At 61.1% G+C, this 115,343-nt stretch carries 74 protein-coding genes and 1 tRNA gene (1 of these 75 running past the window's edge); 55 read left to right on the forward strand and 20 right to left on the reverse strand.

Translation table 11 applies throughout. The annotated features are described in order from the left end of the window. Positions 1-117: 117 nt before the first annotated feature. Positions 118-750 (forward strand): 3-keto-disaccharide hydrolase, encoded by a 633-nt coding sequence (locus CFE428DRAFT_RS24040; protein ID WP_006982271.1) that lies wholly within the window; start codon positions 118-120, stop codon positions 748-750. 309 nt (positions 751-1,059) lie between these two features. Next, on the forward strand, positions 1,060-1,491 hold the full coding sequence (locus tag CFE428DRAFT_RS24045) for an ester cyclase (RefSeq protein WP_006982272.1): 432 nt from the start codon (positions 1,060-1,062) through the stop codon (positions 1,489-1,491). 9 nt (positions 1,492-1,500) lie between these two features. On the opposite strand, the gene CFE428DRAFT_RS24050 is transcribed toward CFE428DRAFT_RS24045, so the two are convergent. Together CFE428DRAFT_RS24050 and CFE428DRAFT_RS24055 are read right to left on the reverse strand one after the other, a co-directional pair. Further along, positions 1,501-2,406 carry a ThuA domain-containing protein gene (locus CFE428DRAFT_RS24050; RefSeq protein ID WP_006982273.1) on the reverse strand — a complete coding sequence of 302 codons (906 nt, stop codon included), beginning with the start codon at positions 2,404-2,406 and terminating at the stop codon, positions 1,501-1,503. 41 nt (positions 2,407-2,447) lie between these two features. Then, positions 2,448-3,539 carry a substrate-binding domain-containing protein gene (locus tag CFE428DRAFT_RS24055; protein ID WP_006982274.1) on the reverse strand — a complete coding sequence of 364 codons (1,092 nt, stop codon included), beginning with the start codon at positions 3,537-3,539 and terminating at the stop codon, positions 2,448-2,450. Between the two features lie 101 nt (positions 3,540-3,640). Here CFE428DRAFT_RS24055 and CFE428DRAFT_RS24060 point away from each other — a divergent pair, with 101 nt between their 5' ends. The 9 genes from CFE428DRAFT_RS24060 to CFE428DRAFT_RS24095 all read left to right on the forward strand — a co-directional run bounded on the left by CFE428DRAFT_RS24060 (position 3,641) and on the right by CFE428DRAFT_RS24095 (position 20,542). Further along, positions 3,641-5,269 carry a glycoside hydrolase family protein gene (locus tag CFE428DRAFT_RS24060; RefSeq protein WP_006982275.1) on the forward strand — a complete coding sequence of 543 codons (1,629 nt, stop codon included), beginning with the start codon at positions 3,641-3,643 and terminating at the stop codon, positions 5,267-5,269. Beyond that, positions 5,266-7,257, forward strand: coding sequence for a sialate O-acetylesterase (locus CFE428DRAFT_RS24065; RefSeq protein ID WP_042725689.1), 1,992 nt, complete (start codon positions 5,266-5,268; stop codon positions 7,255-7,257). Before CFE428DRAFT_RS24060 ends, CFE428DRAFT_RS24065 begins: the two co-directional genes overlap by 4 nt. Before the next feature lie 23 nt (positions 7,258-7,280). Beyond that, positions 7,281-9,428, forward strand: a complete 2,148-nt coding sequence (locus CFE428DRAFT_RS24070; protein ID WP_006982277.1) for a HEAT repeat domain-containing protein — start codon at positions 7,281-7,283, stop codon at positions 9,426-9,428. 184 nt (positions 9,429-9,612) lie between these two features. Continuing rightward, positions 9,613-12,981, forward strand: coding sequence for a PAS domain S-box protein (locus CFE428DRAFT_RS34375; RefSeq protein ID WP_083805315.1), 3,369 nt, complete (start codon positions 9,613-9,615; stop codon positions 12,979-12,981). A gap of 291 nt (positions 12,982-13,272) precedes the next feature. Beyond that, a complete protein-coding gene (locus CFE428DRAFT_RS24080; protein WP_131989382.1) occupies positions 13,273-15,369 on the forward strand; it encodes an O-linked N-acetylglucosamine transferase, SPINDLY family protein in 2,097 nt (698 codons plus the stop codon). Beyond that, entirely contained in the window at positions 15,366-16,607 is a 1,242-nt protein-coding gene (locus tag CFE428DRAFT_RS24085) for an O-linked N-acetylglucosamine transferase, SPINDLY family protein (protein WP_006982280.1), read from the forward strand. Before CFE428DRAFT_RS24080 ends, CFE428DRAFT_RS24085 begins: the two co-directional genes overlap by 4 nt. Beyond that, the gene (locus CFE428DRAFT_RS40025; RefSeq protein ID WP_049975742.1) at positions 16,604-17,152 is read left to right on the forward strand and encodes an O-linked N-acetylglucosamine transferase family protein; all 549 of its coding nucleotides are present in this window, start codon (positions 16,604-16,606) and stop codon (positions 17,150-17,152) included. The genes CFE428DRAFT_RS24085 and CFE428DRAFT_RS40025 overlap by 4 nt, the downstream gene beginning before the upstream one ends. After that, positions 17,149-19,551 carry a tetratricopeptide repeat protein gene (locus CFE428DRAFT_RS24090; RefSeq protein ID WP_131989384.1) on the forward strand — a complete coding sequence of 801 codons (2,403 nt, stop codon included), beginning with the start codon at positions 17,149-17,151 and terminating at the stop codon, positions 19,549-19,551. Before CFE428DRAFT_RS40025 ends, CFE428DRAFT_RS24090 begins: the two co-directional genes overlap by 4 nt. Positions 19,552-19,765: 214 nt before the next feature. Next, a complete protein-coding gene (locus CFE428DRAFT_RS24095) occupies positions 19,766-20,542 on the forward strand; it encodes a transaldolase (RefSeq protein WP_006982283.1) in 777 nt (258 codons plus the stop codon). Positions 20,543-20,697: 155 nt separating this feature from the next. On the opposite strand, the gene CFE428DRAFT_RS24100 is transcribed toward CFE428DRAFT_RS24095, so the two are convergent. Next, positions 20,698-22,665 carry a tetratricopeptide repeat protein gene (locus CFE428DRAFT_RS24100; protein WP_006982284.1) on the reverse strand — a complete coding sequence of 656 codons (1,968 nt, stop codon included), beginning with the start codon at positions 22,663-22,665 and terminating at the stop codon, positions 20,698-20,700. A 202-nt stretch (positions 22,666-22,867) separates the two neighbouring features. Here CFE428DRAFT_RS24100 and CFE428DRAFT_RS34385 point away from each other — a divergent pair, with 202 nt between their 5' ends. From CFE428DRAFT_RS34385 to CFE428DRAFT_RS24115, 3 genes are all read left to right on the forward strand, one after another. After that, a complete protein-coding gene (locus CFE428DRAFT_RS34385) occupies positions 22,868-23,278 on the forward strand; it encodes a type II secretion system protein (protein WP_006982285.1) in 411 nt (136 codons plus the stop codon). Positions 23,279-23,863: 585 nt separating this feature from the next. Further along, positions 23,864-24,274, forward strand: coding sequence for a type II secretion system protein (locus CFE428DRAFT_RS34390; RefSeq protein WP_006982286.1), 411 nt, complete (start codon positions 23,864-23,866; stop codon positions 24,272-24,274). 238 nt (positions 24,275-24,512) lie between these two features. Beyond that, positions 24,513-26,597, forward strand: coding sequence for a tetratricopeptide repeat protein (locus CFE428DRAFT_RS24115; RefSeq protein ID WP_006982287.1), 2,085 nt, complete (start codon positions 24,513-24,515; stop codon positions 26,595-26,597). Between the two features lie 57 nt (positions 26,598-26,654). Here the strand turns inward: CFE428DRAFT_RS24115 and CFE428DRAFT_RS24120 are convergent, their stop codons facing one another. Then, positions 26,655-28,712, reverse strand: coding sequence for a DUF2079 domain-containing protein (locus CFE428DRAFT_RS24120; protein WP_006982288.1), 2,058 nt, complete (start codon positions 28,710-28,712; stop codon positions 26,655-26,657). Positions 28,713-28,852: 140 nt separating this feature from the next. Between CFE428DRAFT_RS24120 and CFE428DRAFT_RS24125 the strand changes: the two genes are divergently transcribed. Together CFE428DRAFT_RS24125 and CFE428DRAFT_RS24130 are read left to right on the forward strand one after the other, a co-directional pair. Beyond that, the gene (locus tag CFE428DRAFT_RS24125; RefSeq protein ID WP_006982289.1) at positions 28,853-29,638 is read left to right on the forward strand and encodes a hypothetical protein; all 786 of its coding nucleotides are present in this window, start codon (positions 28,853-28,855) and stop codon (positions 29,636-29,638) included. Between the two features lie 175 nt (positions 29,639-29,813). Beyond that, positions 29,814-32,201, forward strand: coding sequence for a glycoside hydrolase domain-containing protein (locus CFE428DRAFT_RS24130; protein ID WP_006982290.1), 2,388 nt, complete (start codon positions 29,814-29,816; stop codon positions 32,199-32,201). A 79-nt stretch (positions 32,202-32,280) separates the two neighbouring features. On the opposite strand, the gene CFE428DRAFT_RS24135 is transcribed toward CFE428DRAFT_RS24130, so the two are convergent. Continuing rightward, a complete protein-coding gene (locus CFE428DRAFT_RS24135) occupies positions 32,281-33,063 on the reverse strand; it encodes a transporter substrate-binding domain-containing protein (protein ID WP_006982291.1) in 783 nt (260 codons plus the stop codon). Positions 33,064-33,206: 143 nt separating this feature from the next. Here CFE428DRAFT_RS24135 and CFE428DRAFT_RS37720 point away from each other — a divergent pair, with 143 nt between their 5' ends. From CFE428DRAFT_RS37720 to CFE428DRAFT_RS24185, 12 genes are all read left to right on the forward strand, one after another. Next, positions 33,207-35,090, forward strand: a complete 1,884-nt coding sequence (locus CFE428DRAFT_RS37720) for a DUF6600 domain-containing protein (protein ID WP_006982292.1) — start codon at positions 33,207-33,209, stop codon at positions 35,088-35,090. Between the two features lie 202 nt (positions 35,091-35,292). Continuing rightward, a complete protein-coding gene (locus CFE428DRAFT_RS34400; RefSeq protein WP_006982293.1) occupies positions 35,293-35,982 on the forward strand; it encodes a SurA N-terminal domain-containing protein in 690 nt (229 codons plus the stop codon). Beyond that, on the forward strand, positions 35,969-36,379 hold the full coding sequence (locus CFE428DRAFT_RS24145; RefSeq protein WP_006982294.1) for a peptidylprolyl isomerase: 411 nt from the start codon (positions 35,969-35,971) through the stop codon (positions 36,377-36,379). Before CFE428DRAFT_RS34400 ends, CFE428DRAFT_RS24145 begins: the two co-directional genes overlap by 14 nt. 140 nt (positions 36,380-36,519) lie before the next feature. Beyond that, complete coding sequence (locus tag CFE428DRAFT_RS34405) at positions 36,520-37,881, forward strand: NAD(P)-dependent oxidoreductase (RefSeq protein WP_006982295.1); 1,362 nt, start codon at positions 36,520-36,522, stop codon at positions 37,879-37,881. Positions 37,882-37,892: 11 nt separating this feature from the next. Next, entirely contained in the window at positions 37,893-38,816 is a 924-nt protein-coding gene (ygfZ, locus tag CFE428DRAFT_RS24155; RefSeq protein WP_006982296.1) for a CAF17-like 4Fe-4S cluster assembly/insertion protein YgfZ, read from the forward strand. Beyond that, a complete protein-coding gene (locus tag CFE428DRAFT_RS24160; protein WP_006982297.1) occupies positions 38,813-39,469 on the forward strand; it encodes a peptidylprolyl isomerase in 657 nt (218 codons plus the stop codon). The genes ygfZ and CFE428DRAFT_RS24160 overlap by 4 nt, the downstream gene beginning before the upstream one ends. Positions 39,470-39,526: 57 nt before the next feature. Then, positions 39,527-39,610: transfer RNA gene (locus CFE428DRAFT_RS24165), tRNA-Tyr, on the forward strand. 659 nt (positions 39,611-40,269) lie between these two features. Further along, on the forward strand, positions 40,270-50,907 hold the full coding sequence (locus CFE428DRAFT_RS24170) for a beta strand repeat-containing protein (RefSeq protein ID WP_006982298.1): 10,638 nt from the start codon (positions 40,270-40,272) through the stop codon (positions 50,905-50,907). Continuing rightward, a complete protein-coding gene (locus CFE428DRAFT_RS40030; protein WP_237705554.1) occupies positions 50,840-54,010 on the forward strand; it encodes a beta strand repeat-containing protein in 3,171 nt (1,056 codons plus the stop codon). The genes CFE428DRAFT_RS24170 and CFE428DRAFT_RS40030 overlap by 68 nt, the downstream gene beginning before the upstream one ends. A gap of 1,477 nt (positions 54,011-55,487) precedes the next feature. Beyond that, positions 55,488-66,728: an autotransporter-associated beta strand repeat-containing protein gene (locus CFE428DRAFT_RS24175; RefSeq protein ID WP_237705556.1), complete on the forward strand. Its 11,241-nt coding sequence runs from the start codon at positions 55,488-55,490 to the stop codon at positions 66,726-66,728. Positions 66,729-67,169: 441 nt separating this feature from the next. Beyond that, the gene (locus CFE428DRAFT_RS24180; RefSeq protein WP_006982301.1) at positions 67,170-67,556 is read left to right on the forward strand and encodes a response regulator; all 387 of its coding nucleotides are present in this window, start codon (positions 67,170-67,172) and stop codon (positions 67,554-67,556) included. 173 nt (positions 67,557-67,729) lie between these two features. Continuing rightward, positions 67,730-68,497 carry a response regulator gene (locus CFE428DRAFT_RS24185; protein WP_006982302.1) on the forward strand — a complete coding sequence of 256 codons (768 nt, stop codon included), beginning with the start codon at positions 67,730-67,732 and terminating at the stop codon, positions 68,495-68,497. Between the two features lie 291 nt (positions 68,498-68,788). Here the strand turns inward: CFE428DRAFT_RS24185 and CFE428DRAFT_RS34410 are convergent, their stop codons facing one another. Then, positions 68,789-69,682 (reverse strand): hypothetical protein, encoded by an 894-nt coding sequence (locus tag CFE428DRAFT_RS34410; protein WP_006982303.1) that lies wholly within the window; start codon positions 69,680-69,682, stop codon positions 68,789-68,791. A 144-nt stretch (positions 69,683-69,826) separates the two neighbouring features. Beyond that, the gene (locus CFE428DRAFT_RS37725) at positions 69,827-70,324 is read right to left on the reverse strand and encodes a transglycosylase SLT domain-containing protein (protein ID WP_272941139.1); all 498 of its coding nucleotides are present in this window, start codon (positions 70,322-70,324) and stop codon (positions 69,827-69,829) included. A 178-nt stretch (positions 70,325-70,502) separates the two neighbouring features. Between CFE428DRAFT_RS37725 and priA the strand changes: the two genes are divergently transcribed. The 5 genes from priA to CFE428DRAFT_RS24220 all read left to right on the forward strand — a co-directional run bounded on the left by priA (position 70,503) and on the right by CFE428DRAFT_RS24220 (position 76,970). After that, on the forward strand, positions 70,503-72,728 hold the full coding sequence (gene priA / locus CFE428DRAFT_RS24200) for a replication restart helicase PriA (protein ID WP_006982305.1): 2,226 nt from the start codon (positions 70,503-70,505) through the stop codon (positions 72,726-72,728). A gap of 211 nt (positions 72,729-72,939) precedes the next feature. Continuing rightward, complete coding sequence (locus tag CFE428DRAFT_RS24205) at positions 72,940-73,371, forward strand: PulJ/GspJ family protein (RefSeq protein ID WP_157447616.1); 432 nt, start codon at positions 72,940-72,942, stop codon at positions 73,369-73,371. Further along, positions 73,331-74,269: a prepilin-type N-terminal cleavage/methylation domain-containing protein gene (locus CFE428DRAFT_RS24210; RefSeq protein ID WP_131989388.1), complete on the forward strand. Its 939-nt coding sequence runs from the start codon at positions 73,331-73,333 to the stop codon at positions 74,267-74,269. The genes CFE428DRAFT_RS24205 and CFE428DRAFT_RS24210 overlap by 41 nt, the downstream gene beginning before the upstream one ends. Positions 74,270-74,289: 20 nt before the next feature. Then, positions 74,290-76,347, forward strand: coding sequence for a hypothetical protein (locus CFE428DRAFT_RS24215; protein WP_006982308.1), 2,058 nt, complete (start codon positions 74,290-74,292; stop codon positions 76,345-76,347). Continuing rightward, entirely contained in the window at positions 76,344-76,970 is a 627-nt protein-coding gene (locus CFE428DRAFT_RS24220) for a hypothetical protein (protein ID WP_006982309.1), read from the forward strand. The genes CFE428DRAFT_RS24215 and CFE428DRAFT_RS24220 overlap by 4 nt, the downstream gene beginning before the upstream one ends. 66 nt (positions 76,971-77,036) lie before the next feature. On the opposite strand, the gene CFE428DRAFT_RS24225 is transcribed toward CFE428DRAFT_RS24220, so the two are convergent. Further along, entirely contained in the window at positions 77,037-77,852 is an 816-nt protein-coding gene (locus CFE428DRAFT_RS24225) for a hypothetical protein (RefSeq protein WP_006982310.1), read from the reverse strand. Positions 77,853-78,131: 279 nt separating this feature from the next. Further along, the gene (locus CFE428DRAFT_RS24230) at positions 78,132-79,847 is read right to left on the reverse strand and encodes a tetratricopeptide repeat protein (RefSeq protein WP_042725697.1); all 1,716 of its coding nucleotides are present in this window, start codon (positions 79,845-79,847) and stop codon (positions 78,132-78,134) included. A 136-nt stretch (positions 79,848-79,983) separates the two neighbouring features. On the opposite strand from CFE428DRAFT_RS24230, the gene CFE428DRAFT_RS24235 reads away from it, so the two are divergent. Both CFE428DRAFT_RS24235 and CFE428DRAFT_RS24240 read left to right on the forward strand, forming a co-directional pair. After that, positions 79,984-81,537 carry an exosortase/archaeosortase family protein gene (locus CFE428DRAFT_RS24235; RefSeq protein WP_042725698.1) on the forward strand — a complete coding sequence of 518 codons (1,554 nt, stop codon included), beginning with the start codon at positions 79,984-79,986 and terminating at the stop codon, positions 81,535-81,537. Next, positions 81,534-82,166, forward strand: a complete 633-nt coding sequence (locus CFE428DRAFT_RS24240; RefSeq protein WP_006982313.1) for a hypothetical protein — start codon at positions 81,534-81,536, stop codon at positions 82,164-82,166. Before CFE428DRAFT_RS24235 ends, CFE428DRAFT_RS24240 begins: the two co-directional genes overlap by 4 nt. A 52-nt stretch (positions 82,167-82,218) precedes the next feature. On the opposite strand, the gene CFE428DRAFT_RS24245 is transcribed toward CFE428DRAFT_RS24240, so the two are convergent. The 9 genes from CFE428DRAFT_RS24245 to CFE428DRAFT_RS37730 form a co-directional block, all read right to left on the reverse strand. Beyond that, complete coding sequence (locus tag CFE428DRAFT_RS24245; RefSeq protein WP_006982314.1) at positions 82,219-83,679, reverse strand: DUF7305 domain-containing protein; 1,461 nt, start codon at positions 83,677-83,679, stop codon at positions 82,219-82,221. Between the two features lies 1 nt (position 83,680). Next, a complete protein-coding gene (locus tag CFE428DRAFT_RS24250) occupies positions 83,681-84,301 on the reverse strand; it encodes a prepilin-type N-terminal cleavage/methylation domain-containing protein (RefSeq protein ID WP_006982315.1) in 621 nt (206 codons plus the stop codon). Then, positions 84,301-84,816: a hypothetical protein gene (locus CFE428DRAFT_RS24255; protein WP_006982316.1), complete on the reverse strand. Its 516-nt coding sequence runs from the start codon at positions 84,814-84,816 to the stop codon at positions 84,301-84,303. Before CFE428DRAFT_RS24255 ends, CFE428DRAFT_RS24250 begins: the two co-directional genes overlap by 1 nt. A 293-nt stretch (positions 84,817-85,109) precedes the next feature. Further along, positions 85,110-85,820, reverse strand: coding sequence for a two-component system sensor histidine kinase NtrB (locus tag CFE428DRAFT_RS24260; protein ID WP_006982317.1), 711 nt, complete (start codon positions 85,818-85,820; stop codon positions 85,110-85,112). Between the two features lie 173 nt (positions 85,821-85,993). Next, positions 85,994-86,971: a biotin--[acetyl-CoA-carboxylase] ligase gene (locus CFE428DRAFT_RS24265; RefSeq protein WP_006982318.1), complete on the reverse strand. Its 978-nt coding sequence runs from the start codon at positions 86,969-86,971 to the stop codon at positions 85,994-85,996. After that, positions 86,968-87,843 carry a carboxylating nicotinate-nucleotide diphosphorylase gene (gene nadC, locus CFE428DRAFT_RS24270; protein ID WP_006982319.1) on the reverse strand — a complete coding sequence of 292 codons (876 nt, stop codon included), beginning with the start codon at positions 87,841-87,843 and terminating at the stop codon, positions 86,968-86,970. The genes CFE428DRAFT_RS24265 and nadC overlap by 4 nt, the downstream gene beginning before the upstream one ends. 43 nt (positions 87,844-87,886) lie before the next feature. Next, positions 87,887-89,200 carry a guanine deaminase gene (locus CFE428DRAFT_RS24275; RefSeq protein ID WP_006982320.1) on the reverse strand — a complete coding sequence of 438 codons (1,314 nt, stop codon included), beginning with the start codon at positions 89,198-89,200 and terminating at the stop codon, positions 87,887-87,889. A gap of 287 nt (positions 89,201-89,487) precedes the next feature. Then, on the reverse strand, positions 89,488-90,435 hold the full coding sequence (locus CFE428DRAFT_RS24280) for an ROK family protein (RefSeq protein ID WP_042725701.1): 948 nt from the start codon (positions 90,433-90,435) through the stop codon (positions 89,488-89,490). 188 nt (positions 90,436-90,623) lie between these two features. Continuing rightward, on the reverse strand, positions 90,624-90,824 hold the full coding sequence (locus CFE428DRAFT_RS37730) for a hypothetical protein (protein WP_131989391.1): 201 nt from the start codon (positions 90,822-90,824) through the stop codon (positions 90,624-90,626). A gap of 62 nt (positions 90,825-90,886) precedes the next feature. Here CFE428DRAFT_RS37730 and CFE428DRAFT_RS24285 point away from each other — a divergent pair, with 62 nt between their 5' ends. The 5 genes from CFE428DRAFT_RS24285 to CFE428DRAFT_RS24305 all read left to right on the forward strand — a co-directional run bounded on the left by CFE428DRAFT_RS24285 (position 90,887) and on the right by CFE428DRAFT_RS24305 (position 95,642). Further along, positions 90,887-92,257, forward strand: coding sequence for an ammonium transporter (locus tag CFE428DRAFT_RS24285; protein ID WP_006982323.1), 1,371 nt, complete (start codon positions 90,887-90,889; stop codon positions 92,255-92,257). A gap of 17 nt (positions 92,258-92,274) precedes the next feature. After that, entirely contained in the window at positions 92,275-92,613 is a 339-nt protein-coding gene (locus CFE428DRAFT_RS24290) for a P-II family nitrogen regulator (RefSeq protein WP_006982324.1), read from the forward strand. Between the two features lie 325 nt (positions 92,614-92,938). Next, positions 92,939-93,466 (forward strand): ribonuclease HI, encoded by a 528-nt coding sequence (gene rnhA / locus CFE428DRAFT_RS24295; RefSeq protein ID WP_042725719.1) that lies wholly within the window; start codon positions 92,939-92,941, stop codon positions 93,464-93,466. A gap of 170 nt (positions 93,467-93,636) precedes the next feature. Further along, on the forward strand, positions 93,637-95,280 hold the full coding sequence (locus CFE428DRAFT_RS24300) for a PP2C family protein-serine/threonine phosphatase (RefSeq protein ID WP_006982326.1): 1,644 nt from the start codon (positions 93,637-93,639) through the stop codon (positions 95,278-95,280). Then, a complete protein-coding gene (locus CFE428DRAFT_RS24305; RefSeq protein ID WP_131989392.1) occupies positions 95,277-95,642 on the forward strand; it encodes a hypothetical protein in 366 nt (121 codons plus the stop codon). Before CFE428DRAFT_RS24300 ends, CFE428DRAFT_RS24305 begins: the two co-directional genes overlap by 4 nt. On the opposite strand, the gene CFE428DRAFT_RS24310 is transcribed toward CFE428DRAFT_RS24305, so the two are convergent. Next, complete coding sequence (locus CFE428DRAFT_RS24310; protein ID WP_006982328.1) at positions 95,639-96,538, reverse strand: YceI family protein; 900 nt, start codon at positions 96,536-96,538, stop codon at positions 95,639-95,641. The two genes, CFE428DRAFT_RS24305 and CFE428DRAFT_RS24310, sit on opposite strands and share 4 nt — an antisense overlap. A gap of 131 nt (positions 96,539-96,669) precedes the next feature. On the opposite strand from CFE428DRAFT_RS24310, the gene CFE428DRAFT_RS24315 reads away from it, so the two are divergent. The 6 genes from CFE428DRAFT_RS24315 (at position 96,670) to CFE428DRAFT_RS24340 (ending at position 105,684) form a co-directional block, all read left to right on the forward strand. Further along, positions 96,670-96,996: a hypothetical protein gene (locus tag CFE428DRAFT_RS24315; protein ID WP_006982329.1), complete on the forward strand. Its 327-nt coding sequence runs from the start codon at positions 96,670-96,672 to the stop codon at positions 96,994-96,996. Positions 96,997-97,050: 54 nt separating this feature from the next. Next, positions 97,051-97,338 (forward strand): hypothetical protein, encoded by a 288-nt coding sequence (locus tag CFE428DRAFT_RS24320; protein ID WP_042725702.1) that lies wholly within the window; start codon positions 97,051-97,053, stop codon positions 97,336-97,338. A gap of 232 nt (positions 97,339-97,570) precedes the next feature. Then, a complete protein-coding gene (locus CFE428DRAFT_RS24325) occupies positions 97,571-99,004 on the forward strand; it encodes an ROK family protein (RefSeq protein ID WP_006982331.1) in 1,434 nt (477 codons plus the stop codon). Positions 99,005-99,214: 210 nt separating this feature from the next. Next, entirely contained in the window at positions 99,215-99,976 is a 762-nt protein-coding gene (locus CFE428DRAFT_RS24330) for a PIG-L deacetylase family protein (protein WP_006982332.1), read from the forward strand. 97 nt (positions 99,977-100,073) lie between these two features. Next, a complete protein-coding gene (nagB, locus tag CFE428DRAFT_RS24335) occupies positions 100,074-100,856 on the forward strand; it encodes a glucosamine-6-phosphate deaminase (protein ID WP_006982334.1) in 783 nt (260 codons plus the stop codon). 769 nt (positions 100,857-101,625) lie between these two features. Further along, on the forward strand, positions 101,626-105,684 hold the full coding sequence (locus tag CFE428DRAFT_RS24340; protein WP_042725703.1) for a LamG-like jellyroll fold domain-containing protein: 4,059 nt from the start codon (positions 101,626-101,628) through the stop codon (positions 105,682-105,684). 42 nt (positions 105,685-105,726) lie between these two features. On the opposite strand, the gene CFE428DRAFT_RS24345 is transcribed toward CFE428DRAFT_RS24340, so the two are convergent. Further along, entirely contained in the window at positions 105,727-106,473 is a 747-nt protein-coding gene (locus CFE428DRAFT_RS24345; RefSeq protein ID WP_042725720.1) for a type III pantothenate kinase, read from the reverse strand. A gap of 269 nt (positions 106,474-106,742) precedes the next feature. On the opposite strand from CFE428DRAFT_RS24345, the gene CFE428DRAFT_RS24350 reads away from it, so the two are divergent. The 9 genes from CFE428DRAFT_RS24350 to CFE428DRAFT_RS24390 all read left to right on the forward strand — a co-directional run. After that, positions 106,743-107,417, forward strand: a complete 675-nt coding sequence (locus CFE428DRAFT_RS24350; protein WP_006982337.1) for a DUF4412 domain-containing protein — start codon at positions 106,743-106,745, stop codon at positions 107,415-107,417. A gap of 194 nt (positions 107,418-107,611) precedes the next feature. Further along, positions 107,612-108,334, forward strand: coding sequence for a segregation and condensation protein A (locus CFE428DRAFT_RS24355; RefSeq protein WP_006982338.1), 723 nt, complete (start codon positions 107,612-107,614; stop codon positions 108,332-108,334). A 244-nt stretch (positions 108,335-108,578) separates the two neighbouring features. Beyond that, the gene (gene scpB, locus CFE428DRAFT_RS40620) at positions 108,579-109,274 is read left to right on the forward strand and encodes an SMC-Scp complex subunit ScpB (protein ID WP_006982339.1); all 696 of its coding nucleotides are present in this window, start codon (positions 108,579-108,581) and stop codon (positions 109,272-109,274) included. Next, entirely contained in the window at positions 109,271-110,347 is a 1,077-nt protein-coding gene (gene pheA / locus CFE428DRAFT_RS24365; RefSeq protein ID WP_006982340.1) for a prephenate dehydratase, read from the forward strand. Before scpB ends, pheA begins: the two co-directional genes overlap by 4 nt. Positions 110,348-110,488: 141 nt before the next feature. Further along, positions 110,489-111,859 carry a TolC family protein gene (locus CFE428DRAFT_RS24370; protein WP_237705557.1) on the forward strand — a complete coding sequence of 457 codons (1,371 nt, stop codon included), beginning with the start codon at positions 110,489-110,491 and terminating at the stop codon, positions 111,857-111,859. Further along, positions 111,856-113,064, forward strand: a complete 1,209-nt coding sequence (locus CFE428DRAFT_RS24375; RefSeq protein WP_006982342.1) for an efflux RND transporter periplasmic adaptor subunit — start codon at positions 111,856-111,858, stop codon at positions 113,062-113,064. The genes CFE428DRAFT_RS24370 and CFE428DRAFT_RS24375 overlap by 4 nt, the downstream gene beginning before the upstream one ends. Positions 113,065-113,073: 9 nt before the next feature. Continuing rightward, entirely contained in the window at positions 113,074-113,835 is a 762-nt protein-coding gene (locus CFE428DRAFT_RS24380) for an ABC transporter ATP-binding protein (protein ID WP_006982343.1), read from the forward strand. Beyond that, positions 113,832-115,049: an ABC transporter permease gene (locus CFE428DRAFT_RS24385; RefSeq protein WP_006982344.1), complete on the forward strand. Its 1,218-nt coding sequence runs from the start codon at positions 113,832-113,834 to the stop codon at positions 115,047-115,049. The genes CFE428DRAFT_RS24380 and CFE428DRAFT_RS24385 overlap by 4 nt, the downstream gene beginning before the upstream one ends. 73 nt (positions 115,050-115,122) lie before the next feature. Then, positions 115,123-115,343 carry the 5' portion of an aldehyde dehydrogenase family protein gene (locus tag CFE428DRAFT_RS24390; RefSeq protein ID WP_006982345.1) on the forward strand. 1,213 nt of this gene lie beyond the right edge of the window, so only the first 221 of its 1,434 coding nucleotides appear in the window; the start codon lies at positions 115,123-115,125; its stop codon lies beyond the right edge, outside the window.

The following is a 115,343-nucleotide window of genomic DNA, read 5'->3' on the forward strand; positions in this document are numbered from 1 at the left end:
CAAGTCCCATGGACGGGGTTTCGCCGCCCCGCGCTGCTTCCGCAATCCCGTAACTCCACCGCTACGGATTCGTCGTTGCGGACACTACGGGGGCACTGCTAGCGTCCCCGCTCCATCATGAAAACCTCCCTTCTCGTGGCGGCACTCGCCGCTCTCTCGCTCCCCGCTTTCGCCGCCGATCCGGCGGACGGCTGGGTTTCTCTTTTCGACGGCAAGACCCTCGACGGCTGGAAGGCCAGCGATCAGCCCGGCACCTTCCAGGTACAGAATGGCGACATCATCGTCTACGGCCTGCGCTCGCACCTCTTCTACGTCGGCGATATCCACAACCACGACTGGAAGAATTTCGAGGTCAAAGCCGACGTCATGACCCGCAAGGGCGCCAACTCCGGCTTCTATTTCCACACCGCGTGGCAGGAAGCTGGCTGGCCGGACAAGGGCTTCGAAGTGCAGGTCAACAACACCCACAAGGATCCAAAACGCACCGCCGGCCTCTACGACGTCATGGACAACTACGCCGCTCCCGCGCCGGACGACGAGTGGTTCACCCTCTACATCAAGGTCGAGGGCAAGCACGTCATCACCAAGGTGAACGACCGCGTGATCGTCGACTACACTGAACCGGAAGGTTACGAGCCGAAGCCGAATCACCCCGGCCGCAAGATCGACCACGGCACCTTCGCCCTCCAGGGTCACGACCCAGGCAGCGAAACCCATTTCAAGAATATCTTCGTCCACGCTCTGCCGTAAGGCGGACGCTGGCGAACCCAGTCGAAAAAGTTCTCGCAACGGGCCGTCTCCGATTTCGGAGACGGCCCGAAGCTTTTTTGCGTAGCCGGTTTGCGTACGAATTCGGACTGAAGTGCAGACCGGAGCTAGGTCGTGAGCTGGAGCCAGCCCGAAGGGCTGATGGACCGTGGCCGGGGGTAAGCGAGCTTGCGAGCGCCACCCCCGGAAACCTGCCCCTCCACAGGTTCCATCCCGGAGGGATGGCGGAAATGTTTCAGGATTGACGCCGGCCATGGGAAGAATCCAATTCCCGCCACGAAGGAGACATTTATGCCCGAAGCCAACGCCCATTTGTTGAAACGGTGGTTTGAAGAAGTCTGGAACCAATCCCGCGAAGCGGCGATCGATGAACTGGCCGCGCCGAACATGGTGGCGCATGGATTGCTCGATGCGAATGGAAAGCCCATCGATCGGATCGACAAGTTCAAGGTGTTCTGGCGCCAGTTCCGCGACGCGTTCCCGGATATGCACATTGAAGTGAACGAGGCGCTCGCCGACGGGGACAAACAGGTCGTCCGTTGCACTGTGCGCGCCACGCATACCGGCGGAGGCCTCGGGTTCGCCGCCACGAATAAGCCTATCATGTTCACCGGCACGGTGATCGCGCGCATCCAGGATGGCCGCATGGTCGAGGCGTGGGATAACTGGGACTTCCTCGGCCTCTACCAGCAGCTCGGCCTCACTCCGGCCGCCGCGGTGTAACGAGCCTATTCAAGGCTTCGGAGCCGCCGGCTTGGGAGGCGGCGGCACGTATTCGAGGGCGACCGGCGAGAATTCCTCCAGCTTCGGCGGTTCGGTGATCACGCCGCCCGTGGGCACCTCCCGCTTCGCCGTCCAGACGATGCCATTGAGGATGAAGCGTCGCAGGTCCTCGTTGCGCCAGTTCTTGTAGAAGTGCGGCATCACGATGCCGAAGCCCCGCCCGCCATCCTCGCGCTGCACGCACCAGGCGACGTTCTCCGGCTTGGGCGCCTCGGGAGGCAGCAGTGACGTGGCCAGGATGGTTACGTTTGCCGAGGGATGGTTGTCGTCCTTGCCGAAGTAGTTGTTGATGTACGGCTCGTCGTTGAGCGTGAACTCGTGCCAGCCGCGCGTGATGGGATGTTGCGGTGCGGCCGGCGTGATCGTCGCCGCGGGATAAATTCTCGCGATGGACTGGTGATGTTTGCACTTGGTCGCGAAATAACCGCCAAGCCAATGCAGGAGCGGATGCTCGCCATCGTCCACCACGTCTTCCGCCGCGAGACCCGTGGCGTAGTGCACACACACGATGCCGCAACCGCGCTTCATCATCTCACCGACATCGGCGAGATTTTGCGCGGCATTCGGAAGCCGATTGGGCGGAAATTGATCGCCGATGAACACGATCGTGGAAGCGGCGTCGCGCAATGCCTTGTCGGGCCATTCGTAGACCACGTCCGCCTGCACGCCGGGCACGTTGGTCATGTGCTCGACGCAGGATTTCATGAGCCGCCCGCCCGCGGCGACTTCATGCGAACCTGGCGGATGTTTGCTCGGCCCGACCACGATGAGCACATGCGTGGATTCGGCAGCGAAGAGGCCGGTGGCGAAAAAGAGCGGGGCAACGAGAGCGAAGACGCGGGCGATAGTTCTCATAGGGAGGAACGTGGGGTGAACGGCCGTCGAGTATGCCGGATTCACCCCGTTTCGCCCGGAAAAAATCGGGGCATGAGCCGAATCGGCCGCGCGGGCAGCGTGCCCTCTTCGGCGAGGCGTCGGACGATCATCGTGAGCCGCCGGGCGAAGGCCCCTGGGTCGATGGCGTAACGCGTGATGGTGGGGGTGGCCGATTGCAGGAAGGCGTCATTGTCGCGGGAGATGATGGCGATGTCCTGCGGGATGCGAATGCGCTGGCGGAGCAAGTGGGTGACGACCGTGAGCGTCGGACCGGGGCGGGCGACGATATAGGCCGTGGGCGGATCGACGGAGCGGTGCGTCGCGTCCAGCAGCCGGCGAATACCAGGGACGGTGCCGTCCTGCTCCAGCACGCGCGAAGTGATTGCGCGCCGCCAACTGGCGATGGCCTCGAGAAATCCGCGCCGACTTTCGGCGTCGCCGCCGTGAATACCCTTTGGCAGCAGGATCGCGAGGCTCCGGTGTCCCTTGCGCAAAAGCAGCGAGGTGGCATGCCGGCAGACGGCGCGATAGTTCGAGTCAATCGACGGTAGCGGAATTTCCGCTTTCGGTGTCCCCATCACAACGCAGCGGACACCGGACTGCACGAACCACCGGTGCACGGGGTCCAGCGTTCCCATGAGCAGCCACGCCGAGCTGGGATTGCCGCCCACCAGTTTTTCCAGGGCGCGCGCCGGGCGGGTGGAATAGCAGGCGGGATTCACGTGGAAATGCACGGCGTAGCCCGCTTCGGTGAGTCGCTCGCGCAAGGCGTCGAGTGAGAGCAACGCGAGTGGAATCAGACCCTGCGCGGGCGAGGGCGACAGCACGGCTATCACCTTCGGCGGACCTCCGCCACGAGGAATGTGGTGGCGTTTCCGGATGCGGGGGCGTTGTCGTGGCGAAACTTCGATCCAGCCATTCTGCCGCAATTCCTCCAGCGCGGCGCGCAGCGTGGGCCGGCTGACTTGCAGCCGCGCGCAGAGTTGACGCTCTCCCGGCAGCGCTCCTTTCCAGTGCCCGCTGCGGATGCCTTCCTCCAGGCTTAGTGCCGTCTGGGCGACCAGCGAAAGACGCTTGGGTGGCGTTGGGGGAGAAGGGGGCGAGCCAGGCATCTGGTCAGGAAATGTGACCAGAAGCTTACGATTGCCGCCCCTGGGGCGCCACGTGAAAGAATACCTCTCCGTCCGTTCTCCCCCCGTCTTTCCACTTTCCTATGTTTTCCCTCGCGATTTGTGCCCGCCTCGTGCGGATGGCCTTTCTCCCCGTTTTCCTGGCGAGCTCCCTTCCTCTCCCCTCCCGCGCGGGAACGCCACCCGCGAAACCCGAGGAGCAAGTCTTCTTCAGCTTCGACGACGAATCGTTGCCCTGGCGGGACAATCTGCATCTCACCCTCGTCGCACCCAGGAAATACGAGGGCAACCCCGTCCTGAAACGCGGGCCACAGGGTAGCGTGGATGGTAATGGAGCGCTGCTCTACGGCACGGTCATTCAGGACGGCGGGAAGTATCGCATGTGGTATATCGGGCAGCCCCAGCCCGATCCGAAATTTCCCGAAGACACGAACCCGCCCTACCGCCCGGTGTGCTATGCCGAAAGCCAGGACGGTATTCATTGGGACAAGCCGGCTCTCGGTCTCGTCAGCTTCTGCGGCCGCAAGGACAACAACATCGTTTCCATCGAGCCAGCCGATCATCCCTTCGCGCGGCCCGATGACTTCGTGAGCGTGCTGCGCGACGAAGGCGACCCAGATCCCGCGCGCCGCTACAAGATGGTCTACATCGCCTATCTGCCACAGGTGAAGCACAGCACCGCGGTGCGTTGTGTGAGCCCCGATGGCCTGCGCTGGAAACTTGCCAGCACCGACGAATTCACCAAGGGCCACTTTGAGAACACCTCGCTCATCAAGTTCAATGGCCTCTACTACGTTACCGGGCAGAATCTCGGCCGCGCCGGTGGCCATCGCCCGGATGGCATGGATGCCGGGCGGACGATGACCGCGTTTTTCTCGCCGGATTTCCAACACTGGTCGAATGGCCGTGCGCTCTGCTTCATCCGCAGTGGCTACGAGCAAAAGCCGGAGAGTCAGGGGCAGGAATTGCACATGGGTGCGGGCCTGTGGAATCGCGGCAATGTCGTGCTCGGTCTCTATGGGCGCTGGTACGGTGACCACATCGATACGACTCCGGAGAAGAAAAAGATCAGCTTCCTCTACGACTTGAAGATCGATCTCGGTTTCGTGGTGAGCAACGACGCCATTCACTACCGCGAACCGGTGCCGGATTTCGTGATGGTTGGGCCCGGCGCGGACGATGCGTGGGATGCCAGGGCCATCCTCCAGGCCCAGGCCTTTTGCAATACCGATACCGAGACCTATATCTGGTACACCCCGTGGAACACGCGCAACCCCGCGAAGGTCCCCCCGGTGCCCGCCCCGCAGCTTCCCGTGACGCATAACATCGGCCTGTTGACCTTGCGCCGCGATGGCTTCGGCTATCTCAGCAAACACGTCACCGATATCCCGGAGAAACCGTCGCCGTTTCTCCGCAAGGACACCGAGGCCAGCGTACTGAGCAAGCCGGTCACGCTGCCCTTCGCCTCGACGCTGATTCTGAATATCGACGGAGCATCGCCAGAAGCGCCTTTCCAGGTCTCGCTGGTCGATGACGGCGAACAACCCTTGCCGGGCTTTGCGCCGGTCAAGGTCGGCCAGAGTGGGATGCGCGTGCCGGTTTCGATCGGCGAGCACGGCATCCCGGCCGGGCTGAAGTTTCGGGTCAAGGTGCAGTGGCCCGGCGGATCGGCGAATCCCCGCTTCTACGCACTCTATTTCCAACCGCAATGATCCGTTCCGCATTGTTTTCTCCGCGCGCAGTCGCAGTACTGTTCCTCGCGTCGGTAAGCCTTCGGGCGGAAGTCCGCCTGCCAGCACTCTTCTCCGATCATATGGTGCTGCAGAGCCACGCGGCGGCGTCCATCTGGGGCTGGGCGGATTCCGGGGAGAAAGTGACGGTGAGTATCGCGGGCCAGACGCAAACGGCGACCGCCGGCACGGACGGAAAGTGGAGCGTGAAGCTGGCCCCGCTGACCGCGTCATCGCCAGAAACACTCACGGTGACCGGCCGAAATACGCTCACGGTGCACGATGTGTTGGTCGGCGAAGTATGGCTTTGCTCGGGGCAATCCAACATGGGCATTTCGGTGGGCCGCACGATCGGCGGCGAGGCGGCTGCGGCCGAGGCGAATTATCCGCAGATTCGTGTCTTCCTCGTCGGACAGGCCGGCTCGCTCGAACCACGCGACACCCTGTCCGGCAAATGGGAAGTCTGTTCGCCATCGGTGGCGGCGCGGAGTTCGGCGGTCGCGTTCTATTTTGCGCGCGGGCTTTTTCGGGAACTCAAGACCCCGATCGGCATCATCCATTCCGCGGTCGGTGGGACGCCGATCGAAAATTGGATCAGCCGCGAAGCGATCGATACCTTGCCAGGCTACCAAAAGCGGGTCGATGCCCGGTTGGCGTTGATGCGTTCGCAGGATGAGGACGCGAAAAAATTCCCCGCTGAGCGAGATCGTTGGGAGGAAGCGAATGGCGTGAAGCCGCCGCCGGATCAAGGCCTGGCCAAGGGGTGGGCCAAGCCGGATTTCGATGATCGCGATTGGAAGACCATCGCGCTTCCCGCGAAATGGGCCGACTCCATGGGCGTGAAGCAGGGCGGTGTCTTCTGGCTGCGCAAGGAAGTGACGTTGCCGGAAAGCGCGGCAGGCAAGCCAATCAATCTCTTACTGAATTACATGCATGAGCAATACGACACCACGTGGTTCAATGGCGTGGAAGTCGGACATACTGGAGATCAGCCGCCGTACTTTTATCTCGGTGCGCGCAGCTATCTGGTGCCGGGCAAATTGGTGAAGGCAGGCCGCAATGTGATCGCGGTACGGGTGGTCGCCGCCAATCCACGGGCGGACCTGATGGGCCGCGGCGCCCGGGGCGATTACAATTTGCCCGTCGATCAAAAGCTCGTCGGCAATCACTGGCGTTGCCAGATCGAGAGCCTGCTGCCGCCGCTGAGCGCCGTGGCATTGAAATCCCGTCCATGGGTGAACAACGCCGCGCTCTTCGACACGCCGGTCGTGCTTTTCAACGCGATGATTCATCCGCTCATTCCCTACGGACTGCGCGGCGTAGTGTGGTATCAGGGCGAATCCAATACCAGTCATCCCGCCGACTACGGCCGTCTCCTGCCGTTGATGATCGAGGATTGGCGTCACCGTTGGGCGCAGCAGTCGCTGCCTTTCTATTTCGTGCAGATCGCCAATTTCGGTGACCATCCGAAGGATCCCAATCAGCCGAGTGGTTGGGCAACGGTCCGCGAGGCTCAGGCGAAGACGGTGCAGACCGAACCGCACACCGGCATGGCGGTGATCATCGATGCCGATGACGGCGAAAACATGCATCCGCGTAACAAACTACCCGTCGGCGAACGGCTCACGCGGCTCGCGCTGGCCCGGACTTATGGCCGCTCGATCGAAGACACCGGTCCGACCTTCGACACGATGAAAGTGGAAGGCGATCACGTGCGCGTCCACTTCCTGCGTGCGGATGGGCTGACCAGCAAGGGCGGCGCGCCCAAGTGGTTCGCCATCGCGGGGGAGGATCACAAATTCGCCTGGGCCGAAGCCCGTATCGAAGGCGACAGCGTTGTCCTTTCCTCTTCCTCCGTCCCGCATCCCATCGCCGCACGCTATTGCTGGGCCGACAATCCCGCGGGCTGCAATCTCTACAACGCCACCGGTCTCCCCGCGGCTCCTTTCCGCACCGACGACTGGCCGTGAACACGACTCGTTTGAAATTTCCCATGTCTCTCTCTTCCATTCGTCATTTGTTATCGGTCTCTGCCATTGCGGCGGCTGCCCTATTGAGCGTCCAGGCCGCGGAGCCGAATGTCCCGCAGATCGGGTGCTTCATCAGCACCGGGGATAATCATTGGCTCGGCGAGTCGCTGCCCATTGATTCGCCCGCGGCGATCGAAGACAGCATGGCGCTGCTCGCCCGCCTCGGCGTGAAATGCGTATATTGGCGCGGATTGGAAGAGGCCACGTGGATGGAGACCATGACGAGCCGCCCGGAAAACTGCCGCTACGACTCGGCCTTTCACTGGTTTCATCAGCTCTACCGCGACGTGCATCCCGACAAACTCGCCGTCGAGGCCGCGCATCGCCATGGCATGGAAATCTGGGGTGTGGGGACGTTGGTCGATTGGCAGGGGCCCGGCGACACGCCAAACTTCAATGACTTCCCGAATGGCTTCGAGTCGCGTTTGCGCCTCGATCATCCCGAGTGGGTGCCGCGCGATCGCTCTGGTCTTTTGAAACAGTGCGGGCCGATCGAGTTTGCCTATCCCGAGGCGCGGAAAGCCCTCGTCGATCTACACATGAAGTTTGTCCGCCAGGATGGCTACGATGGGATGACGTTCGTCACTTACGCGGAGAACTATGGCATGCGTTTCCAGGATGAATTCGGCTTCAATGAGCCGATCGTGAAGGAGTTTAAAAAACGCCATGGGGTCGATCTGCTCACCCAGCCTTTCACTCGATCGGCCAGCCGCTTCGATTGGTACAATCTCCGCGGCGAATACCTCACGCAGTACCTGCGCGAACTGAAGTCGCAACTGCAGCACGATGGCAAGAAGCTGGGAATGATTCTCAATCCCTTCGAGCCGCGCTTCACCCAGCCGTGGAATGTGCCGCAGATCATGCTCACCGCCGGGCACATCACCGTCGATCTCGATACCTATGTGCGCGAGGGCATTGTCGATCACCTCATGGTCTGGGGTTATTGCAGTCCGCAGATTCAGAACAAAGCGGTGGACGACTGTCTGTGGCTCACGCGCGCGACGCCCTGCAAGGTGGCGGCGCTGACCTCGAGTCCTTTCGCGCCGCGTTGGAAACCGTTCCAGAAAAAGGGCGTCACGATCGCGATGTCGCTCGGCGATGACGCCTCCTATCTCGATCGCAGCAACATCCCTGAGCAACCGCTCGCCGCGCTGAGCAGCGATGATCCCGTGCTGCGCATGCGGGTGCTGGCCCAGATCATTTACGGCAAGACGAAAGCGACCACGGAGCAAGTGACGCCATTGTTGCACGATCACAATGTCATCGTGCGGCGTCTTGCATTGTCGGCGCTGGGAAAGCTCAAGGATCCCGCGGCAGTGCCGTCGATCGAGCAAGGCCTCGACGACGAGGAAAATGCCGTGCGTTGCGCGGCGGCCCTCGCCTTGCGCGATAACAATCGCCCGGAAAGCGCGGCGAAAATGCTCGGGGCCGTGGACATGCACGGTACGCATCCGTTGATGGAAATGGTCTTTCACACCATGCCGCGGATCAAACCGGCACCGCGTGAGGTGCTCGCCGAAGCGGCGAGTAAACATGCCAATCCGCTGGTGCGTTCCACGGCGATGCGTTCGCTTGTCTTCATGACCGATGTGAAGCTGTTGCCCGTTTTCGCCCAAGGTTTGCATGATTCCGATCGTTTCGTGCGTTTCGCCGCGGCGGAAGCGCTGGGCAATGTGCGTCACAGTACCGAGGCGGTGGAATTGCTCCTCCAGGCCTTGCAGCACGAAGATCCTACCGTCTCCGATCGCGCGGCGACCTCGCTCGCGGTGATTGTCGCCGCGCATTTTCCGGAGACCGATCCATTGCGTGCGCGGATCGTCACGGCCCTCGGCGAGCTTTACGCGAAGCTGGGCGATGGGTGCCAGCGCTCCGATGCGGAGTGGGGTTATCGTCCGGTGGGCAATGCGTTGCTCAAGATGGGCGCGGAGGGAGAGCAGATTCTCCAGCGTTTCATGGATCAGAAAAGCGATCGTCAGCTCGCCCTGGAGGCGTGGAAAACTCTGTGGATTCGCCAGGATTCGAAGACGTTCAGCGAAGTGACCGAGAAGGAAAATGAGGAGGCGTTTAGCCATCTGCCCGCGTGGCTGCGCCCGCCAGCGGCGGCAAAGTAACGAGGCAAGCTGCGGGTTTTCCCCGGAAAAACTCAGTATTTTCCCCCATTGTCAGCTTCGCGGGTAGGCGTAAAAGTGCGGGCCGTTCGAAAACACAGTGAATAGCGGCCTGCTCCATTCTAATTCGGTTAGCCCCAGCGAGGAAAACGTGGGGCGAAGGGAGGCGTTTGCCGCGAAGGCCCTGATGAAGCGCCGGCTATGTGTATTGATCGTCGAGGATTGCCCCGAGGACGCGCAACTGCTGCTCAACGAGCTGGAGCGCGAAGGGTTCGCGCCGGATTGGAAACGTGTGCAGACGGAGGAGGAGTATCTCGCCCATCTCGGGCCACACCTCGATCTCGTGCTTTCGGATCACACGCTGCCGGGTTTTTCCGCACCGCGCGCGTTGTCGCTGCTGCGGGCGCGCGGTCTGGAAGTGCCCTTCATCATTGTCTCCGGCACGATCGGTGAAGAAGTCGCCGTCACTGCCATGCGGCAGGGCGCCACGGATTATGTGCTGAAAGATCGCATGAAGCGCCTGGGCGCGGCGGTGGACCATGCCCTCGAGCAGGCCCGGTTGGCCCGGCAACGGCAGGAAGCCGAGGATGCGCTGCACTCCACGCATGCGCAATTGCGCCAGCTCCTGGATCACAGTCCCGCGGTGATCTATGCGCTCCGCTGCGAAGGGCAGAATTACACGCCTCATCTCGTTAGCGAAAATATCACGACACTGCTCGGATTCACCGTATCGGAGACTCTCCGTTCTGACTGGTGGCCGGGGCAGCTTCATGCGGAAGATCGTCAACGTGCCTTCGCCGGCATGGCCGAGATCCTGGTGAAAGGGACGAGCACTACGGAGTACCGCGTCCATCACAAGGACGGTAGCGTGCGGTGGGTGGAAGATAAGCGCCGCCTGGTCTGCGGCGCTTCAGGCGAGCCGAAGGAAATTGTCGGCATCTGGACGGACATCACCGAAAAGAAGCGCGCGGAGGAAGTGCTGGCCGGGGCCTTTGACCGGGAGCGGCAGGCCCGCCAGGCCGCCGGCACCCGCGACTTGATCGTCGGTGGTGTTAGCGTCGTCGCCATCTTTACGCTCGCGTATTGGCTGAAGATTTTCACCGGCCCACTCGAGCTGCTGGTCAAATACAAGGAGACGGCGCTGGACGATTTTTTCGGCACCCTGTTTGTCCTCAGCCCGCTGGTGTTTTGGTTCGGTTATCGGCGCTGGAAGGATTCCGGGGCGATCATCCTCGAACGGCAGGTGTGTACCCGCGATCGACGCATCATTTCCCAGGACTGGATCAGGAAGCTGCGGTCCAGCATCGCCAGGGAACTTTTTGGCTTGTTGATTCTCGGCGCCCTGATGGTCACCGTGTGTGACTACTTCGATGCTTTTGCCAAGCCTTTCACGCTGCTCTGGCGTTACCAGGATACGGTGATGGACGAATTGATCGGCACCATCGTCGTCCTGACGATTGCCGCCGTGCCCGCCGCGAGCCTCTTCGCTTACCGGCGTTGGTTCGATATCAAATCCGAGGCCGGTGAAGAACAGCGAACGAATCTCGCTTTGCAAACCTTGCTCACCGAGCTGGACCAGCGCGTGCAGCAGGGAGCCACTGACCTGGCCAAAACGAACGAAGCGCTGCGCATCAAAATCGCGGATCATAAGCGCAATGGCGATGTGCTGCGCGAATCGGAGCGCCGCTTCCGCGAAATGCTCGAGAACCTCGAGATGATCGCGGTGACGCTCGACAAAGACGGCACGGTCACTTTCTGCAATGACTACCTCCTGAAGGTCACCGGTTGGCGGCGCGAGGAAGTCATCGGGAGCAATTGGTTCACCCGGTACCTTCCGAATAATCCGGAGGCGAAAGCGCTGTTCCTCGAGACCGTCGAAACCGGTACGATCCCGCGGCATCAGGAAAATCCCATCCTCACCAAGAGCGGTGAGCTGCGCGAGATCGTCTGGAACAACACCATGCTTCGTGGTACCGCCGGCAATTTCATCGGCATGGCGAGCATCGGCCTGGACGAGACCGAGCGAAACCGGGCCGAGCACGCCTTACGCGACAGTGAGCGGCGTTTCCGCTCGTTCATGCAACATAGCCCCATTGCGGGTTGGGTTGTCGATGCGGATGGCCGGTTTTGTTACGTCAGCCCGGGCTACGATCGCCTGTTCAGTGCCGGTTCAGAGAGCGTCATCGGCAAATTGATCAGTGAAGTTTACCGTCCGGAAATTGCCGAACCATACCTGGCCAATAACGAAATCGTGCTGTGCGAGCGTCGGGTCCTGGAGACGGTGGAGATGGGCACGCGTGCCGATGGATCGATGGGCGAATTCATGGTGGTGAAATTCCCCATGGATGGCCCGGATGGAAAAGCTCTGGTCGGTGGCATCGCCCTGGACGTGACCGAGCGCAAGCAGCTCGAGCAACAATTCCTCCGTGCGCAGCGCATGGAAAGCATCGGCACCCTCGCCGGTGGCATCGCTCACGACCTGAATAATTCCCTCGGCCCCATCCTCATGTCGCTCGATGTGCTGCGGATGAAATTTCCCGATCCGGACAGCCGCGAATTGCTCGACCTCATCCAATCCAGTGCGCAGCGCAGCGCGGACATGGTCAGGCAGGTGCTCTCGTTCGGCCGCGGAATCGAGGGCCGCAAGATGGCGGTGCAGGTGAAGCATCTCCTCCGCGAGATCGAGAAAATCGTCAACGATACCTTCCTCAAGAACATCCAGATGAGAGCGGATTTTCCGCGCGACTTGTGGACCGTCGTGGGCGACCCCACGCAATTGCACCAGGTGCTGCTCAACCTGTGCGTAAATGCGCGGGACGCGATGCCGCAAGGCGGCCTGCTGTCGATCACCGCCGAGAACCTGACCCTCGATGCGCAATACGCGGCGCTTAATCCCGAGGCCAAGCCGGGGCGCTATGTGCTCATTCGCGTGGAGGACAGCGGCACCGGCATTCCGCCGGAAATCCTCGAGAAGATTTTCGATCCTTTCTTTACCACCAAGGAAGTCGGCAAGGGCACCGGGCTCGGCCTCTACACTTCGCTCGGGATCGTCAAGAGCCACGGCGGCTTTGTGCGTGTGAGCAGCGAGGTGAACCAGGGCACGCGCTTCCAGGTTTACCTGCCCGCGGATTCGGCCGAGGTCGCCGAAGCGGCCAGCTCCGAAACCACGCTGCCGCGTGGCGCGGGGGAGACGGTCCTCGTCGTCGACGACGAACGCATCGTGCGCGAGATTACGCGGCAGACGCTGGAGACCTTTGGCTATCGCGTCGTCCTCGCCTGCGATGGCGCCGAGGCCGTGGGCAAGATCGCGACGGACGGCAAAGACATTTCGGTGGTGGTGACGGATATCGCCATGCCGGTAATGGACGGCGCGGCGATGATCCAGGTGCTGCGCCGTTTCAGCCCGCACCTGCCCGTCATTGTCACCAGCGGCCAGGCCAGCAAAGAGCAGCTCGCGAAGATTGGTGGGCTCGAGGAGAAACACATCCTGGCGAAGCCGTACACCGCAGAGGAGCTGCTGAAGACGCTGAAGGCGGCGCTGGGCCAGGCGCGATAGGTGATTCGTGCTGAACGGTGATGGAAAACGAGGTCGGGCGGTAGGATTCTTAATCTTTAATCTTATTCGTTGATCCTTAATCCCTCATCTCCACCGACGAGGCAGAGGGATTAAGGAATAAGGATTAAAGATTATGATTAAGAGCGCCGCCTTGCGATGGCGGTGGGCGAAGAAATGTGGCAGAGAACCATTGGCAACGGCGGGGTCTCCAACGAGAATTCCCGTCGCCGAATCCATGTGCCTTCACTCTCCGTCTCAGAGCGCCCGCCGCCCTTGCCCGGCTTTTGCCCGATGAACGTTTCCGGGATCGCAGAAGCGCTGGCTCTGGGCACGCAGTTGCACCAATCGGGGCGGCTGGTGGAAGCGGAAAACTTGTATACCCAAGTCCTGGCCCGGGAACCCAATCATCCCGAGGCCAACCGGCTCCTCGGGATCATCGCCATGCAGACCGGGCATCTCGAGGCGGCGCGGCAACTCCTCGGGAAAGCGATCGCCGGGAATGACCAGCATGCGCTCGCGTATTCCAATCTCGGCGAGGTGTACCGTGCGCTGGGCCAGCCGCGGGAGGCGATTGAGGCTTTTCGTCGGGCGCTGCAAATCGGCCCGGTGTATGCAGAGGTACTCAGCAATTTGGGAATCGCGCTGGCGACGGTCGGTGAGACGACCGAGGCGATCTCCCGGTTTCGCGAAGCGCTCCAGATCCGGCCGGATTTTCCGGAGGCGCAAAATAATCTCGGCAACGCGCTTCAGCAGCAGGGCTCCCTGGCAGAGGCGGAGGAGTGCTACCGGGCGGCCTTGCGGCTGAGGCCGGATTTTCCCGACGCGTCCAACAATCTCGGTAACGTTCTCCTCGAAATGGGTCGTCCGGAGGAGGCGGTCGCGTGTCACCGTCGCGCGCTTGAATTGCGGCCCAGCTACCCAGGCGCCTGGAATAGCCTCGGGAATGCTTGCGGAGCGATCGGTGGGGTGGATGAGTCGGTCGCGGCTTACCGCGAGGCCATCCGTCTCGATCCGCGCTATGGCCAGGCTTATAGCAATCTGGCGGTGAAATTGTCCGGCCAGGGATTGGCCGAGGAAAGCCTGCGGTGCTTGAGAACAGCCGTGGACCTCCGGCCGAACGACCCGAGTTTGCTGAGCAATCTCATCTACGCACAACACTTCATGCGCGGCGTTTCGGCTGGCGAAATCGCGGAAGATTGGGCCCTGTGGAATCGCCGCTTTGGCCATCCGGAGGGTGCCTTCAGCAGTTACCCCAATCTCCCCGAACCCGATCGCCGGCTCCGCGTGGGATACGTGACGTCCGAATTTCGCGAGCACTCCCTGGGGCGATACCTGGTGCCACTGTTTCGATCCCACGACCATGGCCAGTTTGAGATCGTGTGCTTTTCGGATGTGGCGAAACCGGATGAGCTGACGACCTTTTTTCGGGAGCACAGCGATGCGTGGACCAGCATCGTGGGCATGTCGGACGCGGCGTTGGCCGAACTTGTTCGAGAAAAGAAAATCGATATCCTCGTCGACCTGCATCAGCACATGGGGAATAACCGCCTGCCGCTGTTCGCGCGGAAGCCCGCGCCGGTGCAGGTGAGTTTTGCGGGCTATCCGGCCAGCTCTGGACTGGAGGCGATCGGGTATCGGCTGAGTGATCGCTGGGTGGAGGGAATGGGCGAAGAAATGGCAGATGGCAAATGGCAAAATGCCCGTGGTGGGGCGGAGCGGGTTTTTCTACTCGATAGTTTTTGGTGCTATCAATCGGGTGGCGTCGATTTGCCATGCAACGCGCTGCCGGCTTTGCAACGGGGATACTTCACGTTTGGGAGCTTGAATAACTTCTGCAAGGTCAACGTAGAGACCCTCGTACTGTGGGCGAGGGTTTTGAATCATGTCCCGAATGCGAGGCTGGTATTGCTTTGCGAAGAGGGAAGCCAACGCCAGCGGACCTGGGATTTATTCGCGCGGCACGGAATTTCCGCCGAGCGCATTTCTTTCGCGGAACCGCGCGCGAGGACGGATTACCTGAAGCTCTATTACGACGTGGATATCGTGCTGGATACCTTTCCCTACAACGGCCACACGACGAGTCTGGATGCGCTGTGGATGGGCGTGCCGGTGGTGAGCCTGGTGGGTGAAGTGGCAGTGTCGCGCGCGGGGTTGAGCCAGTTGAACAATCTCGGGCTGCCGGAATGGGTCGCGCATACCGAGGACGAATATGTGGAAATCGCCACGCGACTCGCCGGTGACCTGACCCATTTGGCGGAAATGCGGGCAACGTTACGAGCACGGATGGAGGCTTCGGTGTTGATGGATGCCACCCATTTCACGCGCCAGATCGAGGAAGCTTACCGCGCGATGTGGCGGCAGTGGTGTGAAGAGAAGCGCGTTTCATGATGACCGTCCAACAGGCTTTCGAACTGGCGGTGCGTCACCAACTGGAAGGGCGGTTGGCCGAGGCTGCGGGCTTCTACCAGCAAATCCTGGCGGTGCAGCCGGGGCATGTGGAGACGCTGCATTGTTTTGCGGTGCTCCTGCACCACACGGGCCAGCGTGACCAGGCGTTGGCGCTCATTCAGCGTGCCCTGACTCTGGCCCCGAATTATGCCGCTGCGTACATGAATCTGGGCAATATGCTCAAGGATGGTGGCCGGCTGGACGAAGCGGTGGCGGCATATCATCGAGCGATCGCGCTGCACCCGGATTTTGCCGAGGCGTATCACAACCTGGGCAATACTCTCTGCGAAGCGGAAAGGGTGGAAGAGGCCGAGGCCGCCTGTCGCCGCGCGATCGAGATCCGGCCGGACCTGGCGGAAGGTTGGAACAACCTGGCGGCGGTGATGGCTGCGCAGGGCAGCCTCGAGGAGGCGGAAGCGGCCTACCGCAATTCGCTCGGGCTCCAGCCGAATCAACCCGCCGTCCAGAGCAGCTTGATCTACACGTTGCTGCTTCGTCCACGTTTGACGGACGCCGCGCTCGACGAGGAGCAGGCCCACTGGAACGAGCGTTTCGGTGGGCCGTCCAAACAATTCTTCCGCCCGCATGCCAACGATCGCGATCCTGCCCGGCGGTTGCGGATCGGCTATGTTTCCGCGGATTTTCGCGAGCACGTTATCGGGAAAAATCTCCTGCCGCTTTTCAAAAACCACGACCGGAGCCGTTTTGAGATTGCGTGCTTTTCCGGAGTCATCCGGCCGGACGGAATGACCGAAGCATTTCAGCAACACGCCGACCACTGGTGGAACACCGCGGCGATGGATGACGGAGCGCTGGCCGAACTGGTGCGAAGCGAGCGGGTCGATATTCTCGTCGACCTGTCGCAACACATTATCGCCAATCGGTTGCTTCTCTTCGCGCGCCAACCGGCGCCGGTGCAGGTGAGCTTTGCGGGTTATCCGGCGAGCACGGGGTTGGAGACGATCGGGTATCGGCTGAGTGATCGATGGCTGGAGGGGGCGGGGGAGAAAATGGCCGATGGCAAATGGCAGAGAGCCCGTGGCGGAACGGAGCGGGTATTTTTACTCGAAAGCTTTTGGTGTTATGAACCGGAGAGGACGGCGTTGCCGGTGAGTGAATTGCCTGCTCGTGTGGAAGGTGGGTTACGTTTGGAGCCCTGCATAATTTCTGCAAGGTGAACGAGCCGATGCTCAAGATCTGGGTGCGGGTGTTGCAGAATGTTCCGGGATCACGGCTCCTGTTGTTACGTGGCGGGGGAAATTATGCGGAGCGAACGCGGCAATTTTTCGAGCGATACGGGATTGACGCGGGACGTGTCGAATTCCTCGGTGTGCGGGCGCGCGGGGAGTATCTGAAGAACTATCATCGTGTGGATATGGTGCTGGATACCTTTCCGTACAATGGCCACACGACGAATCTCGATGCCCTGTGGATGGGTGTGCCGGTGGTGAGCCTGGCGGGTGAAACGGCGGTGTCGCGCGGGGGCTTGAGTCAGTTGAATAATCTCGGGTTGACGGAATTGGTCGCGCACTCGGAGGACGCGTATTTGGAGATCGCCACGCGACTCGCCGGAGACTTATCGCGCCTGGCGGAATTGCGCGCGACGCTGCGGTCGCGAATGGAAGCGTCGGTGTTGATGGATCCCACGCATTTCACGCATCAGATCGAAGAGGCCTATCGCGCGATGTGGCGGCAATGGTGCGTGGAAAGCACGGCGTCATGATGACGGTCCAGCAAGCTTTCGACCTGGCGTTGCAACATCACCAAGCGGGCCGTTTGGCGGAAGCGGAAGGGTTGTATCGGCAGATCCTCGCGGTGCAGCCGGATCATGCTCAAGCCCTGCATTTGTTGGGAGTGATTGCCTTGCAAATGGGGCAACACGAAGCGGCGGAGAATTTGCTGCGCCGGTCGATCGCGATGGCGCCGGACAATCCTGCCGCCCATTACGATCTCGGCAATGCGCTGAGATCGCGGAAGCGGCTGGAGGACGCGATCGCCGCGTACCGTCGCGCGATCGAGCTCCGGCCCGACTATGTCGAAGCGCTGCACAATCTCGGCGTGGCTTGCAAGGAAAGCGGACGGCTCGACGAAGCGATCGCCGCCTTTCAAGGGGCGCTGCGCCTCCAGCCGCAGTTGATGGTGGCGCATTACAATCTCGGCAACGCTTTGCGGGAACGAAAGCGGTATGGAGAAGCCATCGCCGCATATCGACAAGCGATCGCGCTTGGCCCCGACTATGTCGACGCGCATAACAATCTCGGGGTGGCGTGCAAGGAAGCCGGCCGGTTTGAGGAGGCCGTGGCGGCTTACCAGCGGGCGATCGAGTTGCAGCCGGATCATGCGGCGGCGCACAACAACCTGGGTGCGGCCTGGCGGGAACGCGGCGCACTCGATGAAGCGATCGTGGCGCAACGCCGGGCCATCGAACTCCGGCCGGATTTCGCGGAGGCCTACAACAATCTCGGCGTGGCCTGCAAAGAGCGCGGCCGTACCGATGAAGCGGTCGCGGCGTTTCGCCGGTCGATCGAGCTCCAGCCGGATTTTGCCGAGACGCACAATAACCTCGGTAACACCCTGCAGGAATGCGGGCGGGCCGATGAAGCGATCGCGGCCTATCGGCGGGCGCTGGCTTTGCAGCCCGAGTATGCGGCGGCGGCCAATAATCTCGCCAGCACGTTGCGCAGCGTGGGCCTGTTGGACGAAGCGACGGCGGCCATTCGGCGGGCGCTCGAGCTTCAGCCTGCGCTTTCGGATATCCGCAATAACCTCGGGAATATTCTCAAGGATCAGGGCGATGTTGAAGGGGCCATCGGGGCCTACCGCGAGGCGCTGCAATTGGAGCCGGTTCACCCGGCGACCTGGCAGAATCTCATTTACTCGCTGCTCTATCAGCCGGGTGGTGACGAAACGACGATCGTCCGCGAGCAGGAGCGATGGAGCGCGACGCTCTGCGCGCCATTTCGGCCGGCCAGACCGTCGTATCCGAACGCGCGCGACCCGGAACGCAAATTACGCGTGGGTTATGTATCGCCGGAATATCGCGACCACGTGACGGGCCGGAATTTGATCCCGCTCTTTCGCTGCCATGATCATCAGCAATTCGACTTCGTGTATTACTCGGGCGTGTTTCGGGAGGATTGGTTGACCGGCGAATTTCGGCAGGCGGCCGATGCGTGGACCAGCACGGTGGGCGTGTCGGACGAGGCGCTGGCGACGATGATTCGCAAGGACGAGGTGGACATCCTGGTGGACCTGACGCAGCACATGGGCGGTAATCGGCTCGGGGCGTTTGCGCGGAGACCGGCCCCGGTGCAGGTCAGCTTTGCCGGGTATCCGGCCAGCGCGGGGTTGGAGACGATTGGGTATCGGCTGAGTGATCGGTGGGTGGAAGGAGAGGGGGAGAAAATGGCAGATGGCAAATGGCAGAGAGCCCGTGGTGGAACAGAGCGGGTGTTTTTGCTCGATAGCTTTTGGTGTTACGACCCGTGTGGTGTGGAGGTGCCGGTGAATGCGTTGCCGGCACGGGAGAGTGGGAGGTTGACTTTTGGGTGTTTGAATAACTTCTGTAAGGTCAATGAGCCGTTGTTGCGCCTTTGGGCGCGGGTACTCGTGGCGGTGAAGGATGCGCGACTGGTGCTGTCGAGTCCGCGTGGCAGTCATCGGCAGCGGACGCTGGATTTTCTGGAGCGCGCAGGCGTGGCGCCGCGGAGGGTCGAGTTTGTGGAACCGTGTCCGCGGCGGGCGTATCTGGAGTTGTACCATCAGCTCGATGTGGTGCTGGATACCTTTCCTTACAATGGCCACACGACGAGCCTGGATGCACTGTGGATGGGCGTGCCGGTGGTGAGCCTGGCGGGGAAGCCGGCGGTGTCTCGCGCGGGATTGAGCCAGTTGAGCAATCTCGGCCTGCCGGAATTAGTCGCGCATTCGGAGGACGAGTATGTGGCGGTTGCCGCGCGGTTGGCCGGCGCCTCACCGCGCCTGGCGGAATTGCGCTCCACACTACGTACGCGGATGGAAGGCTCGGTGTTGATGGACGGGGCTCACCTTGCCCGACAAATGGAGGAGGCCTATCGCGCGATGTGGCAACTGTGGTGTGCGGAAAACTCCCTCTCGCGATGACCGGGTAACAACTGGACGTTCATTCGCCGCCAGTGATCATTGTCGGCGCGGCGCCGGCCGGTCGAAGCCAGTAATTGGCCCGAAATTTTTGCGCCCCAAGGAAGGCTGGCCGGGGAATCAGATGCAAATCGGTTGCACGAGAGAGGCTGGGCTTTTTCCGTGGGTAGCTACCCTCCGGGGCGTTGGCACGGATGAAGCTTTAAAGAGGTTCACCATGAACTCACTCTCCGCCCTGAACGTGAAGATCTATGCCGATGGCGCCGATAAGGCGGGTATGCTGGACCTTTATCGCAATCCGCTCATCCAGGGGATGACGACGAACCCGACGCTGATGAAAAAGGCGGGGATCACAGATTACGAGGCCTTTGCCAAGGATGTGCTGGAGACGGTGAAGTCGAAGCCGATTTCGTTTGAGGTGTTTGCCGATGATTTCAAGGAGATGCGCCGGCAGGCGCTGCGCATCCGCGAGTGGCAGGAGAACGTGTATGTGAAGATCCCGGTGATGAACCCTGCCGGGGAGTCGTCGGTGGATCTGATCAGTGACCTCTCGAAGCAGGGAGTGAAGCTGAATGTGACGGCGATTTTGACCGAACGGCAGATCGAGCAGGTGGCGGCGGCGCTCGAGCCGAGCGTGCCCTCGGTGGTGTCGGTGTTTGCCGGCCGCATTGCGGATACGGGCCGTGACCCGATGCCGGTGATGCGCGTGGCGCACGAGATCCTGAGCAGCCATCCGAAGGCGGAATTGCTGTGGGCGAGCGTGCGCGAGGTCTACAATATCTTCCAGGCCGAGGAGGCCCGGGTGCACATCGTGACGGTGCCGCATGACATTCTGCACAAGGCGATCAGCATGTGCGGCAAGGACTTGAACGCGCTCTCGCTGGACACGGTGCAGATGTTCGATCGCGACGCTAAGGCCGCGGGCTTCACGCTGGCCACCGGCTCGCAGGAACTGGCGGAGATGGTGGCTGCGGCGATGAGGTGCGCGGCTTGAAAGAATGAAGAATGACGAATGCGGAAGGCCGGAGGTCGGCTGACTACAGGACGCTTTCGTTTCAGGCGGTGGAAAGAAGGAAAAACGTAGAGACGCAGAGGAAAAGACCTCATTTCAGCCGTCGTCATTCGTCGTTTTGAGGTTCGGCGTAAGCCCTACTGCGCCGCGGGCTTGAGTGCGGGCGTGTTGAGCTTGTCGCGCAGTTCCTGGAATTGCTTTTGGTTCGGGCGCAAGCGCAGGGCGGTCTCGATTTCGGCGCGAGCGGCGTCGAGGTGATTGTCCTCCGCGTAGACGCGGGCGAGCAGGTAGTGGATCTTCGCGTCATCGGGCTCAGTCTGGAGCGCGGTCTTGAAGAAGGTCGCGGCGACGGACCAGCGCTTTTCTTCCATGGCAAGGACCCCGAGGTTGTTCAGGGTGCCGGTGTGCAGCGGGGAGATCTGGAGCGCCAGGCGATAGAAGCTCTTCGCCCGGGTGCGGTCGGCGATCTTCGTGCGCTCGTCGTTGGAAGGCTGATCGGCGCGGGCAAGCCAGAGGTTGCCGAGGGCGAAGTCGATGTCGGCGTTGTTGGAGACGTAAGCGTAGGCGGTTTCGAGATTGCGCTGGGCACGATCGAGGGCGCCGGCGGCTTCGGGAAAATGGCCGCGCCCTTGTTCGATTTGCGCCGCAGTGGTGGCACGGATGCCCGCCTTGTAATAATCGAGTGACCAGAGGCCGATTTCGTGGCGTGGGATGGAGACGAACCACCCGGCGCCGGCGCAGAGCGCCACGTAAATTCCAGCCTGGAGCCAATGGCCCGAGACGAGGTCTTGCCAGAAGATCCAGAGCCCGGCGGCGCCGAGGATCATGAGTCCGGGCACGGCGGCGATGCGGTAGCGCTCGGTGATGAAAACCGGCATGAGGGCGCACAGGTGCAGAAGCACGGCAGCGGCGACCCAGCCGGCCCTGGGGAATCGCCACAAGGTGGGGATGAGCGCGGCCAGGCCGAGGGCGGCGATGATGCCGAACTTCAGGCCGGGGGGCAAGACGCCATCGTCGCGCAGGAGCTTAATGATACTGAGGTCGTCGTATTGGTAAGCGTTCCAGAAGTTCGCAAACTTGGCGCCCATGAGTTTCAACCACGCGTGAAAATGGGTGGAGATGTAGGCTTTGGCCTGCGTGGACCAGTATTTGGATACCTCAGAACGGGTCAGCTTCCGGCCGGCCGCGGTTTCAGCCAGGGTAATGGAGTCCTTGAGAAGACCTTCCTGAGTAGCGCGGATGCCCGGCGGCATTTTCGGGTAGCCGGTGGCGACGGGGTTGTTGCCGATCCAGAAATTGATGCCGCTGTGGGCGGAGAGCATCACTGGTTCGTGGGCGATGAAGTAATTGTGGATCCAGGCCGGCGAGGCGCCGATGAAGAGTCCGGCGACCAGCATGGCGACGGCCGCGCCGATCTTGGGCAGGCGCACCTTGAATGGTCGACCGATATCCACGCTGCGAAAGATGGCCACGATGAGCAGCGGGACCGCGAAAAGAATCGTGGCGACGAGCATGGCGATGAAGCCGCAGAAGATCCCGAGGAAGAGCCACGGCTTCCACCACGAGGCGGCGCGCGTTTTCACTGCGTACCACAGGCACAGGTAGTAGGCGAAGACTTGCCAGACGGTGGGCATCATGACTACGGAGAAGGCTTGCGCGGGAGTGAAGAACGTCCAGGCCAATGCCGCACCGATGCCGATAAAATCAGGCGTCCGCGGCGATACGTCGCTTTTGCCGTCGCGATTCAGGGCGGAAAAGACTTCGCGCGAAATCTGCCACAGCAGGACGGCAATTCCGGCATCGAGCAGTGCTTGAATGAGCCCGACGCTGAAGGGATTGAAGCCGCCGATGGTGAAGATGAGCGCCAGGCAATAGGCATAACCGGGCAGACCGTAAAAGGCCTGGTGATCTGTCCATTGGCCGTGGGCAATACGCAGCGCCCAATCGGTGTAAAACTTCATGTCGTCGCCTTCCGGGAGGAAGTTCAGCGAGTCCGAGAAACGAATGAGGATGACGAGCCGGACGGCGAAGGTGAGGAGGAACAGCCAGATGCCAACGGAGAGGCGATTTTGGGGGCTCTGGGAGGGCGTGGAAGAGGGGTTCAAGTATTATTTTTATTAACGGACCTAATGATGGCTCTACAGAGTGCGCCGAGGGGTTGCTGCGTAGCGTCCCTCGCTATTTCTAAGTAATATTTTTCCCCGAAACAGGGCTTACGTGGCACCACGAATGCTTTATTAGGGGTATCAATAAAATGCGGAGTAATCCGCGAGTCACAGAAAAAGAACCGAAATCATTCATAATCCTATGTTGCAGAAACTGAATAAAAATCGCGCGGGCTTCACGCTCGTGGAAATCATGATCGTGGTCGCCATTATCGCCATGCTTGCGGCGATCGCGGTGCCGAACTTCCTGCGCGCCCGTAAGCGTTCGCAGGCCACCCGCATGCTGGAAGACCTCCGCATCATCGATTCGGCCATCGACCAGTACGCGATCGAAAATAACAAGTCCTCTGGCCAGACCGTGGCGTGGTTGGACATCCAGAACTACCTGAAGAAGGGTTCCGTGCTCTATAATTCGGGCGGTGCTGACCTGTTCGGCTACCTCTACAGCAGCGGATCCTTCTCGGTCGACAACCTGCCGAAGCTCAATTCCAACAGTTTTGGCAAGCTGTCCGACGTGGCCCCGAGCGACTTCTGGTCGCCCTTTTATCCCTGAACCCCTAGCTTAGCCTAAACTCTTCTTCTTCAGCCGCCCCCTGTTCGCAGGCGGGCGGCTGAATGCTTTTTGAGGCAGCCGTTTGAAAGCAGGCTTTCACGTCGCCTGATGGGAAACGCATTCGATTCCGGGACAGTGCCGGCGGGGCCCTCTCTATAGTATATAGAGAGGCAGAATCAGAGATCTGCGCTTCAACTCGCGCCGCAATACGTAAAAATAAGGTCAAGATTCAGAGGGGAAGCGTGACGATGGCATGGCAAAGCTGGTTCTTGGATCCTCCGAAAAACCAGCGAATTCGCAATATTGCGTCGCAAATGTGCTAGTAACGATACGTTTGCTTCGTCGACGTGCGATTAATTTTTGGTTTTTGTGCCCAGTGGGAAAATACGTGTCTGCACGTGGATCCTACTCTGAAATTTGCGGTGAAACGCCTGTTGTACAAGGCTTGCAAATCGGAATTTTTCCGATCAAATCTCGGGCTGTTGAGGGGCTGAGGCAATCCAGTTGCTAATTACTATAATCATCAAGGGACTGCATAAGCCCCGAAACCGAACTAAAAACTCAAAACACAGACTACATAATCCTATGTTGCAGAAATTGAATAATCGTCGCGGGGGCTTCACCCTCGTCGAAATCATGATCGTGGTTGCGATCATCGCCCTCCTCGCGGCAATCGCGGTGCCGAACTTCCTGCGCGCTCGCAAGCGTTCGCAGGCCACCCGGATCCTGGAAGACCTCCGCATCATTGATTCGGCGATCGACCAGTACGCGATCGAAAACAACAAGTCCTCTGGCGACACCGTCAGCTGGACCGACATCCAGAAGTACCTGAAGACCGGTTCGGTCCTCTATAATTCCGGTGGCACCGACCTCCTCGGCGGCACCTACAGTGGTGGTACCTTTTCGGTCGACAACCTGCCGAAGCTCAACTCGACCAGCTTCGGCAAGCTGTCCGACGTGGCCCCGAGCGACTTCTGGTCGCCCTTCTACCCCTGAGCCACTTAGCTTAGCGTAGAATTCTCTCCCTTCAGCCGCCCACCTGTTCGCAGGTCGGGCGGCTGAATCTTTTTGGGCGACAGACTGAGGAAATTGCCAGTCCGCGGCGGCCGCAAGTCGCGGTGAAATTATCCCCAAATAAGCTGCAAATAGCCTTCTCGTCGTGCGCCGCACCGGCTCGCCTGATTTTCCTCTCCACTCCACACGCGTGCGGTGCACATTCACCCTTGGCCAACCCATGTCATCCTCTTCCGCTTCCCCCACCCGCGAATCATTCCTCGACCGGCTAGCGCGCCCGTGGGTGGCCTTCTTCTTGTATGTCGCCGCGGGTTTCGCGGTCTATGCACCGGCGCTGAATGGCACCCTCGTCTGGGACGATTACTATCTCGTCCGCGAAAACCCCTTCTTCCGCAGCCCCGTCTTCAGCCTTGAGGTCTTCCGGCATTACCTCTTCTTCGAGTCCTTCTCCACTTACTACCGGCCGGTGCAGAACTGGTCCTACATGCTGGACTACTGGATCTGGCGTGGCAGCCCGTTCGGCTATCACTGCACCAATATCCTCATTCATAGCCTGAGCGGCTTCCTGCTTTACCTGCTCCTGCGCCGTCTATTGCCAGGGCTGATGCCGAAGACCGCTGACGGCCAGCGCCCGCGCTGCGATGCTGCCGCGCTCCTGCTCGCGCTCATCTGGGTCGTGCACCCCATTCACAATGCCGCGGTCGCGTATATTTCCGGGCGTGCCGACAGCCTCGCCGCACTCTTCTCCCTCAGCGCCTGGTTGCTCTTGCTAAAGGCGATGGAGCCAGGCGAGCCAGTGTGGAAAAAAGCCACGCTCGCGCTGCTCAGCGCCGTCTCATTGCTCATCGGCCTGTGCTCGAAAGAAATCGCCCTCGTCTGGCTGCTCTTGCTGCTCGTCCATTTGTTCGCCTTCGATCGCGAGCGCTCGTGGAAAACGAAGTGGACTGTCCTCGGCGCCGCGGTCGCGGTCTTCGCCTGCTACGCGATCCTGCATTCGCTGCCCGGCTATCGCGCGCCCATGGAAGACGGCCCACCGGCGCCCTGGGCTGAGCGCGTGCTGCTCATGTTTCGCGCGCTGGGCGACTACACTGGCCTCATCTTTTTCCCGGTCAAGCTCTACATGGAGCGCTCCATCTCAAATCCCGCGATCTACCGCAGCGTTGCCTCGTGGCGCGACCATTCGCACTACGAGTATCTCTCGATCATCGGCCTGCTCGCGCTCCTCAGCGCCCTCGCGGGTTGCCTGAAAGCAGGCCCCGGCCGGCGCTGGCGGATCTTCGGCGCCGTGTGGTTCGCCCTCGCGTTCCTGCCCATTTCCAACCTCTTCCCGCTCAACGCCGAAGTCGCTGAGCACTGGATTTATCTGGCCAGCATCGGCTTCCTCATCTTCCTCGCCGGGGTCGTCATCGAATTGCCGCCGCGCGCCCACCGGCTCGCCGGCTGGGTCGCGGTCGTGGCCATCGTCGCGCTCGGCGTGCGCACGACGATTCGCGCCGGCGATTGGGTGGACGCCGAGACCTTCTGCGCGCGCACCATCGCCGATGGTGGCGCCACCCCGCGCATCCTCAGCGCTCTCGCTGGCATCTACGGGCAGCGCGGCGAACTGCAAAAGCAGGAGCAAATCCTCCGCAAAATGATCGTGCAGTTTCCGGAATATGCGCCCGCCCGCCTGAATCTCGGCATCTGCCTTTCACGCCAGGGAAAGAAAGCGGAAGCCGAAGCGTTGCTCGGCGCCACCCACCAGCAGGCGGATCAAGTCGCGCGTCAGTATCCGCGCACCTGGACGGCCGCGCTGCAACTCGCGCAACTGCGAACCGATGCCGGCCATCCCGACGAAGCGCTGGGCATTTTGCGCGAAGCCCGCGGACGTTTTCCGGACACGTGGGAGTTGATCAAAGGCGAGGCCGAGATGTTGCGCGAGACTTCCGGCCCCGCAACGGCCCTCCCGCTCGTGGAGGACTTCGCGGCGAAACATTGGTGGCACTACGATTCCCACGTCACACTCGGCGCGCTCCGCTTCGCCGCCGGTCAACCGGACGCCGCGATCCGCGCCCTGACCGCGGCCAGCCGCCTCGATATCTATGACGGCCGCGCGCTGGCCGGCGTGGCGGAAATCGAGAATACTGTCGGCCATTCCGACGAGGCCCTCGAGGTCCAGTTGCAAGCGATGGACCGCGATCCCGACCAGCCCAAGCATTACGCCGAGCTCGCCGCCATTCTCGAGAAGCTCGGGCGAAAAGCCGAAGCCGCCGCCGCTCTGCACAAGGCGCAGCTCCTCGCCGCCGAAGCGCGGCGAGGGTCGTAATCTCCTCGCGGTCACTCCGCTCGGAATGACACCGCGGGGAGCGCTGAAAACCGACCCCTACTTCCCCGCCTTCGCCGGCTGAGAAAAATCCCCCGGCTTGATCTCTGCGCTGCCGAGGTCCAGCAGGGTGATCATGTAGGTCTGATCATGCGGCGGCAGCTTCTTGTGCCAGGCTGCCTCGTTGCCGTCGTAGAATTCGGCGAACGCCGCGTGATTACCGGCATGCATCCAATTGGGAAACACCACGTTCCACTCCTCGATATGACGCCCTTCGCCGACCTCCGGCGCGCAGATGCCCTTGAGGATCGGATACAGCCGTTGGCCATCGGAGAACACCAGCACCATCCACGGAAACCGCCGCCGTTCGCCGGTGAAATTCCAGGTCATCTGGATCTTCCACGCCCCGGGTAACCGTTTCGTGATTTGGAATGACTCGATCGTGGTCTGGTCATCGATCTTCAGTGGGGTTCCCGGCAGTAACGGCAGCGACACCGCGCCCCGCCGCAGGACCGCCACGGCGTTGCGTGACTGCGTGTGCCAGTGCCCCTGTCGCAGGTAATCATTCAGCAGGCGATCGCTCGACGGAATCGAGTGCGTGGCATCCACATGACTCCACGGATGGTAATAACCGGCGAAGGTATTGAAGGTCAGCGTATCCGCGTAATCGATGACCACCACATCGCCCGGCGGTGGCGGTGTGTAAGTGGCGATGCTGAGCGTCTTCAGCCCTTTCAAGATGTGATGCAGCGAGATGATGTTCTCGCGTTTCGCGAGGTGTGAAAGGAAGCCCAGCCCCGCCGTCACCGAGGCGTTGTCGGGAATATCCTCTAGCATCTGCGCCTTCCACTCGCGCTCCTCGAGCATCGCGCTCATGCCGGGGATCTCCTGCACCAATCCGTGCGCGGGGCCAAAGCGGAAATGCGCGGCCGTGCAGGCCAGCAGCACGCCCGCCGCGATCCACGTTTGCCGGCGGAATCGGGTGAGCGCCTCCGCTGCCGCGACCCAGAACAGCGGAATGAACGGCGCCGGATAATGCGCGCCCAGCGACCATTCCGAGTAGCGGTAGGAAAGCATGTGCTGGAGCAGCAACGGCGCGGCGACCACAAACCAGCGCGGACGCAGCAACGGCAGGAGCAGCAGGGGCAGCAGCAGCGCGGGCAACATATTGCCCTGCGTGAGCGCCGTGTGCAGCGCACCGAAAACGCGATGCGGTTCGGTGAAGAACTTATGGATGATATCGCCGGGCGAACTGCCGAGCTGTCCGTAGAGCTGGATGTAATCGACATTACCCGCATTGAGCGCCGGGCTGATCACTTTGCCGTAGATCAACAGCCACGTCACCGCGAGCAGCGCGGGCAGGATGTTCCATTGAAGCTGCCATTTGGAGAGCACCGCGCCGTCGGTGCTGGAGCGGGAGGTTTCCACCAGCGCCGACGGCGGCTCGCCCAAGGACCTGCCACCACTTGTCCCGTACGCCGCCGCCTCGGCGGTGCTCTCCATATCTCCGACCTTCGGCTTGCGCCCCTGTCTCCACTCGAGAAACGCCATCACCCCGCAATACATCACCAGCAACGGCGCCATGTTTTCCTTCACCCCAAGCACGGCGGTAAACCATACCCAAAACCACCCGTAGCGTCCCGCCAGCCGTGCCTCAATGAGGAGCAGCAGCAACGGCGCCGCCAAGGCCTCGGGGTGAAACTCGTAGACCGCAATGGAAAACGTCGCCGGAGTGATCAGCGTGGCCAGGGCGAGGAGCAACGCCGCGGTGGGTTGCAACTTGAGTTGCTTTCCGATGCGCCACGCGGTGAACGGCATGCTGGCAAAGGCGAGGGTCTGCACTGCGACAAACATCATGGGATGCGGCCAGATGGCGAAAAGCGGGGTAAGCAGAAAGACGATCGGCTCCGCGTGATTGCCCATCAGTGGCACATTGAGCAGCGAGACCATCCACTTCCCGCGCAGGGCCAGCCACAGCGCCTGCACATAAAAGGCGAGGTCGAACGTGCCGTATTGAAACGTCCACCAGTGCCACCACGAAACCGCGAAGGCCAGCCCCGAAAACAGCAACGCCGTCCAGATGAGAAAACGGCGCGCTTGGACAGTTTCGGAGGACATTGATGACACTGAGTCGTAGCGGGCACCCCGCGAAAAGACAATTGTGCCGCTGTGTGTTGTAAGGCCCGTGCCGCCAGGGAATTTTTAAAACGCAGAGACGCCGAGACGCAGAGGGGGTAAAGGAATCTGCACTGTGACGCATGTCTCCGCTTAAACATTCACCCCGCCGCCTGACGGCCGTCTATTACTCGACCGGGTTGATCATGTCGGTGATGCTGATTTGTGCGGTGCATTTCGCGGTCATCGCCTGGATGTGGCACCGGGCCACGCCGGCGCGGACCTTTGTTGACCGGCTTTCCGGGCCGCTGGTGTCGCGGGAGGAGGTGCTTTCCATCGCGCAATCGTATGCGGAGCATCCGTGGACGGCCGCCGCACAAAATGTGCGACACGGGGTCGATGCCCATGGCATCGATGTGCAGACGCCGGATGGACCGGCAAACAAGGCTGTGCCCGGTAAGTGGCGGGTCGGCCTGGAAAATGTGGGGCTGCCTTACAAATGGGGCGGTTTCGATACGCCGGAGAGTTTTGATGCCGGGGTCGCGGCGGGCAAGGCGGCTGGCGATGTTTACACCATCGGCAAGCGCCGCCGGGGAAATGCCGCGGTGAGTGACGAGGCCGTGGGGATCGACTGCTCGGGCTTCATTAGTCGCTGCTGGAAGCTGCCCGAGAAGTACGGCACGGCTACGCTGCCGGGTCTGTGCAACGCGCTGAAATCGACCGATGATTTGCTACCAGGCGACGTGATGGACGCGCCGAATGGGCACGTTGTGCTCTTTGTCCGCTGGTTGGATGGTGCGAAGTTCCGGGCGCTCTTTTACGAAGCGGAAGCAGAGCCTAAACCGAAGGTCGTTCTCAGTGAGCATAACCTCCTCTGGCTCCGCTTCTGCGGTGCCCGCCCATTCCGATTCGCGCTCATCGGGGAGTGACCGCGGCCGGTGGAGGGATGCGAGTTTTGACGACAGATTTCAGGACGCGACGGATTGGAGAAAACCCCGGCGAAGCCTCATCCGGGAAATCCAAAAAATCCGTGGTCAAAGCTCACATCCCCCTGCGTTTTAAAGCTGCTCGATACCTCGACCGTGATAGCCTTTCCAATCCCCTATGAAATCCCCGTGCCTGTTGCTGCTCGTGGTATTCGCGCCGTTTGCTTTTGCGGCCGAACGTCAATTGTCACCCACCCGCGTGGAGGTTTCGCGGGATCTCTGGATTTCTTCGTATGAAAAGGAACGTGAGGGGAACAACGGGGCTTCGCCAAAGCTGAAGCTCAAAGGCATCCAGGAGTTTTTCCTTATCGACTTTGATCCGGTGCCCCTGCGTGGAAAGCGTGTGGTCCGGGCGGAATTGCACGTGCATCCCGAAGGCGCGGAATCGCTCGGGCGCACCACGGTTTCGAGCATCGCTGAAGAATGGGTCGAGGGCACGGGCACCGGTTATGCCCGTGTGCCGGGCGCGAGTTGTTTTGCCTGGGCGCGGACCGACCAGCAGCGCTGGCGGGATGTCGATATTACCGGTTCGATCAATGGCGCAGGAGGATCGCTTTGGGGATTCGGCGACCCGACGCCGCGCGATTCGGACGGCTGGCAGGTCATTCCGGTTGCGCCGGAAGTAGTGCAGGCACGGCTCGATGGTGGCAGTTACGGCTTCTGCGTAATGGACGACGTCGGCAACGAATACACGCGGCATGGCGAGACCATCGAATACCGGCAGTTTCCCAATCGTTTCCTCACCAGTCGGGAAGGCTCGCGCAAGACCGCTCCGTACTTTGTGCTCTGGCTGGATGACCACCCGCCGCTTCTGGCGCCGCATCCGGCTCCGCCGCCGAACAGTCGCGATGTTGCGAAGTTGCCTGAACTTTCAGCGCCGCCCAAAGGTCCGCAACATGCATCGCCGTTCGCCGCGCATGACGAATTCGGCGAACCGCTTGCGTCGTTGGATTTCTCCGCGGCGCGCAACGAAGCGATCGCGTTCTATCTGGAAACGCCGTCCGCGGGCAGCGTGGTGGAGGAGGGCGGCGGGTTGCCGGTCTCGCTCTTCTCGGTGCGCAAGGTGGAAGGCCGCTTCGACCCGCTCGTGCCCGCGGGATGGAAGGCCGCGCCGGACTCGGAGGACGCCGGCACTTACGTGGAGATCTTTGTCCCGCGCGATGCGAGCCAGGGATCGCACGAAATCACCCTCAACGTGGCTGGCAAACACGTGCGCTTCGCGGTGCAGGTCTGGAACTTCACGCTGCCCGATCAGCTGTCCTTCATTCCGCAAATGAATTGTTACGGTCTGCCAGGACACGAGCGCGATTACTATCGGCTCGCGCACGATCATCGGGCCACCTTGAACCATCTGCTCTATGGCTGGACCGGGAAAGTGAAAGCGGCGCCGAAGATCGCGGCCGATGGCCAGTGGGATTGGCGCGCTTGGGATGCGGAATACGGTCCGTTGTTCGATGGCTCCGCGTTTGCCGGCACACCGCGCGGACCGATACCGGTGGAGGCCTTTTACCTGCCGCTGAATGAAAACTGGCCCATGGACGAGGAAGGGCATTTTCGCGGTGGCTACTGGATCGAGAATGCTTATGACGACGCGTACTGGTCCCAGTTTCGCCATGCGGCGGCGCAGTTCGCGCAGCACTTCGCGGAGAAGAAATGGACCGAGCCGGTCTTCGAGTTTTATCTCAACAACAAGGTCTATTTCAAACGCGACCGCGGCAACCGCTGGGATGCCTGCAGCGCACCATGGATTTTCGATGAGCCGGTCAACACCCAGGACTTTTGGGCGCTGCGTAAATTCGGGACGGAATTCTGGCGCGGTGTCGCCGCGAACCCGGGAGCGCATTTTGCCTTTCGCGCGGATATCTCGCGGCCGGAATGGCAACGCGACCTCCTCGACGGCGTGACCAACACCGAAGTCGTCAGTGGCGTGCTGCGCACCTATCGTGATCGCGTCATCGGGCGGGCCCGCCGGCTGGGGAACCAAGTCTACATGTATGGCTCGGCGAATCGCATCGGTACAGCGAACATCGTTCCCGCCGCCTGGTGTGTGGAGACGTGGGCGCTTGGTGCCGATGGCGTGGTGCCCTGGCAGACGATTGGCCAGGAGAGCGCGTGGACCAAAGCGGATGAGCTTTCGCTATTCTATCCGACTGCCGATGGCCCCATTCCCAGTTTGCGGCTGAAATCCTTCCGCGCCGGAGAGCAACTCGTGGAATATCTCACCCTGTATTGTGCCCTGGCCGGTGAAGATCGGGATGCCGTCGGCGCGGCCGTGCTGGCCGAGCCAGGAATGCATGCCGTGCTGAAAAAACAGTCCGAGGCCGATGCCGGTGATTCTCTTTTCGGCCCGGAAGCCCATCACACCTTTGTGGATTTGCGCCAGCGTCTCGGCGCGTGGCTCGATGCCAAAGCACCCGCTCCGCGAGACCGCTGGCACGACCCTCGTCCCACGCCGCAGAATCCGAACAACGTCCGGAAGATCGCCCCGCTGCCCGCGCCGCAGTGAGGTTGTTTCGCGAATCCTTCTTTGGTGCGTACTATCCGTGAAGCGGATCACGTCATGCCCAAAGAAGATGTATCAGGTGCTAAAACACAAACGGCACGCCGAGTTTTTGGAACTCGGCTTTTTGTTCGCTGAGCCATTTGTCGCCGAGTTTTTCGAAGCCGCCTTTGGTTTTGTAATCCTTGAGGAATTCGTTGACCTGGGCGCGCAGGGAGTCGTTGCCTTTGCGCAGGCCGATGGCCCAGTCCTCGGATTGGAAAGGGGTGAGAATGGCGCGGGTGGTAGTGGAGTTTTTGCGCCAGTTTTGCAGGTTGGAGAGTTGATCGAAGAGGAAGGCGTTGGCTTTGCCCTGGACGACTTCGAGGACGCACGAAGCCGGTTGGTCGAGGACGAGGATGCGCGCCAGTTTCAAATGCTGCGTGGCGTAGATGTGGGCGGTGGTGCCTTTGACGACGGCGGCGGTGCGACCGACCTGGTCGAGGTCGGTTATGGACTGGATATCGCTCTTCGCGCCGACGAGCAGGCAGAGGCCGGTCTTCAAATACGGTTCGGAAAAGTCGATGGATTGGGCGCGCTCGGGGGTGGCGGTCATCGAGGAGATGACGAGGTCGATGCGGTTGGTTTTGAGCGCGGGGATAAGGCCGCTGAAGGGGATGTTCTCGATCTTCACCGGGCGGTGGAGCGAGGCGCCGAGAGCGTAGGCGAGATCGACGCTCACGCCGCTGGGCGCGCCTTTGGTATCGCGGGTTTCGAAGGGCGGGTAGCTGAGATCCATGCCGACGACGAGGGGCGTGTTATCCGAGGCTCGGACGAGGGAGAGGCTGAGGAAGAGAAAGAGGAGCGTGAGGGTTTGGGCGGCTTTCACAGTGGGGAGGGTAGGGGAAGGGAGGGAAACATCCAACTGCCTTTCCAATCCACCGTTCCCATCGGCAGCGATTTAGGAAAAGATACCGCAATTCGCGTGAATGAATCGCGGCTTGCTCCTGTCTCATCTGCATTATCCTCATCATGAAAACTTTTCGGCTTTTGGTTTTGCTGGCAGCTTTGATTTTCGCGGGGGTGGCGGCCCCTTCGCGAGCGCGCGCGCAGGATGACGCGGTGTCCTTCGACTTTTTTTACGATTCACTCGCTCCGTACGGCGAATGGATCGAAGTCGGCGATTACGGCCTGTGCTGGCGGCCGACGAATGTAGACCCGGACTGGTCGCCGTATTCGGACGGTTACTGGGCTTACACCGATGCCGGCTGGACATGGGTGAGCTACGAGGAATTTGGCGGGATCGTTTATCACTACGGACGCTGGTTGCATCTCGATGACGACAGCTGGTGCTGGACGCCGGGCTACGATTGGGCGCCAGCTTGGGTCTCGTGGCGGTCGAATGATGACTATGTCGGCTGGGCGCCGCTACCGCCGGAGGCGCGTTGGGCGCAGGATACCGGCATTAGCGTTTGGGTGGATAGCACGTGCGACATCGGCCCGGGGTATTATAATTTCTGCCGGGTGCGCGATTTCGGCGCGCCGGTGTTGCGGGGCGTGCTCTGCCGCCGTTCGGATAGTGTCGTGATCTTCCGCAACACGCTGAATGTGACGAACATTTGCTACCACACAGGGTTTTACGGTGGAGCGGTGATCTTCAATGGCGGACCGAGTTTCGAGGTCGTCAGCCGTTTCTCCGAACGGCCGATTCCGGCGCTGAAGCTGGTGCAGAATGCGCATTTCGATGGGGCGCACTGGCGCGATCATCGCGGGCCGGGCGGCCGGGGAGGATTCAATGCGCAGACGGTGGGCAACGAACTCATCGTCGCCGCGCCGCGGGTGTTGCGGCCGACGGATCCCGCGGAGTTCCGTTCGCGGGCGAAGCGCATGCTGGCGGGGGATAGCGTGACGAAGGGTTGGGACATGGTGAAAGACCCGGAGGTGCGGCGTGAATTGCACGCCGAGATCGGCCGCCAGGCGAAGGGATTGACCCCGCAGACCGCGCCCGCGCGCCATGTCACGGCGGCGGAATTGAAAGTCGTGCCGCAGAAAGCGGACCCGAATGCGGTGTCGCCGACCGCGGAACGCCATGAAAAATTTGGCAAGGGACAGCGTTCGGAAAGCTCCGTGGAGCAGCCGGGCAATACACCGGCGGCCCGCTCGGCGGAAGTCGCTCCGGGGACGCCATCCAGTTCCGCGAACCGTTCGGAAACGCCGTTCCGCGATCACAGCCACATGCAGAATGTCCCGCCGACGACGGCGGCGCCGGGGGCGAATGGCTTGCTGAAGCCGTTCAATCCCAATGCTGAGACGCAGACGCGTCCGGCTCCGCAGAATGTGCCGGGTCCGACGAACCCCTCGACGCCGATCGGCCGCGAACGTTCGGGAGAAGCCCAGCAGCAGCAAGAGCGCGGCGCGCAGCAAAGACGCGCCGAGATGCCGAACCAGCGGCCGCAGCAGGAAGCGCCCAGAGATCAGGCCGAGCAACAGCGGCAGCAACAGCTCCGGCAGGAGCAGCGTGAACAGCAGCAGCAGCAACAACAACCGCCGCAGCGTGGACAGCAACCGGTCCAGCCGCAACCGCGCGAACAACAGATTCAGCAACAGCGGGAACAACAACAGCAACAAGCCCAGCGGCAACAACAGTTTCTGCAGCAACGCGAACAACAGCAACAGCAACGCGCGCAGCAACAGCAGCAGCAGATGGAGCGGAATAACGACGCCCGCCGCGCGCAGGAAGCGGAGCGGGAACGCGATCGTCAGCGGCAGCAACCCGAGCCCCAGCGCAATTCAGAAAAGGAGCAGCGGCAGGCTCCGCCGCAGGGAAATCCGCCCCAACAGGGTTCACAACACCCGGGCGGCGGCCATTCCTCGAAGGACGGCAAGGACAAAGACAAGGATAAGAACGGGAACTGATTTCCCCGAATAAAACCGGCCGTTTTCCGCTTCGCCGCCCTCGCGGCGCTCCCCTGATAGCCCTACGGGGCACAATCCCGAAGTGTCTTCATTAGGCTGCGAGCGGAAAAGGAAGATAACTAAACAGGCTAAATCCCCCTGTTTCTTTCCAAAAATAACCGCTCGCCATTCCCTGGCGCCCGTGCCAGCTTCCCCGACTTTCATGAAACTCCAAGGCCCCCTCTCGATCGCCCTTTCCCTCTGTCTCGCGGCACCCGCTACCATTTTGGCGGCGGACAAAAAGAAGCCCGCGGCACCTGCTCCCACCGAGGCGGCCCCGGCTGCCAAGCCGTTGACCCTGCCGGATACGGTGGCGACTGTCGACGGCGCGGAGATCAAGAAGGACGAGTTGGAAAAGGCTTTCGCCAATCTGCTGGCCGCGCGCAAGATGTCGCCGGACGCGATCCCGGCGGAGCAGCGCCTGCAGGGCTACCGCATGGTGCTCGATGAAATCATCATCGACAAGATTCTGGCCAAGAAGTCGGCCGATACCAAGGTGACCGACGAGGAAGTGAATGCCCAGTGGGAGCGCATCAAGGGCAACTTCGGTTCCGAGGCAGAGCTCAAGAAGCAGGTCGAAGCCGCCGGCGAGACGCTGGACAAAGTGAAGAAGGGTCTGCACGACCGTCTGGCCGAGGAGCATTGGATCGACTCGCAGGTCAAGGACAAGGTGAACGTGACCGACGCGGAAGCGGAAGATTTTTACAAGAAGCACCCCGAGGCTTTCAAAACGCCGGAAGAAGTGCGCGCGAGCCACATCCTCGTGAAGGTCGACAAGGACGCGAAGCCCGAAGTGGTCGAGGAGAAGAAGAAGGGCCGCCCAGGCGATCGCCGACCGCGTGAAGAAGGGTGAAGATTTCGGCAAGCTGGCCCAGGAGATTTCCGAAGACCCGAGCGCCAAGGAAAACAAAGGCGATCTCGATTTCTTCCGCAAGGAAGCGATGGTGCCGGAGTTTTCGAATGCCGCCTTTGGCATGAAGAAGGGCGAGATCAGCGATCCGGTCCGCAGCGATTTCGGTTTCCACGTGATCAAGGTCACCGACCGCAAAGACGCGGAGACGGTGACGCTGGAAAAGGCGAAGCCGCAGCTCCTGGCCTTTTTGAAGAATCAGAAGAAGCAGGCCGCGGTCGAAGAAGTCATCAAGGGTGTGCGCGAAAAGGCGGAAGTGAAGATCAACCTGCCCGAGCCGCCCGCCGCCGCTGCCGCCCCTGCACCCGCGCCCGGGGCGATCACGGCACCCGCGAAATAAGACCCGCGAAGAAGCTCTCCGCCACGCGGCAGTTGCGCGAGAAGACTGGTTCGGCGAATTAAGGAATTGATGCGCCCCGGTTTTTTAGCCCAGATTCAGAAATCGACCGCGCCGCTTGTGGCGTTTATCGAGCAACCTTCATGTCACGCAAAGCTCGGAAAAATGTAGGGGTGATCGGCCTCGGCATCATCGGGACCCGCGTCGCTGCGGGGCTGCGAGCCGGCGGCTTTCAAGTCTACGTCTGGAATCGGAGTGCCAAACCGGCACCGAATTTCCTCGGCTCCCCGGCGGAAATCGCCGAGTCGTCGGAGGTCATCCAGATCTTCGTCGCGGATGCCCAGGCGCTCTTCGATGTCATCGAGGCGATGGCCGAGGCCATCACGCCGAAGCACGTCATCATTTGCAGTTCGACCGTCGGCCCCGAGGCCGTGCTCGAGGCAGCACAGCTCGTGCAGGCTCGCGGTGCGCAGTTCCTCGATGCGCCTTTCACCGGGAGCAAGGTCGCCGCGGAAAAGAAACAGCTCGTTTACTACGTGGGCGGCGACGAGGCCGCTTTCGTGCGGGTGCGTCCGATCCTGGAGGCGACCAGCAAGAGCATCGTCCGCATGGGCGAGGTCGGCCACGCTTCGACGATCAAGGTCGTGACGAATATGATTTCCGCAGTCACCTCGCAGGTGCTGGCGGAGGCCCTGGCGATCGTGCAAAAGGCCGGGCTGGAGCCTGAGACGCTGACTGCGGCGATCGAGCAGAACGCCTGCCGTTCGGGGGTGATCGATCTCAAGCTGCCGAAGATGATGAGCGGCGACTACGACCCACATTTTTCGCTCAAGCACATGTTCAAGGACGTGCAGCTCGGCATTCACATGGCCAACGCGCTCGATATCGAGATCCCGGCCACGACGGTGACTGCCGGAGTGATGTATGGCGCGCTCAACCAAGGCTGGGGCGAGATGGATTACTCCGTCCTTTTCAAGAATTACACGCCATCGGAGGTTTTCGACGAATTGCCGGCGCTCGAGCATGTCCTCGCCCAACGCGCCGGGGCGCAGCCCCCGGCCTTGCCGTCTGAGAGCGCGACGTTCTCCGAGCCGGTGCCCGAACCCATATCCGCGTCTGCTCTGGTGGTGGCGGAGCCGACTTTCACCGTGCTTCCCGAGCCCATCTCGGTAACTGCGGAACCCGTTACCACGCTGAACGGAAGTCCGGCCCGCGAGATGGTCCCGCACGAGGAAGCTTCGCGGATCATCGAAGCCGTGCTGGCGCACGTCAGCAGCCAGCGCCGTGAGCTTGGCGTGGTGATGCACGAGAATCGTCATCCTGCACCGAAGACGGTGGAGCACGCAGCCGAAGAGAAGCCGGCGGCTGCCCTGGTGAATGACGTCGAAAAAGATGCGGAAGCGAAACCCGCCGAGACCACCCAGCCCGAGGGCGATGAGAGCAAATCCGAAGGCAAGCCGGTGAACTTCGTCCGCCGTTGGTTCGTCGGACGTTCGCAGAGCTAGTGGGGACCGGCATGAGTGCCGCGAGCGCTGCCCTTTACCACGATTGCCTCGCGCGCGGAGCGGTGGATTTTTCCGAGCGCGCCCAGCTCATGCTCACTGGGCCGGACCGCGTGCGCTATTTGAACGGACAGGTGACGAGCGATGTGCGGAAGCTTTCGCCCGGCCAGACGCAAATGGCCTGCGTGACCACCGCGAAAGGAAAGCTTTGCGCGGATATCGTCATCACGGCGCAGGAGGATGCGTTGTACGTCGATGCGGAGGGCAGTTTGCGCGAGGGGCTGCTGGCCCGCCTGGAGCGCTACATCGTGGCCGATGACGTGGCCATTGAAGATGTCTCGGAGAAATACGCCCTGCTGCATTATCTCGGTGCCGAGCCGACGATTTCGGGAGCGGGGAAGGTCGCGAGCGCGCGGCGATTGGGGCGTGTGGGTTGGGACTTGCGCCTGCCGCGCGAGGAATTCGTCGCGGCGCGGGAGAGCCTGCTGGCCGGCCGTGTCGCTGTGGATGCAGCGCTGGCGGAGACGCTGCGGATCGAGGCCGGCATCCCAAGCTGGGGCCGTGAGCTCGACGAAAATACGCTCCCGCCCGAGGCCGGCCTGGACCAGACGCACATCGATTATCACAAGGGCTGCTACATCGGCCAGGAGGTCATCTCCCGGCTGCGCAGCGTGGGTCACGTGAATCGCCAGCTCACCGGCTTCATCGCCGAGGGCGCTGCCCCCTTGGCGGCGGGCGCGCAGCTCTTTGCCGCAGCCGATGCCCCGGCGTCTCTCGGTGTCCTGACCAGCGTCACCTACAGTTTTGCCTTGGAAAAGCCGATTGCGCTCGGCTATCTCAAGCGCGGTTCGCCCACCGGCGCGCTTCACGCCCGCCCGGAAGGCACGCATGGCCCAGAGGCCATCGTCCATGTCCAGGCGCTGCCCTTTGCTTCATGAAAAAACTTCTCTCTACTGTCTGCATCTCTGCGATGGCGATTTCCGCGGTGCATGCGGACGACGTCGCGCTCCTCACCTTCAAGGTCGGCAAGGACAAGAACCTGAAGCACGCCGCCATCGAGTTTTACCAAAACGACGCGCCGATGACGGCCGACAATTTCAAGAAGCTCGCGCGCAAGAAATTCTACAACGGGCAGGCCGTGCACCGCGTGTTTCCGGATACGCTCCTGCAAATGGGCGACCCGTTGAGCAAGCGCTCGGACCGCGCCAAGACGGGCACGGGTGGCCCGGGCTACACGCTCCCGCCGGAGATCCATCGCAAGCACACCAAAGGCGCCATCGCCGCCGGCCGTCTGCCCGACAAGATCAACCCCGGGCGTCTTTCGAACGGCAGCCAGTTTTTCATCTGCCTCACGCCGATGCCCTCTTATGACGGCCAGTACACCGTCTTCGGTAACGTCATCTGGGGCTTCGATGAACTGGACCAGATCAGCGAACTGCCGGTCGACACGAACGACAACCCGCTGCAGCGCGTGGAAATCAAGTCGATCCAGATCATGCCGCGCGAGAAATTACCGGCGCCTCCGGTGGTCGGACCGACGGCTCCGGCGCCTACAAAAGCGAAGAAAAAGCACTGGTATCAATTTTTCTAAAAAGAGGCGTTGCAGGCGAGCCGACTCGCCCGTATAAAGCGCTCCCCTTTCTGAAACGGGTAGGTACCGAAGTGGCCAAACGGGGCGGACTGTAAATCCGCTGGGCTTACGCCTTCAGTGGTTCGAATCCACTCCTGCCCATTCTCTCTCAAAGGAAAAACGAGAGAGAAAATGCGGGCGATCTCCAGGATCCGGAGTCGCCCTTTTTTTGCGAACCTCGCGGAAGTCATTTTCGCGTGGGCAATGGTTCTCGGAGGATGTCGTCGTCGAGCGCGCAAATGTTGGGCAGCGATGCTCGGCACCGTCCGTCGGCATTCTCTCCATTCCTCCCGACGTGGCGGCGAAGATTATCGCCCTACAAACGTGTTCTCCATTCAGCGCGCTGTCGACCCAAGCACCGGGATGGATTCGACATTCAGGAGATTTCCTTTGCGAGACGCTTGCCATTGGTGCGGGGTTCGCTTGATAATGGATGGAGGGGGGACGCGGTGTAGTGGTTTATGGCAAGGTGGATTGAGAATTTTTGACGGACTGGCTCCCATAGCCGCAGCCTTGAGTCTGCATCTCATTTTCGCCATGTGGACGCACGTTTTACGTGGATTTTCGGCGTGCACCCCCTTCATTGGGACAACGCTCGAGGTGTAAATACCACGGGTGGAATTAGTTTTGTCGGATTCCGTGTTTCCACGGATTTTTCAACTTTTCTTTGACTAGAGGCTGGCGATCGGCTCAACTCAGAGTAGCGAAAAGCACTACTCTCATTGTGTATCGCTTGTACTGAGTCCTAAGTATCCCCACTTATGTCGAACCCCAAGAACCCCCGCAAAGCTGCCCACATCTCGAAGCATTTTATCAGGCGGCTTTCCTCGTGGATCGTGCTCTCCACGGCCCTCACTCTCAGCGCTGCCAAAGTCGCTCATGCAAGCACGCTGTATTGGGATCCGGATACCGTTCCGGGGAATAACGTGTTCGGCACCCAGGCCGGGCTCGGCGGCGCTGGTACGTGGAATGCCACGAATGTCAACTGGTGGGATGGCAGCTCCGCGACGGATACGCTTTGGGCCTCCGGGAACATTGCGAGCTTTGGCGGCACTGCTGGTGGGGCGTTGACATTGGGTTCGCCGATCTCGGTGGGCGGGCTCGCTTTTACGACGAGCGGGTACACGACGGTGCTGACGGCGTCGAACACGATCACGCTGGGGGCGGGATCGGTGATCGCCGCGGACGCGAATGCGACGATCGGCACCGCGGCAGTCAATGGGATTCTCGGGACGAATGGGTTTACGATGTCGGGTGGTGGCACGCTGACGGTGGTTGGTGCGAATACGGGCTTAACTGGAGCGATCACTGTAGCGAGCGGCACGCTCGTCAGTTCAGGTAATGCTTCTGCGCTGGGGACCGCTCAGCCGATTACGCTGGACTTCGGCACCTTGAGCCTGCTGAACAATGGTGCCGGCAGCAGTTCCGCCACGGCGATTTCCTATGGAGACGCCGTAACGGTCAATGGCAACTCGACAATCAACGTCAACAACGCTGGATCGAATGCGAATAACACGATTTCGATCGCCACGCTGAACTTGAATAATAGTCAGTTGACCGTCACCAACGGTAACTCCTACGGTCTCCAGGTCACCGGCAGTACGACTCTTGGTGGTCCGATTACCACGATCAGCACCGGGTTGACGTTTACGGCAAACAATGCGAACCCGACTTCGAACATGCTCGCGCTCAGTGGTGGTGTCACTGGCGGGGGGGCACTCAACAAACAAGGTTCGGGAACCGTCAACCTCTTCGGTGCCAACACCTATACCGGTGGCACGAACATCTTCGCTGGTGCGGTCACCCTCGCGAACAGCACGGCGACCGCGGGGACCGGCAATATAATTGTGAACCCCGGCGCTGCTTTGGCGGTGACCAATGCGGCCAACGTGACCTTTAGTGGCGGCCAGACGCTGGCAGTCGAAAGCGCGGCGAATAGCTTTGGTATTCTGCGTCTTGACTCTACGGCGTCTAACATTGTGACGGGTAGTTCGCTTGGTTCCATGTTTGTCAGTCCTTACGGTGCCGCCTTTCAATTGAATACCGGTAGCGTGAACTATAACGCGACGGGTGTGCCTGGGGCTGCGGCGACTTATACGCAGAATATCAATCTGGCCAATATCGGCGCCTCCACGGCCGGCAATGGACCGGTGTTCCTTGGCGCGGCCAGCAATACGACAATGTCTGGCACGATTTTGCCTTCGGGTGGGGTGTATCGTATTGGCGCCAACGCCACCACTGGTACCGTCCTGACTCTCTCTGGTTCCGGCGCTCTCACCGGTGCGAGTAACGTCATTGTCGGTTCGCCGATGGAAAACGTACAGGGCGTGGCGAACGCTTCGGGCACCGTGGCCATCAGCAACGCTAACAGCGGGCTGACGGGGACTATCACGATCAATAAGGGAAGTGCTGTTCAGGTGACAGGCACTTCAACTGCCTCGAATAATCCTCTCGGTACGGGTACGGTTAATATTTACGGCGGTAACATCGCAATTTCCACGGGTACTGCCAACCAAAACGCTGCCGCCGGCACGCTTGATACGACCGCGACCAACTATACTGGCACCGCTCCGTATCTGGGCAACACGCTCTTCGATCTCTATCAGGGTGGCATCCTTCAGTTGAATGACACCGCAGTGACGACAGTTGGTGGCACGACCAACCTGCGCCTGTCGAGCAGCGCGACGATCAACTCTTACAGTGGCGTCTTCAACCTCCTGGCCTCCAACACGGCCACGACGACGACGGCGCAGACCATCGGCACGTACAATGCGGCCGGCGGTAACATCATTGCCGATACCCAGGGCTCCGGGACCAATGCCAACGCGTCTCTGACCATTGCGAATTTGAACCGCGTGGGTAATGGCACTATCGCGCTGACGCATGGCGCGAACGTCTATGGTGCGACCCAGACGCAATTTGCTATCACCAACCTCAACGGTTCGGCGCCTCTGGCAACGAATGGCATGATTGCGCCGTGGTTGGTCGATGCCACCACTTTCTCTTTCTTCAACTACGCTTCCGGCAGTCTGCAGACGCTCGGGACGACCTATGGCAGCGCCAATAACTGGGATGTGAATGCAAGCACGGCCGCTCTCCTCCAGGGCGCCACGGCCACCCAAAAAGTGGACGTCACGGCCGCCGCGGCGCTGAGCGCCAGTGCGAATGTCTATGCGCTGCGGGTTGGCAACTTTGCGCTGACCAACGGCTCGGGAGCAAACACGATCACCATCAATGGCAACGCCACCGATGGTGCGGGCCTGATTCTGAACAGCACGGCCGCTCAGACCGATACGGTCAATTTCACCTTTGGTGTGACGGGTAACGTCGAAGCGATTATCTATGCCACCACGGCAGCTCAGACGACGACCCTGTCCGGGAGCGTCGCGGCCAATGGTCTGACAAAGTTTGGCCCCGGCACGCTCGCCCTTACCGGGACCAACACCGGAGTGACTACGCTTCCCAGCGGCCTCGGAAACGCTGCTGGGTCTTCGTTGCAAGGTACGATTACGCTCAACCAAGGTGTTTTGAATGCGACGCCCGCTGGGGCAAATTTCCGCCCCGTCACGGTCAATGCCGGCGATCTGCAGTTCAATACGGCGAGTTTGTTCCTCAATGATATTACGTTTGCGGGTGACGCCTCGATCGATACGGGCACCAACTTGCAGCCGCGCTATAACAGCTTGACTGTTGCGGCGCGTAGCGGTTCGACCGACCCGATTACGATTGCGACGATCGCGGGTGGTTTGGTTTCCAACCAGGGTCTCACCCTGAATGGAGCGCTGAATTTGAATCATGTCACGGGCGGTAACCAATGGGTGCTCGGCAACTTCGGCCTTGCCTCATCCTCTCTCTCCGGGACGGGCGCATTGAACAAGTGGGGAGCCGGCCAGGTCATCCTCGTCACCTCCAGCCCGAGTTACACCGGCGCGATCACGATCAACGGCATCGGCGGTAACAATAACAACGCGTTGATTCGTTCCCAGGATGCGGGAGCCACTGATACCCCGTTTGGTAGCGGTGCGGTCGTGGTCAATCCGGGTGGCGTCGTCAGTCTGGCTCATCCGGCGAACCTGGTCGGGAACAGCAGCGTCACGCTGAACAGCGACCTCAACGGCCTGGCGACCGTGGCCCTGAGTTACAACGGCAATGCCACCCTGCCGACCAACACGTTTACCTTCAATAACACGAACCTCGCCGGACCTTTCAGCGCGGTCCTGGCGGTGGATTCGGTCGGTTTCAGCGGCGCGATCGATCTCTCGGCTGCGACGGGCTTTGGCAATGGCCTCGCCTTCCTCGGCAGCGCCAACGCCACGGGTAACGTCACTGGTTCGATCACCCCGAGTACGACCAATCTGACCCTGCCGAACACGGGCACGGGTGGGGTGTCCATGTCCACGACCTCGACGGGCGTATATCGCATTGGCGCGGGTGGTGGCACCACGCAGTTCCTCGGCAGCGGTCAGTTCGCCTCTGGAAACGACATCGAGGTGGGCGCAATCAGCAACGTGCACCAGTATTCCAGCGTCAGCCTGGCGAATGGCAACGGCACGGCGGCGATTTACAACCTGAATTCCGGTTTCAACGGCACCATTGTGCTCAATGGTTCGGTCAGCGGTCTCGGCCAGGGCAACCTGATCGTCGGCAATGACAATGCCCTGGGTTCCGGCACCATTCTGTTTGACGGCGGCGGCATTCAGGCGGATACCGGTACCGGGTTGCCGTTCAATGACCCGACCCGCACGATTGGCAATGCCATTGTGTTTGCGGGGGATGCGCTCTTCAACGGGGCGACCGACCTGAAGTTCACCGCCAATTTCGGCCTCGCTCCCGGGCAGAGCGGCGTGACCCGCGTCTTCAACGCGGCCAATACCACCGGTGTGACGACCTTCACCGGTAACATCAGCGACGGCACGGGTGGCTCGCTGAACAGCATCACCAAGACGGGGACGGGCTTCCTTCAGTTCACCGGCTCCAATACCTATTCCGGTTACACGAACATCAACGCGGGTGAAATCATCGTCACCGGCGACAGCAGCATTTCGTCGAACTCGACGATCACCCTCGGTGGTGGCTTCCTCGGGGCGTGGAGCTCCACCTTTACGACCAACCGCAACTACATCCTCACGGCGAGCGGCGGCGGTTTCGACGTTGGACCGGGCCAGACGGTCACTCAATCGAACCAGAGCAATATCAGCGGCGCGTTTACGTTCAACAAGAGCGGCTTGGGCAATATGGTCCTCAATGGAGTGAACTCGCAGACCGCCACGCAGGTTAACGCGGGTGAATTGTGGGTGGGCAGCAACGTTGCCTTGGGCGACATCCCCACCAACGGCGCCATCATCCTGAACTCGGCGCCGAGTGCGACCGTGGTTCCGGCGACGTTGGTGGTGACCAACAGCTTCACCAGCGGTCGCGCGATCAACAGCGTCAGCAACTCTTCCGGTGTGGTCTCGGTGCAGAGCGGGCAGACTTTTACCGATACCGGGGTGATCAACCTCGGCACCGGTCTCTTTACGAAGGCCGGTTTCGGTACTCTCGTAACGACTGGCACCAATACGGGCACCGCAGTCGCGGTGCAGGCCGGTATCTGGCAGTCGGCGAACAACCAGCCTTTCGGGCTGGGTGCGGCCGTGGATGTCAACGGCGGCACCTTGTTGTTGCAAAACACCACGGCAATCAATGCGATCGCCGGTACTGGAACGATGAGCTTCGGCGGTGGCGGCCACCTCGCCCTGCAGAGCGCGGCCACCTTCAGCGACCAAATCACGGAAGCGAATATCAACCGCTCGGTCGCGGGCACGTTGATCATCGATCCCGGTACCAGCACCTTGGGTGTAGCGGGCAATACCAACGACGTGCGCGTGATCCCGAGCACCCAGATCAACGGCGTGGCGGTGGCTTCGGCCAACGTGAACGGCATCCTCCCGGCCAACATCATCACCCAGACGGGCGGCATCGGCAGCTTTGCCACCTACCTTAGTTCAGCGGCCGGTATCGGGACCTTCACCGGTTACACGGCTGCCGGCAGTGGCAGCTTCGTGGGTTCTGCCACGACCCTGACGGATGTCACGGCGCCGATCACCTCGATCCCGGCCGGCTCCACCGGGCCGAATGTCATCCCGGGCGCTCCGACGTACGGTTTCCGGACCAATAGCAATATTTCCGGCGGCAGCCTCCGCATCGGCAGCGTCAGCAGCACGAACGAAGGCGGCATTATCGTCAATGGCACCGTCAATATCGGCGCCAACCTCACCTTCGATCCGACAATCGCCACCGGTACGGCGGCTTCCGGTGAAGGCTTGCTCTATGTCAATCCGGGTGGCACGGCGACTCTCAGCGGCGGATTGCTCGCCACGAGTCTGGTCAAGTTCGGCACCGGCACTCTCGTCCTCGCACCGACTGCCAGTAGCCAGGCCATTCTTGGTCAGTTGACGGTCCAGGAAGGCACGCTCCAGCTCTCCGGTGTCAACTTCAACAAGTTCCAGACCGATCTGGTGCTCAACGGCGCGGCCACCACCCTCGATCTCAACGGCCAGAACCTGGCTTTCGATTCGCTGGCCAACTCCGCCGGCGTCACCGGCACGGTCGGCGGTGGCATCATTGGCAACAGCAGCACCAGTGCCGCCGGCACTTTGACCATCGTCGGCGCCAGCGGTGTGAACACCACCTTTGCCGGCAACATCGTTGATGCCGTCAACGGCGGCAACCAGACGACCGCGCTCGTCAAGGAAGGCGCCAGCACCCTCGTGCTCGGTATCGCCGTGCAAGGCCAGCCCGACGCCAGCAACAACACCTACACTGGTGGGACGACACTTTACGGTTATGACAGCACTGCGGGGAACCAAAATGGTGCGCTGATCAGCAACACCGGTGTGTTGACCGTCCAAAATCCGCTCGGCCTCGGCACCGGTGCGGTGAACCTCGACGGCGGCACCTTGAGTTTGTTGAGCAATGGCGGTGGCATCAACGGCACCATCATCCTCGGCAACCAGACCGGCATCGGCTCGACGGTGAACGTCGAAGGCCCGTCCATCATCAACGTGGATCGCGTGGCGGCCAACACCGGCAACTCCTGGCAGATCGGCAATCTGAACATGACGGAGAACGCCCTCGATGTTACCGGCGGCGACAGCTATCACCTCCGCGTCGCAGGCACGACGACTATCCTTGGCAACTACGCCAGCTTTATCACCGGCACGACTTCCTCTTCCGGGACCACGGAACTGGCTGGATTGATCACGGGTAGCGGCGCCCTGGACAAATACGGCGCGGATATCTCGCGCATGTTGCTGATCGACAACGGCGGCAACAGTTACTCCGGTGGCACGAACATCATTTCCGGTAACCTCATCGTGAACACCGCCTCCGGCACACCGCTCGGCACGGGTCGAGTGAATGTGTTCCCCAGCGGTATGCTCACCATCAGCGGGCTGGGTACCTGGGCTTCGGGAACGATCGGCGGCGCGCCGGTGGTGGTGAATAGCTATGTCAACAGCGCAGCTACCATCGGCTTGCTGAACGACAACTTCGATCCCACAACGTGGCTCGGCGCGAGCGGGGTCTTCAACAACGCCTACGGAACCAGTGCGGTATCCTTGAATCGTCCGTTCTGGACGCGGGCTCTCGATCAATCGGCCTTCGGTGATGGCCGGACGTTCCTCACGCCCGGCATTGTCGGGGAAGTCGACTACATCGCTTCGAACCTCATCCCCGGCCTCGGGGATGGTACGGCTGCGCGCATTTACCGTCTCGGCAGCGGTGCTATCAATGGACAAAACCTGGCCTTCACCGGTGCGGACAATGTCCTCAACGACCTGGCCGCCCCCGGCACGATGGTGCAGATCGGTTCTCCGACCAGCATCATGAACAACGGTGCCCTGACCAACCTGGGCAATAGCAGCGGTAACACCACCTCGGTCATCATCCGCAATTCCAACGACTACACCGGCGGGACGATTGTCTGGAAGGGCAGCGTTTTGCAGATCGAAACCGGCGCTTCGCCTGGCGCGAACAACAGCCCTCTCGGCACCGGCGCGGTCGACGTTTGGGGCACGTTGCAAACGTCCGGCCAGAACGGCTCGTTCGTCAATGCCTCCACCGGCAACAACAACAACGTGATCAATCTCCACCCGGGCGGCTTGATCGTCATCAACGATGTGGCTGGAACCGTCACGGGCGGTCAGGGGCGTTGGGCGGACGCCACGGGCATCAACCTCAATGGCGGCTCGTTCCAGTTCACCGGCGCCACGGGTTATGGCTCCTCCGAAACCATCGGTACCGTCACGGTGGACAAGCTCGGCAGGATTATCGTCAGCAAAGGTAGCGGCGCTGGTACGGCGCAACTCAATATCGCAGGCCTGACTCGCGTAACAGCATCGGGTTCCACCGGCGCAGGCGCTCTGCTTCTCCAGGGGAGCGGCAACGGCACCCTCGGCATGGTGGCCTCGGCGACGATTAGCAACACCAACGCCAATGCTTTTGATCGCATCGTCATCACGGGTACGGCGCCCACGCTTGGCGGTAACGTTTCGATTGGCGCTGGTATCACCGCCGGCATTGCCACTGCAGGTATGGCCGCGCCGTGGATCATCAATACGAATGATCCGTTGGGCGTCCTCGATTTCGTGACCTACAGCCCAGGGGCCAGCAACACCGGCTTCCAGCCGCTGGTGACGATCGGCTCTCCGGGTGCGGGCACGCTGGCTGCGAACGGCACCTTCACGCCGGGCGCGAATCAGGTTGGTTACAGCAAGGTCTTCGGTGGCGGCACGGCTGCTCCCACCATCGGTGCCGGTCAGCTCACCGCCTCGGATACGGTGGACTTGAACGGCAATGCGGCCCTGACCCTGGCCGACGTGAACACCTCGGTCTACGCGTTGCGCACCAATCAGAACATCCTGCCGGCCACCAGCGCGAACCCCTCGCTCACCATCGTCAGCGGCGGTTTGCTCGCCGTCACCAACAACGTGACGATCAACCCCAACGCCGTTGGCTTGAACCTGCCGAACCAGGCGATGACCCTGAACTTCGGTGTCGGTGGCAATGCGGAAGCGGTGATTGGCAGCACGGTGACGGTGATGACCATCAACGCCCAGATCGTGGCCACCGGCCTGACCCGGATTGCGACGCAAGGGAGCGGTGCCAACTTGATCCTCACCGGGGACAACCTGCTCAGCGGCCCGGTGACCCTCGACGGCGGTATCATCCAGGCGCAAAACACGCTCAGCGGCATCGGCAGCGTGGTTCCCGGGGTGTTCAATGGCCAGAATGTGATTCTCGGAGGCGCCGCCAATGCCGGCGCCGACCGAATCGTTCTCGACGCCCGCGTCGGCACGAGCACGACGTCGGTTCTGGCGAGTGGCGTGCAGGCGACCAGCCGCTTCTCGGACGCCTTTTATGTCAATGGCGATTCGGAGATCGATACCAACAACGCCTCCATTTCCCAGCACATCGCCAGCCTGACCATGGCCGACCTCGGGGCGGAAAAGCCCATCGCGCTGACCCTGAGCAACGGCGTTTATGTCGAGGGCACCACGACTCTCGGGACGAACAACCAGTTCAACGTAGTCTTCCAGAATTTCTCCAGCTCGACTTTCGGCGGCCTGGTGCAGGGAGGGACGTTGAACAAGTATGGCAACGCCACCCTGCTCATGGCGGGAACCGCGAACACCTACGCGGCGACCGTGATCAACGAAGCGGCGGCGAATACCGCCACCAGCATCGTCGGCAGCTTGACCCGCAGCGGCTCTCCGTTTGGTTCCGGGCCGATTACCATCAATCCGGGCGCCGAACTGCGCATCATGGATCCGAGCAACATCGCCGGCAACACCGTCAATCTGAAGACCGACGGGGAAGGTATCGGCGGCATCGGTCTGGCCGTGACGATGTCGCAAGCGACCATCGCCGGTCTCTTTGGTTCCGGGGCCGGTCTGATCAATGTGTCGAGCACCGGCGACCAATCGGCCTCTGTCGCGCTGGACGCCAACAGCTGGAACAACGCCGTCAATATCGGTGGCATTGAGACGGCGATCGGGAATAGCAAGCCGGTGTGGCTTGGCAGCTCGATGAACCCGGTCCAGATCTATTTCAACAGCGGTTCGGTCAACTACAATGCGTCGACGCTCACCGCCGGTGCGGGGAATACCCTCCGGATCGGTGGCGGTGGTAACCAGGGCTCCATTGCTCTTGGTGTCGGACAGTTTGAAAACGTCCTGACCGGCAATGAGACGGTGATGCTCTCCGCGTCCACGGCCGGCCTGATGCAAAACGGGCCGCTTTATGTCAATGGCAACATTGGCAGCCTCGTTCTCGACAACCGGGATATGGGCTTCACCGGGACGGTGGTAATCAACGCCGGCGGCAACATTAACATCCAAAACGCCTACGCCCTCGGCTCCGGCACGATCCAATTCAACGGTTCGGCGGCGCTCAATAACGGCGGTGTCCAAATTGGTAACAACCAGACCGTGCCCAACGCGATCAGCGTGACGGGAGATTTGTTGGCTTACCTCGGCGGCACCAACGCCACATTGAGCGGCAATGTGAACCTCGCCCCTTCCGGCACCGGTGGCACACGCGTCTTCTTCGACGCCTCGACGGCGACGGGTTTCACGGGCGTCATTTCCGACGCTGGAACCGGCACCGGGATGTCCAACATCATCTTTTCCGGCAACAACAATAACAACGGTGGCTCGGCCATTTTCCACGGGGCCAACACCTATCATGGCACTACCACGATTACTTCCGGTCTGCTCTATGCCGCCACGGATGTGACGCCCAACGTCGCGGGCGCTCTCGGTATTAGTGACACGCCTATTCTCCTGGGTAACGTCGGCACGAACAGCGCCGGCCAGTTCGCTCTGGCTGGGCAGTTCAACATGGGCCGCGATATCATCGCGACTGGTCAGGCAGGCAACAACTTCAACCTTGTCCGCCTGCAGTCGATGCAGTACGGCACCATCACGGGCAGCATCAATACCACGATTAGTACAGCGGGCGGTGGTTTGGCCCTGGACGCTGTATCCACGGCCAACGGCGTCGGTGGTATCCTCGATGTGAAGGGGCAGATCGTGGGCGCCGGTGCGCTGCAGATCGGTGGCGGCGGTGCGGGCGTGGTGCGCCTCAGCAGCAATGCCAACGGGTTCGGGATCAATACCTTCTCGGGTGGGGTGAATATCTGGGGCGGTCGCCTCCAGATCAATGCGGACACCTACTTCACCGGCTCTGCTTCCTCACCGACGATCATCAGTGGTCCGCTGGGCACCGGCACGCTGTTCCTGGGTCGCCAGGGCACCACGACCAGCGGTGTCGGCAACCAGGCGCCCACGTTTGTGGAAAATCGACCCGTACGGCGGCGATCGCACGATCGTCAACCCCTTGGGTGCAATCAACCATAACGGTAACACCACCCTCATCTTCGGTGGACACAACAACCTGACGTTCACGTCGGGTATGGACTTGAACTCAGCTACCACGATCGAAAACCGCAATTTCCAGGTTAACGATATCCAAGGGAACGTCACCTTTGGCGGCGTGCTGAGCAATTCGAGCACGGCATTTTCCAATATCACCAAGTCCGGTTTGGGCACTCTCGTCCTTTCGGGCGCCAATACTTTCGGTTCCACCGCTTCCGGTGTGACCAATGTAACCGTCTCTGCCGGCATCCTGCAGTTCTCCGCGGATAATAACCTGGGCACGGACAGCGCCACGGCTAACAACGTCTCCCTCGGTGGCGGCTTCCTCGAATATACCGGAGCCGGTTCGTTGATTTGGAATAGTGCATCCACCAACCGCACCCTGAATTTGACCGCGGCCAGCGGCATTCAGGTGGATAGTGCTACAGGCATCCTCGAGATCGATAACAACACCACTGGTGCTTTCGCCCTGACGAAGGCCGGCGCCGGTACTCTCAAGTTGATCGGCACGGCCAATACCGACACGACGCTGACCATCGGTGGGCTGCCGACCGGTGGCGGCGTGGTCAGCACCACGGCGACCAGCGGCAACCCGTTTGTGGCCAGCAACGGCACGGTCAACCTCCTCGGCGGCAACCTAACCATCACCGGTGGCGGAGCGGCGCAAGCGCTCAACCTCGGCCTGACCAGCACGCTGAACTACGGCAGTGGTTCATATATCACTATCAACGGTCCGACTTCCGGCACGAATAGCCTCCAGACCCAGACGTTGACCCGCACGAACCAAGGTACGCTGACGATCATCGGTACCGACCTCACCAACTTCGGTGCCGGTACTTTGGTGGAAAAATTGCTCGTTGGCGGAACCGCACCCGCGACCGCGAACGGCATGCTCACGGTGCCGACCGCTTTCATCCGTTTGGCGGGCACAGGCGCGGTGGCCAACTTCGCCACCTATGGCGCGACGAACGGCTTTACCACGGAGACGAATCTCGCATCTCCCAACAATATCACCAATCCTGGTGTAGCCGTGATGGCGGACATTGCCGCCGGCGCGGCCCCCGTTACGGCCACTGCGACTGGCGTGAACAACGCGCTGGCTTTGCGCACGGCAAACAGCATTACCGATAACTCCGGCGCGAACCTCGTCATTGCCAATGGCGGCCTCATCCTGAACGTCAACACGGCGAATGCCAACGCGGGTGTCACGATTAGCACCGCGAACTTGACCTTCGGCTCGGTGGCGACCCCGGCGGAAGGCATCATCTACGTGGCGGACGGAACGAGCAGCACCCCGACCATCAGCAGCGCGATTACGGCGACCAACCTCACCAAGGCCGGACCCGGCACCTTGCTCTTGAGCGGTACCGGCAGCGTCATGGCCCCGGTCGGCACCGGCCTGCGCAATATCTCGATCAACGAAGGCACACTGCAGTTTGCTGGCCAATCCAGCTTGCCCAGCAGCGGTCTGGTCACCATTAGCCCGATGGATACCGGCACGTTCGATTTGAACAATCAGAGCCTGACGATCGGAGGCTTGGGCAGCGGTGCTTCCTCGGCGATCACTTCCACGGGTAACGTGATCAATTCCGGCGCTGGCGCGCAGACCCTGACGCTCGCGGTCAATAACCAGACCAGCACCTTCAGCGGCCTGATCAGCGGCAATATCAGCATCACCAAGGGCGGCACGGGCACGCAGATCTTCGGTGGTAACAATCTCACCGGGACCGGCGGCAATACCTACACCGGCACGACCACGATCAACGCCGGCAACATTCAGAGCGCCGGCGGTATCTATACCGAAAGCGGCACGTTGCAGGTCAACGGTGTCAACTCCCTCGGCACCAATACTTCGGTCACCCTGGCCGGCGGCGCCTTGCTGCTGAATAATGCTTTCGCAGCCAGCGACATGATTGCGGATTTCACCACGCTGCAACAGGGTCCGGGCAGCGGCTACAACATCACGGTCGCCGGGACGAATAACTTCGGGACGACGAATACGACCAGTATTCTGCAAACTGGAACTTCGGCAGCATCGTTGCCGAGCGGCGTTTATGAGGCGTTCAACAACTTGACGGTCAACGCTCCGGTTCTCACGCTTCAGCAAGGTCAAAACAACGCGAATATCACCAACGGTATTCTCATCGCCGGGACGACCACTTTCGCCGGCAACACCACGCTGAACGTGAATAACAACGGGAACACCGTTGAAAACTTTGTTCTGGCCGGGACGATTTCAGCTCCCACCTTCACGCTGACCAAGATCGGCAGTGGTAACGTCACCCTCACCGGAACCGGCGGCAGTGGCAATGGCACCGGCGGCGCAGCCAACAACGTCGGGGCTTGGAATATTTATGCCGGCACGCTCGAAGTCCGTCTATCCGACGGCAGTAGCAGCCCGTTGGGAACGAATAACGTTACCCTCAACGGCGCGACCCTGGCCATTCGGCATGACGGCGACGACCTGGCAGATCCCGAGAACCTGACCACCTTCAGCGGCTTGAACCTGGTCATTGGCTCGACGGCATCCGTCGCCAGCGGGAACTACCTGGATAGCGCCAATACCACGCTGAATTTGGGGACGCTGAACAACGGTAACTTCAAGACGATCGAAATCAACCAGCTCCAGTTTGGCGGCCCGTTGGGCACGGCTTTCCTCACCGAAGGCAACCTGAACAACACCTATCCGCTGGAGGCGTTGAATGGCTTGACCATGATCAAGGACGCCTACCTGTCCCTCGGTGGCAGCCCGGTGACGCTGGATGGCGCCATCAGCGGCAATGGCACGATCTTCAAGACGGGCACCAACGAATTGGACATCAATACCGTAGCTACCAACACCGGCGGCACGATCTTCAACCAAGGCAACGATCAAACTTCGGCAGCTTTGGAAGGTAACACCCCGCACGCTGAGGCAGCCACCGCCCAGCTCGGAAGTGGAAACATCACGGTCAACCCGAGTGCGGGTTCTCCGCTTCAACGGCATCGGCAACCTCAATTCGAGTTCGCTGGTCGACGTTCGCAGCAACGTGCTCAACTACGGTGTCATCGGCATCGGCGACAACACGGCGCTCAGCAGCTATAACCTGCGTGTTCCGCAGGCGGCCGGCGTGTTCAGCAACAACATGCTCATCGGACCGAATACCGGTTCGGGCGTTCTGGCCATTAACTCCGTCTACAGCCTGCCGATCAACCTGGCGACCATCGGTGACGGCACCTGGTATCTGGGTTCGACGAACAACGGAGCAGGCGTTTCCGCCACCAGCAGTGTCAACGGCACCATTACCGGCACGGTCGCGCCGGGCGCGCCGGGCAACTTCCGTTACACCGTCGGTGCAACCTCCAACCAGTCGAGTTCGTTGCCGACTTACCGTCTGGGCGGCGGCGGGAATTTCCTCAACATCGGTCTGGTCGGTTCGGACGCCGCAGCCACGGCCACGGCCAACATCATCACCGGAAATGCCAACGTCGTCGTGGGCGGCCAGCTCACGAATACGAGCAACAACAACGGTGCGATCATCGGCAACGTCACCGGCACAGTCTTCTTCAACCAAAACGAAAACTACACCGGGGCGACCTTGGTCGACAATGGCAGCACTCTCGAATTCCGCGGCACCATGGCCACCAGCGGCTACGAAGTGTTTGGCATCCTGGCGGCTGGCGGAAGCGGCGGTACCTTTGCCGGCGGCCCGGCACCGGTGATCCGTCCCGGCGGTTTGGTTCGCCTCGACAACTCCCTGGATCTGCTGCCCGCTTCCGCCACCCAGGGCCGGTGGGGAAGTTCAATGGCGGTCAACCTCGACAGCGGCACCTTCCGCGTCATCGGCAATGCCGCGGCGGATCTGACGCAGAACGTCGGCGCGGTCAACATCGCCGGTGGTTCGTTCTTCACCCCGCAAAGCGTCTTTGGCGGTCGTGTCATGCAGATCAATGCGGCCAGCATCAACCGTGTGGCCAATAACAACGGCGTCACGGGTAGCAACGGCATGGTCTCTATCGAACCGACGAACGGCAGCCAACTTGGAACGAACGAACGTGTGACGGCGACCACGATTGCCAATTATGCCGGCACCCAGGTCAGCCCGACCTCCGCGATTCAGAACGGCATGGTCGCGCCGTGGATGTACAATAACCGCGACCAGCAGTTCCTCACTTACAGCGACTTCGGCTTCGTCAACGCCGGCTTCAATCTCAACGTCGGCAACATCACCCTGCCAGCGTCGACCGGCACCGGGGTGGAACGCCTTCTCATCAACGGTGGCACGGCGACCCTCCCGGTGGGTGGCTCGATCAATGTGTGGGCGTTGCGTCCGGATAGCTCGGTGGTGATGGCGACGACCAGCGATACGACGGCCTCGATCACGATCGGCAGCGGCGGCATCATCGACGGTCAGAGCATTTCCCTCACGCCGAAGCTCGTCTTCGGCAGCACCGGAAGTCCGGTCGAGGCGGACATCGCGGTGGCGGCCAATACGTTGGTCATCGGTGACATCACGAACACCACTACTTCCGGCCAGATTACGGCGACAAACATCGTCAAGGCTGGCACCGGCACCCTGCAGATGGATTCCGAGCAGGCGACCTTCAACGGCAGTATTGCCGTCAATGGTGGCGGCCTGACCCTGCGCAACACGGTTGCGGCCGGCAACACCTCGAATGCCGGCGGTGCGGGTGGCTCGATCATCATTAACGGCTTCCAGTCTTCGCTCAACCTGCGCGCCGATAATAACAACACGGTCTTTAACAATAGTGTGGTGATCAACGCCAACAATCCCGTGGCGATCATCAGCACGGACCGTGCGGCGAGCACCAGCGTCACTGGCAACACAATCGCTTTGGCTGGCGGCCTTACCTTCCTCGGTTCGCCGGGCGACCAGGGGCAGACGCTGACATACAACACGGCGAATGCCTACAACCTGCAAATCAATGGCACGACCAGCCTTGGCGCGGGCTATGACATCTTCAACATCACCAACGCCAATTCCCAAAATCCGAACCTGACACTGGCCGGGGCGGTGACTGGAGCCGGCACGCTGGTGCGTGAAGGCGCGAGCACCGGCACCTTGTTTGTCGGTGCCAGTGGCGTAAACCCCACCGCGAGCAACACCTTCACGGGAGGCGTGGTCATTCTGACCGGTGGTAACGTGCAGTTCAATGCCACGGCCACGGCGAATGGCAACGTGGTCAACAACCTCCTGGGCGCAGGTAACAACGTGAACTTGCTCGGGGGCCAGTTGAACCTCCGCGTCGACCAGACAAACAACAGCACCTTCGAAACCGCGACTTTCACTACCAACACGGTCACGGTCACGGGGAACAGCACCATCAACGTCGACCGTGTGACGTCCAGCGGCGGCACCAACAAGGCCGTGGCCTTGTCCAGCCTGTCCATCGGCGGCCAAACGTTGACGGTCTCCAGTGCTGACACTTACGCGCTGCGCTTCAACGCGGTGAATCTCAGTGGCACGCCGACGCTCAACACGAGCAACGACTTGGTCCTCAGCCATGTCAGTGACAGCGGCGCGGGGCTTTCCATCGTCAAGAACGGCGCCGGCCAGCTTTGGTTCGCCGACAACACCAGCACGTTCAGTGGCGGAGTTTATGTGAACGCCGGCACTCTGCGCTTCGGCACGCCAGGCGCGGTCAGCACCACGGCCACGGCTGGCACCGGCAGCGTGCAGATCAACGCCCAGGGCGCGGTCCAACTGGAATCGGCTTCCAACATCGGAACCGGCAAGCTCCTCGTCGACGGCGTCAATCCCTCGCTCGGCGTTGTCCGCGTGGGCGCGGATGCCTCGCTAACGGCTACTGTGCTGAGCAACAGCGGTGTCTTCAACAGCGCGTCCACGAACGGCGATCTGCGCATTACCACCAATTACGCCAATGCGCTCGACCTGAGCAATAACGCCACCACCGGTATCGGCGACGGCACGTTCTTCCTCGGCGTGCAACAAACAGGTGGCACTACCAGTTTCAGTTACACCGCCAATACCTTAGGGGTTGGCACAGGTAACGTATATCGGCTGGGCGCGAACGATGCCAACACCACGACGCTCATTCTGGCGCCGGTGACCTCCACCAGCACCGTCCTGACGGGCGCGAACAGCTTGCAGGTCGGCGCGCTGGCTTTCGGCTTCAACAACGGCACGGGCACCGTGCTGCTCAATACCACGAACAACTACAGCGGCGGCACGGTCATTTCCCGTGGCAGCACCCTGCAGATCGCTTCCGGCGGCGCCAATACCCCGCTCGGCAGCGGCCAGGTGGATGTGTTCGGCACCATGACGGCGCAAAACACCAACGGCAGCTTCAAGACCGCGACGACGGGCAACACCAACACGTTCGTGTTCCATCCGGGTGGCATCCTGAGGTTCGAAAACAACGTCACCGCGACCAATGCGGATCGTTGGGATGACTCGACCGGGATTGCCCTCAACGGGTCTGGCGTGACCATCGACAGTCTCAATAATAGCACCAGCACGGAAACGGTTGGCGCCATCAGCTTCTCGAACGGTTCTCGCATCACCTTAAACTCCACCGGCACCGGCCAAGTCCAGTTGACCACTTCGGGCGGATCCGGCAACCTGACCCGTAACGGCACCGGCACCCTGGTGTTTGTGGACACTGCGGCGGCCCGCTTGGGCGCGGCTGCGGGCAACAACAGCGAGCGCTTCCTCGTCACGGGTGGCGTGGCGAACATCAATGCCACCACGCTCAATGGCATGCTGCCCGGTTACATCGTGTCGGCCAACGATAACGCCTTCGTCAATTACGGCACGAACGGCATCATCGCCACGGCGTTCAACAACACGAACTTCGGCTCCGGCTTGACCAACAACTCGCTCGTCGACGTGACCGCCAACACTTCGCTCACCGGCAACGTGTCCGCTTACGCCATGCGGATCGCCGCCTTCACCCTCAGCAACGGCACGGGCCAATTCGATACCGTGACGTTGAACGGCGCGGGCACCGCGAATTCCGCGGGCGGCCTCATCTTCTCGGGTACCGGCACCCTCAATGCAAACCTGAGCTTCAATGGATTCGAAGGGCTCATCTACACCGCCAGCGGGGTGACGGGCACGATCAACGGCGACCTGAGCGGCATCAGTGCGACCGGCATCACGAAATTCGGCGTCGGTATCCTGGCCATCGGCAAAGACCAGACGGATCTCGCCCGCGGCACTGGGGCTGGCTACTCCAATGGCTGGAATGTCAACGAGGGCCAGCTCACTCCTCTGACCTTTGGCGCCCTGGGTAATGCGGTCAGCACCAACTCGGTCAACCTGAACGGCAACGTCGCCGGCACCGCGACCAACGCTATTCTGCCGAATGCGGCTACCCTCCGCTTGCAGTTGAACCAAGGCAATCTCGGGATCGCTTATTACTCCATGGGTAACCTGAACGTGACCGATCTCGGCTCGATCAGCTACGACCCGCAGTCCGACGACCGCACGCAAGCGCTGGGTGCGGCGGGCGCCCTCTCCAACGTGACCATCACCTCCACCGGTGGCTCCAAGGAGGACGCGCAGCTCTACTTCAACGACGCCCGTAATCGCGCAATTCTCCAAGTCGGTACCTTGACGGTGAGTGGTGCCAATGCGGGTGCTCAGCTCTATATCGCCACAACCACCCAGGGTAGTAACATCACCTCGGGCATCAGCTCGGGTCTCTCGGTGGCCTCACTGGCCGGCACCTCCGATCAACGCATCGAGAAGTGGGGCAGCGGCGTTCTCTACGTCCGCGGTTCCAGCACGTTCGCCGGCGCGGTGAACATCGAGGAAGGTGCGATCCAGGTAAACAACAACGGTTCGCTCGGCACCGGTGCAGTGACGGTCAAGCGTTTCGGTATCCTCGACGTCAATACGGCCAACTTCGCGCCGACCAATTCGACCATCACCTATCAGTCCGGTGCCATCGAACGCTGGACGGCGGATGGCGCCCGCACCGGCACCCTCGACTTGACCAACGGCGGCACCACGACCGGGGCGAGCCTCCAGGTCGCCAACGACCAGACGGCCAACACGCTCAACGTGATCATGAACGGTGGCTCGATTTCGGGCTTCCTCCGCACGGACGATCTGCTCGGCACCAACGGCAACCGTGCCGTTTACCGGACGCTGAATTCGAACATCACGTTCACCTTCAATGGCAACACCTACCTCGGGCAGGATATCAGCCAGGGGGTGAATGGTACGGATATGGGCATGCAGGCGAATGCTTTCAACCCGCTGACCGCGGCGGCGAACGGCGTGCTCCTGCAAATCAACGGTGCTATTTCCGGCACGGGTGGCCTGATCAAGCAGGGTTACGACACGATCACGATTGCCTCGAGCAATGACACCTACTCGGGTGGAACGTCTGTGACTCAAGGTATGCTGCGCGCGGGAGCGACCAACGTCCTCGGTTCGAGCGACAATACGGTCGGCAACATCGGCACCGGCAACCTCAGCACCACAGGTGGCGGCATGTTCGATCTCAACGGTTACGATCAGTCCGTTGGCCGGTTGACTTCCACCGCCAGCGGCTTCACGGCGGGCACGACCAATTCCACCGGCAGCGGTTACATCACCAACACGGCGACGGTGACCAACACGCTCAGTGTCGGCAATGGCACGACCGGTTCGGCGACCGACTTTACCTACGGTGGCGTCATCCAATACAACGTCGCCGTGGTGAAGAACGGAACTGCGGTCTTCAGCTTGACCAACGCCAACACTTACGCGGGTGGCACGACGCTCAACAGCGGCTGGCTCCAGGCGGCGAACACGACCGGCTCGGCCACGGGCTCGGGCAACGTGACGGTCAACGGCGGTACGCTGGCCGGCGCCGGCACCATCGCGGGTACGGTCATCCTGAACAGCGGTGGCGCGCTCGAACCCGGCGCCCTGACGCTGGGACCCGTTGGCAATCCGACGAGCACCATCGGCACCTTGACCGTCGGCGGCCTGACGATCAATACCGGCAGCACGCTCACCTTCAAGCTCACGACCCCGGGCGGAAGCGACGATCTGGTCAGTATCACCGGGACCGATCCGCTCAGTAGCTCGATCCTCAATATCGCGGGCGCCCCCACCTTGAACATCCTGAACTCGGGTGGGTTTACGACCGGCACTTACAAGCTCTTCTCCTTTGCCAATGGCACGGATACCGGCTTCAGCAATCTCCCGCTGCATCCCACCAGCCCGGTGGCTGGTCTCATCCTCACGACCGTCGACAATACGGCTTCGCACGAAATCGATCTTTTGGTGCAAGCGAATACGACCGTCGTCTGGAGCGGTAAGGAAAACCAGATCTGGGACACCACCACTCACGCGTCTCCGAAGAACTGGGTTGACCTGACCAGCAACCCCGCGGACTTCGTCAATAATCTCGATGTCACGTTTGACGATACCGCGACCGGTTTTGCCCCGGTCGTCAGCGGAACCGTTCAACCGAAGTCCATCTCGTTTAACAACGCGACGGCCGACTACGTGCTGGGAACGGATGGTTCTGGCGTCATTGCGGACAGCACCTTGCCCACGGCTCTGGCCAAGACCGCCGCCGGTGGGTTGACGATCAATATCGGCACCAACACCTTCAGTGGTGGCTCGACCATCAGCGCCGGCACGGTGACCTTCGGGGCTTCGACATTGGTCACGGGTGGAACGCTGACCCAAGGCCCGCTGGGCGTTGGGGCAATCGCCCTCAATGGCGGCACGATCCAGGACAACGGCTCCCCGATTACCATCGCCAACGCGATCAATATCGGCGGCAACCTCAGCTTCGATTCGACGGGCTCCGGCAGCCTGACCTTCACCAACGAAGTGGCGGCCAATCAGACGACCCTCATCGTCAGCCCGACGCTGACGGTAGCCAGCGGTGCCAGTGTCACCTTCCAGCAGCCGATTGTCGGCTCGGGGAAGAGCCTCACCAAGGCGGGCAACGGCACACTCATCCTCGCTGGTGCAAACACCTACAATGGCGGAACGACCGTCAGTGGCGGTGTGCTGCAGGTCAACTTGGGCGGCAGCCTGGCTGCGGGCAGCAATCTGACGGTGAACTCCGGCGGCACGGCGGCGTTGAACAACGTCGGCCAGTCCCTCGGCACGGTGCAGGCGAACGGCGTATTGAACCTCAATGCAGCCGCCAGCACGACGACGGCGACCACCCTGAATGGCGCCTCCTCCGGCGCGCTCGCCTTGGGCACCGCCCCGACGACGATTCTGAGCGTCGCCAACGGCGCCTATAACGGCACTCTGACGGGCAGTGGTGTCCTGACAAAGGCGGGGACCGGCGCTGATGTGCTGACCCTGACCAACAGTGGAAGCACCTACACCGGTGGGACCAATCTCACCGCTGGAACGCTCACTCTCGGTGCGAGCTCGATTGTGACCGCGGGCAGCTTGGTTTCCGGCCCGATCGGGACGGGCACTCTGGCCGTCACCGCTGGCACCACCATCAACGGACAAACCGCGGCGCAGACCATTGCCAACGCGGTGAACCTCAATGCCTCGGTCGTTCTTGGTGGCACCAGCCTGACCATCGACGGGACGGGTTTGACGTCGCCGACCAGCATCACCCTGCTGGCTAATGCCAGCATCGCGGCAAATAGTACCGATACCTTTGCCAGCGTGGTGACGGACGGCGCCTCGACGTTCAACCTGACTCAGGCGGGCACGGGCACGCTGGCCCTGACCAATGCGGCCAGCACCTACAAGGGCATCACGACCGTCAACTCCGGCGTTCTCCAAGTCTCGAAACTTGCCGCGGGCGGCTCTCCGAGCAGCATCGGCCAATCGAGCAATGCGGCGACCAACCTGGTGATCAACGGCGGCACGTTCAAGTATGCTGGCGCCGGTGATACCACTGACCGACTCTTTACCATCGGCGCCACCGCGGGCAGCACGATCGATGCGTCCGGCACCGGTCCGGTCAACTTCAGCAACAGCGGTTCCATGGCCTTTGCGGGGACTACCGCGCGCACCCTGACGTTGACGGGCTCCAACACGGGCGCCAATACGCTCGCTGCGAAGATCGCCGACAGCGGCTCCGGTGTGACGACGCTCGTCAAGAACGGCGGCGGCACTTGGGCGCTGACCAACGCGACCAGCAGCTACACGGGGACGACGACGATCAACTCCGGCACGCTGAGCATCAGCGCGATGGCCAATGTCTCGGTGGCGAGCCCGATTGGCGATCCTACCACGACGGCCAATGGCACGATTGGTATCGGCAACGGCGCGGGCGGTGCGACGCTGCAATACACCGGCGCAGCCACCAGCAGCAATCGCGTGATCAATCTCGCCGGCACGACCGGTGGTGCGGCTCTCGATGCGGAAGGCACGGGCGCCTGGACGCTGACCTCCAACATCACAGCGACGGGCGGTGGCGCGAAGGTTCTGACGCTCACCGGCGCTGCCGCGGCGAACATCGTCAACACCATCAGCGGCACCATCGTTGATAACTCGGGCACCAACACCACGGGGATTACGAAGAGTGGCACCGACACCTGGCTGCTTTCCAACGCGGCCAGCACCAACACGGGTATCGTCACTCTCAACAACGGTATTCTTGAGTTGCAGAAACTCAGCGCCGGTGGCGTCGCGAGCAGCATCGGCCAGTCGAGCAATCTCGGCGCAAACCTCGTCTTCAATGGTGGCACATTGCAATACGTCGGCTCGGGTGATACGACCGACCGCTTGTTCACGCTGACGGCTTTCGGCGGCACAATCGACGATTCGGGCACGGGTGCGCTGACCTTCAGCAACACCGGCGCGCTGACTTACACCGGAAGTGGCGCGCGATCCCTGACCCTGACCGGGTCGTATACCGCTTCCTCGGATACCTTCGCCCCGGCATTGGCCGATGGCACAGGTGGTTCCACCTCGCTGATCAAGACCGGCGCCAGCACATGGACGGTTGCCTCCGGCAGCACCTATACCGGGTCGACCAATGTGCTCAACGGCACGTTGGTGGCCGGCAGTAACTCGGCCTTCGGCACCCAGACCGGCACGTTTACGCCGACCCTGAACTTGGGTGATGTGACCGGCAGCAACAACGCCGCGGTGCTGCTCGATGCGACAAACGCGCGCTTCATCACCAACACGATCACCGCACGCGACACGACCGGCGGCGCGCTCACGCTGGGTTCGCTCAATACTTCGGGCACCGGCGACTTTGCGGGCAACGTTGTCCTCGGCGCCACCGCCAACACCGGCAAGGGCGTAACACTCGGTGCACAAGGTGGCGGAACCACGGTCTTTTCGGGCCGCATTCTTGCGAATGGGACCGATACCACCGCGGGTGTTCGCACGGCGAACCTCGGGGGCACGGGAACGGCGACGGTTAAACTCGCCGCGAACAACAGCTATGCGGGTGGCACTGTGGTCAACAGTGGAACGACCGTCCTGGTGGATAGCATGACCGCCGGTGGCAATACCTCGCTGGGCGCCAATGTCGCCTCGAACGTGGTGACCCTCTCGGGTGGCACGCTGCAATTCGGTAATAACTACGGTTCGGGTCTCACGGAAAGTTACATCCTGGGCACGGGTTCGATGAATACAATCGGTGCCGGCACGCTCTTCGCCAGCACCTCCAATGTGAAGCTGGCGGAGTTGAATACCTCCGGCACTGTCACACGCACGGCTGGTCAAGTTAACGACACCTCCTGGGGCAGCAATGAAACCTGGGTTTACTCCGGCCAGATCTACGCGCCGACGGGGCAGATCTCCTTCGCCAAGAGCTTTGACGATGGCGTCCAGATCAAGGTCGACGGCAACGTGGTCCTCAACAACCAAGCCGTCGGGACGATCCTCGGCACGGGGAACTTGAACCTGGCACCGACGGCGGACGGCTGGCACACCATCGAAATCCGCCTGTTCAACGGCACCGGTAGCGCAGGTGCGGTGGCTCAGGGCACGGGATGGACGACAACCTTCGGTCTCGGTGTCAGCGGTATTCTGGGCAAGGTGGTGGACAATACGACCACCAGCCCGTTGGGTACCAACTATGTGTCACCGGCCGATTCCGGCAATATCACGGTGTTCCGCAACAACCTTGGGACCGTCGCTCAGACCTACGCCAACAGTGTCTCGGTCACGCAGAGCAGCACCGTCGACCTCGGCGCCAATACGTCGTCGCTGACTCTTGGTGCTCTCAGCATCAACAGCAGCACGCTGACGACCCAGGCCACGGGCGGTTCTGGCACGCCAGTGGTGAACTTCGGCGCGACGACCCTCACGGGCTCGCCGACGTTTGCTCCGGCTGCCTCGACGATCGTCACGCTCGGCGCTCTCAACGACAGCGGCACCGCCCAGGCGATCACCGCCAACGGTGCCGGCACGGTGCAACTGACCGCTGCGGCGACCAGCCTCGTCGATGGTACTGCGGTCAATATTACCAACGGGACACTGGCCTCGAACAATGCGACCGCGCTTGGTAATCTCGCCGCGGTGACGGTCACGAGCCCGGGTGCCTTCTCCGTGGGCGCTTCGCAAACCATCGGATTGCTTGCTGGCGCCGGCACGACCTCGCTCAACGGCAATACGCTCACGGTCGGCAGCACGAATGCCCTGAGTTCCAGCTACAGCGGTGCTTTGGTGAACGGCACCGGCACGGGCAGCTTGATCAAGGCTGGCAACGGCACCCTGAGCCTCTCGGGCAATAGCACCTACACGGGAACGACCGGGGTCAGTAAAGGCACGCTGAACCTTGTGGGCAGTGGCAGCCCGACCTTGGGCGGAACGGCGATCACAGTCGCCAGCACGGGAACCTTGGGCATCATTGGCAACACCACCATCGGGACCACCTCGGTTGGCAACATTACCATCAACGCGGGTGGCACCCTGAGCCTCCTCGATGGCAGCATCAATACGCTGACGCTGCAGAACACGACCAGCGGGTTCCTAAGCATGGGCAGCGGCGCCGACCTCGCGCTCGACCTGAATCCGAGTGGTTCGGTCGATAGTTTGAGCGTCCAGTCGCTGACCCTCACGGGCGGCAACTCGATCGTCAGCCTGAACAACCTCTCGGCGGGCACGTTGAGCAATGGTAGCTATACGCTGATGAGCTACGCTGCTGGTTCGACGCTGAACGGCTTCGACTTCACCTTCGACGGTACCAACACGGTGAAGCAGGTCGGCGGCGGGCACACCTACACGCTGGTGACCAACGGCACGAACCTGCAACTCATCGTGGGTACGGTCGCCACGCCGACACCGGTCTACTGGCAGGGAACTCAGAGTGATGGAAGCTGGGCGACGATCACGAACACGAATGCCACCAACTGGGTCAATGGCCCGACCGGCACGGACACCAACCAGATTCCGGGTAGCGTTTCCGACGTCTTCTTCACCGCCAACTCGGCGACGAACCTTACCACGACGCTTGATCAGAGCTTCGTGATCAACAGCCTGAACTTCACCGGCGCTGGGACCACGGCGGATTCGACAAACGTGACGATCAATAACGGCACCGGTTCGAACACGCTGACGATCAATAACGGCGTCACCGACGTGAGTACCTCGGCGGCGCACACCGTCAACGTGCCAGTCGTGCTCGGTAACGATCAGACCTGGTCGAATAGCAGCACGGGCGACCTGACCTTCAACGGCAATGTGACTGGTGTGAATACCAACCTGACCGTCACCGGCAGCGGCAACACCGTCATCAACGGCGCCATCCAGACCGGCAACGGCGGGCTCAACAAGACGGGCGTGGGCATGCTGACCCTCGGCTCCGGCTCGAACACCTACGCGGGCACGACGAACATCGCTGCGGGCACGGTGAAACTGGGCGCGGATAACGCGATCCCGTCCGGCGCCGGCAAGGGCAACGTCACCGTAAACGGCACGCTCGACGTCAACGGCCACAACCAGACCATCAACGGCCTGAGCGGCACCGGCACGATCGACAACACCGCGGCGGCGACTTCGCCGACGCTGTCCGTGGGCGCGAACAACCAGACCAGCACCTTCGGCGGCACGATCCAGAATACGGCTGGCGCCCTGGCGGTGAACAAGGTCGGCACCGGTACGGTGACGATGAGCGGCGCCAACACTTACAGCGGTGGCACGAATGTGAGCGCCGGCACGCTGGTGGTCAGCGGTTCCATCCAGGGCAACACGACGGTGGCCTCGGGTGCTACGCTGGCCAGCGGCGCCAACATCAGCTCGCAAGTGGCGGCACTCAATGCCGCCAGCGACGCGCTCGGTGGCGGCACCGTGGCTCCCGGCAACACCGGTGGTGTGGCCGACCTGAGCACCGTCGGCCAGCTGAATGCCACCGGCGCGGTGACCCTCGGCACGGCCAGCACGGCGGGAGTCGCCCATCTCTCCATCGAGGTCGGCGGTAATCAGGATGGTTCTGGGGTCGGCCCTGGTGTCCTCAACACCACCAACTCAGGCTCGCTGCAATACGACCGCGTGGCCATGTTGGGCAGCACGCTGACGCTGAATAACGCCAACCTCGATATCTCGCCGGTCAACAGCTTCACCTACACCGACCCGAGCTACAACAACAGCACGCAGCAGTTCAACCTCGACGGCCACATCTTCTTCCTGATCACCGGGGCATCGAATGTGGCCGGGACCTTCGGCAACCAGCAGGGAGTGGATCCGAATCTGCCGGGCTTCAACACCATCTACGGCACCGACGGTCAGGAGTTTGCCATCAGCTACCAAGCCAGCTTCTCCGGTGGCACCTTCACCGGGGGCAACGACGTGGCGATCATGGCCATTCCGGAACCGAACTCGATGGCGATGCTGGCGGGCAGCCTGGGCATGGCCCTCGGCCTCCAGCGCTTCCGTCGCCGCCGAATCTCGTAACCGTGACGCTTTCTACCTCTGACGGGTAGAAACGGGCAAACTTGCGCGTTTGTACATAGGCGCACAAGGGGGCCTGGACACTAAAGGACGCCGTCCGCCGGGGGGCGGACGGCGTCCGACTTTTTTCGGGCACCGGCTTCCTCGCTTCCCCGCGGTTTTTCCGGGAGGCTTTTTGACCACGGATTATGCTCATTTCACGGATGAGCACGATGCAGAGTTTCAATCCGTGAGATCCGCGTAATCCGTGGCCCACTCTGCTCTTCGTTGATTGGCGTTTTTCTGCGGGTAAAAGCGACCGACACCAGGGGCGGCGGCGCTCCTGGCAGAGAGTCATCTGCGGCCGCGAAACTTCACGCGCTTCGATATTCTACGAGTATTTACGGCTTGTCTTCTCGTAGACGATTGGCTACAACGCAGCTCTGCGCGATTCGCCACCGTCGTATGAAAACCTGGCCTTTTTCTCACCGAACGAGAATCCTAGCCGTAGATGATGAAGTCGGCTTTACGCGGGTGCTGCAGCTCGCGGCGGTGCAGTACGATATCCGGACCGAGAACGATCCGCGTCACGCCATCGAAGCGGCGACGGAATTTCATCCCGACCTCATCCTGATGGATCGTTTCATGGCGAAGATGAGCGGGGATTGCCTCGCCAAAACTTTCGAAGCGCACCCGACGCTGCATCACATTCCGATCGCGTTCCTCACCGCGAGTGTGCCGTGCGATGCCGATGGCCACTATTGTGCACACCTCGATGGGCGCCCGGTTCTCATGAAGCCGGTGAGCATCGAGCAGATCGACCAGTGCGTGCGCGAATGCGTGAAACGGTGAAGCGCGGGACGCGTTAGGCGATAGATAACAGTTATATAACTGAGTGGGGAACTGTCCCCGGGGGAGTTATACGTATAGCTATGTATATCTCGATAATTCAGCACCCGTTGTCGACCGGCGTCTGCAAAAGCTCTTTCTTGTAAGACACGAGATTCGCGTAATACTTCGAGCGCATGACTGAACGTCCGCGCATCGAATTCATCCGAGATCGAGAAGATACGGTAATCATTCTTTTGGTCGACGATGAGCTGATTGAGGCGGAGTTATTCCGCGGGTTGCTCGAGGCCGAAGAAGACCTGGAGTTTCACTACTGCCAGCGTGTGGAGGATGCTGTTACGCAGGCCAACCAGATTCAGCCCACGGTGATCATGCAGGATCTTTCGATGCCCGGTGATCACGGGCTGACCATGATCAGCCGCTTTCGCGCGAACCCGTTGACCAAGGAGACGCCGGTGGTGGTATTCTCCGGGCAGGAGGATTCACGGACCAAGAGCATCGCCTTCAGCCTCGGCGCGAACGATTACATCGTGAAGTCGGTCGATCGCGTCGAGTTGCTCGCGCGCGTGCGTTACCATTCGCGGGCCTACTGGAGCCAGCGGCATCGCGATGAAGCGACTCGGGCATTGCGCGAGAGCGAACGGCAACTTTGGGACAGCAACGCGTCCCTGCTCGAGGCAAACCGCAAGCTCACCGAAGCGCTCGCCGAGGTGAAGCAATTGACCGGCCTGCTGCCGATGTGCGCGTGCTGCCGCCGCGTGCGCGACGAGAAAAACTATTGGAGCGAATTCAGTTCCTACATCGCCAAACACACCGACCTGCGGCTTACCCACGGATTGTGCGAGGAATGCATGACCACGCAAGCGGCGAAGATGGGGATGAGCCCGAAGCAAGTAGAGGAGCTGACGAAGCGGCTCCGCAAGAACCGCCGCGTGCAGGAATAGCGCGGTGCGATGAAGCGGAAACTGCCCGCGCGCGTGGTTGCCTGAGTCGATGCCGGCGAAGCTGCGACCTTTGTCCTTCGAGCTGGCTGAATTGGCATTTGCTTTCGAGCTCCGGACGTTTCTGGTACCGATCCCGCCAAAAAAGTTAGCTCCAACGATTTTTGCCGGGTTAGTGCCGGGGTTCGTTGGAGCTAATGAAAGGATGAACTTTGAGCGAAAAGTGTCAATAGCGGATTTGCGATCGACCACGGGTGGGGCCCCCTAATGAGGAGATGCCTAATAGTCTATCGCCTACGGCTTGGCCGGCTTCGCCGCTGAATCCACGTCAGATCCGGGTTGGGGAGGCGCCGCATCCGGACTCGGCAAGTTTCCCGCGGGTGGCGCCTCCGAAGCCGAATGGGGCGCGCCTGGCCGGGCGAGGGGATTGTTGTCGCCGAAAAGAGCCCATGGTCCGTTGGGCACATCCTTCGTCTCCATAAATTTCCAATCCACCACGTCGGTGCCTTGCAGTTGCAGGTATTCGCGCACGGCGGGCGAGACATTCAATCCCGCGCCGCTATTGAGGTTTGGCTTCGGCTTTTCGTTGCCGAAGACATATTGCCACTGGTCGCTCCCGAATGGCCCGCAATCGCTCCATTGCGCGTAGCAGACCTTCCCGGCGCTATTTCGAATCGCCAGCCACCGATCGCGGCACACGGATTTCCCTTCCTCCACGAAGGCGTCCTGAAACCACGGAATGACGACTTTCGCTTCCGGTTTGGTCACGCCCTCCGCGACGTCATTGTAAGGCAGCGCGATGTAGAAAGGATTCTGGCGCGGAATGAAGCCAACGGGGATGAAGTGATGCCGCTTCTGGGGATCCGGATCGTCGAACCCGCCGTAGTGCATTTTCCATTTGGGATCCCAGGCGCTGGCCCCGTGGTCGTCCTCGCCCTTTTCCGCGGAGCCGATCCAAAAGACGGTGGAGACGACATTCGTTTTCCACGGAAACTTTGCAGAAACGAAACCGTCGCGCGGCTTTTGCGGCGTGGCGACCTGCGGTTCCAATTTGAGGATCGCGGCCTCGCGGAGCTTGCGGGCGTTCTTTTCGAAGTCGGCCGGGTTGTGCGATGCGTCCTGCGCGCAAAGAGGCCGCGCGAGAAAAAGGATCGTGCCCGCCATCGCGAGGAGAATGGTCGGACGCATGACCACAAGGTAACAGGCTTCGCGCGGAATGCGATGGCGAAACGGAGGGACACGCTCCTGCGTGCTCCCCAATTTAGCCCTACCTTCGTCCGAGGAAGACTGGGGAACGCGCAGGAGCGCATCCCTCCGTTGATGTGTTGCCGCTTACAGCCCCGGGTGCGCCTGGTAGAAATGATACCGCGCGATGATATCGACAACGTATTTGTGTGTGGTCGGGAAATCGATGGCCTTGAGCAAATCCTCGGAAGTCACCTCGTCGCCACGACCCGTCTCGGATATCCAGCGTTCCATGCGGCCGTGGCCGGCATTGTATTCGGCCAGCGCGAAGGGAATCGGGTCGGCCTTTTGTTTCCAGCGATCGAGCGACTTTTTGAAATACCACGAACCGGCGTCGATGTTCGTCTTGGGATCGAAGAGATCGGTCGGCTCGAAAGTCTCGATCTTCATCGCCTTCGCCCAATCGCGTGCCGCCGCTTCGCTCACTTGCATGAGGCCGCGCTCGCCACTCGTGCCGACCTTCTCCGTTTGGAAAGCACTCTCTCGCCAGGCGATCGCCTTGATGAGCAGCGGATCCACGCCGCGCTTGTGGGCGAGGTTTCGATGAGCCCGTCGTAGCGCGTGTAGCGCGAACCGGCGAGCCACGATTGCAAGCGATAGGCCGGGTCGGGCGATGTGCCCAGCACCACGCCCGCCGCGACGAGGGCGGCGAGAAGGACAGCGAGCACGAAGCGTTTGAGAAAGCGGGCCATGAGCGTCCGCGTAGTCAATCGAGTGGGACAAAAAACTTCGACAAAAAAGCGCCTCGCCGCATGCTTTGCCGATGCCGAGATACGCGCGCGTGCTGGTCGACGATTCCGCCGGGAAAGCTTTTGATTACGAGCTTCCCGAGGCGGTGGCTGCCGTGTTGCAGCCGGGAGCGCGCGTGCGGGTGCCGGTGCGCACGCGCACGGCGCTGGCCACGGTCATCGAACTGCTCGAGGAAACGGATGTGCCCGGCGTGAAGCTCATCTCCGAGGTGGTGAGCGCGGAACCCATCCTCAGCCCGCTGCTCCTCAAGCTCGGCGCCTGGATTTCGGACTATTATTGCTGTTCGCTGGAAGCGGCGATGAAGGCAGTGCTGCCGAATGTGATCCGCAAGGCCGAGGTCGGACATCAGACCCGGCTCTTCGCCCGATTGGCGCGAGAGGTCGAAGAAGAGGAGCTCGAGAAGCTGCGCAAGAAAGCGCCGTTGCAGGCCGGCGTGATCGATCATCTGACCGAAGCCGCGCAACCGGTGTCCGTCACCGAACTCGCGGAAAAGTGCGACGCCTCGCACGCCGTGGTCCAGGCGTTGGTGAAGAAAGGCCTCATCGTCACCGAGGCCGCGCGCGTGGAACGCGATCCATTCGGCGACGAGTCTTTCGTCCACGCCGCGCCGCTGGCCATGAACCCGGAGCAGACCGCCGTCTTCGAACACGTGCGGCGGGCCATCGATCATCCGCCGGATGCCGCGCCGAAGCCGCTCCTGCTGCACGGCGTGACGGGCAGCGGCAAGACGGAGATTTACCTGCAGGCCATCCAGCTCGTGCTCGAGCGGGGCCAGACGGCCATCATGCTCGTGCCGGAGATTTCCCTCACGCCGCAGACCGTCGAGCGCTTCAAGTCGCGCTTTGCCGCCACCCGGCATGAGGTGGCGGTGCTCCATTCGCATCTCAGCGAGGGCGAGCGGCACGATGAATGGCATAAGATTCGGGATGGCCGCGCCCGGATCGTGATCGGTGCACGTTCGGCCATCTTCGCACCGTGCGCGAACCTCGGTCTCATCGTGGTCGATGAAGAACACGAGAACACCTACAAGCAGGAGGAAACGCCCCGCTACCACGGACGCGACATCGCCGTCCTGCGGGCCAGCATGGAAAAGTGCGCCATCCTGCTCGGCAGCGCCACGCCGTCGCTGGAGAGCTTCCACAATGCGCAGACTGGCAAATACGAGCTCTTGCGCCTGATCGCGCGCGTCGATGACAAGAAGATGCCGTTCATCCGCATCATCGACCTGCGCATGGAGTCGAAAAAGCACGGCGCCATCCTTTCCGAGAGGCTCATTACGGCGATCAACGACCGCCTGACCAAGAAGGAGCAAACCATCCTCTTTCTCAACCGGCGCGGGTTCTCCACCTCCCTCATCTGCGAGAAATGCGGTCACGTTTGCGAGTGCCCAAACTGCTCCGTGGCCCTGACTTTTCACCGCGCGGCGGCCCGGATGGTGTGCCACATCTGCGGTTACCAGGCGGTCGCGCCCCAGAAATGCCCGGAGTGCCGCGACCCGGGAATCAAATACACCGGCACCGGCACGGAGAAGGTCGAGGATTCCGTCTCGCGGCTTTTTCCCAAGGCGGTGATCAAACGCCTGGATGCCGACGTGATGCAACGGCGCGAGGCCTTTCGCGAAACGCTCACCGCCTTCCGCACGGGCAAGATCGATATCCTCGTCGGCACGCAGATGATCGCCAAGGGGCTGCATTTTCCGAACGTCACCCTCGTTGGCATCATCAACGCCGACCTGGGTTTACACCTGCCGGACTTTCGCGCGGGCGAACGGACCTTCCAGTTACTCACCCAGGTCGCCGGACGCGCGGGCCGCGGGGACGTGGAGGGCGAAGTCTTCGTCCAATCCTTCACGCCCTTCAGCCCGTCGATCCAGCACGCGAGGCATCACGATTTCGACGGCTTCTGGGAGCAAGAGATCGAATTCCGCCGGCAATGGGATTACCCGCCGTTCACCCATCTGGTGTTGATCATCGTCCGTTCCGCGCATCAACAGCGCGGGAGCTTCTCCGCCGAAACCCTGCACCGTCGTCTCAAGGAAGAGCTGCCTCCCGGCGTCACCCTCAGCGAGCCCGCGCCGGCCCCGCTGGAAAAGTCGCACGGCAGCTACCGGTTTCATCTCATGATGCGCACGCGTTCCATCGTGCGCCTGAGCAGGCATCTGCGCGCGGTTTTGGACAAGCTTACGTTTCCCGAGGATGTCTTCGTGACGGTGGACGTGGATGCCTATCAGTTGCTGTGATGTCGACAATAGGCAGCCATGAAATAAGTAACAGCGCGTATTAATTCCTGTGTAACGCGCGGCGGAGATACTTTGGATGGACTGAGTATTAATGCGTAATTTTTCATATATTTTGGCATCGTGAGTGCTGCTTGCTCTCGGCGTGTTTTTCTCCGCCTTTATCCATTCCGCTCTGAAAAAGAGTCGAAAGGAGCCGTCTGCCTTGATGCCCATGAAGAGCGCCCTCTCGCGGCTCGGCGGCTATACCCTCGTGGAGGTGATGGTCGCGGCCACCGTTTTGTGCCTCTGCGCCGTCGCGGTGACCGGCGCTCTTCTGCAACTCAACCGTCGTGCGGCCATCTCCCGCGTGATGAATGCGGCCAAGGCGGAGGCGCTTTCGCGAATCCACGAGGTCCAGCAGCTTTCTTATGATCCGGATGCCTCCCCGGCGGTCATTCCCGGGCTCCTGAGTTCGGCGCTGCCGAAAACGGTCGATTTGGGGAGCACTTTGACCAATCTGGGCAGCATTCCTGCCACGGAGACCTGGACGGTGGCCTCGGTGCCGGGCAATGCCGGGATCCTCTCGGTGACCTGCAAGATTTCTTACACCTACCTGAACCGCAATGAGTCGTATCAAGTCTTTACCTACAAAGCACCGAACTGATCTCGGAGGGTTCACCCTTGTCGAGTTGATGGTTTCCATGTCGGTGGTCGGCGTCGTCGGTCTCGTCATGTTCAGCGTCATGATCAGCACGATGAGGCTTTCCACGGTCAATACGGCAACGAACCTCTCCAACTACCGCACGCGGCAGGCGCTGGATCGCCTGGCCGACACCGTCCATTATGACAGCGTGGATATGCCGGCGCAGATCAATTCGGACGGCACCACTGCGAGCGGTGGCACGTCGGATGGCATCTTGATCAAGCACCTCGTCCCCGGAATGTACGTCTTCCTGAATTCGGATGGAACGACCGCCGACATCGCGTCGACCGCCAGCGCATTCACGTTGCAGTATGCCACGTCGGCTTGGGGGACTTTGCCGCAGCCATACGACTACTTTTTGCTGGCGAGTTCCACGGCGCCGGAGCTCGAAATACCGAAAACCGGCGGGGTTGGCACACCGACTACGTCCAACGGCGTTACATCGGTAGCCATCAAGACCACTGCCGCAGTAGGGGAAAAGCTCACGCCCAGTTACTATACGGTGACCGCGGTCCGCTACCGGAAGGAGGCCTACATTTTCGTCCAGAATGGCACCAGCGCCTACTGGACTCTCCGCTTCTACCCGACGGTGTACCCTGGGATGGATTACACCAACGCCCAAAACTACTACACGCTGGGTACCGGTTTTGAAAAACAGGGAACCCAAGGATGGTTCACGGCGAGCACGGACAGCGCCAACAACAATACCCAGGCGATCTGGCTGCAGGCGCTCGTGCGCTCCTCGGGACACGGCGAGTACTCCGAGGATATCGATAAGCGCAACACCGCGACGACCATGCCTTTGCAGATCAAACTTTGGAACTACACCACCCCTTCGACCACGGCTCCGAGCTCTTAAGACCCCGAACCCAAGCGAACATGAAAACATCCAGCAAAGAGAGCGGCAGCATCCTGCTATCCGTCCTCATGATTGTGACCGTCTCGATTGCCATCGTCGGCGCGGCCTATGTCTCCACCACGAATCAGGGTCAGATGACCTCGCGGAGCGCGGACATGGATGCTTTGCAAGTCACCGCCGAGGGCGTGCTGGACTATACCTACGGAGTGTGGAAGTCGTCGCTGGAGGACAACGGCAAGATGTTAGACGCGGCGGGTGCGAATGCCCTGGTCAGTGAGACCAATCTCCCGGCCGTCCCAGCGAACATGCAAATTCTGGGTCTGACTCTCACTCCGATCGATTCTTATGGAGTGCCCCAGTCTGCGGTGACGTATGCCAACGACTATCGGACGTCACTCGTCTATAACTATCTGGCTACGGTGGAACTGCGGACTACTGGTGTGGGCGGAGGGCGACGAGTAAAGATGCAACGGAACTTCTACTACAGCTCGTTGCCGCCGACCCGGGGGATGTTCTTTTCCCAGGGTGACTTCGAGCTCTACAAGCCGGCGAAAATGGTGATCGGCGGCAACGTGCACACCAATGCCAACGCGCACGTTTCCACGGGTACTCAGCCCGTCCTGAACGCGGACGGTTCCGTTAAAACCACAGGCCTCGAGTTCCTGCCTACCTCCAACGTGACCCACGTTGGCAGCTATGACAACAATGCTCCGCCGGGCGCGACTAACTGGAATAATCAAGGCACCAACTACGCGCCGACTTATGACAACGGCTTTTCCAAACAGGTCAAGCAAGTGCCGGACATGTCCGGTATCGGTCTCGGGACGGCCGCAGTGTACGACACCACCGATAACAACCCGAACAACGACGGCAACCACGAGATGATCGAACCGCCTGTGGCGGGCTACACCGATCCCGCCCCCATCGCGAACAGCCGGCTCTATAACACCGCCGGCATTCTCATTGATGTCACGGGTCCGGTGGACACGACGGCGTCGCTGGCCAACTCGACCGGCAATACTTTTTCCGGCGGTAATATCACCATCACCGGGCAGAACGGAACCACCCTCACGTCCGCCCAGGCGACGGCCATCCGCAACGCGGTGAGCAATTCGACCGTCACCCAGAAGCAAGTCTGGGTGCCGAAACTCGTAACCCAGCAGGTTTGGGTTTCGAATTGGGTATGGGTGACCAGCGGCTATTATACGACCAGTAGGTCTGGAAAAAAGACCTGGGTGGATACGAGCGGATATGTGGACCAAGGCGGCTACCAAACCCAGACGGTCGATCAGGGCAGTTACGTGACCCAGAACGTGACCGTACAAACGACCCTCTACGACAAGCGCGAGTCGCAAAGCATCCCCATCACCAATCTCGACGTCGGTGCCGTTAACCCTACGCTCAACAGCCTCAACAGTTTCAACGGCATCATTTATATGTATGACACGGGTTCGGGCAGCAAAAACGCCATCCGCGTGACCGATGGCGGAGTGCTTCCGAATGCCGGCCTCACCATCGCTACCTTGAATGGGCTCTATGTGCAGGGGGACTACAACGTTGGTACGACTAATCCAAATCAGGTGCCGTCGAATGCCAGCCCGGGATCTGGTGCACTGACTTATTATACTCCCACTCCGGGTTACATCCCCCCCTCTGCGGCGCTCGTCGGCGATGCCGTCATGGTGCTTTCGAATAGCTGGTCCGACAGCAATGCGAGCAGCAGCGTGGGCAGTCGTCTGGCCTCGAACACCACCTTGAATACCGCGCTCATCGGCGGTTACATTCCCTCGACCAGCACCGGAACTGGCGGCCGGTCCGGCTATTCCGGTGGGATGAATAACTTCCCTCGGTTCCTCGAGACCTGGACGAACGATAGCATGACTTTCTCCGGCGCGTTTGTCTCCCTCTATCAGAGCCAGACGTTCACCGCAGAGTGGGATACCGGCGATATCTATGCGCCGCCCACCCGCTACTGGTACTTCGATACCATGTTGCTGACCCGCGTGCTGCCGGGCATTCCGTCGACCGGCGGTTGCTCCCGCGGCCCGATTACGCGGCTGCCCGATATTCAGCTGTGATCGCACGCATCCTGTTTTCGAAAGCCCTTCTCCTCGCTGCTGGCTTTCTGACCCTGGCTTTTGTCCCGGGTGAGATGAAGGCCGCCGATGGAAATCCTCCGCAGATCTCCTTCGGTGCGCACAAGCTGATGGAGACCAATGTCGAAGGTCCCGACGTGGAGCGGACTTATTTCACCATCGGTGAAAACCGCGTCGTCTTCGGCCTGCCGAAAGGTTGGCGGCTCAGTACGGGCGACGGCTTTCTGCTGCTCCCCGAGGAAGGAACGGTCGATGGCGAGATTCACGTCACCCGATCGCCTTTCACCCCGGATTTCGATCTCGCGACGAATGTTCTGAAATACCGCGAATCCGCGGCCCAAGGCATGCCGCAAGGCGCCAGCAAGGAGCAAGCGCAGCAACCGCTGATGGACCCCTATCCCTTCAATGGCTGGAAGAGTCTCGGCTTCGTTTGGAGTTACGGCGGCCAGGGCCGGGCGATGGTTCGCACCGTCAGCTACATCAATCTCGATGCAAAACTCGGTGTTCAGGTGATCGTGACCACCCTTGCTTCCAAACAGGACTCCCCAAAAATCGAGAAGGCTGCCAAAGATTTCATGGCCTCCTGGTGGGTGAAAGGGAAGTGACCAAAAGCAAAAAAGGGTGACGATTGCTCGTCACCCTTTTGATGGAGTTTTTGTCTTCGTGCCTGATCAGGCCGGCAAGAGCTTCCGGCGGATGGCCGGGCCGCCGATGATCATGCCGAGCACCGCGAACAGTGGGAGGAGCGCGGAGGTCTCCGGCACGGAAGTAAGGTTGGAGCCTTCCACGGCGAAGGTCTCTTCGTAGCCGCCGCTGGAGGGCAGCGTATTGCCCCACATTTGGTACATGTAAACGTAGTCGCTCGCGCTGGCGCCCGCGAAATCCGAAACCGGGATGTAGATCGAAATGTCCGCCTGGCCGCTGCCGCTGTTGCCATCGAAGTAAAGGACGTCATTGGAGCCGAGCGATGGGCTCATGTTGTAACGCAGAGTGCCCAGCGAGCCGTTGAAGAGACCGCTCGAGTTCGTCGAGGTGCTGCTTTGCAAGGTGGGCGAGGTCCAGACGCTGAGCATGTCCAGCGAAATGGTGGACGTCGACGTCGCGTTGGGTTCATTCACGTCGACAACGAATTGGTAATATTGCTGGCCGTTGAGGCTCACCTCAGCGAGCGAACCCAAGGTGAGAGGATGGTTCCATTGCGGAACACGCTTCGTGTCGAAGTTCCCATTGGTCCCGTTATAACCCTGCTCGGTTGGGCTGGATTGGATGGTCAGAAACGGATCGATCACCCCAGTGCCGGCAGGTTGGGTGAAGTTCGTGGTGAACACTGCGCCGTTGATGGTGCCCGGATCGGTCGGAGCCGGACTGAGGCTCGGATCGTTGAGATTGATGGTGGTCGCGTGCGCGGGCTGCGAGGCGAGCAAAGCGGAGAGGCTCAACAGCAGCGCGCCCATGGGGGTGGTGAACGAGGACAATTTCAGCTTCATAATGTTCGAGGCTTGGACCGAGTTTGTGTTGTGGGCCGAACCATCATTGGGCGGAGATGGTCGGATTGGTTGCGTATTTCATAACTGCTAGAAAACGCGTAGGTCAATCACATTTGAGAATCTATTTCCGTGCCAAAGATGAGACAAACGTATTTTGTCGCCGAAAATATACATCCGGCGTACAGGCTGCTGGGTCGAGTCGACAGAAACGAGAGAACGCCCAAGCGTCCCGTCGATGCCAGACTGCAAAAGCTCCGGATGAAGCGCGGTGGCAGGGGGCTATTCCGGCTCCGAGCGGGCCGTCTGGATCTCCTCCCGAGCCGTCCGCAAGAGTGCCTGTTCTTCCGGTAGCAAATCCGCCTTTTTTGCCAGTTCCAAAAAGGCCGGAGCGCGATCCCAGTCGGCGGTTGCCGCCAGCAGAACTCCATAATAGGCCGCGAAATTCGGCGTTTTCAAAATCGCGGGGCTGAGGCACTTCATCACCTGCAGGGCACGTTCCGACTGTCCCAGCCGATGCAGCGAAAAAGCATAAGTTGAAACGTAATCCGCCTCGTAGGGATGTCTCTCGTAGAGGGTTCTGGCCAGTTCACTGGCGTGGGCTACGTCCCGGCCGAGAAGCAGGGAGTAGAGCGCGAAGTTATTGGCGGCGGCGTCGTTGCCCTGATGTGTTTCCCGGTAGCGGGCGGTTGCATCGAGAAGCCCGGCTGTATCCTTGGTGCGGCTCAAGATAGGAAGGATGGTTTGCGACGCCCAGGCAGATTCTTTGGGATCCTTTAGCAGGGCGCGCAGGAGATCGGTGTACTGCGCTTCCCAACCCCAGTTGGCGACCATTCTCGTCAACTCGGCGGTGGCGCCCGGGACTTTGGCGGCGGATGCCACTGCGGCGTCCCACTGTGGTGCGGATTGGGAAACGCTGCCCTCCTCGCGCAGGGCGCGGGAAAGAAGGGCGTGGCGAACGTATTCCAGCCGCTGCCAGTTTCCGGTTTCGGTAAATGATTCCAGAGCAGCCCAACTGCGCAGGCCGAAGATATTCAAGGCCGCGGCGGCGCAGACTCGCGGATCGTCCCAAGCTTCGGGGGGAAACTCCGCGGCCCACTCCACGGCTGCGCCGAATCGGCTGTTCCGATTCATCCAATTCAGGAGTTCCGCAGTGGCCGGAGCATTGCCTCGAGCGCGATCCTTCATCGAGGCGAGGAAGGACGGGAAGTCCGGGGTATCGGTGGCGCGCAGCAGGTCGAGCAGCGTCATTTGATCCGCAAGCTGGGCATCCGGCAGCGAGGCGAGCTGGCGGGCCAGGATGACGGCGCCGCTCAGTTCGTTGTTCCCCATCGCATCGCGGACCAGGGCGCGGAAGGCGCGAAGCCGCAACTCCGGTTTGGCACTGATGCGTTTCAAGGTTGCCTGCGCCGTGGGGCGATCTTCGATCCAACCGCGATCGACCAACGCGGCTGCTTGCTCCAACTGATAGGTTTCGTTTTGCGGTTCGAGACGGACGGCGGCTCCCAATTCTTCGACCGCGCGCGTATGCTCACCCATGGCGGCCAGAGTGCGTCCCAAGGCCTCGTGATACCGCGCATCGTTTTGCCCGGCAGCAGCCAGCTTCTCCAGCGCCTCCCTGGCGACCGCGGGCTTGCCAAAGCGAAGCGAAGTCTCCGCACAATCCAGCGCGGGCTGAAGAATTCCTGGCTGAAGATCGACCAGCCGTCGCCGCCAGACAACGGCCTCGGACGCGCCCTTTTCTTCGCATACTTCGGCGGCGAGGCGATTGGTGGCCAGGTCGCCAGGGTTGATGCTGAAAGCTTGCCGGATGGTGATTGAGGCGTTGATCACATCTCCTTTTTGCATCAGGGCGCGAGCCCGTTTTGCCAGATGCGGTGGTACCCACTTGCGGTAGGCACGCCAACCTCCATAGGAAGCCGCGGCAATCAGGATCAACGCGGCAGCGGTGATGAGGAGATTTCTGGGGAGATTGGATTTTTTTGCGAGGTCGACCACGGCTGGGGTTGTAGACTGTAAGCAGCCTCTCCGCCATGGCATCTGATTTTCGCCGCCCTTCCGCGATTTCCGATTCGTGGCGCGGATTCGACTTGTGTTGCGGAACCATTTCAGTCTCTTGGCCTTAATGCACCCCATGGGCCGATCGCCCTCCCTTTCTTCGAGTCATGGATTCGCCATCGTGACGGCGGCCGCGGCGTGGGTTGCCTGGTGGTCGCTCGCTTTCTGGCCGCTCGCGAGCTTTTGGAACACGAGTCCGCAATACAGCTACGGGTGGTTGGTGCCTCCCCTGGCCCTTCTGCTGGCCTGGCGCCGGTGGCAGACCCGGCCCATGCCAGAGCAACCGACGAGCTGGGCAAGGTGGGTGATCTGGGTCTCTGCCGCGGTGGTTATGCCTGCCTGGATTATCGTCCAGCCGAACCCCGGATGGCGGCTCGTGCCCTGGCTGCTGGCTTTGAGCGCGGTGGCCGGCAGCGTCGGATTGTCCGCCCAAGCTGGAGGCAAGAGTTGGGCTCGGCACTTTGCTTTTCCCATCGCCTTTCCGCTCACCGCCGTTCCGTGGCCGAGCCATCCCGAGGAAGTCGTCGTCCAGGGGCTCATGCGTTTCGTTGCCGGAGCGACGGTGATGTTCATGAATCTCGCCGGTGTGCCCGCTATCCAGCGAGGGAATCTCGTCGAGGTCGCCACCGGAGTGCTTGGCGTGGATGAAGCGTGCAGCGGAGTGCGCTCGTTGCAAGCTTCCTTCATGGCGGCGCTCTTTCTCGGTGAATTCTATCGATTGAAAGTGAGATCGCGCGTGGCCTTGGTGGTCGTCGGGTTCGGTGCGGCGTTGCTCACCAATATTGCGCGCACGGCTTTCCTGTCGTACTCGGCCGCTCGAAATGGGATTGGTGCGGTCGGGCAATGGCACGATCCCGCAGGCTATACCGTTTTGACGATCTGCCTGATCCTGATTGCCATCGTCGCCAACTGGCTCCGGCCGGACGATCGGGCAGACCAGCCAGCAGCCGAGACGGCTCCCCCGCATGCTTTGCCGCCGTACATCGGGCCGGTCATGGGGGGATGGCTGATTCTCGTCGTCATCGGTGCGCAGGCTTGGTACTCATCGAAGACGAAGGGTGAATCCTCGAACTGGACGCTCGTCCTGCCACCCGAAGCAAAGGAGGAACCGCTCTCCGCCAATACCTTGGGCCTGCTCGGATGTGACCGGACTCACGTGGCGCACTGGCGAAGCAGAACGGGCGCGCACTGGACGTTGTTTTATCTCGAATGGTTTCCCAGTAACGGCCGTACCGCGCTGCTCGCGCGCGTGCACCGGCCGGAAGTCTGCCTCCCCAGCGCGGGTTGGAAGGAGGTGGCGCCGCGCCAATCCCTGACCGTTTCGGCGGCTGGTTTCGACCTGGTTTTCGAATCGATGCAATTTCGCGATGCCAAAGGCACCGACGCTTTCGTCTTTTACTGTCCGTGGGAGATTGTTCCGGGGCAACCGGGGCGCAACAGTGCGTTTAGCGACGATACGCGCACCGCCAGTCTTCGGCGGGTGTGGCGGCATGAGCGATTGCTCGGGCAGCAGACGGCTGAACTCATTGTCACCGGCCTCTCTTCACGGGCCGAAGCCGAAGCTTCATTGCGCGAGGAAATCCCTTCGCTCCTCCGGCGGGCGGAGGTAACTTCGACAGCGAAGAGATGAAGTCGAAGAGCACTTTGGGCTTTGGGTTCGTTGCTTGCCTCGTGGCATTCGCGTGGTGCGCCAATGCCATCGATCTCACGCCGCACTTTTCGGATATGACGGTTGGCGGATTGGTTCAGCGCCGCATGTTTTTTGTCGATGGCAACCAGAAGGTCAGCGTGAACATGGATTTTCAAACGCGAGTGGAGGCTGGCTCAGGTGGAGCCGTCTTTCGTTTTCTGCGCGTCCCCAACGCCTTTTTAATTCTGCGCCCGTCTCCCATGTCCGCCGACGAACCGTTCGTCGGTGTGTCACTGCTCCGGTATCGGGAAGCGGCGCACCGCTTCCTGCCGCCTGGTGTCGCGTCGGTCGAATCGCTCGAGGAAATTTCCGATCCGATTACGTCCCATGGATGGCACAGCTTTCGATTCGCCTACTCCTATATCGAGCAGGGCACTCCACGCATTTGCAGCGTGACGTTCATCAACATCCGCCCGGAAGAGCAGATCGTGATGCTGGTTGCGGCGCCTTCCAAAGACTTCGACGATGCCGCCCATCGATCCTGGTTCATCGTCCGCACGTGGCAGGTGTTGCCCGCCGAAAACGGTCCGGCGGCGCCCTCGTCGGTGGAGGAGAATCCCGGTCGATAGGGACGGCGCGATTACCGGCAGGGCGGCCACAGAACTCCGTGTCTACAGGACTCTACCGGATGTCTTCGATCCAACTGGCAACTTTGTAACCCAGATTGTTGCTGGTCGAGAGAGAGGCCAGTGACTCGTCGTAATGATATCCGGCGCTGCCGCCCAGGCTCGCGCTGAGCATGATCAATGCACCCATGAAATCGCCGGTTCCCCAAACGGTGAGAGCATAAGAGGGCGCGTTGACCATCCCGACAAAGGTGCCCGTGCCGGAAACCGTGAAGGTCCTCGTCGAGCCATCGGAAGGAGTGACTCCATTGACCGTGAGATAGGCGGCTCGATTGTTCTCGTTCTCAAAGGAGGAACCGCCGATGCTGACGTTGCCATCGACGTAGATGGTGGCGTGGACGCCCGCCAGTTGCTGGATGAAGGCATTGCCGGACATCGTGAGGTCTCCGGTTACCCAGATATTCACATAGCTGTCCTGAGTTTGCCCAACCACCGGCGGGGCCAGGATCAATTGTTTGGATTTTGAGCCGAGGTCGATGGCGGAAACTTTGTAATTCGTCGGTGCGCTTTGCGTGCCCGCCACCAAGGTCAGCGGAGCCGCGAGGGTGCTGATCGATGCCGGTCCCGGCGTGGTGTAAGCGAATGTGGGATCCGATACCGCGCTGATGGTGGTGGAGTAATTATTGTAAACCGTGCCCTGGACTCCCTTCGTATTTTGCAGGACGCCGCCATTACTCGAGGCATTGCCATAAACCTTGTTATTACCCAAGTCCGATAGATTGCCGCTCGAATTGCTGGCGACGTCGCCGTGCATCTGGCGTTTGGAGGGGTCATACTGGCCGTTGGTCGACTTGGTCGGATCACTCGAATCAAAGCTGTCTGTAAACGAGGAACCGCCCAGCGTGATGCTTTGCTGCACGACCAGCGCGCGCCAAAACATCCGCGCGGAGACCGGCTGAGCGATCGTTTCCACGGTGCGGGTCGTTTGGGGAAGATGCAGCGCGCCCGTGGTGGTATCTTTGTTGTAAGCAATCTTGCGCAGGAAGTTATTGTGATTCTTGGTCCCGGTTGCCGAGAGTTGGGACGGGGCATAACCTACTCTCCGCAAGCCGGGAACCTCGGTCGATCCGGAGGAATGGATGCGATACCAAACCTGTCCGCTGCCATCGGTGATGCTGTTGTCGACTTTCACGTAGACATACATCTTGTTGTTCCCCTCGCCGGAATGGGCGGGAAGTGTGTCGCTGTAAGTCTTGGGAAAGGTGGTGGCGTCGGAGGGTGACCAGCCGGCCCAGGCGGTTGTGGGCGTTTTGACGGAGGCATTGAGAGCGTGCATCGCGATGTCCGTGCCGGATTCCGCGACGATGAGCGCCTCCTGCCAGCTCCCCGCGTTGGCGGAAGTCTGGTTGCGATTGTTGATGTAATAAAAAACGGATGCCGCCGCGAAAGAAAGGACAGCGATCGTGACCAATGCCATAGCCAGAGTGCTGCCTGTTTCGAAGTGACGTGTTTTCATTTCAATCGCGGCGGGTGTTGCGGACGGAAGTACTCCCGATGAGCGTTGTGTTGGCGCGGGCGCCACTGCTATTACGATCAAAGCCCGTGAGGTTTGGGGCGAAGGTGATGGTATAAGTGACGATGGAAGTGAGATCCGCAAAGCTGCTTTGCAAGGTTTCAACAGAATCGGCGATCACGATGGTGTTGGTGGCGCCGGTAGCCCCGATCCATTGCTGGCGCAGAAGTTGTCCACCGCTCAGATAATAGGAGACGGTAATGGGCTTTGCCGGATCGCCGTAATTGACCTGTCCGTTGGTGATTGTGGGGCTCCGCAACGTACCCGTGGGATTGCCTTGGGAGTCGTAAGCGGTATAGGTGTCGGGAACCGTCAGGGTGAGAGTCTGGTTATATTGCGAAACTGTCACTGTGTAGGCGCGGCGGAGGTCGCGCGCGACGTAATCCAGTGCCCTCATTTGATCGGTGGTGCCACGCGAGTAGTTCATGGCGCCGGAAAAGCTGCGCTGAAAGCCCACGGTGGCGGTGAGGAGCGCAGCGAACATGAAAGCACTGACCGCCATGGCTATCATGACCTCGGGGAGGGTGAAGGCGGCAGATGGGGAGGTGAAGTGAGCCGGCTTCATCAGTTTTGTCCGAGAATGCCTCCCTGGCTGGCGATCAAGCGGACCACGCGAGTGTGCGGGACACTCTTAAAAGTGCTGTGCCAGTTCACTGTGATATCGACTTGAATGGAGCTTTCCGCACTGAGGTTGCCGTTGCCGGGGAGGACCGTGGCGACATTGCCGCCGGCATCGCGTTGCACTTGAACCGTCTCCCCGTTTCCCAATGTCGAACCATAGGGATAGGCCGTGATCGTTTGCACGACATTCGGCAGGTGGCCGACGGTCGTGGAGTTCGCCATGATCGTTCCAGAAAGGTAGGCCGGGTCGGTAATCTGAGTCCATGTGGCGGTGCGAATCTGCTCGGCGAGATTGGTCGTCAGTTCGCTGGCCGAGCTGACGTCGATGCTGGATTTGAGGACGAACAAGCCCCGCCAGTTCATGTCGTACAAGCCGGCCAGGAAGATCGCTACGATGCCGCAGGCCAGCATCGCTTCGACCAGCGTGCTGCCGACGGTGGCGAAAGAGGACTTGCGCATAATCTAAAAGGAGCGAAACGGCGGCGATTGGATAAAAGCGATCGGCGACAAAATGTATTCAGCAGGCGACGTACCGAAGGCAAAACGAGCTGCGATTTCACGTATTATTACGTGGAAATGAAGCCCCATAGCGCCGGTGCGCCGCATTTTTGAGACACCAAACATGAAAAATCCGCGCCAATGGCTGAATTTAAATTCAGGATGAAAGGCGCCAGCGATATGCTGCCGGTGGACGTTTGGGAAGGGTCAGCGGCAGGGATGCCACTGCCACTGAAGGATCGAATTGCGGCCGCCTACGTCCCGTCCGTACGGGAAGGGAGGAGCATCTGGAAGGTGGTCTTGCCGGGCTGGCTTTCGTAGCGCAGCACACCGCCCATTTGCTGGACAAAGCCGGCGGTGACGGTAAGGCCGAGGCCGGTGGCGTTGGTCTTTTTCTTCGTGGAGAAGAAGGGCTGGAAGATGCGGTCGCGAATTTCCTCCGGGATACCGGGACCGCTATCGGTCACCGAGATGGAGACCCATTGCAGCGCCTGTTTCGCCGGGGTGCCGGGCGGCTTTTTCGCGGAGCTGACGACGATGTGCACGTTCCCGCCGGTGAAGGCGGCTTCGACCGCGTTGCGCACCACTTCGAAGATGGCCGACTTGACCCGCGTGGCGTCGCCCCAGATGGCGGGGAGCTGGTCCGGGCAGTCGAGATACAGCTTCGTGCCCGGGCCGCAGAGCGACTCGAACGACGGCATCAGCATGTGCAGAAAGTCGTGCAGATTGATCTCGCGCCAGACGACCGCCGGCGGACGGACCAGCGAGTGGGTGCGGTCCATGAGCTCCGAAGCCGCGCGTGCGCCTTCCTTGATTTTGGCCAGGCCTTCGCGGGTCTCCTTGTCGAGCTTCTGGTTGTCCATGAGCAGACCGAGGTAGCCATTGAACAGGGTCAGGATGTTGTTCATTCGGTGCGCCAGCCCGCGCACGAGTTGGTCCTGAAAATCCGAATGTTCGATCTGCATGTAGGTCACAGATGAAAAAGCAGTTGTTATGCTTGGGTGACAACTCTTTTCGGAAGTGCCTGCGGAGTGTGCATTAAGGAGACGATTCGGCCTGATCGGCCAATGTGGCCCTGTAATTCGCCCGGCTCGGTTTCCAAAAATGAGACGAAACCGGCCTTTCCCGGGTTCGGAAGTCATGAGGGGATGATGGTGACTTCGCCTGCGCTGAGGCGGCTGAGGGTGCCATCGGAACGGCGCAGGAGCAGTTGGCCGTCGGGGTCGAGTTCCTCGGCCCGGCCTTCCAGGATGTTGTGGCCGGATTGCACCTGCACCCAATGGCCGAGCAGGAGGCTGCGCCGGCGGGCTGCGGCGATCATGGCGGGGAAATCCGCGAGGATCTGAGGGAAGCGGGTGCCGAGTTCGCGCAGCAGGTGTGCGGCGAGAGTAGGCCGGTCGATGAGACGGCCGGTGATCATGCTCAGGGAAGCGGCTTTCGTCGCGAGTTCGGGAGGGAATTCGGCCTGGCTCTGGTTGACGTTGACGCCGATGCCCACCACGGCGAACGGCCGGCCATTCACATCGGCGCCGCTTTCGGCCAGAATGCCGGCGATCTTCCGACCGGAAAGATAGATGTCGTTCGGCCACTTGATCGATACGGGCAGGCCGAGGGAATTTTCAATGGTCGAGGCTAGCGAGACGGCGGCCCAGGTCGTGAGACGCGGCCAGGCGCTGGGCGGCAAATCGGGACGCATGAGCATCGAGAACCAGAGACCCCGATACGGCGCGGAAGCCCACGCACGCCCGAAGCGTCCACGCCCGGCGGTCTGGCGTTCGGCGAAGATGACGATGCCGCCTTCCGCACCCTGGCGCCCGCGTTGCATGGCGGAGTCGTTGGTCGACGCGGTCTCGGCGAAGACGACGATCTCGCGCGCCAGTTCGCAAGTGCCGAGGCGGGAGAAGATGTCGTCGGCGATCAAGCGATCCGGCGAACGCAAAAGCAGGAAGCCGAGCCCCGGGCGCTCCTCGATCTCGAATCCGGCGTCGCGTAATTCCTTCAGCCGCGCCTCGACCGTCGGAAGCGTGACCCGGAGCTGCGTGGCCAGATCGGTGGCGGGAAGATACACCTCCGATGCACGCAAAGCCGCGAGAATGCGCGCATCGAGCCCGCTCATGTCAGTTCCAGCGAGAAATCGACCGCGCGTGCGGAGTGGGTGAGCGCGCCGACGGAGATGAAATCCACGCCGGTCGCCGCGATCCCGGCGATCGTCTCCAGCGTGACGCCGCCGCTGGCTTCCAACTGCACGCGCCCCGCGGTGAACCGCACCGCTTCGGCCATCTCCGCAGGCTGCATGTTATCGAGCAGGATCACGTCCACGCCCATCAAAGTCAGGAAGCGGCGCACTTGCTCCAACGTGTCGGCCTCGAGCTCGATGCGCAGGCCGGGGTTTTCCGCGAGGCAGGTGCGGATGGCCTCTTGCAGGTGGCGCAGCTCCGTTTCCGCCGCGAGGTGATTGTCCTTCACCATCACCATGTCGAAAAGTCCGAAGCGGTGATTTTGCCCGCCGCCCGCGACGACGGCCGCTTTCTCCAGCGCGCGCAGGCCCGGCGTGGTCTTGCGTGTGTCGAGGATGCGCGCCTTCGTGCCGCTGACGGCGTCGACGTATTTGCGCGTGAGAGTGGCGACGCCGGAGAGGCGCTGGAGGAAATTGAGCGCGACTCGCTCGGCGGTCAGGATCGAGCGTACCGAACCGGCGATCTCGAGCACGGTCTGCCCGATTTCCAAACGGCTGCCGGAAGCGCGCACGATGGTGATATCGAGCTGGGGATCCACGCGCTTGAAGACCTCGGCCGCGGTCTCCACACCGGCGGCGACGGACGGTTCCTTGGCGAAAATGCGTCCGCTCCGGCGATCGAGCCCCACGAAATAGCGCGAGGTGAGATCACCGCGCCCGATATCCTCGGCGAGCGCGATCGCGATGGGATCGTGCGTCGTCCTGGCGGCGACGGGCAAAACGTGAAGGGACGGCTGGGACGGTTCAGGCACGCCTGTTATCTACGGGCCGTTCATCATCGAGGGCAATGCCCAATCAAAACAACTCCGGCTCCGGCGCGCGATAGATGCTGCGTCCGCGCACGAAGGTCTCCAGCACGGCCGGCGGCCCGCCGCGGTAAATACACAAGCTCACGATGTCCTCGGCAGTGAGGTCGGCGGCGTTCTTGGCATTCTGCCGATAGGGGAGCAGCGCGCCGAAATCCATCAGCGTCAGGTCCGCGTCCTTGCCGATCTCGAAGCTGCCGATGGTGCCGCCTTTGCCCAGCGCCTCGGCCGCTCCCTGGGTGGCCAGATGCAGCGCGGAGGCCGGCGAGGGGATCGGCGTCTCCGGTTCGTAAAAGGAGCGCGCCTTCTGCGATTCGATGGCCGAGCGCATGACCTGCCAGAGATTCAATTCCGGTCCGGCCGCCACATCGCTGCCCAGGCCCACGCGCAGGCCGGCGGCCCGCACCTTTTCCAAGGGCAAAATGCCACTGCGCAGAAAGAGATTCGCCGTGGGGCAATGCGCGACGCTGGCGCCCGCCGCGGCGAGGGCCGCGCGTTCGCGATCACAGAGATGGAGGCAATGGCCGAGCACCGTGCGCGGCCCGAGCAGGCCGTACTTTTCATACACCTCGGTGTAATCCTTCGCCCAACTGAACTGGTTCCGCACCTTCTCGATCTCCTCGCGATTCTCCGCGAGATGGGTCTGCAGATACGCCCCATATTGCGTGGCCAGTTCCGCCGCGCCGCGCATGAGCTTCTCGCTGCACGCCACCGCAAAACGCGGACTGAAGGCATATTCCACCAGCCCTTCCGAGGCGCCGTGCCAGGTCTTGCACAGCCGCTCGCTTTCGTGCAGGGAGATGGAGACGATCTTGGTCGGCTGCAGGCTCCCGTAGCTGCCCACATCCATCATCATCTTGCCCATGATGATCCGCATGCCGCTCTTCACCGCGGCGTGAAAGGCCGCGTCTGTGCTGTCCTCGAAGATGGCGGTGTAAATCATCGCCGTGGTCGTGCCGTGCCGCGCCAGTTCGGGGAAAAACGCCCCCGCCTCGCGCCGCCCTTTCGGCCCGGTGAACTCGCGTTCCAACGGAAAGATCTGTGTGCGCAACCAGGGAAGCAGTTCGCTGGTCCCGCGCGCCACCGCCGGGTATTGCGGGAGGTGCGTGTGCAGGTCGATCAAGCCCGGGAAAACCGCCACCCGCTTCGATTGCAACCAGCGGACCGGTTGGGTACGCGGCTTTCGGGAAAGCGTCTCGTAGTCGCCGATTTCCGCGATCTGCCCGTCGTCGATGATCAGCGCCCCGTCGCTCCATGAGCGAAGCCGGCCATATTCCGGCGCATCGATCAGGAAACCCCGCAAGCCGACAAGGCTGGAGTTGGACGAAGACGGACGGGAACTGGAAGCCGGGTCAGGGAACAAAGCGGATCAGAAGCTGGCTAAAAAAAGAATCCGGGCCGTGCATGCCAAGGAAACGATTCACAGCTAATCGCAAGACACATGCACGACCCGGAAATCCCTAAACTTGGTAGCTTTGACCGGTCGCGCAGGCCGTCGTTCAAAATATTTTTCGAAAATCACGAATTATCTTAACCCGTTTATCTTAAACAGCTTAGGATAAACATCCGGCATTCGTAATTCGGCATTCGTCATTTTCTCACTTCCGCCGCCTCGAGCGCCAGCGTTGCATTCCCAATAATCCCCGCCTCATTCCCCAGCGCCGCCGGGACGACCCGCAAGTTCTGGTTGAACAACGGCAGCGTTCGCTCCCGGATCGTCCGCTGGATCGGGCCGAACAACAAGTCGCCGGCCTTCGCCACTCCGCCGCCGATCACGATTGCGTCCGGGTTCAGCAGCCAGATCATGTTCACCAGCGCGCAACCCAGCTCCAGCCCCACGTTCTCCCACATCTGCTTCGCTACCGGGTCGCCATTCCGCGCCGCTTTCTCCAGATCGTAAGGCGTGCACTCCTCCACCGGCACATTGCGCCCCGCCACCTTGTAAAGCTGCGACGCTCGCGCCGCGATCCGGTGATTCCCCACAAACATCTCCAGGTCTCCCGGATTCTTATAAAGTCCCGGCGTCCCCCGGTAGTCGATGCTCGCATGCCCGAGCTCGCCGGCCGCCAATTGCGCCCCGCGATACAAACGCCCATCCAGGACCAGCGCCCCGCCCACGCCCGTGCCGAGCGTGATGCACAGCACGAACCGGCACCCCTTCGCCGCGCCATATTTGAATTCGCCGTAAGCCATCGCCTTCGCATCGTTTTCGATGATCGTCGGCAACCCCGTCCGTTCCTGCAGGATCCGCCGCAGCGGCACCTCATCCCAGCCGGGCACATTCGTCAACTCATGCACGATCCCATTGAGACTATCGATGAACCCCGGCAACCCCACGCCCAGCGCCGCCACCTCCGGATGCGTGATCCGCAGGGCGGCGATCACCCCGAGGATCTCCTCGATGAGCGCCGGCGCGCCATGATGTTCGGTCGTCTCGATGACGTCCCCGTGTTGAATGAGCCGGCCATCCTCCACCACGGCCGATTTGATCGTCGTCCCCCCGAAGTCGATGCCGATGGCTTTGCGTTTTGTATCCATGGAAAGGGTCGGACGCAGACTGCGGGCCAGACCGGGCGAGGTCAATCCCCGGCGGCCTGCGAACTCGAGATAACGCCTCCTCTGACGCTTGCGTTTTGGAGTGCGCGCGCTGCTCCTCTGCGTTACCCACATCTTTGTGCGATGTTTGGGTGCCGATAGCGGATGACGCCACTGGGAGCGGCGACTTCCTAGTCGCTGACCGAAAAACCGGTGCGCGCAGCGCCTCTCTTTTTGGGCATCGCTCCGCGACGCAGGGTCTTTTCTAGGAAGTCGCCCCTAAGCCGTGCCTTGCGATCTTGCGATTTTTCAAAAAGCGCAAACTGCTGGGGAAAGGTAGGATACGTAAAATGATGAATTATATTCTTCTTAACAAGGACGGTATGAATCATTTTAATCGCGGCGGCTCGTTCCCCGGCGGGCCGCCCCTTACCACCATCCCCTATTTGGAAAAATGACTCACACCACCCGTTCCGGGCGGTGCGCGTGGCTTTTTGCCGCCGCATTTGCCTGCCTCGGCGCGACCCTGCATGCCCAGGCTCCCGGCGCCCCTTCGAAGATTGATTCCGGCGACAACGCCTGGATGCTGACCAGCGCCGCCTTGGTCCTGATGATGACCGGCCCCGGCCTGGCCCTCTTCTACGGCGGGCTCGTCCGCACGAAGAACGTGCTGGCGACGATGATGCAGAGCTTTTTCCTCATCTCGATGATCAGCCTGCTGTGGTTCCTCTTCGGTTACGGCGCGGCCTTCGGCAAGGGGAACGCCTTTATTGGGAATCCGCTTTCCCATCTCTTCCTGCATGGCGTGGGAGCGGCGCCGGATCCGGATTACGCGCCGACCATCCCGGCGCAGACCTTCATGGTTTACCAGATGATGTTCGCCATCATCACCCCGGGGCTGATCACTGGCGCCTTTGCCGAACGCATGCGGTTCAGCGCTTATGTGGCATTCACCGCGCTGTGGACGATCGTCGTTTACTTTCCGCTGGCGCACATGGTGTGGGGCAAGGGTGGCTTTTTCAATTGGGAACTCGGTGGGCACATTCCCGTACTCGACTTCGCCGGCGGCACGGTGGTGCACATCAGCTCCGGTGTTTCCGCGCTCGTCTGCGCCATCGTCCTCGGGCCGCGGCGCGGCTTTCCGCGTGAGCCCATGCTGCCGCACAATGTGGTGCTGAGCTTGATCGGTACCGGTCTGCTCTGGGTCGGCTGGTTTGGCTTTAATGCGGGCAGCGCGCTGGCTTCGGGTGCGCTGGCGACCAGCGCCTTTGCCGCCACACATTTCGCCGGCGCGGCCGGTGGCTTCGCCTGGTCGGTCGGGGAATGGATTCACAAGGGCAAGCCGAGCGTGCTGGGCACGGCTTCGGGCATGGTCGCGGGTCTCGCAACGATTACGCCGGCTTCCGGTTTCGTCACTGTTCCCAGCGCGGTGCTCATCGGCCTCGCGGGCGGTTTCGTCTGCTATCTGTGCGTGACGCACGTGAAAACCATGTTCGGTTACGATGACTCGCTTGATGTCTTCGGCGTGCACTGCTGCGGGAGCATTGTCGGCATGCTGCTCCTCGGCTTCCTGGCCAGCGCGGAAGCGAATCCGGCCATCGCCAATACGTTTAAGAGAGGCGACGCAGTCGTTTCGCTCGTCGGTGGGCCGGGGCAGTTCGTCAACCAGCTCATCGCCGTGGCAGTCACGGCGGTGGCGGCGGGGCTCATCACTTTCGTTCTCCTCAAGATCATCAATGCCGTCATCGGCCTGCGGGTCGATCCGGAATCCGAACATGCCGGCCTCGACGTGAGCGAGCACGGCGAAAACGCTTACAACCAATAAGTCACCTCTGACCTGCGATGAAAAAAATCGAAGCCATCATCAAACCGTTCAAACTCGAAGAAGTGAAATCCGCGCTCCAGGAAGTGGGCGTGGAAGGCATGACCGTGACCGAAGGCAAAGGGTTCGGCCGGCAGAAAGGCCATACCGAGATTTATCGCGGCAGCGAATACACCATCGACTTCCTGCCCAAGCTGAAGCTCGAAGTCATCCTGCCCGATGACATGATCGACACGGCCGTGCAGGCAATCATTCGCTCTGCGCAAACCGGCAAGATTGGCGATGGAAAGATTTTCATCCTGCCGATCGAGGATGCGATTCGCATCCGGACGGAAGAGCACGGCGACGGTGCGGTGTAAGCGCCTTGCAGGCGCCCCACTCCGCCGGGGCGTGGTGATTGAGGGATGTAGAGTGCCCGCGAATTACGCGAATGACACGAATGGAGTGTTTTTCATTCGCGTCATCTGTGTGATTCGCGGGCCAAATAATCTCGCTGCCGCTTTATTTCACAGTCTCTGAGAGGGACGACTTCCGAGTCGCCCGGCACTGTGGAGCGGTGCCCGATAGCGAGGGCGCTTCGCGCCAGGGTTTTGGGTCGGCGACTTGGAAATCGCCGCTTCCAGTGGGCGTGCCAAGCGCAACATCTTGCCCGTCGCACCCCCGAGTCGCTACAACGACATCATCTTGAAAAAAGTCACCATCCATACCGACGGCGCGTGCGAAGGGAACCCCGGCCCTGGTGGCTGGGCGGCCATCCTCGAGTATGGCGCTGTGCGCAAAGAGATCAGCGGCGGTGTCATCGCCACGACGAATAACCGGATGGAACTCACCGCCGCGCTGGAGGCTCTCAACCGGTTGAAAGAGCGTTGCGCGGTCGACCTCTTCACCGACTCTGAATACCTGCGCAACGGGATCACCAAATGGATTTTTGGCTGGAAAGCGAAGGGTTGGAAAAAGGGCACGATCAAAAACATCGACCTCTGGCAGGCCCTCGATGCCGCGGCGTCGAGGCACAAAGTGGAATGGCATTGGGTGCGCGGCCACGCGGGCCATCCGCTCAATGAACGCTGCGATGTGCTTGCGGTGCAGGAGACGCAGAAGTTCCGCCAATCCCACACCAACGCGGAACGCAAAGCCGCGCGGGCGGCTTTCCTCGCCGAGCGCGTCGGAGTTCCCGAGCAGCCGGAGCTTTCGTCTTCGTTGCTGAAGTGAAAGCCTGACTTCCGTCACGAAGGGGATGGGCAACGAGGCTGCGCTGCTGGAGTTGGGGGCGTGAAAACCCGTAGGATTCTCTGAGTATCCCGGACATGCCGATGTTCCCGGTTGCCCAAGTCCCGGAAATACGGGAGGTTCCTGACGGTCCTCCAACCTTCCCCCGCTTCATGAGTCTCGAGAACAAACCGGCCAACAGCGAATCCCCCGAGGTGCCATCCAATGACCAACTCCGGCTGGAACTGGTGCTGGCCGCGACCCGCATGGGCGCCTGGAACTTTGAGATCGAGACGCGGAAGATGATTTGGGACCAGCAGATGCACGTCCTGTTTGGCCTGCGTCCCGATTCCTTCGGCGGACGGGACACGGATTTCTGCGCGCTGGTGCATCCGGGGGATCGCGATCGGGTCGCCGGCGAATTTGCGGCCAGCCTGCAGGGCCATGCGGAATTCGATACCGAGTTTCGCGTCGTCTGGCCGGTGGACAGCAGCGTGCACATTTTGCGTCTGCGCGCGCACGCCACCACCAATGGATCAGTGCACGTCCTGGGCATCGCGTGGGACGTGACCGAACGCCGGCGCGCGGAGGCCGATTTGGAACGGAAACGGAATCTGCTGGATGCCCTGATGGCCAACCTCCCGGACAAGATCTATTTCAAGGATACCGAAAGCCGGTTCATCTCGGTGAATAAAGCGAAGCTCGCGCAGCACGGGCTGACCCGGGAGAGCGAGATGATCGGGCGGACCGATCTCGATTTCTTTCCCGAGACGCGGGCGCGAGACGCGATGGCGGATGAGAAAAAGACGATCAGCACCGGCGTGCCGATCATCGACAAGGAGGAAAAAAACGTCTGGGCCGATGGCAGCGAGACATGGGTGTCCACGACCAAGATGCCCTTGCGCGATTCCGACGGGCGGATCATCGGCACCTTCGGGCTTTCGCGAGATATTACGCGGCGCAAGCGCACCGAGGACGAACTCGGCCTCATTGCGAATGAACTTCGCGCCCGCAATGCCATGCTCGAGGAGGATCTGAAAATGGCGCGCGAACTCCAGAGCGCCATGCTTCCGCAACAGTTTCCGTCCTTCACCAATGGCAACGCCGCGGGCCGGGGCTTGGTGCGCTTTCACCATTACTTCACGCCGTCCATGGTGGTGAGTGGCGACTTTTTCAATGTCTGCAAGATCTCCGAGAGCGAGGCGGGCATTTTTATTTGCGACGTGATGGGGCACGGCGTGCGGGCGGCGCTGGTGGCGGCGATGATGCACAGCCTGCTGGGCGAATCGCATGCGCGGCTCAGCGAACCGGCGGCGCTGCTCACGCACTTGAATCGCACGCTGTGCGATACCTTGAAGGGCGCGTTCACGCCCATCTATGCCACCGCGTTCTATGTCGTCGTCGACTTGCACAAAGGCGAATTGCGCTATGCCAATGCCGGGCATCCGTGCCCGCTATTGGTCTCCGGCGAGACCGATAGCAAACTGGAGCCGACCAAGCTGAACGGGATGAAACCCGGGCCGGTGCTCGGCCTGTTTGACAATGCGAGTTACACCGGCGGCCACCATCGTCTCGCCCCACGCGATGTGCTCCTACTCTTCACCGATGGCTTGTTCGAAGTAGAAGGGCCGGAGGGAGAGCTCTACGATTACCAGCAACTCCAGCGGGCAATCGGCCAGCGCAGTGCTCTCCCGACAGCGGAACTGTGCAGCGGGCTGATCAACGAGATCCAACAATTCTCCGCGCGGAAAGAGTTCGACGACGACGTTTGCCTGGTGGCGATGGAGATCGAGAATCTGCAGTTGGGAAGCTGTTGAGAACGAGAAACGTGGTTGTCGGTATCCTGGTGCTCTTCGCGCTCGCTGGCGGGAAGCTGCTGGGAGCGGAATCCGGCTCCGCGGAACTCGATGCTTTGTTTCGTCGAATCGTCCAGTCGAATTCGGCGGCAGCAAGTATTCCGGAGGCGTTTGTGGAGGCGCCGGAACTGTGGGACAGATCGGAGGATTTCAAGAAGCTCGAAGCCATCACCCAGAATCACTGGCGTGAAATGTTGGATCACCTCGGCACGATCGCTCCGGATCGGCTCACCCAGGTAATCTTCTTTCAGTCCGCTCATGGCTTGAGCCAATTGGAGGAGAAGCAAACGGCCGGCGTGTTGAGAGGCGCCCCTCGAAGCTAGGCCATCCGCTCGGCGTGAATTTTGACGTGGAGGTGGATGTGGTCGTTGACGACGTGAGGGCCGAGGAAGCGGAAGAGTTTGCCGGAGCCGTACTGGCTGCCGTAAGCGGTGCGGTCGAAGGTGAGCACGCCCTGGCCGGTGAGATGGCGGGCGTCATCCTTCGCGGCGATGAGGACGGGGAATGCCATGGGGTGACTGATGCCACGGAGGGTGAAGGTACCGCGCAATTGATAGTTCGGTGTGCCATCGGTCCAAGCGGGAATTTGCTCCGCCGTGTCGGCGATGAACTCGGCGGTGGGGTGATGTTCCGTATCGAAGAAATCGGTGGTGCGCAGGTGCGCCAGGAGCATGGCGTTCATGCTCCGGTCGGTGAGGTCTTCACAGGCGATGCTCGTCATATCGATGGTGAAACGAGCGCCGGTGAGTTCGCCTTGCCGGACGCGGATTTCGCCGAGGGCGAGTCGCACGGTGCCGCTGTGGTGATTGAAAAGATTGCGGCCGGTCCAGCGGATGACGCTCTCCGCGGGATCGACCCGGTAAGTGCCATGGGGAATGGGAGGCTCCGGCAGATGGCCGGTCCCTTCGAACGGCAGACCGGCGGCTTGCCATGCGGTGATTCCGCCACCGAAGGTTTCGACGTGAGTAAAACCGGCCGCGCGAAGTTTTTCCGCCGCGGCAATGGCGTCGAGCGAACCTTCGCCGGCGCCGTAGACGACGAGTGGTGCGGCGGGGTCCAGAGCGAGCGCGTGGACCTTGTCGAGGAAAGCGGTTTCGTAGACGCAGGCGTTCAGGGAGTGGGGAATATGTACCGCGGCGAAGACCTCGGGCGGCAACACGTGGAGCAACGCGGGCGGTTGAGGGGTCTGAATTCGGGTCTGGAGTTCGAGGGCCGTCATGCGAAGCGCAGAGTCAGAGGCAGAAAGCAAATCGTGCCGGGGCAAACGTTGGGACGGAACTATATTCCATTCTTTTCCATCCTTTCCCGATTGAGCGCGAAGTAGGGTTTCGGCTATTTATTTAGGTTCCGATGAAGCATCTCGTTTTAGTTTCGGTGATTTTCTTTCTCGGTCTCTTGAATTTCGCACAACCCGAGGAATCTCGAGGTCCGACGATTACCGATTTGCTGAAACGCCTCGTCGAGTCCGATGTGCATCGCATTTATGGATGGGAGAGGATCCAGGGGCGAAATGCCGGGCTCCCGAGGATGGCCGACATGGCCTCCTTCTCCGGCGAGGAGAATCATGTCGCCCTCATCCAGATGGTGGAGGAACAAACGGACTACCGGTGTATCGTCAGCAGGGATTATTTTTTGGTCCTTCCGAAAGAAGAGGAACTACCCGCCGGTGGTGGGTAGGCGACGCGCAAAGTTCGATATCCCGCGGCCACTGACGTCCGGCACTTTGAGTATTTGAGTGAAATCAAAGCGGAGAGAAAAGAGGACCAGCCGCTTGGGATCTGCGGCGCATTGTGCTACGAAAATAATCAAGCGCTGGGATCCATCTCCATGGATGCGGGTTCGAATGAACTATCGACGGTGCTTAACACGGTCGCCGGAAAATTGAACGCACGGTGTTGGATTCTCTCCGATGTCGTTGAATACGATTCGAAGACGAGGAAGCCGCTGTTGCCCCGGAAACTGTTTTTTGGGTCGGCCATTTTCTACAGAACGTCGGCGGCGATTCCGTTCAACTACTGATGCGAGATTAACTCGCTGCAGGATATCTGCCTCGCTTGCGTTGGGCAGGGACGCGAATTTTCGATTCGAAATGAATGGCGTAACATGCTGGTGGTAAGACGCTTGGATCTCCAATCCGGGATTGGAAACGGGCGGGACTCAGAGGGAAGATAATGGCTCAAGACGTCGCCGATTTGCGTCCTTTGGGTGAAAATCATCGGAAAAGACTGGTAAATGTTTTTATGCCACCTTAATGATGCACACCTTTATGCACATTCGTCCTTCTGTAACCCCGCCGCTCGATCCCGGTTTCATTCCGGCGGAGTTATGGAATCGCGCGTATCTCGCCCAATGTGAAAAGGATCCGGCGTCACGGGCGCTGGCCATTGCGCTGGAGCGGACCGATGGGACGATTTCGCGCTTCGATACCCGCGTGCTGCCGCACACCGGAACGAACGTGGCCCTGAATCAGCAATACGTGGAGCGGCTGGTGAAGTTCCTGCTCTGGGCCCGTGGAGGGTATCGAGTGATGATCGGGGGCGATGCGGCGATCGGTGAGATGATTCGGGAGATTTATTCGGCGGCGGGCGAGCGGAAGTTCGATCACGAATTCATGGGCGCACGGATTTATGGGCGGCCGATGGTGGTAGACGTGATGGAGTTCGACGCGGTGCCGGTGGCGCATGAGGCGTCGATGCCGCTGGGGCGGCATCTGGAAGGCTGCCGAATCGGGTTCGATCTTGGCGGATCGGATCGCAAATGCGCGGCGGTGATCGACGGACGCGTGGTCTTTTCCGAGGAGATCACCTGGGATCCGTATTTCGAGAGCGATCCGCAGTATCATTACGACGGGATCAATGACACGCTGCGGCGGGCGGCGGCACATTTGCCACGTGTGGACGCGATCGGCGGCAGTGCGGCGGGCGTGTATGTGAATAATGAAGTGCGCGTGGCTTCGCTTTTCCGCGGGGTGAAGCCGGTGGATTTCGATCGGCGCATCCGGCGGATTTTCTTTGAACTGCAGAAGGCGTGGGACGGCGTGCCTTTCGAGGTGGTGAACGACGGCGAAGTGACGGCGCTGGCTGGTTCGATGAGCATAGGCGAGAACGCGGTGCTCGGTGTCTCCATGGGGACGAGCGTGGCCGGCGGGTATGTGAATGGCGATGGATCGATCACGCCCTGGCTGAATGAGCTGGCGTTTGTGCCGGTGGATTATCGGGAGAACGCGCCGGTGGACGAATGGAGCGGCGATCGTGGATGCGCGGTGCAGTATTTCTGTCAGCAAGGCGTGGCGCGGTTGGCGCCGCTGGCCGGGCTGAAGCTTCCGCCGGGGATGAAGTTTGCCGAGCAACTCGTGGAAGTGCAGCGGCTGATGGCGGCGGGTGATGAACGCGCGCGGCAGATTTATGAAACGATCGGTGTTTGCTTCGGCTACACGATCGCGCACTACGCAAACTTCTATGACATCCGCAACCTGCTGATTCTCGGGCGCGTGACCAGCGGCCAAGGCGGGACGGTGATCATCGAGAAGGCGGAGGAAGTGTTGCGCGTGGAGTTTCCGGAGCTGGCGGGGAAGATCCAATTGCGCACGCCGAATGAGCAGGACAAACGGCACGGACAAGCGGTGGCGGCGGCGAGTTTGCCGGCGTTGCCGGTGGGTGCGGGCAACGGGAATGGGCACCGGTGATGGGAAAAGGAACATCCAACATCCAACACCCAACGTTGCCCCCGCGGCGCCATGGGCGTCTCGCAAAGCCTCGGCTCAACATCCAATCGCGCAAGCGTGGTGGCGAGCGCTGCGTTCCTTTAGAAACTTGGGGGTGGAAAGGGAAGTTGTGGGAGCGGAATTTATTTTCCGGGGTTTATTTCGTGAGGGCTTACGGGCACCTTTCCTGACATGCAGCTTCGTAACCCTTCCGCAGACATTTTCATTCCCGATGGGAAAGCTCCGGCCGAGGCGTTGGAGCGCGTGACCCGATTGGGTGTCGGCGCGCATCAGGACGATCTCGAGTTCATGGCCTTCCATGGCATCCAGGCGTGCTATCATAGCGACGAGGAATGGTTTGGGGGCGTGACTTGCACGAACGGCTCGGGCAGTTCGCGCACGGGCGCGTATGCGAAATTTACCGATGAGCAGATGATGGCGGTGCGCCGACAGGAGCAGCGGCAGGCGGCGATCGTCGGGCGTTACGGGGCGATGATTCAGCTCGATTATCCGAGCAAGGTGGTGAAGGACCCGGCGGAAGCGCGCTTGAAGGATGACCTCAAGGACATTCTCGCGGCGACGCAGCCGCGAGTGGTTTACACGCACAATCCGGCGGACAAACACGACACGCATGTGGCCGTGGTGGTGCCGGTGATTCAGGCGATTCGCGAATTGCCGCGCGAGCAACGGCCGCAATTCGTCTACGGCTGCGAGGTGTGGCGCGATCTCGATTGGCTGCCGGATGCGGAGAAAGTGGTGCACGACGTGTGCGGCCACGAGAATCTCGCAGCGTCGCTCAATGGGCTGTTCGATTCGCAGATCGCCGGCGGCAAACGTTACGATCTCGCGGTGATCGGCCGCCGCCGGGCGAATGCGACGTTTTTTCGAAAGTCATGGCGTAGACCAGAGCGATGCGCTCACTTTCGCCATGGATCTCACACCGCTGGCGCATGATGAATCGCTCGACGTGGTGGCGTATGTTACCGGGTTCATCGACCAGTTTAAGGCCGATGTTACTGGCAAGCTTCGCAAACGCTTGGGATAACGAGCTATGGAAATCATCATTCAGCCGAATGCCGACGAAGCATCCATGATCGCCGCGCGCCACGTGGCGCGACTGGTGCGCGACAAACCCAATGCGGTGCTCGGTCTCGCCACGGGCAGCACCCCGCTCATGATGTATCGCGAACTCGTGCGCATGCACAAGGAGCAGGGCCTCGATTTCAGCGAAGTTACGACGTTCAACCTCGACGAATACGTGGGCCTGTCGCCGGATCACCCGGCGAGTTATCACGCGTTCATGTGGGATAACTTCTTCAGCCACATCAATGTAAAGCGCGAGCGCGTGCATGTTCCCGATGGGCAGTCGTCGCATGTGCCGGCGTTTTGCCGGAAGTACGAGGAGGCGATCGTCGCGGCGGGCGGGATCGATTTGCAGGTCCTCGGCATCGGCAGCGATGGGCACATTGGGTTCAATGAGCCGTCGTCGTCGCTCGCTTCACGCACGCGTATCAAGACGCTGACCGCGCAGACGCGGGAGGATAATGCCAAGGCATTTGGCAGTGCGGATCAGGTGCCGTTTCACGTCATCACCATGGGCGTCGGGACGATCATGGATACACGGCATGTCATCATCCTGGCCTTTGGCGAGAAGAAGGCCGAGGCGATAGCCGGGGCGGTCGAAGGGCCGATCACGGCGATGAACCCGGCGTCGATTTTGCAAATGCACCCGGTGGCGACGTGCATCATCGATGAAGGTGCGGCGACGAAGCTGAAGCGCACGGAGTATTACCGGTGGGTCTACGACCGCAAGCCGGACTGGCAGAAGCTCTAGAGCATTTTAAACAAAACTGTAGTCGCAATATCGCGCGGGCGGAGAACTCTGGGGAGCGCACTCGTCCGAGTGCTGGCGAAGGCGTCCTCGCCTTCGCGAACTTTTAAAACTTCCGCTCTTCTCTTGTGCTCAATCTCGGGAAGTTCGTTTCGGCGAGACGCCGAAACCAGCACCCGAGACGGGTGCACTCCCCGGACCTCCGCGGCCTGACCGTTCTCCCCCGACTACGCTTTTATTTAAAATGCTATAAGACGTCAGATGATAGGAGCAGCCAGACGGGCTGACTGCTATTTCCCCGGAGGAGAAACCGGAAATCAACAGGGGAAGATAGAGCCGATGGCTGGAAGTGTAGCGAATTCTCGCTATATGACCGGAACGGCGGACGGACTAAGATCGGGGTGACTAAAAACGCGGTTCCCTGCAGACGCCAGGAATCGCATCCCTCATTTCCCCCTTGCCTGCACGCCTAATAGTTTGCCGCACTAAAAGCGATCCGCACCAATGTCTCCGCGAGGCGCAGGGAGAAGACAGGAAGCTGGGCGCAGTCAATGGGGCAGCCAGGCATTCCCGGAGAGTGACGCGGGCGGGATGGCCAGCGTGCTTATGACACAAATTCCCTCTAAGGCGCTCTCTGAGAGCCGTCATCGTTTCACGCAAATTGCTACTAAGTTTTGTCGATTTCACTGATTCAGCCGCAATGAATTTTTCTTCCCTCAGAGTCGTTTTGGATCATTGGCGACTTTCATTCTGCCAATGGCGCCGGCCAGCATTGGCCGGCCTCCTCATGGTCGCCGCTCTGGCATTCTCGAGCCAGCGGGCGGACGCGGGCACTTGGACGCCGTTGACGAACTCGCCGCCCTCTGGTCCGAACCTCATGTCGCTGCTCTCCGATGGGAGTGTGTTGGTGCAGGGTGGAGGGACTAGTTGGTACCGGCTGAAGCCGGATATCCACGGCAGCTACGTCAATGGCACGTGGACCACACTGGGTTCGATGCACGACACGCGGCAGTACTACTCGCAACAGGTCTTGAAAGATGGCCGTGTCTTTGTGGCGGGTGGAGAATACGGCACGGGCGGGCATAACGCGGAGGTCTTCGATCCTTTGACCAACTCCTGGACGATTACGCCGTCATCGGGGCAGGATTTCATCGACTCCATTTCCGAAATTTTGGGGGACGGACGGGTCATGGTGGGGCCGGTGGGAGGGCCCGCTTCGACCGTCATTTACGATCCCGTGGCCAATACCTGGGCGACGGGCCCGGCCACCCTGCATGGCCAGGATGAGGTGCCGTGGTTGAAGCTGCCGGACGGCAGCATCCTTTGCGTGGATGGCAGCAGCCAGTCGGAGCGCTACATTCCCTCGCTCAACCAATGGGTTGCCGACACGAATACGCCAGTGGTGCTTTACAGCGGCGGCGAGACGGGCAGTGGTCACATGCTCGCGAACGGCAAGGCGCTTTTCCGCGGCTATACGCACACGGCGATCTACACGCCGAGCGGCACCAGTTCGCCCGGCTCCTGGGTCGCGGGTCCGGACGTTCCTGGCGGGCTTAATTGCGGGGACTCGCCCGGTGCCGTCATGGTGAACGGCAACGTGCTCTTCGTCGGGGGACCCGGTTACCTCACGGGGCCGACGAGCTTTTTCGAATACGACGCCACGGCCAATACCATTAGCCAGGTCAACGGCCCGACAGGGACGACTTACAATGGCGTGCCCTATGGCTTGAAGATGCTGGCTTTGCCCGACGGCAATGTCCTCGTGAACGTCGGCGGCGCGCTCTATGAATATGTGCCCGCGGGATCGCCCACCAGCGCGTTTCAGCCGGCGATCACGAGCATCACGCACAATGCGGACGGCACGTACCAGCTCGCCGGCACGAACCTGAATGGTTTCTCCGAAGGCGCTGCCTATGGCGACGATTTCCAGATGGCTACGAATCGTCCGATCGTTCGTTTTGCCGACAGTTCGGGAAACATTTACTACGCGCGGACCGGGAACTGGAGCAGCACCGGTGTGCAAACGGGCGCCACGGCGGTGACCACGGGTTTCACGCTGCCCCTGAACCTGCCGGCGGGCACCTACAATGTCGCCGTCGTTGCCAATGGCATCGCTTCTTCCACGGTGACGCTGACGACACCCTACGTCGCGGGTGATGCCGCTCCCACGGTGGCCACGCCCGCGGCCGCTTCGCCCGGCACCGTCACGGGCCTGACCACGAATCTATCGGTGCTTGGTGCTGACACCGACGGCGGCGGCGAATCCAACATTGTCTACACGTGGGTCATCGCCTCTGCGCCCACGGGCGTCTCCACGCCCTCGTTCTCCATCAATGGAACGAATGCTGCCAAGAACACCGCGGCGACCTTTCACCACGGCGGCGCTTACACCTTTACCGTCACGATGACGGATTCCTCGGGACTCTCGGTCACGAGCAGTGTGAACGTCACCGTAAATCAAGCGCTGACCAGCGCCACGGTCTCGCCAGCCACGGCCAGCCTGACCTCGGGCCAGACCCAGCAGTTGAGCGCCACGGGTCTCGACCAATTTGGAGTTGCGATGGCGGTGCAGCCCACCTTCACCTGGGCCGTTACCGCAGGCGGCGGGACAGTTGGCGCGAGTGGGCTTTACACTTCGCCCGGCGCCGGCACGCTGGCGACGGTGACCGCGACCACGGGCGCGGTGCAAGTTTCCGCCACGGTCGCTGTGGTCTCCTCGCCGTGGGTGTCCGCGGAGATTGGCTCACCCGCGCTCGGCGGCTCCGCTTATGACAGCAGCGGCACCTTCACCGTCAATGGCGAAGGCAGCGACATCTGGGGCACGGCGGATGAATTTCACTACGTTTATCGCACGCTGAACGGCGATGGCGTCATCATCGCGCGGGTGGCCACGCAGCAGAATACCAATGCCTGGGCCAAGGCGGGCGTGATGATCCGGGAAAGCACAGACGCGGGAGCAATCAACGCCTTCATGGCGATCACCCCGGGCAACGGCACCACCTTCCAATCTCGCACGGCAACTGGCGGCAGTAGCACCAGCAACAACACCAGCGGCCGGGCCGCCCCTTACTGGGTGAAGCTCGTGCGCAGCGGCAGTACGATTACCGGTTATTCTTCTTCCAACGGCACGACGTGGAATCAGCAAAGCTCGGCCACGGTGAGCATGACTTCGCCGACGGTGCTCATCGGACTGGCCGTGTGCAGCCACGATACCAGCGCCCTTTGCACCGCAACCTTCGACAATATTTCCGTCATGGTCGCGCAGAATGATTCGCTCGCCGTCAATCCCGGTGGGGCGGGCACCGTGAACGTCCTCGCCAACGATACCGGCCCGAGCGGCGCGACTCTGACCGTTACGAATTTCACGCAGGGAGCCAAGGGGACGGTAACTAACAGTGGCGCCGGCAATCTCACCTACACGGCTGCGAGTACGGCAATCGGATCCGATAGCTTCAGCTACACGGTGAGCGACGGTCTTGGAGACATCGCCACCGCCACGGTGAACGTGTTCATCAACGGACTTCGGGCTTATTACAAGTTCGAAGAGGGAAGTGGGACCACCAGTGCCGACGCCACCGGCGACGGCTATACCTGCACTTTGCACGGGGCCACATGGGCGACCGGTGTCGAAGGAACCAATGGTCTGGCCTTTGCCGGTACGAGCAGCAGCTACGCGACGATCCCGGCGCTGAATTTCAATACGAACACCATGACCGTCACTGGCTGGGTGCTGCGCAACGGCTCGCAGAGCTCGTGGACCGGTCTCGTTTTCTGCCGCGCGGGCACGACTGCCTGCGGCCTGCACTTCGGCACCGCCAATGAGTTGCGTTACACGTGGAATAACTCCAGCTCGACCTACAACTGGAACTCCGGCCTCACGGTACCGAATGCGCAGTGGACATTCGTCGCGCTGGTCATCACCCCGACCAACGCGAGCATCTACATGCAACCGCTGGGCGGCGGCATGATTTCCGCGACCAACAATGTGGCCAATAGCTCCGCCGCTTTCGACGGCAGTACGACGTTTGGACAGGATCCCAATGGGCAAACTCGATATTTCAATGGCTCGCTCGACGAGGTGCGCATTTACAATACCTCGCTCGACGCCTCGGCCATTGCCGGCCTGGCGGTTGCCACACCGACCGTCGCCACCGCCGCTGCTGCGAATCCCAGCCCGACGACTACCTTCAACACGACCCTCTCCGCTCTGGGCACGAGTAACATTTATCCCGAATCCGGTCTCACTTACACTTGGTCGGCGACCGGCATCCCCGCCGGAGCAACCCTCCCCAGCATCGCAGGTAATGGGAGCAACACTGCTAAAAGCGCGAGTGTCACGCTTTACCAGAGTGGGAGTTATACCTTCCAGGTTACGATCACCGATGCCGCCGGTGGTTCGGTAAGCAACAGTGTCACCCTGACTGCCAATCTCGCGCCCTACGACAACTGGCGGGGGCAGCAATTCGGTGTCAACGCCACCAATGACGCCATCTCCGGCCTCTCGGCCGATCCCGACGGCGACGGCCTGAGCAATCTTCTCGAATACGCCCTTGGGACAAGTCCGGGCATATCAAATAAGAATACGATTGTTACCGATCAGGAGAATATCTCCGGGCAGAAATACCTCCGGCTGACCATTGCGCGGAACCCGAATGCGACCGATGTGCAATTCATCGTCGAGGCCACGAGCACTCTTGGCAATGGCGCCAGTTGGAGCAGCAGCGGGCTCATCACCGAGGTGAATACGGCCACCCAGCTCATCGTGCGCGACAATGTGCCCGTTTCTGGCGGCAGTCAGCGGTACCTGCGTCTGCGGTTGGTGAAACCTTGAAGGTTCATGCCAACATGGTTTGCCGTCCGGCTTAGAACTCGCTCAGGAATTCAAGCGCCCGATGATCCTCAATCCATCCAGGGTCAGGTCGGGGACGACGCGCTTCATTTCCGGGAGGCCGGCGGCGATGAGTTCGGCGTAGCCGCCGGTGGCCACGACGGGCAGTTTCTTCGTGCCGAGTTCCTTGCCGATCTGCTGGAGAATTTCGCGGATGAGGCCGCGGTAGCCGTAAACCGCGCCGGCGAGCATGGCGTGCTTGGTCGATTTGCCGATGGCGCTGGGCGGCTCGAGCAGGGTGATCTTCGGCAGCAGCGCGGTGCGTTGATGGAGATAGTCGGTCATTGCCTCGAGACCTGGCGCGATGACGCCGCCGACGTAATTACCCTCGGCGGAGACGATGTCGAAGGTGACGGCAGTGCCGAAGTCGACGACCACGATGGGCGCGCCGAAGGCGGCGAAGGCACCCGCGGCATTGGCCAGGCGGTCGCCGCCAATGGTCTTGGGCTGCGGGTAGTCGATTCCCACGCCGAGCTTGGTCTTCGGACCGACGCGGATGACCGGGGCGGGGGAGAGGAAATCGGCGATTACTTCGCCCTTGGCCGGGACCACGCTGGAGAGCACCGTGGCATTCCAGCGCCAGCCGAAGAGGGCGTTCTTCAGCCCGCTGGCATCGAGTTCCGCGGTGCGCAGCTTGCGGGCGGGGCCGACCTTGTCGCGCGTGGACAGGGCGAATTTTGTGAACGAATTGCTGTTGTCGATGAGCAGGAAATCAGCGGTAGTAGTGCTCATGAAGGGGAAGAGGGCGGGGCAAGAGAAACGAGAGTCGCCGAAGAGGTCAAAGGTATTTCGCGAAAAAGGATACTCTTTTATCGCCTCCGAAACGCCCGTTTTCATGCTTGCAGGCGCATATAGGGGGCTTTGGAGGCCTCACCATCCACCTTGGGAAATCGCCCTTATGGATGGGAACGTATTGATGGTTATTGTGTTACAAAACTGGCGCGATTTCGCTTTCCGCCAAGCCGGAACCCGGCGAGACTTCGGCCTCACTCTTAACTCCTATGAAAGCTCTCCTCACCGCGCTCGCCGCTTCGGCCATTTTTATCGCCACCGCCTCGGCGGATTGGGTCATCGAATCGAAGATCGAAAGCCCGCAGCTCAATTCCGCCACGACGACGAAGGTAAAAGGGGACAAGCTGCGCGTGGACATCCCGAGCGGCCCGGTCGGCGCGATGAGCTCGATCGTCGATACGAAGACCGGCGACGCGATCCAGCTTGTGCATTCGCAAAAGATGGCCGTGAAGACCGGCTCCGAGCAGCTCAAGGCGGCCATGGAAGCGGCCAAGCAGAAGGCGGGCATCAAAGGTGCCTCTTCGGCGGAGTTGAAGCCGACCGGCCAGTCCGAGAAGGTGGGCGACTATGATTGCGACGTCTACACGTGGAGTGATGGCAGCACGACCTCGAAGCTCTGGGTGGCGAAGAATCATCCGCAGGCCGCGGCCTTGAAGGCCTTTGAAAAGCAGATGAAGAGCGGCATCCTGGGCGGGATGCAGGTCGGGCCGGACACCAGCACGTTGCCGGGGCCGACGATCAAGACCGAGACCACGACGCAGGGCATGACCGTGACCAACACGATTACCTCGATCAAGGAACAGGACGTCGACGCGAAGGAATTCGAAGTGCCGGCGGACTACCAGACCATGCAGTTGCCGGCCGCTCCTCCTTCAGGGAAGTAACCGGCTTTTCAGGGGAGTCGGCACTGAGTGACTCCCTTTCAAAAACAAGAGTCTTTTCCGGGCTCGGCGCCTTTCGGGCGCCGAGCCCGCTTGGTCTTCAGTTGGCCCCCCAACCGGTTTCGTCAAATAAGGTCCGGACCCCCGCACTTGCCGCTTTTCAACCCCACAGGCAGGTGCATAGTCTCGCCCCCCTCATGTCGCAGGAATACAAAGTGAAACTCGAGGTCTTCGAAGGCCCGCTCGATCTGTTGCTCTATCTCATCAAGAAGGATGAGGTGGACATCTACGATATATCGTTGGAGCGGATCACGGCGCAGTACCTGGAGTTCATGGATGCGTTCAAGGTGCTGGACCTGGAGTTGGCGGGTGAGTTTGTGGTCATGGCGGCGAATCTCATTTACCTGAAGAGCCGCGCCTTGCTGCCAGCCAGCGTGCAGCCGCCCGATGAAGAGGCCGAGGAAGAAGACCCGCGCTGGGATCTGATCCGGCAGCTCATCGAGTACAAGAAATTCAAGGACGCGGCGGCACAGCTTTCGCAGCGCGAACTGGAGCAGAGCAATCTCTTCGCCCGCCTGCCGGATTCGCCCGAGGCCGCGCAGCCGGAGCGTCCGCTGGGCGACGTGAGCGTCTTCGACCTCATCAACGCTTTCAACAACATCCTCAAGCGCATCGCCACGAAGAGCGAGGACTTGAGGGAGATCTTCGAGGAGAACTTCACCGTTTCGGATAAGATCGACCTGATCATGAAGCTGACTTCCAGCGGGGTGCCGCTGAAGTTCACCGAGCTGTTCGCGGATGCGGCATCGCGGGCCGAGATCGTGATCACTTTCCTCGCGCTGCTGGAACTCGTGCGGCTCAAGCAACTCCGGTGCATCCAGCCGGAAGTCTTCGGTGAAATCGAATTGCGACGTGTCTGATTCCGGGAAAGCTTTTTAGCCATCATGACGCTCAAAACAGTCATAGAAGCGCTCGTTTTCGCTTCGCCGAAGCCTCTCCTCACGAAGGAGATCGTGGCGGCGTTGAAGGCGGCGGGCGAGGGGACGGAGAACGAGAACGCCCTGGAGTTTGCCAAGGTGAAGGAGGCTGACGTCCTCGCGGCGTTGGAAGAGTTACAGCTCGAACTCAGTACCACGGGGCGGGCCTTTCAGGTCGTCGAGCGGCGTGAATGGCTGGACGCTGGTCAGCGATCCTTCCTGCGCGCCGTGGGTCCGGCAGCTTTATCCCGAGGCGAAGCCGACGCGTCTTTCCGGTCCGCAGCTCGAAACGCTGGCCATCGTGGCCTATCGGCAGCCGGTGACTCGGGCAGATATCGAAGCGGTGCGCGGCGTGGCCGTGGATGGCGTCATGCAGGTGTTGCTCGATCGCGGGTTGGTGAAGATCGCCGGCCGGGCGGAGGTGCCTGGGCGTCCGCTGCTCTATTCCACGACGGCCTATTTTCTCGATCACTTCGGACTCAAGACCACGGATGACCTGCCCAACGCGGGCGAACTGAAGCGCGTGGTATTGCCCAAGGCGGAGGTTCCGGAAGAAAAGGCCAAGCCGGCCGAAGGCGGTGAAAAACCTGCGGAGGCTGCGGAGCAGCCTGCCGAAGCCTCTGGGGAGATCCCGGCGGAAGCCGCAGCCGAGCCACCGGCGGAAGCTCCCGCGGAGCACGCGGTCGAAGCGTCTGCCGAACCCGAAGCCGCTGCAATCGAAGAGCCGGCGTCCGGCGCGGAAATTTCAGCGGAAACCGATTCGTCCGAGCTGCAACATGCCGAGCATGCCGAACCGGAGCCCGAGCATCCGGAACCCGCACCGACTGCCGAAACGCCTGTTGCGGAGCCGGAATCCCCGGCTGAACCTCCTGCCCACGAATGAAGCTCACCGATATTCGCCGCAAAATCGACGCCATCGATGATCAGCTCCTGAAGCTGCTCAACGAGCGAGCGGACCTTGTCCACGAAGTCGGCCTCGTGAAGCGCGCGGAAGGCTCGGAGATTTATGCGCCGGAACGCGAAGAAGCGGTGTTGCGCTCGCTGACGGAGAAAAATGCCCAGCTCCAGGGCCGGCTCCCGGAGAAATCGATCCGCGCGATCTATCGCGAGATCATGTCGGCTTCGCTCGCGCTGGAGAAGGACCTCACGATCGCCTATTTCGGTCCGGAATCCACAAACACCCATCAAGCGGCGCGCTCAAAGTTCGGGGCCAGCGTCAATTACACCCCCAAGACCACCATTTCCGATGTCTTCGACGTCGTCGCTCGCGGCAATGCCGACTACGGCGTGGTGCCGATTGAGAATTCCACCGAGGGCGCGGTAAATCACACCCTCGACGTTTTCATGGAGAGCGAGTTGCGCATCTGTGCGCAGGTCCTCATGAAGATCGAGAATCATCTCGTGGCGAATATCCCGCGCGAGAAGATCAAGCGCGTCTATTCTCACCCGCAGGTCTTCGGCCAGTGCCGGAACTGGTTGCGGCAGAATTTGCCTCACGTGGAATTGATCGAAGTTTCGAGCACGGCGCGCGCGGCGGAGCTCGCGGCCGGCGAGGCCGATGCGGCGGCGATCACTGGACCGATGGCCGCGGAAACTCACGGGCTGCAAATTCTGGCGCCGTCCATCCAGGACATCGCCACGAATACCACCCGCTTCCTGGTCATCGGCAAGACGCCGTCTCCACCCACGGGGGATGACCGCACTTCGCTCATGTTCTGCGTGCAGGACAAACCCGGCGCACTCTTCCATGCGCTCGAACCTTTCAATCGGCTCAAGATTTCGATGAGCAAAATCGAAAGCCGCCCCTCCAAGCGCAAGGCGTGGGAGTATTTCTTCTTCGTCGATATCGACGGCCACGCCAGTGAAGAAAAGGTGCAGCAGGCCCTGGAAGGGCTGTCCCAACATTGCACTTTTGTAAAAATTCTCGGCACCTACCCAAAGACTTTGCCGACCTAGGAGCAGAATCTATTAAGAGATTGTCGCGAAAGGGATGTAACGGATGTGCTTTCGCGGTGTCTCAAGACACAGCGAGTCCCCAGCATGCCCCCGCGATCATTCCTTCCCTTTAGATTAGTTCCTGTAATCGTCTGTGCCTTGGTGGCGCCGGCCGGCCCGCTCAGGGCTGTACCGGTAAAGCCGATTAAGGAAAAGGAAACCGTCACCGGTGGTACGCTGACCCTCGAACAGGCCTACGATCGAGCGCTGGCGACTGACCAATCGATCCACATCGCGTATTGGGAAATACGCAAAGCGAACCTTTTGCCGTGGAGCGCGCTGGCCAAGCTCGGCCCGCAGATCTCGCTCAATGGCAGCTACGATCGCCACGACAACGCGAGCAGGGCGGTGGTCGTCCATGGCGGCACCACCACGGTGAACGGGATCACCACGACCGTTCCCACGACCAGCTTCGATGAGACCGTCCACGCGCGCGGCGGAGCGGCGGAAGGCAGCGTGACCTACGTCCAGCCGCTGGTCGATCTGACGGTGTTTCCGGCCTATCACTTGGGAACCCTCACCAAGGTGGCCGCGCGGCTCGAACATCAATTCACCATTCGCGAGACGCTTTTCGGTTTGGTCGGCGCCTTTTACGAGGTGCTCAAGCAGCAACGTCTCGTGGAAGTGGATACGGAAACCCTGCGGCTCACCAACGAGCAGCTCGACCTCGCGCAGAAGCGTGCGAATGTCGGCGAAGTCACGCGGGCGGACGTGTTGCGCGCCACCGTCACCGTCGAGCAGGCCCGCCAGCAGTTGGTGCAGGATCAAGGCGCGCTTGACATCGACCGCAATACGCTGGCGAACATTCTCAATTTCGCGCCGGACACGCCGTTCACCGTGATTGAGCCGCAGGACTATCCGGGCAACCTGCCGGTGTTCACCGATCTGCTTTCCAGGGCCTACTCCCATCGCGAGGACTTGAAGGTCGCGGACATCGCGGTTGACCAGGACATCGCACGCCGCAATGCGATCATCGGCGAGTACGGTCCGCGTGTGGTCGCGCAATTCGACGGTTCCGCGGGCCACAATTCCGGTTTCACGAACAATAGCACGCACGATTGGGATGCGCTTGTTTCCGTCCAGGTGCCGATCTTTACCGGCGGCCAGCGTGAGGTCGATTTGCTCACCGCCAACCGCCAGATCGAGGAGACGAAGCTCAACCGCGATAAAACCGCGAAGACTGTGGAGACCGACGTGAAAAACGCCTGGGTGACTGTGCGGACGCTCCAGCAGACCCTGAAGGCGCTCCACGCGCAGGTCGTCGCCGCGGAGCAGGGTTACCACGATTTGGAAAACCAATACCGCGCGGGCACGGCCACGAGTGTGGATGTGCTCACGGCCCTGAATGACTTGAACAGCGCCCGCAAAGACCTGGCCGTCCAGACCTACGGCTTCCAGGTGGCCCTGCGGAACCTCGAGCAGACGACGGGTATTTTTCAAGAAGCGCGAGTGCAGCGCAGCAAAATTCCATGAAGACCCTGTTTACTCTCCTCATCATCGCCGGCCTGCTTGCCGGCGGCTGGTGGTACTACAAACGCAATCAGAACAACGAGCCGCAATTCCTGACCGCCACGATCGAGAAGGGCAGTCTCACGAAGGTGGTGACGGCGACCGGGACCCTGAACCCGGTATTGAACGTGACCGTTGGCAGCCAGATTTCCGGCAACATCGTGAAACTGTACGCGGACTGGAATTCGCCCGTGAAAGCGAATCAGGTGGTGGCGCAAATCGACCCTGCGGTCTATGTCGCCAATGTCGACCAATGCAATGGTGATCTGGCCAATGCCAAGGCAGTGCTCGAACTGGCGCAATTGACCGCCAAGCGCAAGCAGGAGCTCGTCGAACAACATGCCGCGCCCCAAGCCGACCTCGACACGGCCATTGCGACTCTCCATCAGGCCGAGGCCACCGTGAAGGTGAAGGAAGCCAATCTCGAACTGGCCAAGGTCAATCTGGAGCACTGCACCATTTATTCGCCCGTGGACGGCATCGTCATCTCCCGCAGCGTCGACGTCGGCCAAACCGTCGCGGCGGCGATGAATGCACCGGTGCTCTTCCTCATCGCCAACGATCTTACGAAAATGCAGATCGACTCGAACGTCGCTGAAGCCGACGTGGGCAACGTCGAGGTCGGCCAGGATGTGGATTTCAGCGTGGACGCCTTTCCCTACCGCACCTTCCACGGCAAGGTCGTGCAGAACCGCAACGCGGCTGTGACCGTGCAAAACGTCGTGACTTACGACGTCGTGATCTCGGTGGATAACTCCGATTTGAAACTCAAGCCAGGCATGACCGCCACGGTGCAGATCATCATTTCCCGGAAGGATGACGTCTTGAAGATTCCGAATGCCGCCCTGCGCATTCGCACCGTCGACGCGGATGCCACGCCGGCGCCCATCTCGCCGCAACCGACGCCCACACCGCCACCCGTCGGTAAACATCATACCTCCGGTCGCACGCGCGCGGAGAAGAGGGACCGCACGGTCTTCGTGATGCCGCCCGGCGGTGGAAAGCCGAAACCGGTGCCAATCAAGCTCGGCATCGACGATCTCGTCTACACCGAGGTCACTGACGGGTTGAAGGAAGGCGATGTCGTGGTCACGTCCGTGGAGTTCCCGCAGAAATCATCCCACTCGGGTTCTTCCAATCCCTTTGGCGGAATGCCGCGCCGCTTCTAAGTTCGCTGCATGCAGCCTGTCATCAGCCTCGAGAAAATCTGGAAGATCTATACGACCGGCGATGTCGAGGTGACTGCCGTGCGGGATGTTTCCATGACCGTGCAGCCGGGCGAGTTCATCGCCATCATGGGCGCGAGCGGTTCCGGAAAATCCACGATGATGAACACGCTCGGTTGTCTCGATCGGCCGACGAAGGGGCGCTATCTGCTCGATGGCGTGGACGTTTCGGTGCTGCCGCGCGATGAACTGGCCGATATTCGCAACCAGAAGATCGGCTTCATCTTCCAAGGCTTCAACCTGCTCTCCCGCACCTCGGCGCTGGAGAATGTGGAACTCCCAATGATGTACGGTGGCCGCAAGATTGCCCCGAAGGAAATGCGCGAACGCGCCATGCGGGCCCTGGAACTCGTCGGCCTGGCCAAGCGCTTCGATCACACGCCCAACCGGCTTTCCGGTGGTCAGCAGCAGCGCGTGGCCATTGCCCGCGCGCTCGTCAATGAGCCGGCCATGCTCCTCGCCGACGAACCGACCGGCAACCTCGACAGTCGCACGAGTATTGAGATCATGGATGCCTTCCAGGCACTGAACGAAAAGGGCATCACCATTGCGATGGTCACGCACGAACCGGACATCGCCCGCTACACCAAGCGCAACGTCGTCATGCGCGATGGCGTGATCGTCAGCGACATCATCGTCCAGGACCGTTTCAACGCGAAGGAAGAGATGCGCAAGCTCGATGAGGAGCACCAGGCCGCGAAGCTCGTGAAATGAAACTCACCGCCACTTTCCGCATCGCCCTGCGCGCGCTCAAGCGCAACAAAATGCGCAGTATTCTCACCATGCTCGGCATCATCATCGGCGTGGCCGCGGTCATCGCCATGGTTGGTGTGGGCAATGGCGCCAAGGCCGAGGTCGAGGCGCAGATTGCCACGCTGGGCAAAAACATGATCCTCGTCTTTTCCGGCAGTATGACGAGTAGCGGTGTGCGTGGGGGCTACGGTGCCGCGGGCACGATGAAGATCGAAGATGCGGAGGCCATCCTGCGAGAGACACCCGGTGTCACCCTGGTTAGCCCGGAGATCCGCACGTCCGCGCAGGTCGCCGCCGGCAACCAGAACTGGTACACCAGCGTGCTGGGCGAATCGGAAGACTATTTCGAGATGCGCGAATGGGAGTTTACCGAGGGTTCCTCCTTCACCGATCAGGATGTCCGCTCGGCGAACAAGGTGGGCGTCATCGGGAAAACGACGGCGCAGATGATTTTTGGCGAGGAGGATCCGGTCGGACAGATCATTCGCGTGAGGAACGTGCCCTTCCGCATCACCGGCTTGCTCAAGTCGAAGGGATTTTCCCTCGGCGGCAATGACCAGGACGACGTTTTCGTCGTGCCCTATACCACGGCGATGAAACGGCTCACTGGTGCGACCGTGCTGCGCGGTATCAATGTCCAGGCGGCGAATGACGACGTGATGACGCGGGTGCAGGACCAGATTTCCTCGCTGCTGCGGCAGCGGCACAACATCCGGCCCGGCCACGACGACGACTTCACGGTGCGCGGACAGCAGGATATCGCCGAAATGGCCACCGCGCAGTCGAAGACCATGACCATCCTGCTCGGCGCGATTGCCAGTGTGTCGCTCATCGTGGGCGGTATCGGCATTATGAACATCATGCTCGTGAGCGTCACCGAGCGCACTCGCGAGATCGGCATTCGCATGGCGATCGGAGCGCATGGCTGGGATATCTTGCTGCAGTTCCTCATTGAGGCGGTGACGCTAAGTTCGCTGGGCGGATTGATTGGCATCGCCATCGGTTTCGCCACGGCGGAGAGCATCTCGCACTTTGTCGGTTGGCCTATCATGGTGCCGCCGGTTTACGTCATCGGGTCGTTTCTCTTCAGCGCGGCGGTGGGGGTGTTCTTCGGGTTGTATCCCGCGAAGAAAGCCGCGGCGCTCGATCCGATCGACGCGCTGCGTTACGAGTAACGCTCTTTCCTTCGCGCAGGATGGTAATGCAAAGAGAGTGGCGCAGAGTGGGGTCTCTGGCTTACATTTCCCCATGAAAACCGGTAACTGCCCGCGGCTCTTGATCGGTGCGGATTGGGTCACGACGGAGTCGCAAATTTCGGTGGTCAATCCTTTCACGGGAGAAGCGTTTGCGCAGGTGCCACTCGGCGGTGCGCGAGAGGTGGAGCGCGCCATCGCCACCGCGCACGAGACTTTCCCCAAGGTACGCAAAACGCCTGCGCACCGAAGGGCTGCATTGCTGCAGGCCGTGGC

The sequence above is a fragment of the Chthoniobacter flavus Ellin428 genome, assembly GCF_000173075.1.
Taxonomy (GTDB): Bacteria; Verrucomicrobiota; Verrucomicrobiia; order Chthoniobacterales; family Chthoniobacteraceae; genus Chthoniobacter; species Chthoniobacter flavus.

Excerpts from the sequence above, each read along its gene's own strand:
- CFE428DRAFT_RS24040 (WP_006982271.1), top strand. The coding sequence starts at position 118 with ATGAAAACCTCCCTTCTCGTGGCGGCACTCGCCGCTCTCTCGCTCCCC.
- CFE428DRAFT_RS24045 (WP_006982272.1), top strand. The coding sequence starts at position 1,060 with ATGCCCGAAGCCAACGCCCATTTGTTGAAACGGTGGTTTGAAGAAGTC.
- CFE428DRAFT_RS24050 (WP_006982273.1), bottom strand. The coding sequence starts at position 2,406 with ATGAGAACTATCGCCCGCGTCTTCGCTCTCGTTGCCCCGCTCTTTTTC.
- CFE428DRAFT_RS24055 (WP_006982274.1), bottom strand. The coding sequence starts at position 3,539 with ATGCCTGGCTCGCCCCCTTCTCCCCCAACGCCACCCAAGCGTCTTTCG.
- CFE428DRAFT_RS24060 (WP_006982275.1), top strand. The coding sequence starts at position 3,641 with ATGTTTTCCCTCGCGATTTGTGCCCGCCTCGTGCGGATGGCCTTTCTC.
- CFE428DRAFT_RS24065 (WP_042725689.1), top strand. The coding sequence starts at position 5,266 with ATGATCCGTTCCGCATTGTTTTCTCCGCGCGCAGTCGCAGTACTGTTC.
- CFE428DRAFT_RS24070 (WP_006982277.1), top strand. The coding sequence starts at position 7,281 with ATGTCTCTCTCTTCCATTCGTCATTTGTTATCGGTCTCTGCCATTGCG.
- CFE428DRAFT_RS34375 (WP_083805315.1), top strand. The coding sequence starts at position 9,613 with ATGAAGCGCCGGCTATGTGTATTGATCGTCGAGGATTGCCCCGAGGAC.
- CFE428DRAFT_RS24080 (WP_131989382.1), top strand. The coding sequence starts at position 13,273 with ATGAACGTTTCCGGGATCGCAGAAGCGCTGGCTCTGGGCACGCAGTTG.
- CFE428DRAFT_RS24085 (WP_006982280.1), top strand. The coding sequence starts at position 15,366 with ATGATGACCGTCCAACAGGCTTTCGAACTGGCGGTGCGTCACCAACTG.
- CFE428DRAFT_RS24090 (WP_131989384.1), top strand. The coding sequence starts at position 17,149 with ATGATGACGGTCCAGCAAGCTTTCGACCTGGCGTTGCAACATCACCAA.
- CFE428DRAFT_RS24095 (WP_006982283.1), top strand. The coding sequence starts at position 19,766 with ATGAACTCACTCTCCGCCCTGAACGTGAAGATCTATGCCGATGGCGCC.
- CFE428DRAFT_RS34385 (WP_006982285.1), top strand. The coding sequence starts at position 22,868 with ATGTTGCAGAAACTGAATAAAAATCGCGCGGGCTTCACGCTCGTGGAA.
- CFE428DRAFT_RS34390 (WP_006982286.1), top strand. The coding sequence starts at position 23,864 with ATGTTGCAGAAATTGAATAATCGTCGCGGGGGCTTCACCCTCGTCGAA.
- CFE428DRAFT_RS24115 (WP_006982287.1), top strand. The coding sequence starts at position 24,513 with ATGTCATCCTCTTCCGCTTCCCCCACCCGCGAATCATTCCTCGACCGG.
- CFE428DRAFT_RS24120 (WP_006982288.1), bottom strand. The coding sequence starts at position 28,712 with ATGTCCTCCGAAACTGTCCAAGCGCGCCGTTTTCTCATCTGGACGGCG.
- CFE428DRAFT_RS24125 (WP_006982289.1), top strand. The coding sequence starts at position 28,853 with ATGTCTCCGCTTAAACATTCACCCCGCCGCCTGACGGCCGTCTATTAC.
- CFE428DRAFT_RS24130 (WP_006982290.1), top strand. The coding sequence starts at position 29,814 with ATGAAATCCCCGTGCCTGTTGCTGCTCGTGGTATTCGCGCCGTTTGCT.
- CFE428DRAFT_RS37720 (WP_006982292.1), top strand. The coding sequence starts at position 33,207 with ATGAAAACTTTTCGGCTTTTGGTTTTGCTGGCAGCTTTGATTTTCGCG.
- CFE428DRAFT_RS34400 (WP_006982293.1), top strand. The coding sequence starts at position 35,293 with ATGAAACTCCAAGGCCCCCTCTCGATCGCCCTTTCCCTCTGTCTCGCG.
- CFE428DRAFT_RS34405 (WP_006982295.1), top strand. The coding sequence starts at position 36,520 with ATGTCACGCAAAGCTCGGAAAAATGTAGGGGTGATCGGCCTCGGCATC.
- ygfZ (WP_006982296.1), top strand. The coding sequence starts at position 37,893 with ATGAGTGCCGCGAGCGCTGCCCTTTACCACGATTGCCTCGCGCGCGGA.
- CFE428DRAFT_RS24160 (WP_006982297.1), top strand. The coding sequence starts at position 38,813 with ATGAAAAAACTTCTCTCTACTGTCTGCATCTCTGCGATGGCGATTTCC.
- CFE428DRAFT_RS24170 (WP_006982298.1), top strand. The coding sequence starts at position 40,270 with ATGTCGAACCCCAAGAACCCCCGCAAAGCTGCCCACATCTCGAAGCAT.
- CFE428DRAFT_RS24175 (WP_237705556.1), top strand. The coding sequence starts at position 55,488 with ATGGATTCCGAGCAGGCGACCTTCAACGGCAGTATTGCCGTCAATGGT.
- CFE428DRAFT_RS24180 (WP_006982301.1), top strand. The coding sequence starts at position 67,170 with ATGAAAACCTGGCCTTTTTCTCACCGAACGAGAATCCTAGCCGTAGAT.
- CFE428DRAFT_RS24185 (WP_006982302.1), top strand. The coding sequence starts at position 67,730 with ATGACTGAACGTCCGCGCATCGAATTCATCCGAGATCGAGAAGATACG.
- CFE428DRAFT_RS34410 (WP_006982303.1), bottom strand. The coding sequence starts at position 69,682 with ATGCGTCCGACCATTCTCCTCGCGATGGCGGGCACGATCCTTTTTCTC.
- priA (WP_006982305.1), top strand. The coding sequence starts at position 70,503 with ATGCCGAGATACGCGCGCGTGCTGGTCGACGATTCCGCCGGGAAAGCT.
- CFE428DRAFT_RS24205 (WP_157447616.1), top strand. The coding sequence starts at position 72,940 with ATGAAGAGCGCCCTCTCGCGGCTCGGCGGCTATACCCTCGTGGAGGTG.
- CFE428DRAFT_RS24210 (WP_131989388.1), top strand. The coding sequence starts at position 73,331 with ATGAGTCGTATCAAGTCTTTACCTACAAAGCACCGAACTGATCTCGGA.
- CFE428DRAFT_RS24215 (WP_006982308.1), top strand. The coding sequence starts at position 74,290 with ATGAAAACATCCAGCAAAGAGAGCGGCAGCATCCTGCTATCCGTCCTC.
- CFE428DRAFT_RS24225 (WP_006982310.1), bottom strand. The coding sequence starts at position 77,852 with ATGAAGCTGAAATTGTCCTCGTTCACCACCCCCATGGGCGCGCTGCTG.
- CFE428DRAFT_RS24235 (WP_042725698.1), top strand. The coding sequence starts at position 79,984 with ATGGGCCGATCGCCCTCCCTTTCTTCGAGTCATGGATTCGCCATCGTG.
- CFE428DRAFT_RS24240 (WP_006982313.1), top strand. The coding sequence starts at position 81,534 with ATGAAGTCGAAGAGCACTTTGGGCTTTGGGTTCGTTGCTTGCCTCGTG.
- CFE428DRAFT_RS24245 (WP_006982314.1), bottom strand. The coding sequence starts at position 83,679 with ATGAAAACACGTCACTTCGAAACAGGCAGCACTCTGGCTATGGCATTG.
- CFE428DRAFT_RS24250 (WP_006982315.1), bottom strand. The coding sequence starts at position 84,301 with ATGAAGCCGGCTCACTTCACCTCCCCATCTGCCGCCTTCACCCTCCCC.
- CFE428DRAFT_RS24255 (WP_006982316.1), bottom strand. The coding sequence starts at position 84,816 with ATGCGCAAGTCCTCTTTCGCCACCGTCGGCAGCACGCTGGTCGAAGCG.
- CFE428DRAFT_RS24260 (WP_006982317.1), bottom strand. The coding sequence starts at position 85,820 with ATGCAGATCGAACATTCGGATTTTCAGGACCAACTCGTGCGCGGGCTG.
- CFE428DRAFT_RS24265 (WP_006982318.1), bottom strand. The coding sequence starts at position 86,971 with ATGAGCGGGCTCGATGCGCGCATTCTCGCGGCTTTGCGTGCATCGGAG.
- CFE428DRAFT_RS24280 (WP_042725701.1), bottom strand. The coding sequence starts at position 90,435 with ATGGATACAAAACGCAAAGCCATCGGCATCGACTTCGGGGGGACGACG.
- CFE428DRAFT_RS37730 (WP_131989391.1), bottom strand. The coding sequence starts at position 90,824 with ATGATTCATACCGTCCTTGTTAAGAAGAATATAATTCATCATTTTACG.
- CFE428DRAFT_RS24285 (WP_006982323.1), top strand. The coding sequence starts at position 90,887 with ATGACTCACACCACCCGTTCCGGGCGGTGCGCGTGGCTTTTTGCCGCC.
- CFE428DRAFT_RS24290 (WP_006982324.1), top strand. The coding sequence starts at position 92,275 with ATGAAAAAAATCGAAGCCATCATCAAACCGTTCAAACTCGAAGAAGTG.
- CFE428DRAFT_RS24300 (WP_006982326.1), top strand. The coding sequence starts at position 93,637 with ATGAGTCTCGAGAACAAACCGGCCAACAGCGAATCCCCCGAGGTGCCA.
- CFE428DRAFT_RS24310 (WP_006982328.1), bottom strand. The coding sequence starts at position 96,538 with ATGACGGCCCTCGAACTCCAGACCCGAATTCAGACCCCTCAACCGCCC.
- CFE428DRAFT_RS24315 (WP_006982329.1), top strand. The coding sequence starts at position 96,670 with ATGAAGCATCTCGTTTTAGTTTCGGTGATTTTCTTTCTCGGTCTCTTG.
- CFE428DRAFT_RS24325 (WP_006982331.1), top strand. The coding sequence starts at position 97,571 with ATGATGCACACCTTTATGCACATTCGTCCTTCTGTAACCCCGCCGCTC.
- CFE428DRAFT_RS24330 (WP_006982332.1), top strand. The coding sequence starts at position 99,215 with ATGCAGCTTCGTAACCCTTCCGCAGACATTTTCATTCCCGATGGGAAA.
- nagB (WP_006982334.1), top strand. The coding sequence starts at position 100,074 with ATGGAAATCATCATTCAGCCGAATGCCGACGAAGCATCCATGATCGCC.
- CFE428DRAFT_RS24345 (WP_042725720.1), bottom strand. The coding sequence starts at position 106,473 with ATGAGCACTACTACCGCTGATTTCCTGCTCATCGACAACAGCAATTCG.
- CFE428DRAFT_RS24350 (WP_006982337.1), top strand. The coding sequence starts at position 106,743 with ATGAAAGCTCTCCTCACCGCGCTCGCCGCTTCGGCCATTTTTATCGCC.
- CFE428DRAFT_RS24355 (WP_006982338.1), top strand. The coding sequence starts at position 107,612 with ATGTCGCAGGAATACAAAGTGAAACTCGAGGTCTTCGAAGGCCCGCTC.
- pheA (WP_006982340.1), top strand. The coding sequence starts at position 109,271 with ATGAAGCTCACCGATATTCGCCGCAAAATCGACGCCATCGATGATCAG.
- CFE428DRAFT_RS24375 (WP_006982342.1), top strand. The coding sequence starts at position 111,856 with ATGAAGACCCTGTTTACTCTCCTCATCATCGCCGGCCTGCTTGCCGGC.
- CFE428DRAFT_RS24380 (WP_006982343.1), top strand. The coding sequence starts at position 113,074 with ATGCAGCCTGTCATCAGCCTCGAGAAAATCTGGAAGATCTATACGACC.
- CFE428DRAFT_RS24385 (WP_006982344.1), top strand. The coding sequence starts at position 113,832 with ATGAAACTCACCGCCACTTTCCGCATCGCCCTGCGCGCGCTCAAGCGC.